The organism is Yoonia sp. KMU-150, assembly GCF_056858355.1.
In genome coordinates this window covers 1-112670 of sequence record NZ_JBXEQF010000001.1, presented here as the reverse complement: position 1 = coordinate 112670, position 112670 = coordinate 1, and the positions used below count along the sequence as shown (strand labels likewise).

The following is a 112670-nucleotide window of genomic DNA, read 5'->3' as shown; positions in this document are numbered from 1 at the left end:
CCGCGCCCCAATCGCTTTGTTGCTGGTGCTTGGAAATATCGACGCCCAGCAACTCCTGTAGCAGGTTCTTCAACCCATGCCGGTCGGTGAAGGTCCGCACCAGTTTCGACGCGATTTTTGTGCAATAGACCGGTGCGGTCACTGCACCAAAGGTGTTCAGCAAGGCGGCGATATCGAACCGGCCGAAATGAAACATTTTCAGCACGTTCGGATCTTCCAGCATCTTCACCAGATTGGGTGCGTCCGTCTGCCCGATCGCCACCTGCACAAGATGGCAATCGCCGTCGCCGCCGCTCATCTGGATCAGGCACAGCCGGTCGCGGTGCGGGTTCAGGCCCATCGTCTCGCAGTCGATTGCGACCACCGGCCCGAGGTCCAGCCCATCGGGCAGATCGTTCTGATAAAGGTGGTTGGCCATGTGTCGTCCCCGTTGCCTGCATGTCAGATAGGGATTTTCCCGCGCCCCGGCAACACTCACGCGGCTTTGACTGCGGTGTGATGCGCTTTCGCGCTATCACAGACCGACTGAACGAAGGATGAGACCATGACAGCGACACGACGCAGGTTTCTGGGAACGGCCGGGGCGGCCTCGCTTGCCGGTATGGCGCTGCCTGCCGCGGCGCAGACCGATCCGATCTTCAAGATGCAGTGGAACGTCGTTTTTGCCACCCCCGACAGCGCCCGCGCGTCGCTTGCCGAAATCGCCGCGCGCGGAAATCCCGATATGGCCGCCGGCCTGATCCTAGGGATGCGTTTCAGCGGCCTTGACCGGAGTGAAATTTCTGACACCCTGCGCATCATCACCGGCGAGACACGCGCCACCGACTGGTTCGACTGGATGCTCTGGCAGGAAGCCAATTCCGACATCAGACCACACCTCACCTACACCCGCCTGATGCGCGAAATCCACCTGCGCATCGACCGAGACTTCGATGTGTTCCTGCGCCCCGAATACTTGGAGCCTGACCGTATGGGCATCCGGGTCGAGGAAATCGTCTGGGGCGGCGTGCGCAAGGATGGCATCCCGTCTCTCGACAATCCCGCGCTGATCCCGGTCTCGCAGGCCACCTACATGCGCCCCGACGATCTGGTGTTCGGCGCGTCGATCAACGGTGATACCCGCGCATATCCGCTGCGCATCATGGGCTGGCATGAAATGTTCAACGAAGTGATCGGCGGCGTGCCGGTGGCGCTCGCCTATTGCACACTCTGCGGCTCCGGTATCCTGTTCGAAACGCAGGTGCCGGGGCGGGCGGACCCGCTCGTCTTCGGCTCTTCCGGCTTCCTCTACCGTTCCAACAAGCTGATGTTCGACCGCGCGACCAACTCGCTCTGGAACCAGTTTACCGGGCAGCCCGTCGTCGGTCCGCTGGTCGGCAGCGGCATTACCCTGGCCCAGCGCCCCGTGGTGATAGACACTTGGGCCAACTGGTCTGCGGCCCACCCAGACAGTCGCGTGCTGTCGCTCGATACCGGGCATAACCGGAACTACGGCTCCGGCGTGGTCTATAGTGACTATTTCTCGTCGCCCGACCTGATGTTTCCCGTGCTGGTCGATGAGTCAGACAACCGGCAAAAGGACTACGTCTTTGGTGTACGCCAATTCGGCGGGGCCAAGGCTTGGCCGCTCGACGCCTTTGTCGGCCGCCCCGTGATCAACGACGGCATGTTGGACACGCCGATGGTGCTGATTGGCGATCCGGCCAGCCGCAGCGTCCGCGCCTACGAGCGTGGCGATCTGACGTTCCAGGCGCGTGACGGTGGCTTGGTCACGATGGACGGCGTTGCATGGCAAGTCACCGAGGACGCGCTTATCGGCCCGGATGGTACACGCCTGCCGCGTGTTGCGGGGCACATCGCTTATTGGTTCGCGTGGGATGGATACGTCGGTGCCGCGTCGGAGCGGTTCGAAGGCTAAAGGTCCAGAGTGATCTCGCCATCCTTTTCCGCCGCGCGAGACTGGCACAGGATCATCGCCGACTGCCGCTGCGCTTTCGACAGCACATAGTCGCGATGTTCCACTTCGCCCGCGATGACACCGCATTTGCAGACACCGCAAATCCCGTCGCTGCATTTCAGATTGACCGGATATCCGGCGCGGATCAGCACATCGGCCGCCGTCTCGTCTGCCGCGACCGGCAGTGTCTTGCCGGACTGCGCCAGTTTCAGCGTAAAGGGATGGTTCTCGTATTCCGGCTGTTCCGGCACCGCGAAATACTCCAGATGCCGCGCCTCTTCCGGGTAGCCCGCCGCCTCCGCCGCGGCCATCACCGCAGACATATAGCGTTCCGCCCCGCAGGTATAGAGGTGCCAGCCGTCCCGATAACCCGACAGGATCGTCGGCAGGTCGGCACGGGTATCCTCATCGGTCACATGCAATGTCACTCTGTCGGCCCATGGCATTGCCGCCAGATCGTCCAGATACCCCATCTCGCCGCGCGACCGCCCGGAGTAATGAAGTTCAAAATCCGCGCCCTTTGTGTGCAGCTCATGCGCCATCGCGATCATCGGTGTGATCCCGATCCCGCCACCCATCAGAATGCTGCGCGTTGCACCTTCGGCCAATGGAAAATGGTTGATCGGTTTGGAGATAAAAATCTTGCGCCCTTTCGTGAAGATGCGGTGCAGCAATTTCGATCCGCCACGACCCTCATCCTCACGTAAGACGCCTATTTGATATTTTGACCTCTCAGATGGGTTTCCTGACATGGAATATTGACGCAGATATTCCGGTGCCACGACAATATCCAGATGCGCCCCAGCCTGCCATTCCGGCAGATCGCCACCGCCGACGCGGGCAAATTCGTATTTCGTCACTCCCGGAGTCATGCGATCCACCTCGGTGATTTCCACATGGATCACCGGGCTGTCCACGTCGTTGCGATAGATATGCTGGATCGCGGAGCGGTCTCCCCTCGCCAGCCGTTCCCGGTACACATCCGCCGTGATCATCGCCTGATACGCTTCGATCCCCGCCTCGCGATCCATCGGGTCGGGATAAGGATAGGGGTGCGGGGCCAACGGCGCGGGATAGACAGCAAGCGTCTGGTCCTCGTACTTGAGATCGAGGTCGCGCTGCAATTCCCGCTCGTTCACCGGCTTGTCGGTGGGTGCGTAGGACCCGTCTTCCTGCAACTCCAGGTCCCACCACCATTTCTTCACCGGGTTCAGCCCGCCGTTGCCCACCGCATCGTCCAGCCGCGCCAGCAACGGCGCGGTTTTGGGCAAGTTCATCGCCGCCCAGCGAAACGGCTTCTCCTTGAACACGCCCTCCAGGTTCCACGGGCAGGTCTTCATGCAGCGCCCGCACATCGCCCCGCCCGGTGTGGTGATCCGGTAGGTCGCGCATTTCTGGCTGTCGGACTTCCAGATCTCGTAGCCGTTGAACATCAGCTTCGGCCCGGCGGTGATCGCCCCCGAAGGACATTCGCGCGCGCATTTGTTGCAGCTTTCGCAGAATGTCTGCAGCCCGAAATCAATCGGCTTGTCATGCGCCATTGGCAGGTCGGTCGTCACGACGCCGGATTTCAGCCGCGGCCCCAGATAGGGGTTCAGGATCACCTCGCCGATCCGGCTCACCTCACCCAATCCCGACAGCAGCAAGAGCGGTGGCTGCAACACCTCGCCGTCGATCACCGTATGCGCCTTGGCCTTGTAACCTAGGTTACGAATTTGCTTGGCGATCACCCCGCCCAGCAGCGAAAACCGCAAATATGCCCGCATCGACTGCGCCACGCTGATCCAGTCATCGCCCGAAGCACCCTCCATCGTCTCATAGCCTTGGTCGATGATCATGCTGATCGCCTGATCGTGTGACGGGTCGATGGGTGTGCCTGTCGCGTCGTGCGAATACCAGGTCCAGTCCGGGCAGCGCGAGATGCCGACGGCATCGACGCCCAGAAAATAGCTCGTCGCCTTCACCAGATCGGCGGCCGCCTGCGGGTCCAGCCGCGCCTTTTCGCCGGAGGACTCCCCATCCTGCAGCAGCGTAAACGCTCCAAGCGCCCGTCGTTGCGCCGTCGACGGGGCGGCCTTGCGCACGTAGTGCCCGCCGGTCGCGCCCTTCTGCACCGCCTTGCCCATGTCGCCGAACTGCGCCCGCGCGAAAAGGTCCGCCCGCTTCGGCACCCGCGCGACGTTGGGTTCGTCGATATAGGTCGTCGGCGTCTCCACCCGCTTCAGCTTCTCGAACGGATGCGCCCCGTCCACGAACCGCCGCCGGGCATAGGGCACGTGGTTGAGCGCGTTCTTGGCGAACCCCGCACCCACCTGCCAGGCCAGCCCCTTGATCCCGCGCGGCTGATCGCCCAGCGGCACCAGCGGACGATCCACCGCCAGCGAGAAATCCGTGGTCACCAAGCCCACGCCGAACCGGTCCCCGATGTAGGGGTTCACCAGCTTGCCATCTTCGACCGTCGCCAGCCCAGCCGCCACCGTCAGCCGGTTCAGGTCGACATCGCTCGCCGATGCGCTGTGGCTTTTCGCGGCAAAGCCGAGCGTGCGTAGATAGTTGGCGATCACAGACGCGGTTTCAGACGCCAGCAGGCAAGCCCGGTGCGCCTGCGCGTCAACGATCCAGTCGCCGCCAACCTCGTCCGCTGCCGGGTCGCGTGGATACTCGTAGGCGAACACAATCGCGTGGCTGTGCCCGTCGATCGTCGTCGGTGGCCTTTCCATCGATTCGCGCAGATCCGCCATGATCGCGTCGATCCCGGAGGCCAGCGTCTTGGTCTGCCGCGTCTTCAGGTCATGCGCCAGCCGCGCTACATCCGGGTTCGTGACCGGCTTCGCCAGAACGGCGTCGCCGGACATCCCGCACATACCCACCATCGCCGCGTCGTTGAAATAGCCGAACGCCTTGATGTGCCGCGCTCGCTCCTGCGGATCGGCGGGGCAATCGGACCGCACCGGGTTCACGATCCCGTCGCGGATCGCATCCAACATCGCCTGATACTCCCCCATCGCGTTGACGATGGACGCGGGCGCATCTGGCCGCCGAAAGGACAGCGGCGCGAACGCCGGAACATCATCCAAATCGACCGCATTCCGCCGCGCAAGTTTTTCCAGCGGGTAGGGGCCCATATGCACCGGGCGATTCTTGTCCGAGAAAAAGCGAATGGTCATGTGCAGGTCCTGCCTTCGGCACGAAGGAACCCCGTTGATAGCAGCTTCGCACCGCGCGGCAACGGCAGCAGTCCTTATAGGCCGGGCATCACCCATCCGAGGGGCTTGCGACAACGGGATTTTTTCGCGCAAAATACCGCAATGAAGGGCAATTCACACCTGATCGACGCGGTATTCCAGCAATGTGACGACACCCCGGATGCAATTGCCCTCGTGACCGAAACGGGGGAGGCGTTGACCGCCAGCGTCGTCGCCACCCGATTGTCCGCGATCATTGATGCAACCGCGCGCCATGGGCTGACCCCGGCACATCGCGTTGCCACGCTGCTCCCCGATGCCGCCGACACGGCACTCCTTTTATTGGGCCTGAGCAACTGTGTATCGGTGCTACCGCTGAACCCGGTCCTGACACGTGCAGAATTGCGCGACACCGTTCAGCGGGCAAAAGTCGATCTGATCATCGGGCGCGCAGACGACGCTGCTGCGCGCACCCTCGCCGCGGATTGCGACCTGCCCCTGGTCGCCGCGGCGGATTTTCTGATCCTCCCGTCTGAACTCTTCTCATCCGAACCACGCGACACTACGCGCAAGCCGGGTCTCGTGCTGCTCACGTCCGGTTCCACCGGCACGCCGAAAACCGTGCCGATCACGACCGACGCCATGCTGCAATCCGCCCGGAACATCATCGCGGGGCTGGCGCTGGGCGCGGATGACAGGGCGCTGCACGCGCTGCCAATATTCCATATCGGCGCACTGGTCGACCTGCTGCTGGTGCCGCTCCTCTCCGGGGGCAGCGCCGTGATCTGCCCCGGTCGCACCCCTGCCGATTTGGCACATGCGGTGGAAACGGGTGGTGCGACCTGGATGCAACTGGTGCCCACGATGCTGATCCGCTGTCTGGAGGATCTGGATGACGCGGCATTGGCGAAAATGGGCGAAAGGCTGGATTTCATCCGCATGGTCTCCGCCGACCTGCCGCAAACTCTGCAGGAACAAGCCGAGGCTGCCATCGGTGTGCCGCTGATCCAGATGTATGGCATGACCGAAACCGCGGGCCAGATCTGCACCAACCCGCGCCCACCCGGAGAGCGACGCGCCGACAGCGTGGGCCGGCCCGCCGGGCCTCAGGTCGCCATCCTGGACGGGACCGGCGCGCTCCTGTCACAGGGTCGCACAGGCGAGGTCTGTGTGCGGGGCGACACGGTATTTCATGGATACGAAGGGCAGTCCGCAAACGATGCATTCTTCGGCGATTGGTTCCGCACCGGCGATCTGGGCAGATTTGACAACGATGGCTACTTTTACCTGACCGGTCGCAGGAAAGAGATGATCAACACCGGCGGTGAAAAAGTCTCTCCTCTGGAGGTAGAGCGTGCAGCTCTCGCCTGCGACGGCGTGACAGAGGCAGCGGCCTATCCGTTGCCGCACCCTACATTGGGCGAGCAGGTGGGGCTAAGCGTTGCGTCCGCCCTGAGCGAAGACGCTCTTCGGGTCCATCTGCAAGCGCACTTATCGCACCACAAACTGCCCCGGCGGGTCGATTTGCGCAACGCGCTGCCACGTCTGGGCGGCGGTAAGGTCGACAAACGCAGGCTGATCCGCGAGGCGGTGAAAACCCCGGATCAGCCAGCACCAGAATGGCAGGGCCTTGACCTGGCGTTGGCGCAGATCTGGGCTGACACGCTCAAGACGGACCACCCCGACACGGAAACCGATTTCTTCGACGCAGGTGGCGACAGCCTTTCGGCAACGACCTTCATCCTCGCGGTCGAGGAACACCTGCAAGCGCCGGTCGATCCCAACCTGCTGTTCAATCACCCGACGTTTGGCGGCGTCCTGAACGCGCTGGCGCAATCGCCCGCGACCTCGCCCACTGACCCGCCGGTCATTGCGTACATTCGCCGGATGATGGCTGGCTGGCCGGGCGAACCGGCCCTGCCGGGCGGGATCATCCGCAGTCTGGGCACCGCCAGCACGGGGCGCGCGATTTTCTGGTGCGGCACCGAGGGCGACCAGGGCACGGCGCTGCAGCAGGCACTCGGTTACGCCCACGCGATCCAAACGATGATCTCCACCGTGCATTATCCGGGCCGGACAGAGGCTGACCGTGCACTGGCGGCAGACGTTCTGGTGGCGGAAATCCAGCAAATCTCTCCTGACGGTGAACTGGTGCTGGGCGGCTTTTGCGAGGGCGGCCGGATCATGGAGCGTGTCGCCGCGCGTCTGGTCGCAGCGGGCCGCACCGTCGCGTTTTTCCTCAGCTGCGACCACTGGTTCGAAAGCCCGACCGCGTTCCCGGTGTTCCATGTCTTCAGCGACAGCTGGCGCTACAGCGCTGCCGTCCGGTTCAAGCGGCCGCAACTTGCCTATCCACTTTTGCACCCTGCCGGTGCACAGGACTTTCGGGTGCAAGGCGACCATATCCTGACGGTGGCACAGCTGGGCGATCTGGGCGCGGTGCTTGCGCCTTTCGTGCGCGGCGACACAGGGTTCGATCCGTTTTCTCCGCCCGCACTGCCGCTTGCGGATCGCGAGGCGATGTATCGCGCCCGCCTCCGGGTATTCTGCCCGCGTTTCGTCGGCCCCGGACAAGCCTTCACGATCACCTCTACGTTGACCAACTGCAGCCAGCAAATCTGGCAGCCCACGGCGCAAAGCGGTCTGGCCATGGCCGCACACGGTTGGAACCTTGATGGTCACCCGCGCGCATTCAACATCGCCTACGGTGAACTGGACGCCCCGATTGCACCGGGCGCATCCGCAACTGTGCGGCTGGATGGCCGATACCCCGACCTGCGCCTGCCTTTACGGCTGGACATCGTGCTCAGCGATCAGGGCATCCGGGACCTCACGAAGGCCGAGGGAGGGCTGGTCAGACGCCTCGTCTGGCCCAATCCCCTCAGCCGTCGGACCATCGCAGGCTAACGCCCGCCGGCCAGCGATGGCCGAACATCGCGATGTAGGACATTTCCGAGGCATCCACCTGCACAGCATTTTCACGCAGGGTCGTGACAAACGACAGGATCATCGCGACTCCCAGCTTTTCCCCGATACAACTGTGCCGTCCCGCACCGAACGTCAGGGCGTCCCCTGTCTCGTGATTGGCGCTTTGCAGCGCCAGGAAAACCGGTGTGCCGACGGCAACGGACTGCCCGTGCAGCGTGAACGCCGCGCGACAGACCCGTGGCACGATCTGCGCCGGTGTATCGTTCCGCAGGATGTGACGCACGGCGTCCTCCGTGACGGGCCCATCCGCGATCATCACCTGCGTGATCCCGGCCGCGATGTTCTCCACCCCGTCGGCCAGAACCAGCAGCGCGTTGTCGACGATATGCTGGTCGGTCAACGCGGGTTCATCCGCCTGATAGCGAAGCATCCCATGGATCAGCGTATCGCCCGCATTTGCCCGCGCCGCGTCAAGCGCCCGCTGCACCAGATCGCGGGCCTCTTCCAGCCCCCGATTGGTCGCCGCGAAAACCTCCGCATCCTGCACCGGCGCGAACAGACGGAAGAAGGCGGAGGTTGCGGATTTGATCTCATCCGTGGTCGCCGTCAGTCCCACGAAGGCGGCGCTGGCCCGACAGGCGAATTCCTGCGCGATGTCGCTGGACAGATCGCTGCGCCGTTCCGCGCGGGCTGTCGCGACATGCCGCTTTGCGATCTCGTCCAATACCGGCCCGAACCGTTTGAATCGGTCATGGAAACACCGGGTCAGCGCCTGTCGCGGGACACGGTGTTCCGGCTGGTCCAGAAACGGCGGGATATGTGCGGCCAGGCTCGCCGCCGGGTATTTGTCGGCGTTGCGGGTATGAAGCGTCGAGAATCGCGACGGCGCGTTGCCCAGAGCCTTTCCAGACAATGCCGCCATGATATCGGCACGCCGCGTCATGACGAACCCGCCTGTGGCAACGGGGGCAAGCGGCGCGTTCTCGCGCAGCCACGTATAGGTCGGGTGCGGATCGGCGACGAAGCCCGGATCGGTCAGATCGACCGGCAGCGTTACCTCGAATGGCCTGCCTGTGCGCCCACCCAAGAGTTTGCGAAAATTCAGCATCGTCTTACTCCCGTCGCGCGCCTCACCGGCAAAAGCATACTCAACCCTCGGCCAACCCAAGCTCCTGCATCATCATCTCGCGCATGATGAATTTCTGCGGCTTGCCTGTCACCGTCATCGGCATGTCCGCCACGATCCGCACATGGGTCGGCACCTTGAAATACGCGATCCGGTCCTTGCAATAGGCGGTAATGTCGCCCGCCGTCAGCCCCCGCCCGTCATGCGGAACAATCCAGGCGCAAACGACCTCTCCCAGTGCCGCGTCGGGCACGCCGAACACCTGTGCCGTGGCGATATCCTTATGTTCGAACAGGAAATCCTCGATCTCCTTGGGAAAGACGTTTTCGCCACCGCGGCAGATCATGTCCTTCACCCGCCCGGTGATCGTGCAGTATCCTTCCGCATCCAGCACGCCCAGATCGCCGGTGTGCATCCAGCCATCGGCGTCGATGCTGGCGGCCGTCATCGCGTCATCACCCCAATAGCCGCGCATCACCGAATAGCCACGGGTCAACAGTTCGCCCTGTGTGCCGACCGGCACGGTGGCTCCCGCCTCGTCCACGATCTTTACCTCGACATGCGGATGGACGCGCCCGACCGAAGACACCCGCTGCGCGATCGGATCGTCGACGTTGGACTGGAACGACACCGGGCTGGTTTCCGTCATGCCGTAGGCGATGGTCACGCCGGTCATGTTCATATCCGCCTGCACCCGGCGCATGACCGCAATCGGGCAGGGCGCGCCCGCCATGATCCCGGTGCGCAGATACGAAAGGTCGAAGTCGGCGAAATTAGGCAGCGCCATTTCCGCCACGAACATGGTCGGCACGCCGAAAAGCGCCGTGCATTTCTCGTCCGACACCGCTTGCAGTGTCGCCGCCGGGTCGAACCCCTCGCCGGGGACGACCATGGTGGCACCTTTCGTGACGCAGCCCAGCGTGCCCATCACCATCCCGAAGCAGTGGTAGAACGGCACCGGGATACACAGCCTGTCGTCCTTGGTGAATTCCATCGTCGCGGTCGTGAAATGCGCATTGTTGACGATGTTGTGTTGCGTCAGGCAGGCCCCCTTGGGGCTGCCGGTGGTGCCGCTGGTGAACTGGATGTTGATCGGGTCGTGCGGGTCCAGCGTCGCTGTCACCGCGTCGAGCGCGGCAGCATCGGTTGCGGTGCATAGCTCGTCAAAACCGATCATACCGTCGGGCACATGATCGCCCATCATGATCACATGCGCGAGGTCGGGCAGGTTGCCGCGCGACATCACGTCCTGCAGCATCGCGGTATAATCCGACGACTTGAAACGCGGTGCCGCCACGACAGCCCTGCACCCCGCCGTGCGCAGGGCGTGGTCCAGCTCGCCAGGTCGATATGCCGGGTTGATGCACACCAGAATCGCCCCGATTCGCGCCGTCGCGAATTGCGTCAGCAGCCACTCGTACCGGTTTGGCGACCAGATGCCGACACGGTCGCCCTTGGCGATGTCCAGCGAAAGCAGACCTGTCGCAAGGCGATCGACCGCCGCCTGAAATTCATCGTAACTCCAGCGGATGCCCTGTGCGGGAAAAACGGCGCAGGGATGGTCGGGACCGGCGGCGGCGGCCTGCGCCAGCAGCTGCGGGATCGTCACGTTCAGCAGCGGTTCGCGTGTCTGCCCGCGCACATGCGACAAGCCGTTGATTGGCGTGCGATCCGGCATTCGGCCCCCCTTGCATCCAGCGCAAACCCTAGCGGGAGCAGGCGGAAATGCAACGCTTGCCGATCCTGCGAACGGTAACCATGAACACGGCGAAAACCATCGCAGAGCGACACCTTCTGCGCCTTTATTCCAGGAAACCTGTGAACCTACCGAAAAATAGCACCGCATGTTTGCAACCGGTTGCAAAATTACAGATTTGATCTAAGGTGAATGGTGAGGAAATGGGGGATCATCGAATCAATGCACCTTTCGGGTCAGCATGACGCATGGGGCACACGGCCCGTTTACCGGCCTGCCCGGTCATGTTTTTCCCCACCTTCACCACGCCAACACGCCCTGTCGCAAACGCGCCGGGGCCTTGCGCCTTCATCGCGCCTCGTGTCCGTCGCCAACATGACGGACCTCCGGTCCGATGGATCAATCGCCTCGACAGAGGTCCCGGTTTTCAGAACACGTGTGCCGGGCACGTTCCTTGGGAGGAAAACATGAAGAAACTACTTTTGGCCGCAGGCCTGATGTCACTGATGGGCACCACCGCAATCTCGCAGCAGATCGGTGTATCCGTCGCCCGTTTCGACGACAACGGCCTGACCGTGATGCGCAACGGCATGACAGCCCACGAAGAAACGCTCGACGGTGTGTCGCTGCAGATCGAGGACGCGACAGACGACGTGGCCAAGCAGCTTGATCAGATCAACAACTTCATCGCGTCCGGCGTCGATGCGATCATCGTGAACGCGGTCGACACCAACGCGACCGAAGCGATGTCGAACGCCGCCGCCGCAGCGGGCGTGCCGCTGGTCTATGTGAACCGCCAGCCGATCAACATGGACACCCTGCCCGATGGCCAGGCGTTCGTGGCGTCCAACGAGATCGAATCCGGCACGCTCGCCGCATTTGAAATGTGCAAGATGCTGCGCGCCGAGGGCAAGGCAGGCGGTGCCACGGCCTATGTCCTGATGGGTCAGCTGTCCAATCAGGCAGCCGTTCAGCGCACTAAGGATTTCCATGACGTGATCGGCATGGATATGTGCAACTTCATCACCATCATCGACGAGCAGACCGCAAACTGGTCGCGTGACGAAGCCAACGACCTGATGACCAACTGGATTTCCTCCGGCGACGAATTCGACGCGGTCTTCGGCAACAACGACGAAATGGCGCTGGGCGCCATTCAGGCGATGAAAGCGGCGGGCATTTCCATGGACGATGTGGTCGTCGGTGGTGTGGACGCGACATCGGACGCACTGCTGTCGATGGCTGCAGGCGAAATGGACGTGACCGTATTCCAGGACCTTGCCGGTCAGGGTGCGGGTTCCATCGACACGGCGCTGGCGCTGATCAACGGCGAAGAAGTCGACAAGACCGTCTTCATCCCGTTCAAGCTCGTCACGACCGACAACCTGGCTGAATTCCAGTAAGTCCCGGCTTTTACGATACATCAGGGCGGCGCAGGCCGCCCTGATGCACCAGCAAACCAAATACAAAATCAGGAGAGCTGACAGATGTCAGATCAAAGCGACGGCACAGGCGGCCTGACGTTCGACAAATCCAAACGCTCTTGGCCCAACGAACTCAACGTCTTTGGCGCGTTGATCCTGATTATCGTCATCTTTGAAATTCTCGGCGCGATCTTCATGCAGCAAAGCCTGCTGTTCGACACCCGCGACCGTTTCGACAGCATCTTCAACGAGGCGCGCCTGCGGATCATCATCATTCAGGTCGCGATCATCGGCATCATTGCCATCGGCGTGACACAGGTGATCATCACGGCGGGGATCGACCTGTCGTCCGGGTCCGTCGTCGGCGCCACCGCCATGATCGCGATGAGCTTCGCACAGGTGGCAGAGGTCAACGGCAACCCCAACCCCAAGGCGATCTTCGGGGAATGGGCGCTCGATCTGCCGGTCGTCGTGCCGGTTCTGGTCGGGCTTGGCTGCGGTATCCTCGCGGGTCTGGTCAACGGTCTGCTGGTGGCCTTCGCGCGCATTCCGCCGTTCATCGCCACACTGGGCATGATGCTTTTCGCGCGGGGCGTGGCGCAGTGGTGGTCCACCGGCAACCCGGTATCCTTCCCGACCGACGCCTACGCCGTCATCGGCTCGGGCATGAACCCGGTGTGGATTTTCCTTGGCCTTGGCCTGCTGTTTCATCTGGTGATGAACTATACCGTCTACGGCAAGCACACATACGCCATCGGCTCGAACGAGGCGGCGGCCCGGATGTCGGGCATCAACGTGCCGCGCCATCTGGTGCTGGTCTATGCCATCGCCGGGATGCTCGCGGGCCTCTCCGCTGTGATCCTCACGTCCAAGAACCTGACCGCCCAGTCCGGCATGGGCCTGACCTACGAACTGGAGGCGATTGCCATGGCCGTCATCGGCGGCGTGTCGCTTTTCGGCGGGCGGGGATCGATCGTCGGCACACTGATCGGCGCGCTGATCATCGGGGTCATCACCTCCGGTTTCACCTTCCTGCGGCTCGGGGCCTACTATCAGGAAATGGTGCTCGGGGCGATCATCGTCAGTGCGGTCGCACTCGACCAATGGCAACAAAAACGCGCCGCGGCGCGGGCGTAAAAGGGGGGCTGACATGACCGACACTATTCTGGAAACCAAGAACCTCACCAAACATTACGGCGGTGTCCACGCCCTCGAAGGCGCGGATTTCGTCCTCAAGCGCGGCGAGCATGTCGCGATCATGGGGGACAACGGTGCCGGCAAATCGACCTTTGTGCGCCAGATCACCGGGGTCGAGCAGCGTACACGCGGCAAGATCGTCTTTGACGGGGAAGAGGTGAACTTCGCCGGCCCCCTCGACGCGCGCGAGGCGGGCATCGAAACCGTGTTCCAGACGCTTGCGCTGGCCGATGATCTGAACGTGCCTGACAACCTCTTCCTCGGCCGCGAAAAGACAAAGTGGAACTGGCTTGGCCCTTTTCGTCTGCTCGACTACAAGGCGATGCGCGCCGACACCATCGCCGGGCTGGAAAAGACCGCGGTGAAAATCCCCAACATCCGCAACACCATCGCCAATATGTCCGGCGGGCAGCGGCAGTGTGTCGCCATCGCCCGTACCGCGACCTTCGCCAGCAAGCTGACGATCATGGACGAACCTACCGCCGCCCTCGGCGTGCAGGAGACCGCGCAGGTTGAAAACATCGTCCGCACGCTCAAGGATCAGGGCGAAAGCCTGATCCTCGTGTCGCACAACATGCGGCAGGTGTTCGATCTGGTGGACCGGATCGTGGTGTTCCGACGCGGCCGGATCGTGGCGAATCTCAACAAGGAAGACACCGACGGACAGGATGTCGTCGCCTATATCACCGGAGCCAAGACCGGGGCGGAATACGAAGGCGCGGCATGAAACTGCTCGACCTCGAACACCCGTTCTTCGTGCCGCTCGGCACGCGCGTCGCGGTGGTCGCCGTCTGTGCGCTCTGGGGGTTGTTCGAACTGTCGCAGGGCGCCGTATTCTGGGCGGTGTTTTTCCTGGGCCTCGCCGCGATCTGTGGCTGGCGGTTCGCGACGATAGACTATAGCGCAATCGCCGTAAAAGACGCGGACGACGACGGGGGATAGGCAACATGGCGGTGACGCTGAAGGACGTGGCCGAACGCGCCGGTGTCTCGCGCTCCGCCGTGTCGCGCACCTATACCGAGGGCGCGTCTGTCTCGGCCAAGACCCGGCGCAAGGTCCAGCAGGCCGCCAATGAACTGGGCTACAGCCCCAACGCGCTCGCCTCCTCGCTCACCACCGGCCGGACCAAGATGATCGGCCTGATCTCCAACAACTTCCACAATCCGATTTTTCTGCAGGTCTTCGATCTGTTCACCAAGAACCTGCAGGATCGCGGGTTGCGCCCGCTGCTGGTCAACCTCACGGACGAGGTCGATCCGCAGGCGTCCTTGCGGATGCTCCGGCAGTATTCCGTCGACGGTGTGATCGTCGCGTCCTCGACCCTGCCGGAAAGTTTCGCGCTCGCCTTCGCCGACGCCGGCATGCCGGTCGTGCACAGCTTCGGGCGGCACCGGGATGCGCCGCGTGTCAACACGCTGGGCATCGACAATATAGAGGCCGGGCGTCTCGCCGCGCAGACGTTGCTGGCGCGTGGTTATCGCCGCATCGGGTTCCTGGGCGGGCCAGAGGCCGCAACCTCGACCCAGGACCGTCTTGCCGGTTTCACCGCCGCGCTCAGCGGCAGTGATGCGACCCTCGCCACCTCCTTCGCCAGCCAATATTCTTTCGACGCGGGACGCGCCGAAATGCTGCGACTGATGGATGCGCCCCTGGCCGAGGCGTATTTTTGCGGTGATGATGTGTTGTCCATCGGCGTTCTGTCAGCGTTGCAAAGCAGGGGCCTTTCCGCACCGCGCGACGTCGGCATCATCGGGTTGAACGACATGGAAATGGCCGGTTGGGACAACATCGCTCTCACCACCATCCACAACCCGATTGGCCGGATCATCGAATCTTCCGTCGGCCTCGTTGCCGATCTGGTCGAAAACAGTGATCTGCCATCAAAGGCCCACCGCTTCGATTGCCATGTCGTCGAGCGCGGGACGCTGCGGCCACCGGCCTAGCATATCATCTAAACATCGGCGGTCGCGCATCCAGCCAGGCACCGTCTTTCTTGCCGCTTTCCGCCACGGCAAAGACCGCCGCCATCGACCGCAGGCCATCCTCGGCCTTGGGATAGAGGTTCGCTGCCGGGTCCATGACGCGCCCTGCCTTGCGCGCGGAGATCGCCTCGGCCAGATCGGTGTAGATATTGGCGAATGCCAGCGGCATCCCCTCTGCATGGCCGATCGTCACGCGGGTCGCGCGGTCGGCTTCCGGCGACAGATTTGCCTCGCCGCGCTCGATGACCTGCAGGCGTTCGCCCAGCGGCATGTAGTAAAGCTGGTTCGGCTGTTCCTGCGACCAGCGCAACCCGCCGGTTTCGCCGAACACCTGAATGCCCAGCCCGTGTTGGCGGCCAATGGCGATAGAACTGGTCCACAGCCGCCCGACGGCACCACCGTCCATGCGGAAATTCACCATCGCATCGTCTTCAAGCGTGCGCACGTCGATGCAGGACACCGTGTCGGCGGACAGCTTCGTCACTTCCTGTCCCGTCACGAACGACGCCATGTGCAGCGCGTGAATACCGCAGTCGGCAAACTGCGCCGACACGCCCGCCTGCGCCGGATCATAGCGCCAGCGCACGCGCGGATTGTCGGCGTCGGTGGCGTCTGCATGGTGGCCGTGGGCAAATTCGGCATTCACAAGGCGCACCTTGCCGATGTCGCCGCGCGCGACCATCGCCTTCATATGCCGGACGAGTGAATACCCGGTATAGCCATAATTCACCGCGCAGATGCGGCCCGTCTTCTTGGCGATCTCGACGATTTCCTCGCCCTCCTCGACGGTCATCGTCATCGGCTTTTCGCAGAGCACGTTGAACCCGCCTTCGAGAAACGCCTTGGTGATCGCGAAATGCGTGGCGTTTGGCGTGGCGACCGTCACCAGATCGACGCGGTCGTCGCGCGTCTTCTCTGCCGTCAGCATTTCTTCCCAGCCGCCATAGGCGCGGTCGCCAAGGCCAAGCCTGCGGCCATAGTCGATTCCCTGCTCGGGGCGGTGGTCCAGCGCCCCGGCGGCGAATTCGAACAGACCGTCCAGCCCTGCGCCCAGGCGATGCGCCGGGCCGATCTGGCTGCCTTCGCCGCCGCCGATCATACCCCATTTAAGTTTCGTCATAGCGTTAACCTTTCGGCCGAATGTTCAGTTTTCGAAGTCACAACCTGTGCACCGGGCGTGCACAGCGCGTGCACCGGCGTGTCGCGCCCAAAAGGTTAAAATCCGATGGATTGCAGATAGGCGCGGTTCAGTTTGGCATCATCGACGGGCGATGTATCGCCTTGCGGATCGCAATCCTGCTCCACCGTGCACCAGCCGTCAAAGCCCGCGTCCAGCAAAATTTGCCGCACGGCGGGGAAATCCACATCGCCATCGCCCAGATTGCAGAAGATACCCTGCGCGCAGGCATCGTAGAAATCGGTGCGCTTTGCCACGACCTTTGCCTTCACCTTGGGGTCGATGTCCTTGAAGTGCATGTAGCTGATCCGGTCGATGTGTCTGCGCATGAAGGCGACCGGATCGTACCCAGCATAGGAATGGTGCCCGGTGTCGAAACAGATTTTCAGGATGCTCTCGTCCACCTCTTCCAGCAGGCGTTCCAGCTCTGGCTCGAAGTCGATGAAGCCCGCAGCGTGGGCGTGCATCCCCACTGTCAGACCGTATTCCTCGGTTCCCATTCTTGCGATCGTCGCGATCCGGTCGCGAAAGGCTGTCCATTCCGCGTTGTCCATCTGCTCTGCCTCGATCGCGCGGCCTGCGGTGGGCGCGCGGCGGGGTGAGATGCTGTCGATCAGCACCAGATGTTCGGCACCATGTGCCTTCAGTGCCTTGCAGGTGCGCACGGCGCCATCCATCACGTCAGACCATGCGGCCGGGTCGTGGAAGGGGCGGAAAACGACACCGCCAACCAGCGTCTGATTGAATTCCTCCAACGCCTCGCCAAGCACGGCGGGGTCCTCCGGCATGAAACCGACGGGGCCAAGCTCGATCCCGGTATAGCCCGCCGCCGCGTTTTCCTGCAGCACCTTGCGCCACGCGGGGTTGCGCGGGTCGTCCGCGAATTCCACACCCCAGGAACAGGGGGCGTTACCGATATTGATCATGGCGTGGCTCCTTCAGTAGTCGGCGACGTCGACCCAGGCGTTTTTCGCGCTGGAGTCGAGGACGGCGGTGACGATGCGATTGACGGCAAGACCTTCGGCGAAGGTCGGCCAGACGGGTTCGTCGGTTGCGATGGCCGTCAGGAAATCCTTGGCCTCGATGATGATCTGGTCGTTGTAGCCGGTACCGTGGCCCGGCCCCTGACAGAACGGAAGGTAATCGGGGTGGTCGGGGCCGGTCAGGATCTTGCGAAAGCCGCGCTCTGCTTCCGGTCCTTCGGCAAGATACAGATGCAGGGCGTTCTGGTCTTCCTGATCGAACCGGATATGCCCTCTGGTGCCGTGGATTTCGTAGGCGTAGCCCATCTTGCGGCCCATCGCGACGCGGCTGAAGAACATATGCCCCTGCGCGCCGGACGCGAAGCGGCACATCATCTGCGCCTGATCGTCGTTGGTCACGGGTTCGCCGTCGCGGGTTTTGTGCACGGTCTCAGTCACGGCGCAAAGGCTGTCGATCGGTCCCAACAGCGCGTGCGCGGCGTTGATCATATGCGGCGCCAGATCACCCATACAGCCGTTGGCGGTGCCCTGCGCCCGCCAGCCGCCGATGGCGGGATCGGCAAAGAAATCCTCTGTCATCTCACCGCGAAACCAGATCACGTCGCCGATACGGCCCTCGGCCAGCAGTTGCCGCGCGTATTGCGAAGCGGGGGTGCGGATGTAATTGAAGCCGACCATATTCGCGACGCCAGCTTTTTCGGCGGCATCGACCATGGCGCGGCTGTCGTCCAGCGACGTGCCGAGCGGCTTTTCACACAGCACCGGCTTCCCCGCAGACAAGGCGGCCAGAGCAATCTCGCGGTGGGTCGCCTGCGGCGAGGCGATGACCACGGCCTCGACCCTTTGGTCATCGACGAGCACGCGCCAGTCATCGGTCGCACGGGCAAAGCCATAGGTCGCCCGGTAGCGTTCGGCAGAGGCGGGCGACGTCGCGCAGACCATCTCCAGCTGCGGTGTCAGGGCGGTGTCGAAAACGGCCTTTACAGCGCCGAACGCGACCGCATGGGCCTTGCCCATATAGCCGCCGCCGATGATCCCGATGCCGATTTCCGCCATGGTATGATCCTCCTGCAAAAACCGATTGCAACCGGTTGCAAAATGCGTATCCTTGTTTTGGGCGACGGGTCAATATGCAATCTGTCGCCCTGTGAATTTCATACCGGGGGGCATCGCGTGGGACAGACCGGCGAGACCATTGAGCTGACCACGGCGCAGGCGATCATCCGCTGGCTGGCGGCGCAATATATCGAGATCGACGGCGTGAAAACCCGCGTTTGCGGTGGTGGCTTCGGCATCTTCGGCCATGGCAACGTCACCTGTCTGGGCGAGGCGCTGTATGACCACCGCGATGTACTGCCGCTCTATCGCGGGCAGAACGAGCAGGGGATGGGCTTTGCCGCGGCAGGCTATGCCAAGGCGCATCTGCGGCGGCGGTTCATGTTCTGCACCGCCAGTGCTGGCCCCGGCACGGCGAACCTGCTGACGGCCGCCGCATTGGCCCACGCCAACCGTCTGCCGATGCTGATGCTGTGCGGCGATGCGTTCCTGACGCGCCTGCCGGACCCGGTGTTGCAGCAACTCGAACACTTCGGCAATCCGACGCTGGGCGTGAACGATGCGTTCAAGGCGGTGTCGCGTTTCTGGGACCGGATCACCCATCCTGCGCAGGTGATCCAGTCGCTGCCGGCGGCCTTGGCCACGATGCTCGACCCTGCCGATTGCGGGCCGGCCTTCATCGGGTTGCCGCAAGATGTGCAGGGCTGGACCTATGACTACCCGGTATCCTTCTTTGAGGAGCGGCTGCATCGCATCCGCAGGCAGGCCCCGGACGCCGCCGAGATCGCGGACGCCATCGCACTTCTGAAAACCGCCAAGCGCCCGATGATCATCGCAGGCGGAGGTGTCCAGTATTCCGGTGCGGTGGCTGAACTGACCGCTTTCTCCGAGGCGACGAGTATTCCGGTCGTCGAGACGATCGCGGGGCGGGCCAACATGCTGGACACGCATCCGCTCAATATCGGGCCGATCGGAGTGACGGGGTCGAATTCGGCCAACACGATTGCGGAAAAGGCGGATGTGATTTTGGCCGTCGGCACACGCTTGCAGGACTTCACCACCGGCTCGTGGACCGCCTTTGCCCATGACGCAAAGATCATTGGTGTGAACGCGGCACGGCACGACGCGGCCAAGCATATGTCGCTGACCGTGGTGGGCGATGCGAAACTGGCGCTGGAGGCGCTGGCGAGCGACTACAAGGCACCCGGCGAGTGGAAAGCCCACGCGCAAGCGGAACGCGCGAAGTGGATGGACTACGTCGCCGAGAATACCCGTGTCGGCAATGGCCCGGCCAGCTACGCGCAGGCCATCGGCGAGGTGAACCGCCTCTGCGACCCCCGCGACCGTATTGTCGCCGCCGCTGGCGGTTTGCCCGCCGAAGTGACGGCCAACTGGCGCACGCTGGATATCGGCACGGTCGATGTGGAATTCGGTTTTTCCTGCATGGGCTACGAGATCGCAGGTGGCTGGGGCGCGAGGATCGCGCAGTCCGAAAGCGAGCCGGATCAGGATACCATCGTGTTCACCGGCGACGGGTCCTATCTGTTGATGAATTCCGACATCTATTCATCCGTGCTGACCGACAAGAAGATGATCGTGCTTGTGCTGGACAACGGTGGCTTTGCCGTCATCAACAAGTTGCAGAACAACACCGGCAACGAGAGCTTCAACAACCTGATCGCGGACACGCCCACCGCCACCACTCAGGCGCGCGTCGATTTCGAGGCGCACGCGCGTGCGATGGGCGCAGAGGCCGAAACCGTCGACAGCCCCGCCGGGCTTGAGGATGTGTTCAAGCGCGCCAAGGCCGCCGACCGGACCTATGTGATCGTCATGCAGGTCGACCCTTACGATGGCTGGACGACCGAAGGCCACGCCTGGTGGGAGGTCGGCACGCCGCATGTGACCGACAATCCGAAGGTGGAAGCCGCCCATAGGGACACCGAGGATGGCCGCAAGCTCCAGCGGAAAGGCGTCTGATGGCCGACCTGCTGGACGGCATCCGTCGCAACAATTTTGTCGTCGTGGGCCGGGCGGGTATCGACTTTTTCACCGACCCGGGTGTCGCGGCAGAGGATGCGGAAACCGTGACCGTGGGGCTGGGTGGGTCGTCGGCCAATATCGCGGCGGGCATCTGCAAGCTGGGCGGGCAGGCATCGCTGGTCACGCGGGTGTCCGATGACAGCGTCGGCAGCTATTGCATCGGGCAGCTGCGGAGGTATGGCGTCGGCACCGATTATGTGACGCCGGTGGGCGGGGAATACCGCAACTCGCTGGCGTTCTACGAAAGCCGGGTCGCAGGCCATCGCAACGTGATCTACCGCAACGGGGCTGCCGATTTCCAGATGGAAGAGGCGGATGTCGCGGCGGTGGACTACGGAAAATTCGGTGCGCTGATCACGGCAGGCACCGTCTTTGCCGCAGAGCCATCGCGCAGTGCCACATTCGCCGCCTTCGATCACGCGAAAAGGGCCGGTTTGCCGATCATCTTTGACGTGGACTACCGCCCCTATTCATGGACCTCGCCGCAGGTGGCCTCCGACGTCCTCAGCAAGGCCGCAGCGCAGTGCGATATGATCGTAGGCAACGACGAGGAGTTCGGCTTCATGGCCGGTGATTACGACAAGGGGCTGGACAAGGCCCGCGACCTGGCCGCCACCACAGCCGCCATCGTGGTGTACAAGATGGGCCATGAAGGAGCCGTGACTTTTGCTGGTGATGACGAAATCCGCACCGGCATTTTCCCGGTCGATGCGCTGAAGCCGACGGGCGCGGGCGACAGTTTCATGGCCGGACTGATGACGGGGCTGGCCGCCGACTTGCCGCTGCGCGACGCGATCCTGCGCGGATCGGCCTGCGCGTCGATCACCGTTTCGCGCCCCGGTTGCGCCCCCGCGATGGCGGACACCGCGACACTGGAAACCTTCATGGCCGATCACCCCGGCCCGACTGCCGCCTGAGAGGACAAGAGCCATGCACATCCCGCCATTCGACAACCACAACAAACCCATCGTGGATATCGACGATCCCACGGTGCCGCTCAATTACTTCAATATCGTGAAGCTGAAGAAGGGGCGGGCGTTCGAATATGCGGTGCCGGGATACGAGACCTGCATCGTCCCCGCCACGGGAACCGTCGATATCGAGGTCGAAGGGTTTAGGGCCGACGGGATCGGCAACCGGGTGGAAGATGTCTGGGACGGTGAGCCGGAGGGCGTCTATGTGCCCACGGCGGCGAAGGCCACGATGGTCTGCACGTCGGACACGGCTGAGGTCTTCGTCTGCGGTGCCCGCTATGACAAAGTGCTGGATGCTTTCGCCGTGCGCAGCGATGAGCTGGATCTTGTGCAATACGGATCCGACGACACCAAGACCCATCGGAAGATCAAGCACATCCTCGGCACGAAATATCACGATAAGGTGGGCCGTCTGCTGGTGTCGGAACTGTTCACTGTGGGCGAGGGCGGCTGGTCCGGTTTTCCGTCGCACAAGCACGATACCGACCGCCTGCCGGACGAAACCCGCCATGACGAGACCTACAATTTCCGCTTCAAGCCGAACCACGGGTCCGGTGTGCAAATGCTGCAACGCGAAGACGGGAAAGCGGGGGATGCGTATCACATCGTCGACGGGTCCACGATCTGTCTCGACAACGGCTATCACCCCTGCGCGGTGCTGCCTGGCTATCAGATGTATTATTTCACCATTCTGGGCGGGCTGTCGCAGCGCAGTCTAGTGCAGTATTTCCAGCCGTCGCACGCCTATCAGGTGGAAACCATCCCCGGCATCAAGGACATGATCGCGAAGTTCAAGTAGCGCGACATCGCATTATCTTGCCGGAAATACTCCCGCCGGAGGCACCGACGGGGCAACATGGAACGGACCCCACATGCCGCTCGTCACCCTCTCCGATGTCCTGCAACCCGCGCTGAAGCAAGGCTATGCCGTCGGCGGTTTGGTCACATTGGGGTGGGAGGACATGCGCGCCTATGTGGCGGCGGCAGAGGCCGAGGATTGCCCGGTGATCCTGCAGGCGGGACCGGGGTGCCGGGCTCATACGCCGCTGCCGGTGCTGGGCGCGATGTTCCGTCATCTGGCCGAAAACGCGCGCGTGCCGGTCGTGGCGCATCTCGATCACGGGTATACCTACGACGATTGTGCAGAAGCGCTGGATGCCGGGTTTACATCGCTGATGTTCGACGGGTCGCGCCTGCTGCTGGCAGACAACATCGCGCAGACGCGCCGTGTGGCGGAACTGGCGCATGGCGCGGGTGTGTCCTGTGAAGGCGAGATCGGCTTTGTCGGCTACGCTGATGGCGAGGCGTCGGCAGGGACCGACCCGGAGGAGGCGGCGCGCTTTGCCGCCGAAACCGGCGTAGATGCCATGGCAATTTCCGTGGGCAACGTGCATTTGCAACAGGATAAGCAGGGCGGGCTGGACGAGGACCGGATCGCCGCCATTCAGGCGCTGACGGACGTGCCGCTGGTGATCCACGGCGGATCGGGCGTACCGGTGGAACAGCGGATGCGGCTGGCGCGTGAAACGAACATCTGCAAGTTCAACATCGGCACGGAATTGCGCATGGCGTTCGGAGCAGCGATGCGCGCGGCGGTGAATGCGGACCCGGACAGATTCGACCGGGTCACCATTCTGAAAGATACACATGATCCCGTCATGACGGCCGCACGCGGCGTCCTGCGGGCGCTGAAAGGATAGATCATGCTGAACATCGGTATTCTGGGCGCGGGGCGTATCGGGCAGGTGCACGGTGCCACGCTGCGCGGCATGACCACGGCGCGGGCGGCGGCGGTGTCCGATTTTCTGCCGGATGCGGCAAAGGGGCTGGCGGATACATTGGGCGCAAAGGTGATGTCCTCGGAGGAGATCATCGCCGCGTCGGATATCGACGCGGTGGTGATCGGCACGCCGACCACGACGCATTACGACTTGATCCACGCGGCGGCGGCGGCGGGCAAGGCGATCTTTTGTGAAAAGCCGGTGGATCTGTCGGTCGACCGCATCCGCGACTGTCTGGCGGCGGTGGACAAGGCGGGTGTGCCGTTCATGGTTGCGTTCAACCGGCGGTTCGATCCGGGTTTTGCGCATCTGCAAAGTCAGATCGTGGATCAGGTAATCGGTGACGTCGAGATCGTGACGATCCTGTCACGCGACCCCGCGCCGCCGCCCATCGGCTACATCAAACAGTCCGGCGGCATCTTTCGCGACATGATGATCCACGATCTGGATATGGCGCGGTTCCTGCTGGGTGAGGACCCAGTGGAACTGACTGCGGTCGGCTCCTGTCTCGTCGATCCTGCCATCGGTGAGGCGGGGGATTTCGACACAGCCGCCGTGACGCTGAAAACCGCGAGCGGCAAAATCTGCCAAATCTCGAATTCGCGCCGCGCGACCTATGGCTATGACCAGAGGGTCGAGGTGCACGGGGCCAAAGGCATGTTGCGCGCGATGAACGTGCCGGAGCATAATGTGGAACTGTCCACCGGCGCCGGGTTCACCGCCGCACCGACGCTGCCGTTCTTTCTGGAACGCTACGCCGCGGCTTATCGGGCAGAGATGGAACACTTCGTCGCCTGCGTTGCCGATGGGAAGCCGGTGAAGCCGACCGGCATCGACGGGCTGAAGGCGCAGATGCTGGCGGATGCCGCCGATGCCAGCGCCCGGGACGGGCAACCGCGCAAGCTGACCTACTGACAGCGACCAGCCCGACAAAAAAGCCCCGCATGATGCGGGGCTTTTGCGTTTCAAAAGGGGTGGCGATCAGCCCTTGCCCTTCCACGGCACCAGCCAGCGTTCGGCCCAGCGCATCAGCATGTCGATGCTGAACCCGATGATCCCGATCAGGATGATGCCCATCAGGACGATGTCGGTCTGCTGGAATTTCGACGCAACCATGATCATCATGCCTGCCCCTTTTTCAGCCGCGACCAGTTCGGCGGCCACGACCGTGCCCCAGCAAACGCCCATCGCGACCCGCGCACCGGTGAAGATTTCCGGCAGGGAGTTGGGGATGATGACGTGCCGCATGATCTGCCATTTGGAGGCACCCAGAGAGTAGGCTGCGTGCACCTTGGAAATCCGCACACCCGACACACCCGACCGCGCGGCAATGGCCATGATCCAGAGTGCGGCCAGGAACAGCAGGATGATCTTGCCGACCTCGCCGATACCGGCCCAGATGATCACCAGCGGGATCAGCGCCAGCGGCGGCACCGGGCGCATGAATTCGACGATGGGGTCGAACCAGCCACGGAACCAGTCTGACAGGCCCATGGCATAGCCCAACGGGATACCAACCAGCGCCCCGAGGATGAAGCCCACGATGACCCGGAACAGCGAATAGCCCAGGTGCTCGGCCAGCGTAGAGTTGCGGAATCCGGCGGATGCGATTTCGACCACGCGGTTCCACACCGCTTCCGGTGCGGGCAGCCAGATCGGCTCCATCTGCCAACCGGAGGACGGCTGAATGTTCAGCGTACCTTTGGCTGTCATGGCGACAGTGCCGAAATCGGTGCTGACCGATCCATCCGGTTCGATCGCCTGCCCGTTCACGGCGGTGATCGTCGCACCGTCGTCGCGGGTGATGTCGTCGTTGTCCTCTACCCGTTTCAGCACGCTGCGATAGGTGATGAGCGAGACCGAATCGTTCTTGGCGAAGCCGTCACCCGGCGCGACTTCGGGCGCCGGAACATCCGCGCCGATTGGACTGACCAGCACCGTGACCTCCGCGTCGTCGGTAGTGCCGTCGGGGGCTGTCGATGTGTAGGTAAACGTGGTTTCGCCCTCGAACGGGCCGGGGGCGTGCATGAAGGACGGCAGCAGCTTGCTGCCGGTGAACGCGCCCCAAAGCACGAAGATCAGCACGACAGACACGATGGACGCGACGGTGTTGGAGGACACGGCGCTTTCGTCGCCGAAGGTCACGGTCTTGAGCGATGTGTAGTCGTGCCGAGGTGTCAGCATCCGCTTGATGAATGTCCAGATCACCGCACACGCGAGGATCAGCAGGACATAGCCGATGATATAGGGGGCGGCGGACAGCAGGGTCTGCAGCACCGCGACAAGTTCGGCCCAGAGGCCAGCGATCACACTCATGCGCCTGCTCCTTCCTGACGTCCCATGATTTCCTCTTCCATGTTCCAGATCATCGACAGGATTTCCTCGCGGACCTGTGCAAAGCGAGGGTCCTTCTTGACCTCCCGCAGGTCCTGCCCGACGCCCATTTCGGCGAACGGCAGATTGTATTCCTTGTGGATGCGGCCGGGACGTGGGGCCATGACGATCAAACGCTCACCCAGCAACAGCGCCTCCTCGACGGAGTGGGTGATCAGGATGATGGTCTTTCCGGTTTCCTTCCAGAGCTTGAGAACGAGGCCCTGCATCTTTTCGCGCGTCAACGCGTCGAGTGCGCCCAGCGGTTCGTCCATCAGGATCACGTCGGGCTCGTTGGCCAGGCACCGGGCCAGCGCCACGCGCTGCTGCATCCCGCCGGACAATTCATAGACCTGCTTTTCCTTGAAGTCCTGCAGGCCCACAACGTCGAGCAGGTGATCGACTTTCTGCGCGTCCTGCTTGCTGGTGCCCTTCATCTTGGGCCCGAAGCCCACGTTTTCGCGCACCGACATCCATTCGAACAGTGCGCCCTGCTGGAACACCATGCCGCGTTCAGGGCCGGGGCCGCGCACCTGCTTGCCGTTGAGGGTGATCTTACCCTCGGTCGGGGCCAGAAAGCCCGCGACGATGTTCAGCAGGGTCGTCTTGCCGCAGCCTGATGGGCCGAGCACCGACATCAGCTCGCCTGCCTTCAGGTCGATCGACACGTCTTTCAGCGCCTGCACGGAAGACCCGTTCGGCAAATCGAAGCGCATCGAGAGTTTATCTATTTCAAGTGCTGCCATGCCCTGCTTCCTTTGGTGCTTGCGAAAGGAATGGGCATCGGCCGCCCCGGTCATTCCTTGCGCAAGGGCCAAAAAATGTGGCGCGGGGGTTGCCCCACGCGCCACACCTGAACCCAATCGGGTCTTACATTTCGGAAACGGCGGTCAGCGGACCGGCGTTCACGTTGCCTTCATAGCTGTCGAGAGCGGATTCGATGGAACCGCTTTCCACGAAGACGTCTGCCACGCCTTTCATGAAGGTCTGCGCGTTGCCGCCCAGCCATGCACCCGAAAGCTGATCGGCGACCGATGGGAACACGAACGTGTCCATCGTTTCAGCCGTTGCCTGAACGTCCATACCGGCATCCTGTGCGATGACTTCCAGCATCTCGTCACGCATGGAGCCTTCGTTCCACATTTCGTTGGCTTCCGCCGTCACCTGCAGGAACTTGGCGACCATGTCGGGGTTTTCGGCCACGAAGGATGCAGGTGCCGTCGTCGCGTCGAACACCAGAATGCCAAGGGCTTCCTTCTCGGCACCGGTCAGCAGGACGTTGCCGTGCTCTTTCATGCGGCGCAGTGCGCCACCCCAGCCGCAGGCCATGTCGACCTGGCCTTGCGCGATGGCGGCAGCGCCGTCGGCGGGTGCCATGTCGACGACCTCGAGAGAGGCCAGATCGACACCAAAGTGATCCATCTGACGCAGGAAGCCGTAGTGTGCAGCTGTGCCCAGCGGCACGGCGACTTTCTTGCCGGCCAGCTCTGCTGCCGACTGCGCGTCGATTTCGAGGCCGGAGGACACGACGCAGTTGTCGTTTTCAGCGTAGGACACGGCCACGTCGACGACCTGGATGTCCTGACCGGCAGAGGCCGCGACCACGAATGGCGGGATACCCTGGCTGACGGAAATCTGCACGTCGCCCGATGCCATGGCGGCGGACATCGCGGTCCCGGTGTCGAAGCTGACCCAGTTAATGTCGGCGCCCAGCGCCTCTTCATACATGCCGTTCACCTTGGCGAACTGGAATGGCATCGGCCATTCGAGGAAGTAGGCAACGGTAATTTCGGAATGGCCATCGGCATTTGCGGTCTGCGCTGTGAATGTCAGCGCGGCCGTCGCCATCAGGGCCTTCATCAGGTTGGATTTCATTTGGTCGTCTCCCTAGTTGGTCGTATGTCATCTGGCGTTTGCCAGCATTATTGCCGATGCGTTTCAGGCGCTTGTGCGGTTGCACAGGCACCATCCGGCACCGATACGATGCCGTTCGTTGCGGCATTTTGGTGTTCTGACGTCGCGTCGGAACGCTCGCACCGGAACATTATGGGTCAGCCTTGCGGAGTCAAACGAATCCGCTTCTGGCCTAATCATGCGGAAAGATTGGCCTTATTTTGCCAGGAAGGCCATAAAATTCTGTTCCGATATTGCTTATTTTTCTGGCGGGAAACACGGTATGCGCGGGATTGCCGGGCAGGGCGCGGCAGCACATCGCGTGGGGAGAAACGATAATGGCAGTCTCGTTAAGTGCCGCACAGGACAGCGGATTGGCTTGGGTGGACGGCCACGCGACAGACCTGTCGCAAGGGTGCGCCACGATCTTCGACTACGGTGAAACGGCTTGGCGAGAGTACCGCTCTGCGGCCTGGTATGTGGACCATCTGCGGGCCGAAGGGTTCACTGTCGAGGAAGGCAGCGCCGGTATGCCGACGGCATTCTGCGCCGAGTGGTCGAACGGCGACGGCCCGGTCATCGGCATGTATGCGGAATACGACGCGGTGCCGGGAAACTGTCAGGCGGCTGTGACACACCGTGCGCCACGCGGAGGCCTGGGGTATCAGGCGGGCGGCCACACTGACCCGCATTCCGGACTGGGGATCGCCGGGCTGGGCGGGCTGCTGGCCACCAAGGCCGCGATGGAACAGCACGGGATCAGGGGCGGGCTTCGGTTCACCGGGGAACCTGCGGAAAAGGTGCGCGGATCGAAGCCGATCCATGCGGCGGCGGGCTACTATGACGGGCTGGCCGCGATCCTTTCGTTTCATCCGTTCTACATGCTGCCGATGTGCAATACAGTGCGGTGGGACACGCACTGCGGTGCGGCCTATTCCATGATCTACCGTTTTATTTGCGACGCGCCGCAGGACTGGGGCGCGACCGACACCCCGATCCCGCAAAGCCATTCCTCCGTGCGCGCGCCGGGAGCGGGGGAAGCACTGAACATGATGTTCATGACGTCCAAGGCGCTGCGCGACAGCATGTTGCCGCATCAAGGCGGCTGGTCGATCTCCGAGGCGGTGCTGACCCATGCGCAGGCAACTGCCGACAACCTGCCCGCAGGTCTGGCCGAAATCCAGTACATGATGCGCACGCCCGACATCGCCATGGCCGAACAGGTGACAGCCGTGCTGGATCGCAACGCGCAGGCGGCGGCGGATATGACCGGCTGCCGGTGGGAACGGCACTGGGTCTGCAAATCGCGCCCCGGTCTGGCGAACCACGCGATTGCAGGCACCGTCTGGGAGGCGATGCAGGCGGTTGGCGCGCCGAAGTGGGACGAGGCTGCCAAAGCCGTCGCGCGCGAGGTGCAGAAAAATGCGGGTGTGGAACCGATGGACGATCCCCTCATCCCCGAGATGACGCGCCTCATGGACCCGCAGGAGGCAGAGGCGATCCTGCGCCATGACCTGCCGCCATCGCAGACCAATTCGACCTCGGACGACTATACCGATATGACATGGCACGCGCCCACGGCACGGTTCTATGTCGCGCGGCCCGCATTGCGTGCGCCAAAAGGCGTGACCTATCCACCCTGGGTGATGAACGCGCTTGGCGGCATACCCGCGACGATCGACCCGATGGTGCAGACGGCGGCGAAGGTGCTGGCGGTGTCGGCGTTGCGGTTGCTGGAAGACAAGGACGCGCGAGGTGCCGCGATGGATGAGTTTAGGGAACGGACGGCGGACAACCCGATCCCGCCGCTCTGCGACTACGACCCGCCGATCCATTTCCGCTGGCCGGAGTATGTGACCACGCCGCGCGGACGCGACTGGTGGATTCCATCGGGGATGCCTGGCGCCTGAACCGTCGCCTAAACTGCCTGCACGACCCAGATCACCGCCGCCGCCAGAACGCCACCGGCCGCCATCCATGCCAGCCGCGCGCCCAGCCGGTCCGGCTTCGGCGGCGGCGCAGGGTTGGTCTGGCGGATCAGCGCGGCCTGCGCCATGTCCGGCAGGCGCGGGCCAAAGCGGGACAGCACAAGCGCGGTCTTCATCAGATCGCGTGCCAGTGCCTTGGGCCCGATACTGTCGGAGATGTATTTTTCCACCACCGGGCGCGCGTCTTCCCAGATGTTCATATGCGGGTTCATCGACCGCGCGACACCCTCGACCACGACCATGGTGCGTTGCAGCAGGATCAGTTCGGTGCGGGTTTCCATGCCGAACCGCTCCGTCACCTCGAACAGGTAGGTCAGCAGGCGGGCCATCGAAATCCGGGTGGCGTCCATGCCGAAAATCGGCTCTCCCACGGCGCGCAGGGCGCGGGCGAATTCATCGACATCGCGGTCGGCGGGGACATAGCCTGCCTCGAAATGCACCTCGGCCACACGCTGGTAATCGCGGCGGATGAAGCCGAACAGGATCTCGGCATAGACCCGGCGTGTATAGCTGTCGATCCGGCCCATGATGCCGAAATCATAGGCGATGATGTCGCCGTTGGCGGCCACCTTCAGGTTACCCTGGTGCATGTCACCGTGGAAATAGCCATCGCGCAGCGCATGGTTGAGGAAGAGTTGCAGTACCCGCGTCGCCAGCGCGCGACGGTCGTGGCCCGCCGCATCCAGCCCCGCATTGTCGCCTGCGTTCACGCCTTCGGCCCAGTCGAGCGTCATCACCCGGCGGCCCGACAGATGCCAGCGCACGCGTGGCACCTGGAACCCTTCGTCCTTCGCGGTGTTGTCGGCGAATTCGGACGCTGCGGAAGATTCCAGCCGCAGGTCAAGCTCTCCCATGACCACGCCCTCGAAATGGGTGATGACATCCATCGGGCGCAGGCGGCGCGACGACGGCGACAGCACCTCGATGGCCTTGGCGGCGAAATAGAAGGCGTCGATATCCTTGCGGAAGGCGCGTTCGATGCCGGGGCGCAGGACCTTGACCGCGACAGCACTGCCGTCGTCGATCAGATGCGCCTTGTGCACCTGCGCAAGAGAGGCGGCGGCGACCGGCTCGGAGAACGACGAGAACACATCCGCCACGTCGACGCCCAACTCGTGCCGGATCGACGCGCGGGCCTCTTTCATGGAAAACGGCGGCAGCTTGTCCTGCAGCACGCGCAGTTGCACTGCCAACTCATTACCCACCACGTCCGGGCGGGTCGACAGGATCTGCCCGAACTTGATGTAGGCGGGGCCAAGCGCCGTCAGTGCGCGGGGCGCGGGCGGCATCGACGTGTCGCCCTTGTAGCCCAGCCATTGAAACGGCCAGACGATCGTGCGGAACACGCCGCGCAGCAGGGGCCCGGCATCCAGCGCATCCATCACGACCTTCATCGCACCCGTGCGTTCGAAGGTGGCACCGGTGCGGATCAGCCGGATGATATTGTGCGGGCCGCGCATCGGCTACAGCTTCCAGCCCGAATGCAGGGCCGCGACACCCATCGTCAGGTTGCGGTATTTCGCGTTGCCGAAGCCCGCGTCGCGGATCATTTGCAGGAACGTGTCCTGCTCGGGGAAGCGGCGGATGGACTCTACCAGGTACTGATAGCTTTCACTATCGTTCGCGATCAGCTTGCCCATCTTCGGAATCACGTTGAAGGAATAGGCGTCATAGGCGGCCTGCATCATCGGGTTCGGCAGCTGGCTGAACTCCAGCACCATCAGGCGGCCACCGGGGCGCAGCACGCGGTAGGCCTCTGCCAGGGCATCGGCGGGGCGCGTCACGTTCCGAATACCGAAGCTGATGGTATAGACGTCGAAGGTGTTATCCTCGAACGGCAGTGCCATCGCATCGCCCACGACCCAGTCGAGGCTGTCGGCCATGCTGGCCGCTTCGGCCCGCTTGCGGCCCTCGATCAGCATCGGTTCGGTGAGGTCAAGCACGGTGGCGTGGCCCGACCCGGCCCGCTTGAGGAACCGGAACGAGATGTCACCGGTGCCGCCCGCCACATCGAGCAGCTTCTGCCCGGCGCGGGGTGCCAACCAATCCATCATCGCGTCTTTCCATATCCGGTGGATGCCGACGGACATCACGTCGTTCATCACGTCGTATTTGCTGGCGACGGATGAAAAGACGCCTTGCACGCGGCCTGCCTTTTCGTCCTCGGGGACGGTTTCGAAACCAAAGTGGGTCGTGCTGCCCGGCTTGTCTGTCATGGGTGTGCGGCCCCTGAATATTACATCGCTTCGGACCTATACCCGGCACGGGCAAGACACAAATGGCATTGTGTCGCGGGATCATCCGCCTACCTATGCAGTCAGGCAGCAGCAAGGGGGGCCGCACCATGCCCGAATTACCTGAAGTCGAGACCGTGCGCCGCGGTATCGCCCCCGTGATGGAGGGCGCGGTGATCACCCGTGCCGCCGTGAACCGGCCCGATCTGCGCTGGCCCTTCCCCGAACGCATGGCCGCGCGGCTGGACGGGCAGCGGGTGCTGCGGCTGCGGCGGCGGTCGAAATACATTTTGGCCGATCTGGACAGCGGCGAAACGCTGCTGATCCATTTGGGCATGTCCGGGCGGATGCAGGTGTCGGGCCATGCCGTTGGCGCCTTCTTTCACGATCACCCGGCGGCGCAAAAGCATGACCACGTGGTGTTCGACATGGACAACGGCGCGCGGATCACCTTCAACGACGCGCGGCGCTTCGGCGCGATGGACCTGATGCAGACGGCGGCGGAGGCCGATCACTGGCTGATCCGTGATCTGGGGCCGGAACCGCTGGGCAACACATTCGACGAGGACTACCTGGTCGCGCGGTTGAGAGGGCGCAACACGCCGATCAAGTCTGCCCTGCTGGATCAGCGGATCGTGGCCGGGCTGGGCAACATCTATGTTTGCGAAGTGCTGTTCCGCGCGGGTATCCACCCAGCCCGCAAGGCGGGCCGGATCGCGGCAAAGCGGATCGCGCCGCTGGTGCCGCTGGTCCGTCAGGTGCTGACAGAGGCGATCGCGGCGGGCGGATCGTCGCTGCGCGACCACCGGCAGGCCGACGGCGCGCTGGGCTATTTCCAGCACGGCTTGCAGGTCTATGACCGTGCGGGCCAGCCCTGTACGACACCTGGCTGCGACCGGACGATCGCCCGAATCGTGCAATCCGGTCGATCGAGCTTCTTCTGTCCGCAATGCCAAAGATAGCTTGATTGCCTTCCCGCGATTGGCCATCACTGGTGCCTGAAACCGGAAAAGGGACCCCTTCATGGCCTATGAAACCATCACGGTCGACATCTCCGACGACGTAGCGACCATCACGCTCAATCGCCCGGATGCGCTGAACGCGCTGAACCAGAAGCTGCTGAGCGAATTGAGCGCCGCGCTGGAAGACGCGGATGCCAGCGACAGCGTGCGCTGCATCGTGCTGACCGGGTCGGAAAAGGCCTTTGCCGCCGGGGCGGACATAACCGAAATGGCCGAACAGTCGTTTGTGGATATGTTCACAAGCCGGTTTTTCGGGGCCGAGATGGACCGGATCAACGGGACCCGCAAACCGATCATCGCCGCCGTTGCGGGCTATGCGCTGGGCGGCGGATGCGAACTTGCGATGATGTGCGACTTCATCATCGCTGCCGATACCGCCAAGTTCGGCCAGCCCGAAATCAACCTGGGCGTCATTGCGGGTATGGGCGGATCGCAGCGTTTGACCCGGTTCGTCGGCAAGTCGAAATCCATGGACATGCATCTGACGGGCCGGTTCATGGACGCCGAAGAGGCGGAGCGGTCCGGTCTCGTGTCCCGCGTGGTGCCCGCCAAGAAGCTGCTGGACGAGGCGCGCGCCGCCGCCGCGAAGATCGCCGAGAAATCGCTGATCGCCACGATGGCCGTGAAGGACGTGATCAACCAGAGCTACGAGACGGGCATGACCGCCGGCATCGACTATGAGCGGCGAATGTTCCAGGCCTTGTTCGCGACCGAGGACCAGAAGGAAGGCATGACCGCCTTCACCGAAAAGCGCGAGGCGCAGTTCCGCGACAAGTGATTTTTGGCTTCCCTTCCGGGATGCGGCGCACTATACGCCGCCCGATACATGCGTGTGAGGCCCGCTTTGGCCAGAATCAGCCGGTCAGGAACCCGGTCGGGGCTTTCGCGCTATTGCATTTGATTTGACCCGACAGCCGGGTCCCGAAAACGGAAAGACACGTCATGGCGAATACACCACAATCCAAGAAGCGCGCGCGCCAGAACGAAGCCCGCTTTGCCATCAACAAGATGCGCCGCTCGCGTATCCGCACCCACCTGCGCAAGGTCGAAGAGGCGATCGCCTCCGGCGACAAGGATGCCGCGGCTGCGGCGCTGAAATCGGCGCAGCCCGAACTGATGCGCGGCGTCACCAAGGGTGTGTATCACAAGAACACCGCCGCGCGGAAAATGTCGCGCCTTGCCGCCCGCGTCAAAGCGATCGGATAACCTTGGGTCACTTTGCGTGGTGCATCTGCATCAAAGCCCCGACAAAGCGCGCCGCAGCCCGGCGCGCTTTTGCTTTTGCGGGACCTGACCGGATTTATTCTTGAACGGATTCAAAGCCGTTTCAGATTCTTTTCCGGCATGGCCCGAGTCAAGCGACTTGTTGAGTTGAAATGGCCGCAGACCCCTTGCTACGTTGATCCTGCGATTCACTTCGTTCCGGGGGGACATGACGGGGATCGGCAAGGATACGTCTCATCTGCCGGTGTGCAGATGATAGTCGATCGGCGCTGTTTCCGCATGAAGAGTGTGGTCAGATCGGGCAGTCTTGATGCCAGTGGTCGCCCGCTTTTATGTCTGCGCATCGCCGACTGTGCGGTCGGCTGCGGCTGCGTCAGTCCCTTTGAAATGTCGGTTCCGTTGCACAGGCCAGCCGCCCGCGCCACAACCGGCCTTGAGACATGGATACAGGTCTGCGGCGCCTTTCGGGCGGGCATTCCCTGTTTGTCGGTCGGGATTGGGCGCGTCGTGGTCGAGCGGAGGGGTTTGGGGCCCTCCGGAGCAGCAACGTGGATGGGACAGGCAGATTATGACAGACGCAACGTGGCAACGGGTCCTCGAGGACCTCAGGGGTGCTGTGGGCAAGAACAGTTTTTCAAGCTGGATCACGCCCCTGACGTTCAGGGGTCTGGATGGCGGTGTTGCAACATTTCACGTACCCACCACGTTTATCGGCAATTATGTCGACCAGAATTTCGGCGATCTGATCAAGCATCACCTTATCCGCCAGGACAAGAGCGTGCAGCGTCTGCGGTTCGTGGTACCAACCGCGCTCGCCGCGAAGCCGGCAAAAAAAGCCCCGGCCAAGCCCCAGGGTGTGACCGCGGCCGCTGGTGACGTGCTGCACGGTTCGCCTATCGACGCCCGCTTTACCTTCGACAGCTTCGTCGTGGGCAAACCGAACGAGCTGGCCCATGCCGCCGCGCGTCGGGTTGCCGAAGGCGGACCGGTGACCTTCAATCCGCTGTTCCTGTATGGCGGTGTCGGGCTGGGCAAGACCCACCTGATGCACGCCATCGCGCATGAGTTGCAGGCCCGTTCGCCAGAGTTGAACGTGCTCTATCTGTCGGCGGAGCAGTTCATGTACCGCTTCATCACCGCGCTGCGCGACCGCAAGATGATGGATTTCAAGTCGCTGTTCCGCTCGGTCGACGTGCTGATGGTCGACGACGTGCAGTTCATCGGCGGCAAGGAAAGTACGCAGGAAGAGTTCTTCCACACGTTCAACGCGCTTGTGGACGCCGGCAAGCAGATCGTCATTTCCGCCGACCGCGCACCCGGAGAGATCAAGGATCTGGAGGAACGGATCAAGTCGCGCCTGCAATGCGGTCTCGTCGTCGACCTGCACCCGACGGATTACGAACTTCGCCTCGGTATCCTGCAGACCAAGATGGACCTGCAGCGCGCGCATTACCCGGATCTGGAGATGGCACCCGGCGTGCTGGAATTCCTCGCCCACCGGATCACCACGAATGTCCGGGTGCTGGAGGGTGCGCTGACGCGGCTCTTTGCCTTCGCATCGCTAGTGGGTCGTCCGATCACGCTGGAACTGACGCAGGACTGCCTGTCGGACGTGCTCAAGGCGTCGGATCGCAAGGTCACGGTCGAAGAAATCCAGCGCAAGGTGTCCGAGCATTACAATATCCGTCTGTCCGACATGATCGGCCCGAAGCGGGTGCGCGTGCTGGCACGCCCGCGCCAGATGGCGATGTATCTGGCCAAGCACATGACCAGCCGGTCGCTGCCCGAAATCGGACGCCGGTTCGGCGGGCGCGACCACACCACAGTCATGCACGGCGTGCGCAAGATCGAGGAACTCAAAGCCACCGACAGCCAGATCGCCGACGATCTGGACCTGCTGCGCCGCGCCCTGCGCGAATAGCGTTGGCGCGGTTCTGACCTTGCGCTAGACAGGCTGATAAATAACTTGTGCGGGACGTGAAAACAGGTAGCTTTCACGTCCCAACTGACTGCGGAGCGTGATCCATGAAATTCAGTATCGAACGTGCAAGCCTGCTGAAGGCCGTGGCGCAGGCGCAATCCGTTGTCGAACGCCGCAACACCATCCCCATCCTTGCCAACGTGCTGATCGAGGCGCAGGGCGACGAGGTGCAGTTCCGTGCGACCGATCTGGATATCGAGGTTGTGGACAAGGCCGCGGCCAAGGTGGACCGCGCCGGGGCCACGACCGTCTCCGCCGTGACGCTGAACGAGATCGTGCGCAAACTGCCCGACGGTGCGCTGGTCACCCTGTCAGAAGACGTGACCTCCGGTCGCCTGACGATCGAGGCGGGCCGCTCGAACTTCTCTCTCGCCACATTGCCGAAAGAGGATTTCCCGGTCATGGCCTCCTCGGAATATGCCGCGAACTTCAGCGCCAAGGCGCCGGACCTGCGCCGCCTGTTCGACAAGTCGAAATTCGCCATATCGACCGAAGAGACGCGCTATTATCTCAACGGCGTCTACATGCACGTTGCCGACAGCGATGGCGGCAAGGTGTTGCGCTGCGTAGCGACCGACGGTCACCGCCTGGCCCGGATCGATGCCGACCTGCCCGAAGGTGCCGCCGACATGGCCGGCGTGATTGTGCCGCGCAAGACCGTGGGCGAATTGCGCAAGCTGCTGGACGACGACGACATGCAGATCGCGGTGTCGGTGTCGGAAACGAAAATCCGCTTTGCCACGCCTGATATCACGCTCACGTCAAAGGTGATCGACGGCACCTTCCCCGACTACACCCGCGTCATTCCGCAGGGTAACACCCGCAAGCTGGAAGTCGACGCCGCCGAATTCGCCAAGGCCGTCGACCGTGTGGCGACCGTGTCGTCCGAACGGTCGCGCGCGGTGAAGCTGGCACTGGACGAAGACCGGCTGATCCTGTCGGTGAACGCCCCCGACAGCGGTGCCGCCGAGGAAGAACTGGCCGTGGCCTACGGCGACGAACGGCTTGAAATCGGGTTCAACGCGAAGTATCTGCTCGAAATCGCCAGCCAGGTGGATCGCGAGAACGCGGTGTTCATGTTCAACTCCTCCGGCGATCCGACCCTGATGCGCGAAGGCAACGACACATCAGCGATCTACGTCGTGATGCCGATGCGTGTGTGACGCGCCTGGTGCAAAAATCTTCGAAGATTTTTGCCAAGACTTTTTGAAAAGTCTTGGTGGCGAGTGCCGCACCCTGAGCGCGCTGTCCCGGCAGTGATAGTCACATGCTGGCCCTAAGCACCCTCACCCTCTCGCACTTTCGCAGCCATAAGCGCGCGGTTCTGGATGTCGATGCGCGGCCCGTCGCGATCTATGGGGCCAATGGTGCTGGCAAGACCAATTTGCTTGAGGCCGTGTCACTCTTTTCGCCGGGCCGGGGTTTGCGGCGGGCGGCGACCGACGATCTGGTCCGCAGGCCCGAGGCGCTGGGCTGGAAGGTCACAGCCGGTCTCACCTACCTGCACCAATCTCACGAACTGGCCACGCAGGCCGATCCCGGCGCATCGCGGCAAGTTCGAATCGATGGCAAGGCGGCGGCGCAGGTCGCACTGGGCCGTGTCGCGCGGATCCTGTGGTTGGTGCCGTCGATGGACAGGCTGTGGATCGAGGGCGCGGACGGGCGTCGGCGGTTTCTGGATCGCGCCACGCTCAGTTTCACGCCATCCCATGCGGAAACGGTGCTAGCCTACGACAAGGCGATGCGCGAACGCAATCGCCTGCTAAAGGATATGGTGCGTGACGGGCACTGGTATGCCGCACTCGAACGCCAGATGGCCGATGCAGGTGCCGCGATACATCGTAACCGCAGCGCGGCAGTGGCGGAACTCAACGCCGCGCAGGCCGATGCCGCGACGGCCTTTCCCACGGCAGACCTGTCGCTGGTGCAATCCGACCCCGCGGCAGAGGACCCGGGCGACGCGGAGGCCCTTCTGGCGGCGCTGTCCGACAATCGCACGCGTGACATGGCAGCGGGGCGCACGCTGATCGGTCCGCATCGCAGCGACCTGCACGCCGTCTATGCCGACAAGGGCGTGGCAGCAAAAGACTGTTCCACCGGTGAACAGAAGGCGCTCCTCATCAGCCTGATCCTCGCCAACGCCCGCGCGCTGGCCCGTGATGTCGGCGCGCCGCCGATCCTGCTGCTCGACGAGGTCGCGGCCCATCTTGACGCCACGCGCCGCGCCGCCCTTTATGACGAAATCTGCGCACTCGGCGCGCAGGCGTGGATGACCGGCACCGGACCGGAACTCTTCGGCGAACTGGGCGACCGGGCGCAATACGTCGATGTCGGCGAAACCGGTGGCCTGTCCACCGTCACACAAAGGACAGCCCCATGAGCGATCTTCCCGTACAGCGTATCAGCGTCGTGACCCTCGGCGTGGCGAATATCGCCGCATCCCGAAAATTCTACGGCGATCTGGGGTGGGAGCCGCGTGATGAGGTGCCGGGGCAAGTGGTGTTCTATCAGATGCACGGGTCCGTGTTGGGGCTGTTCGGGATCGGGCCGCTGGCCAAGGATCAGGGGCGACCCGATGCGCAGCTGGGCACCGGCGCGATCACGCTTGCCCAGAACCATCGCAGCGAGGGCGAGGTCGACGCGGCCTATGCCAGGGCGCTGGCCGTGGGCGCGACACCGCTGAAGGCCCCGGAAAAGACGTTTTGGGGCGGCTACGCCGGCTACTACGCCGACCCGGACGGTCACCCGTGGGAGGTCGCGTTCAACCCGTTCTGGGAGCTCGACGCCGACGGCCGCCAGATCCTGCCGGAGCCGCCGGATGCAGATTGAACGCATCGAGGAAATGCGCCTGTCGCAGCAGGACGAGGCGCAGATCGCAACATTGCTGACGGCGGCCTTCGGTGCGGAATTCGGTGGCCGGTCCTATTTCATGCAGCGCCATCATGTCCGGCTCGTCGTGCGCAAAGCCGATGCGATCATCGGGCATATGGCGCTGTGTCTGCGGGCCATTCGCATGGGCGACAGGCTCGTGCAGGTGGCTGGCCTCGGCGATGTGGCGACCCATCCCGACCACCGCGGCAAGGGCATCGCCAGCAGGTTGATGAAAGAAGCCATCGCCGAGGCGCAGGCCTCGCCCGCCGCGTTTTTCGTACTGTTCGGTCACCAGCCGCTCTACGCCGGGTCCGGCTTCGTCCGCCGACCGAACATCACGCGCTATGTTTCGCTGCAGGACGTGCGCACCGGTGATGTCAGGGAAATCGAAACCAATCACCTGATGGTGCTGCCCATGCGCGACACGGAATGGGACGACACGGCGATTATCGATCTCGCGGGGCACGCCTTCTGATGACCATCACCGCTGCCGATCTCCTTCTTTACGCGGGTGCGCTTTTCGTGCTGTTCCTCACACCCGGCCCGGTCTGGGTCGCGCTGGTGGCGCGTACCCTGTCGGGCGGGTTTCACGCCGCCTGGCCGCTGGCGCTGGGCGTGGTGGTGGGCGATGTGCTCTGGCCATTCCTTGCCATTCTCGGCGTGTCATGGATCGTCAGCGTCTATGGCGGCTTTCTGGTGCTGCTGAAATGGGTGGCCTGCGCCACGTTCCTCCTCATGGGCTGGCTGGTGATCCGCAGTGCCGACAAGACCATCGCCTCCGACAGCCGCCTGACACGCCCGGGCATGTGGGCCGGGTTCCTCGCCGGGCTGGCGGTGATCCTCGGCAACCCCAAGGCGGTACTGTTCTACATGGGGATGCTGCCGGGGTTCTTTGATCTGACAATCCTGACGTGGATCGACATCGCCGCGATCTGTTTTCTGTCGCTGATCGTGCCGCTGATCGGCAACCTCGTTCTGGCCGCCAGTATCGGTCGCGCGCGGGCGCTCTTGACGTCACCCTCCGCCTTGCGACGGACCAATCTGACGGCCGGTTTTCTGCTGATCGCGGTAGGGCTGGTCATCCCCTTCACCTGACACAAAATATGGGGGTTTCGCCGTGACAACGGGCGACAAAAAGCCTATATTTCGCGGGTAGAAGAACAGGAAAACCCGCATGTCCGACGAGCAGTCAGAAAACGCCGCCTACGGTGCCGATTCCATCAAGGTTTTGAAGGGGTTGGATGCCGTCCGCAAACGCCCCGGCATGTATATCGGCGACACCGACGACGGCTCCGGTCTGCACCACATGGTGTACGAGGCCGTGGACAACGGGATCGACGAGGCGCTGGCCGGTCATGCTGACCATGTGAGCGTGAAAATCCACGCCGACAACTCGGTTTCCGTGGGTGACAACGGGCGCGGCATTCCCGTCGACATGCACAAGGAAGAAGGTATCTCCGCGGCCGAGGTCATCATGACCCAGCTGCACGCGGGCGGTAAATTCGACCAGAATTCCTACAAGGTGTCGGGCGGTCTGCACGGCGTCGGCATTTCGGTGGTGAACGCCCTGTCCGACTGGCTGGAACTGCGCATCTGGCGCAACGACAAGGAACATTACTGCCGGTTCGAGGATTCGGTGACTGTGACACCGCTGGAGGTCGTGGGACCTGCCAACGGTCGCAAGGGCACCGAGGTGCGCTTTCTGGCGTCGACGGACACGTTTTCAAATCTCGACTATTCCTTCGACACGCTGGAAAAGCGCCTGCGCGAACTTGCGTTCCTGAATTCCGGCGTGCGTATCATTCTGGAAGATGAGCGCCCCGCCGAACCGCTGCGCACCGAGTTGTATTACGAAGGCGGCGTCAAGGAATTCGTCAAATACCTCGACCGGTCGAAAACATCCGTCATGCCCGAGCCGATCTATGTCGTCGGCGAAAAGGACGATATCGGCGTCGAGGTCGCGATGTGGTGGAACGACAGCTACAACGAAATGGTGCTGCCCTTCACAAACAACATCCCGCAGCGCGACGGCGGCACGCATATGGCCGGTTTCCGTGGCGCGCTGACCCGCACGATCAACGCCTACGCGCAGTCCAGCGGCATTGCGAAAAAGGAAAAGGTCAGCTTCACCGGTGACGATGCCCGCGAGGGGCTGACCTGTGTGCTGTCGGTGAAGGTGCCGGACCCGAAATTCTCCAGTCAGACCAAGGACAAGCTGGTGTCGTCAGAGGTGCGCCCGGCCGTGGAATCGCTGGTGGGCGAGAAACTGGCCGAGTGGTTCGAGGAAAACCCCAACGAGGCGAAGATGATCGTCTCCAAGATCGTGGAGGCCGCCTTGGCCCGCGAAGCGGCGCGCAAGGCCCGCGAGTTGACCCGACGCAAGAACCCGATGGACGTGAACTTTCTGGCAGGCAAGTTGAAGGACTGTTCCGAAAAAGACCCGTCGAAAACTGAAGTCTTCCTTGTCGAGGGTGACTCCGCTGGTGGCTCTGCCCAGACAGGCCGCGACCGCCAGACACAGGCGATCCTGCCGCTCAAGGGCAAGATCCTGAACGTGGAACGCGCCCGATTTGACCGGATGCTGGGCAGTCAGGAAATCGGCAACCTCGTCATGGCGCTGGGCACCGGCATCGGACGCGACGAATTCGACATCAGCAAACTGCGCTACCATAAGGTCGTCATCATGACAGACGCCGACGTGGACGGCGCGCATATCCGCACCCTGCTGCTGACCTTCTTCTTCCGCCAGATGCCGGAATTGATCGAGGGTGGCTACCTCTACATCGCGCAGCCGCCGCTTTACAAAGTGTCGCGCGGCAAATCAGAGGTCTACCTCAAGGACCAGGCCGAAATGGAAAGCTACCTGATCGAACAGGGCATCGAGGGCGCGATCCTGCGGCAGGGCAACGGCGAGGAAATCACCGGCAACGACCTGCGCCGCATCGTGGACGAGGCGCGCCAGCTCAAGCGCGTGCTGGAGGCGTTCCCGACACACTATCCCCGCCACATCCTCGAACAGGCCGCCATCGCGGGTGCCTTCGTGCAGGGTGCCGTGGATGCCGACCTGCAGGGCGTCGCCGACAAGGTCGCCGCCCGGCTCGACCTGATCGCGTTGGAGTGGGAGCGCGGCTGGCAAGGCCGCATCACGCAGGACAAAGGGATGCGACTGGCCCGTATCCTGCGTGGGGTAGAGGAGGTCCGTACGCTCGACGGCACGATGCTGCGGTCGGGCGAGGCGCGGCGCACCGGGTCCTTCACCCGGTCATTGCAGGACGTTTATGGCCTGCCCGCCACCCTGCATCGCAAGGACCGCCACCAGACGATCCACGGCCCGCTCGACCTTCTCGACGCGATTCTGACCGAGGGCGAGAAGGGGCTTTCGCTGCAACGCTACAAGGGGCTGGGCGAAATGAACCCCGATCAGCTGTGGGAAACCACGCTCGACCCGGACGCGCGCACGCTGTTGCAGGTGAAGGTGGAGGACGTGGCAGAGGCCGACGATCTCTTCACTAAGCTGATGGGTGATGTCGTCGAACCACGCCGCGAGTTCATCCAGACAAATGCGTTGAGCGTCGAAAACCTCGATTTCTAGATGCGTTTGGCCCGGCATCGCTGGGCCGCGCCCGACCCTCCCCCCGGGAGGGCGCATTCGCTTCCTCCCAGGCTCGGGCGCGGCCCTCTGTCGTTAAACAGTCCGCGACGCCGCGCGCGTCTGCATGGTCCGTCGCACGAAGGCCATGATAAACAAAGCCGTCAGCACCAGCACGATGGTCGGGGCCGGGGCCGCGTCGATGAAAAAGCTGATGTAGGCCCCCAGCAGCATCGACCCGGTGCAGATGAACACCGACACCACCAGCATCCAACCGAAACTGCGCACCAGCAGGAACGCCACCGCCCCCGGCGTCACCAGCAGCGCCACGGCAAGGATCAGCCCCACCGACGACAGCGTCGCTACGATGGTCAGCGAGAGGATCGTCAGCAACCCGTAGTGCAGCCAGGACGTGCGCAACCCCGATGCTTGTGCCTGTGCGGGGTCGAAGGCGTGTAGCAGCAGGTCCTTCCACTTCAGCACCAGCACCGCCGAGGCCCCCAGCCCGATCACGCCCGCCGTCCACAGATCGCCCGTGCCCACGCCCAGCATGTTGCCGAACAGGATATGATCGAGGTGCATGTCGCTCGGGAAGGCCGTGAACAGGATGATCCCGATGGCGAACATGCCCGAGAACACGACACCCATCACCGTATCCTCTTTCACCCGGCTGTTGGTTGCCAGATACCCTGTCAGCAGTGCACAGGTCATGCCCGCGCAGAACGCCCCGATCAGCAGCGGAATACCCGCGATATAGGCCAGCACGACACCGGGCAGGATCGCGTGGCTCACCGCGTCGCCCATCAGCGCCCAGCCTTTCAGCACCAGAAAGCACGATAGCAGCGCAGTCGGCGGCCCGACCAGCAGCGCGATCAGAAACGCGTTCTGCATGAAGGGAAACTGAAACGGCAGCAGCCAGTCCATCATGCCAGCGCCTCCGCCGCCTTGCGCCGCGTGGCGCGGATCCCGTGCACGGGCGCAAAGACAAAGGCCAGCAGGAAGATCGCCGTCTGCAATGTCACGATCACGCCGCCCGTCGCACCGTTCAGGAAAAAGCTGGCGTAGGCACCCACGAAACTCGTCACCGTGCCGATGGCCACCGACAGCAGGATCAGCCGCGGAAACCGGTCGCACAGTAGATAGGCCGTGGCCCCCGGTGTCACGACCATGGCGATCACCAGAAACGCGCCGACCGTCTGCATCGCCGCGACCACGCTGGCTGACAGCAGAATGAAGAACACCGCCTTCAGCGCGTCGGGCCGCAATCCGATGGCGCGCGCGTGATCCTCGTCAAAGAACACGACCATCAGGTCTTTCCACTTCAAAGTCAGCACCCCCAACGACACGATGCCGATGATCGCCAATTGCAGCGTATCTTCCGGAGTGATCGCAAGGATGTTGCCCATCGTGATCGTTTGCACGCTGACGGCAATCGGGTTCAGCGACACCATGAACAGGCCAAGCCCGAAGAATGACGTGAAGATGATCCCGATGATAACGTCCGTTTTCAACCCCGACCGCCCGGTCAGGAACAGCATCGCGCCCGCAGCCAGCCCACCTGACAGGAAGGCACCCAACGCAAACGGCAAGCCCAGCATATATGCACCCGCGACACCGGGAACGACGGCGTGGGACAGCGCGTCACCGATCAGCGACCATCCCTTCAACATCAAATAAGCGGACAAAAAAGCGCAAACGCCGCCCACAAGCGCAGAAACCCACATCGCGTTCGTCATATAGCCATAGGTGAAGGGCAGCCAGAGCGTCTCAATCATCGCTGCGGTCCCCGTAGATGACAAAGGGCCGCTCGTCGTCGGTGATGATGTTCACCTCGCGGGTATCATCGTCATCGTGCAGATCGTCGCCGCCCAGCGTGAAGTGCCGCAGCACCCCGCCGAAGGCCGCTTCGAGGTTCTCGCGGGTGAACACATCCTCGGTCTTGCCGAAGGCAGTCACGGTGCCTTTTACCAATACCGTGTGATCGCAGAATTCGGTGACTGAGCCGAGGTTGTGGGTGGACACCAGCATTACCCGCCCCTCATCGCGCAACGCGCGCAGCAGGTCTACGATCTGATCTTCGGTCTTCACGTCCACCCCGGTGAACGGCTCGTCCAGCAGAATGACCTGCCCGTCCTGCGCCAGCGCGCGGGCCAAAAACACACGCTTGCGCTGCCCACCGGACAATTCCCCGATCTGGCGATGCCGATAGGCTTGCATGTTCACTCGGCCCAACGCCTCTGATACCGCCGCGCGGTCGGCGGCGGACGGGCGGCGCAGGAAACCCATGTGGCCGTAACGCCCCATCATCACCACATCCTCGACCAGCACCGGAAACGCCCAATCGACCTCTTCGGACTGCGGGACGTAGGCGACAAGGTTCTCTTTCAACGCCTGCCGGACTGACCGGCCCAGCAGCGTGATCTCTCCCTTCGCAGCGGGCACGAAGCCCATGATGGCCTTGAACAGCGTGGACTTCCCCGCCCCGTTCACACCCACCAGCGCCGTCACCGTGCCGCGCGGCACGTCGAACGTCGCGTTACGCAGCGCCGTGTGGCCGTTGCGATAGGTTACGGTCACATCGCGGGCCGTAATTCCGGTATCGGTCATTCAGCGGCCCCGGTCAGCCCGGCGGCCACCGTTTCCGTCGTCACGCGCAGCAGGTCCAGATAGGTCGGCACCGGGCCGTCCGCCGTGCTGAGGCTGTCGACATACAGAACACCGCCATAAGCAGCGCCCGTCTCGCGCGCGACCTGTTCGGCAGGGGCGGTGTTCACCGTGCTCTCACAGAACACGACTGGAATGTCGTTCTCGCGCACGCCGTCGATCACGGCGCGCACCTGCTGCGGCGTGCCGGTCTGGTCGGCGTTCATCGGCCAGAGGTAAAGCTCCTTCATGCCCAGATCCCGCGCAAGGTAACTGAACGCGCCCTCGCAGGTCACAAGCCAGCGGTCGTCTTCGGGGATGGACATGATCTGCTCGCGCAGTGGGTCAAGCACGGCGCTGATCTCTGCCTTATAGGCCTCTGCATTCGCGGCATAGATCGCGGCATTGTCCGGGTCGTGTTCGGACAGCGCGTCGCGGATGTTGTCGACATAGATCATCGCGGCATCGGCCCCCATCCAGGCGTGCGGGTTCGCCTTGCCCTCATAGGCACCTTCGGCAATCGAGATCGGGTCGATTCCGTCGCTCAGCGTGGCCGAGGGCACGTCGCCCAGATTGGCAAGAAACTGTTCGAACCACAGCTCCAGGTTCAACCCGTTCCACAGGATCAGATCGGCGCGGCTGGCGCGCACGATGTCCTGCGGCGTCGGCGCGTAGCCGTGGATTTCGGCCCCGGGTTTCGTGACGGACACCACATCGGCGGCATCGCCCGCGACGTTCTGGGCCATATCGGCCAGAACGGTAAAGGTGGTCACCACGGTCAGCCGCTCCTGCGCCAGCGCGGGTGCTGCGGCAAGGATGAGGACGAGGGCAATCAGGCGGCGCATGTTGGGTCTCCATTCAAGTCGCCAGATGTAAATGCGAACCAGTCGCAACTGTCAACTCCCCGCATACCTAACGCTCTGCGATCAATGGTCCAGACGGCGGGCCGTTTCGGCTGCGGCGACAAGCGCGCCTTCCAGAAACCCGCCGCTGTGCGATGCGGTTTCCGTGCCCGAGAAATAAAGCGCGCCATCCCAGATATCCGCCAGGTCTTGCGGCATACCATAAGCCGGGTGCCCGGCGGGTGGATGTTGGTCGCGCAGCGTCGCGGTTTCCGGCATCGTCGCCCAATCAGCCAGCCGGGTGGTGCGGGGCTTTGCGGCGACCGCGCCGAACAGGCGCGCCAGTTGCGCAAGGCAGGCGGCAACCATTGCCGTATTCTGGGCAGCCCTCTGAGCGGCGGGAACACCGACAAAACCGAACAGCGCAGCGGGACCATCGGGCGACGATGCGTCGTGTATTTCGACCAGCGGGCCGTGGCGGCTCATCGCGTCGCCCGACAACCCGGCATCGCGCCAGAACGGCCGGTCATAGGTCGCGATGAACTTGGCCTGCCCCGCCATCCACGTCGGCACCGCCTTAAGCGCCTGTCGCTGCGCAGTCGTCAACGCGGGCGCAAAGTCCAGACCTGCTGCAATGCGCGGGGGCAGGGCAAGCACGATATGCCGTGCCGCGATCCGCCTGCCGTCGCGCAATGTCACGTGGCCGGGCGCGACAGCGGTGACCGCTGCACTGACCGTCACGCGATCCGTGGCCAATCCGCCTGCCAACGCGTCGACCATGGCCATCATGCCGCCGTCGATCCTGAGCGCCCCCGCCATCGACGCAAACCCTGTGTCCCGCTGCACCCGGCCCTGTGCATCCTCGAAGCTGACAGCGCCGGTGGCATATTGCTCAAAGACCCGCAGACCAAGACGGGCCACCATGGCCGCCATCATGGGCTGCCCCGGCCAGAACCACGACGGACCCAGATCAAAACCCGCACCGCCGTCGCGCAATACGTCGATCCGCCCGCCAAGCCGGTGGCGCGCCTCGACCAGATGCCAGTCACGACCGGCCCGTGTCAGCCGGTCGGCCAGCGCCAGCCCGGTCAGCCCGCCGCCGACGATCAGGACGTCCGTTCGCTGTATCATCGCTGCGCTCAGACCGCAGGCGGTCGGGCAAAGGGCAAGTGCCCGCTCTTGACCCAGACCTTTGCGCCACCGTCACCCGCTGTGGCCGCAATCGTATCGCCATCCGGAACCCGCAACCACGCGTCACGGGTCAGCGTTTCGCCGTTCTCGGTCAGGGTGCCCGCCAGCACCAGCATTTCGGCCCCGCCGACCCCGTCGATCCTGAGCACGGCACCAGGGTCCACCACGTGATAGGTCACGGTCTCGCGCGCGTCGCTGTGCAGCGTTGCGGTGGCGATACCGTCCGACACGGGGCCAAGCGCGCCGTCCATGTCCATGCTGAACTGTGTCCGGTCTTCGGGGTCGAACTGCCACAGCTTGACGAAGATCACGCACCCCACTGCGGATCGCGGGGTGTGCTGTGTCGTGGGTGGATTTCTGGCATAGGTGCCTGCGGGATAGTCGCCGTGTTCATCCTGAAAAACACCGCTGAGCACGATGAACTCCTCACCCCCGCTGTGGGTATGTGCGGAAAACGCGGAACCGGGCGCATAGCGCACGATACTGGTCGCGCGGGCGACCTCTGCGCCGATCCGATCAAGCATGCGACGGTCGACGCCCGGCATCGGCGAGGGTTGCCAGGGTGCAGTCCCGGCGTGCACCAGAACCCGCTGCGCGAAATCTGCGTTAATCTCCATCGTCGTCTCCCGTCATGGTATCCGCTGCACCCTGCGCGCGGGCATGTGACGGCGCAACCGGTGCATCATCACGGTTGCGGGACCGGCTCAGCGCCGGGTTATGCGAAAGACCCATGGCGCGATGGCGATGACCATCGTGATGCGGATCAGATGGATCACCGACACATAGGCCACGTCCTGATCCAGCGCGAGCGCCAGCAGCGACATTTCCGTCAGCCCGCCCGGTGCGAACGCGAGATAGGACTGGCTCAGGTCGAACCCGCTGGCCCAGGCGATCAACAGCGCAAAGATCAGCGCCACGATCAGCATCAGCAGCGTGGCACAGGCGGCAAGCATCAGGTCACGCAGGATGTCCCGTGGCTGCGTGCCGACAAACCGCGCGCCGATCACGGTGCCGATCACGATCTGTGCCAAGATGATGAACAGTGTCGGCGGCGGCACGGTGACCCAGCCCAGCAGGTGGGTGATCCCGCTCAGGATCATCGGACCGAAGACCGGGCCAGCGGGCAGGCGCAGGAAGCGGCCCAGATAGACACCGGCGACGGCACAAGCGGAAAGGATCGCGTAGTCCTGCCAGCCGATATCGCCCAGCGCCGTCCAATTGTTCGTGCCGCCGCTGCTGACGCCAAGAAAATAGCCGAAAAAGATCGCGACGAAGGTGATCACCATCAGCACCCGCGCGGCGTGCGCCAGCGCGATGTGCCTTTCGTCGCCGCCCGCTTCGGCCCCGAGCATCAGCATCTCGTTCAGACCGCCGGGCATCGCGGAAAAGAAAGCCGTCACCGGGTCATAGCCGCCCAGCCGCCGATAGACCGTATAGGACAAACCTGCTGCGCAAAGCAGAAACAGCGGCAGCGCGATCAGTGTTACGACCCAGCTTTGCCAATGGGCGAACATCGCGACCGTCACGGTCGAACCCAGCATCACACCAATCACCGGCATCACCAGCGGGCGTAACCGGTCTGGCCCGCGGATCGGCAGGCCCAGCATCGCGGCGGCCGTATTGCCGATCATCGGCCCCAGCATCCAAGGCAGCGGCAGCCCCGCGACATACCCCGCCGTGCCGCAGATCAGGCTGATGGACAGGGCCAGCGTCAGCGCGAAAAGGCCCCGGTCGCCGGTCACCTACAGGCTGCCCATGTGGGTTTCGCCACGCGCGCGGGCGAGAGCCAGCTGCTTCTGCCGCTCGCGGAACCGGGCCTTGTCGGCCTCCGTCGTCTCGTCCACGCAGTGATGGCACGAAACGCCCTCGACGTATGCGGGATGGCCGCGATCCTCCGGCCGGATCGGGCGGCGGCAGGCGTAGCAAAGAAGATGTGGCCCTTCCGCCAGCCCGTGGCCGACACTTACCCGCGCGTCAAAGACGAAGCACTCGCCGTCCCATGTGCTTTGCTCTTCCGGCACCTCTTCGAGGTATTTCAGGATACCGCCCTTGAGGTGATAGACGTCCTTTACCCCCTGACCGATCAGGTAATTGGTGGATTTCTCGCAGCGGATGCCGCCGGTGCAGAACATGGCGATCTTCTTGCCCGCGAACTGATCCTTGTTAGCCTCCCACCAAGCGGGAAATTCGCCGAAACTTTTGGTCTGCGGGTCGATGGCGCCGTCGAAAGTGCCGATGGCGACCTCGTAGTCGTTGCGGGTGTCGATCACGGCGACGTCGGGGCTTTGGATCAGCGCGTTCCAGTCGGCGGGCGCGACGTAGTGGCCGGTGCCTGCCAGCGGGTCCACATCCGGTTGGCCCATCGTCACGATCTCTTTCTTCAGCCGGACCTTCATCCGGTTGAAGGGCTGCGTGCTGGCGGTGCTTTCCTTGTGTTCGAGACCGGCACAACCGGGCAGGGCGCGCAGATGCGCCAGCACCGCGTCGATGCCTGCGCGGTCACCGGCGATAGTGCCGTTCACCCCCTCTCTCGCGAGTAGGAGTGTGCCGCTGATGCCATGGAACTGGCAGAGGGTCAGCAGCGGGCCACGCAGGGCTGCGGGGTCTTCAAAGCGGGTGAAGTGGTAAAGTGCAGCGACGGTATACATGCCGCATCAATTACGCTTGCCCGTCCGTGACGGCAAGAGGGGGGTGGGGGAACGTCCGACGACCTTCCCCATGGGGAAGATTTTCAAATTTTTAACAAAAGGTTACCGGTTCAAATCGGCCCGCTCCGCCGCAATCGCCAGACCGTCGGCGACGGCAGTAAACGCTTCGGCCTGTTGCAGGACCGCCTGCGGAAAAAGCGTGACCATCGCGTCGCGCACGACATGGATCAGGCTGGACCCACCGACAAAAACCACCGTGCCGATCCTGTCGGCTGGCACGTCCGCCATGCGCAGGGTCTCCTCCGCGCAGGCGCTGATTTTTGCAGCATGGTCTGACAGCGCATCGCGCAGGGCCGCTGCGGTCAACTGCGCCCACAACCCGTTTTCCAGCACACGCAGGTCGATCCCGGCCTCCGTGGCATCGGGCCGGTTGATCGCGATCTTGCCCTGCTCCACGGCAAAGGCGAGATCGTGCCCCAGTTCGAGATCGAGCACATCGTGCAGCCGTTTGAACGGCACCGGGTTCACACCCATTTTCGCAAAGACCGCCGCCGTGCGTTTCGTGTCGCCGCTGTAAAGAAACGGAATCTTCTCCCAGCTTGCCAGATCGTTGAAGATCGCATTGGGCGCGGTATAGGTGCCCGGCCCGATGTCGTTGCGGATCTCGGCCCCGCGCCCCAGCAGCGGCATGACATGGGCGAGCGAGATGGATTTATCGAAATCGGTGCCGCCCACGCGTACGCCGTGGCTTGCGACGATCCGGGTGGCATCGCCGTCACGCGCGAAGACAGAGAAGTCAGACGTTCCGCCGCCGATGTCCACGATCAGGCCCAGTGTGCCGGGGTCCAGCGGCCCCGCCGCCAGCGCCGCTGCCTCCGGCTCGTACAAGAAATCGACGTTGTCGAAACCGGCGATGCCATAGGCCTCTGTCAGGTCAATCAGCGCCTGGCCGTCGCGGGCGTGATCGGTGGAATGAAAATGTACCGGACGGCCCGACATCGCGTGGCGGAAGGTCAGCCCGGTTTCCGCCTCGGCCCGTTCGCGCACGGTGCGCAGGAATTTCGCGACGACCTCGATCAGCGTCAGCGTTTCATAGGCGATCTGCCGCTTTTCGCGCATCAGCGGTGTGCCCAGCACCGATTTCAGCGCCCGCATGAACCGCCCCTCGCGCCCCTCGATCAGGGCGGCGTTGGCGGTGGTGCCGTAGCTGGTGATCTTGCGCTGGGTGTCGAAGAAAACGGATGTGGGCAACGTCGTCTGCCCCGGCTCCACCGCGATCAGATGCGGTCTGCCACCCGCCACCAGCCCGGCGGCGGTGTTGGAGGTGCCGAAATCAATGCCGAGCGTCTGCGGTGTCATGGGCCGGTTCCTGCAAGAAAGAGGCGGCGGGATAGGGCAAGCAGGGCCGTTTGCCAAGCCGAAACCGGCTTTCAGATCGGACCGGGCGCTGCTATCCGCCGCAGATGCAACGTGTGATGATCACAGGCGGCCCCGGTTCGGGCAAAAGCACGCTAGCCCGCTGGCTGGGCGACCGGACCGGGCTACCGGTGCATCACATGGATCATATTCACCATTTGCCGGGTTGGGTGATGCGGCCCCGCGCTGAACGGACGGCCATGGCGAACGCCGTCGAGGCGGGCGAGGCGTGGATTTTCGAGGGCGGGTTCAGCACCACCTACGACAATCGCGCGCGCCGCGCCGATACGCTGATCTGGCTCGACCTGCCGGTGGGTCTGCGCCTGTTCCGCGTGATCCGGCGGTTTATCCGCAATTACGGGGTGCGACGTCCGGATAATGCGCCGGGATGTGTGGAAACCTTTGACCGCGAAACGCTGAAATTCTGGAAATGGATATGGGACACGCGGCAGACGTCGCGGCAGCGCCTGCTGCAACTGATAGCCGACCACCCGCATCTTGACGTGCGGCACTTGCGCAACCGGGCGGAGATGCGCAAGTTTCAGGCAACGCAAGCCGCAAAGGACAGCCCATGAAAGCCCTCATCGTGATCGACGTGCAAAACGATTTCTGCCCCGGCGGGGCGCTGGCGGTGGAGGGCGGCGACAGGATCGTGCCGGGGATCAACGCCCTCATGGGGAGCTTCGAGGCCGTAATCCTGACGCAGGACTGGCACCCGGCGGGGCATTCATCCTTCGCGTCCACACATGATGCCGCGCCGATGTCGATGACGGAGATGCCCTACGGCCCGCAGGTGCTTTGGCCCGATCACTGCGTGCAGGGCAGCGACGGCGCGCGGTTTCACGGCGATCTGAACACCGACGCCGCCGATCTGATCATCCGCAAAGGGTACAACCCCGCCATCGACAGCTATTCCGCGTTTTTCGAGAACGACCACGAGACGCCCACGGGTCTGCATGGCTACCTGCAGGAGCGTGGGATCAAGACGCTGACGATGGTGGGTCTGGCGACGGATTTCTGCGTGAACTACTCCGCACTGGACGCCGCCCAGCTTGGCTATGACGTGACCGTGCAGCAGGAATTGTGCCGCGGGATCGACATGGACGGGTCGCTCGATGCGGCGCTGACGGCGATGCAAAAGGCGGGCGTCACCCTATCGTGACTTGCGCGGTGACCCGCGTGGCGGCCTATAGTGGAGCAGACTTACGCAGGGGAACCACGATGAAACACAGCGCAGCAATCGCAATGGCCGTGACGGCACTGGCCGCACCGGCCCACGCCACGGAAGGCGAGCGGATACAGGTCACCGGCGAGATCATCGACACCTGGTGTTATTTCTCGGGCGTCATGGGCGGGCCGGATGCGGTCGTCGGCTCCGCGCATCACACCTGCGCGCTGTGGTGTTCGGCGGGCGGTATTCCGGTCGGGCTGCTGGCAGAGGACGGCACCGTCTACATGGTGCTCAAGATCGAGGGCGATGCAAACAGCGCAGGCGGTGACACGCAGCTGAAGCTGGCCTCGCACACGATCGAGGCGGACGGGATGCTGTATCAGCGTGACGGGCTGAATTACCTGATCGTGGAAAGCGTCGTCAGCGACATGGACATCACCAATAACAATGCGGCGGACTACGGCCCGATCCCGCCGTTCGCCGTGCCTGAGGGGGACCGCTGATGAAAAGTCTGACACTGATCGCCGCCCTGCTGGCCACCCCCGCCGTGGCACAGGAGCATGATTTCGAAACCGGGTCGGAGGCCCGCAGCTGGAATCTCTACGCCGAATACCCCGCAACCTTCGAGGCGACGGTGGTGGATATCCTGTGCGAGTTGACCGGCGATTGCCCCGACAACTGCGGCGACGGCGCGCGCCAGCTGGGTCTGCTGCGCACGGTGGACGAGGTGCTGGTCTTCCCCAACAAGAATAGCCAGCCCGCGTTCACCGGGGCCGCGGACGAGTTGCTGCCCTATTGCGGGCAACTGGTCGATGTGGACGGGCTGGAACTTTATGACGAGGACCTTGGCGCGTTCAACATCTACCTGGTGCAGAAGATCCGCGCCGCCGGGACGGAGGAGTGGACCACGGCCAATAGCTGGACGAAGAACTGGGCCGAGGAGCATCCGGAGGCCGAAGGGCCCGGCCCCTGGTTCCGCCGCGATCCGCGAGTTCTGGCCGAGATTGCCGAGGAAGGGTATTTCGGCCTGGGGCTGGAGGTGGACGAAGAGATCAAGGCAGAGGTCTGGCCTTGATCCGCGCCGCGGCTCTTGCCTGTCTGCTGGCCGCTCCTGCACTGGCCGACACGGTGCCCGCTTTCCTGCAAGCGGTCGGCGGGGATTTCGCCCTGACCGATCAAAGTGGGGCGACGCGGACGCAAATCAGCCCCGACGGCGGCGCGCAATTGTTGTTCTTCGGCTATGCGAACTGCCTGCAAATCTGTTCGTCGGTCCTGCCGCAGATGGCGGATGTGGCTGACGATCTGGCCGCCACGGGCCGCCATGTCACGCCACTGATGATCACGGTGGACGGGCAGACGGATACGGTCGCCAGCATCGGCCCGGCGCTGGAACAGTATCACCCGGATTTCATCGGCCTGACGGGAACGGACGCGGAATTGCAGGTGGCCTATGATGCCTTCCAGATCGAGAAGGAGCATCTTTTCGATGACCCGGAATATGGCCCGGTCTATGCGCACGGCAGTTTCCTCTATCTGCTGGACGGTGCAGGCGAGGTGCTCACGATCATCCCGCCGGTGCTGTCGGACGAAGAGATCGTGACGATCATCGCCAATTACCTGCCCGTCGGCTGATGGTGACGCGGCGGCGCATGGTGATGGGCGTGGGGGTGGTCGTGCTGGGAGCTGCGGGCTTTGTCGCCGCCGACGGGCAAAACCTGTTCTACGCCGCGATCACCGAGGATTTTCCGGGCGGCACGCTGAGCGTGCAGGAGGCGCACGACAAGGCGCTGGCCGGTGAGATCACGCTTATTGACATCCGCCGCCCTGACGAATGGGCGCGCACCGGATCGGGCGAGGGGGCGCACCGTGTCGACCTGCGCCGCGACGACTTTCCCGATGCGATTGCAGCACTTGTCGACGGCGACCGCTCTGCGCCTATCGCGCTGATCTGCGCGCGCGGCGTCCGGTCGGCGCGTGAATCCAACCGCCTGCAACAGGCCGGTTTCACCAATATCATCGACGTGCCGGAGGGGATGCTGGGATCATCCGCCGGGCCGGGCTGGATCGACGCCGGGTTGCCGGTGGTGCGCGATGAATAAGCTGGCGCTGGCGGCGGCCCTTGCCTGCATGGCCTCGACGGCGCAAGCCGGATGCGGGCCTGATCCTGACCCCTGCGAGATCACGCTAGGCAGCTATCACATCGCCCTGCCGGACGCAGGGAACACCGCCACACCAGCGATCATGTTCCTGCACGGCGCGGGCGGGTCCGGGGCCGGATCGACGCGGGCGGGCGGCATGGCGGACACGATCAACGCCCGCGGCTATGCGGTGATCGGTCCCAACGGGTTGCAGCGCGAGAACAGCAATTTCGGCCCCGGCTGGTCGTTCCACCCCGACCGCCCGCAACAGCGCGACGAGATGGCGTTCTTGACCGCCGTGGCCGACGATGCCGCCGCGCGCTTCGGCATCGACCGGGAAAGTATCATCCTCGCCGGATTTTCCATCGGCGGATCGATGGCGAGCTACATCGCCTGCGACGATCCTGCGGCCTTTGCCGCCTATGCGCCTGTCGGCGGCAGTTTCTGGCGGCCGCATCCCGAAGGCTGCACGGGGCCGGTGCGTCTGCTGCACACCCACGGCTGGAAGGACAGGACCGTGCCGCTGGAGGGGCGTCCCTTAGGCGGTGGGACGATCTATCAGGGCGACGTCTGGCACGCGATGGGCATCTGGCGCGCGGCGAACGGCTGCGACGGCTTGCGCGCGGATACGTTCGACACGGAGGGCGAATTCTGGGTGCGTACGTGGGAAGAATGCGACGACGGCACGGCGCTGGAATTCGTTTTGCATCCCGGCGGGCACGGCATCCCGCGCGGCTGGTCAGCCTATACGCTGGATTGGTTCGAAGGACTGGAGTAGGCACCGGCCGGTGGCCGTGGTGCCCTACCCTTGGTCATTCAGCGGCAATCGTCTCCGCAGCCGTCTCCGGCGTGGCAAGGAGACTGGCGAACCGCGCCCGCTCTGCCATCGCCGCGCGGATGATCGGCGGGGTGTTGAGGTGTTCCGGCGTGCCCATCTGTCGCGCCCAACGACCTCGCGTGCCAAGGTTCACGCCGCTGAGCGCCGATAGTGGCACCGCCAGTGTCAGGCTCGCCGCGATGGGCAAGAGCCAGAGCGTCACCAGCCCCTGCACCATACCGGCACACAGAAGTATGCCGATCAGCGTTTCGACGGCGTGGAATTTCAGCATGGTGAACAGGCCATAACGCCCGCCGCGCCGCTGTTGCGGTGTCCAGCTTTCGTTGAAGCCGACCAGCGCGCGGATCACGGCGATGGATTGCTGCACCATCAGGATCGGCGCATAGGCGATGGACAGCAAAATCTCGATCAGCAGCGAGGCAAGAAACTGCCCGACGCCACCGACATCGGCCATGCGGATACCCGCGCGGCGGGCGGCGATGGCCCCGACGATTTTGGGGGCGAGCAGCATCGCGTACATGAACGCCAGAATGGCAAGCGCATTGCCGGTCGTCATTTCCGGCCAGCTGACCTGCGGATCGAAGCCCGAGAAGTAGCGCAGGGCGTTGGTGTCCTGCCCGTTGCCGATCAACGCCCAGACTAGCAGAAGCGCAAACCAGGCGGGCGACATGAGGTAGCCCATCGCGCCCGAAATCAGGTGAAAGCGCGACACCGCGTGAAACCCGCGCGATCCCAGCAGGCCAAGGTGTTGCAAGTTGCCCTGACACCAGCGCCTGTCGCGCAGCACGTAGTCGATCAGGGTTTGCGGCACTTCCTCATAGGATCCGCCGACGCGCGGCAAAAACCGCACCGACCAGCCAGCACGCCGCAGCAAACCGGCCTCGACAAAATCATGGGACAGGATCAGCCGCCCCGGCCCGCGCCGCGATTTCATTCGTGGCAGGCCTGCGCAGGCGGCGAAGGCATTGGCGCGGATGATGGCGTTGTGGCCCCAGTAGTTGCCCTCGCGGTCGGTCCATTTCGCCAGCCCCTCGGCCAGCGCGGCACCATAGATACGGTTGGAAAACTGTTGCACCCGGCCAAAGATGGATTGCGCACCGAAAAGCGTGGGAAAGGACTGGATCAGCCCGGCAGCCGGATCCTGCGCCAGCGCATCGGTCAGGGCAATGATCGCTTGTCCGCTCATCAGGCTGTCGGCGTCGAGGACCAGCATCGCGTCGTACGCGCCGCCCCAGTGTTCGACCCAATCGGCCAGATTGCCGACCTTGCGGTCCACATTGTCGTCGCGGCGGCGGTAATAGACATCGGCACCGCCGGGCAGATCGGCGCGCAGGGCCTGAAACGCGCGGCGTTCGCGCGCGGCGATGGCATCGTCGCGCGTGTCGGACAGGATAAAGAGTGCGTAGTGATGCTGGTGCGGTGCCGTGCGCAGTGCATCCAGCATGGCGGCCGCATTGCCGAAGACATCGACCGGGTCCTCGTTATAGACCGGGACCAGCAGCGCCACGTCCAGCGGCGTGACCGGGGCGAAGGGCTGCACTTTGGGCCGTGCGAGGTAAAGCGTGGCGACGCCCAGAAACGCGGTGCTGACCGACAGGGCGATCCAGAAGAATGTAAAGGCGATCAACCCGATCACTACCCCTTCGAAGGCGGAAAACCCGTCCATCGCGAACCAGTCGGTAAAGGCCGCGATCAGGGCTAGCGTGGCGGCGACGGCCGGCACAAAGGCGATCAGCCGCCAGAGTGACGTGCGGGATGCGGCAGCGGTCGCCGGGGCAGCGGCACCGGCGTAGGCCCGGTCCAGCGCCTGGATCGGCCGCGCCAGCGGCGCCTTCGGGGGCATCGCGGCCCGTGGGGTGGATCGGTTCAGGCCGTCCATCTGTAAAGCCAGACCTCGCTCAGCGGCGTATCCGCCGCAAAGAGTTGCGCCCGCAGTTCGACCGCCTGCGCGTCACCGGGCAAGAGAGAAAACGCCAGGCGCAGGCCGCCAGTGCCGGGGTTGCGCTGTAAAATACCGTTCGACACCTCGCCTGCATTCGAAACGATCACGGTTTGAATCTCGGCCAGATCGTCGGGAAAGGCGGGATGATCGGCAAAGTCGATGGCGCAGACCGTCTTTATCTGGTCGAAACCCTTGCCGATGCGGGTGTTCAGCACATGCGCCACATCGGGCAGGCCGGCGGGCGTATCACCCCAGGCCATGTGATAGCTGAACCGGTGTTCGCTGCCTGCCATGAGCGGCGCGCGCGGTCGCCAGTAGGCGACGATATTGTCATAGATTTCCTTGTCAGCGGGGATTTCCACCAGTTCCACGGCCCCTTCGCCCCAGCCTTCGTGCGGGGTGATCCAGAGCGATGGCCGCGCCTCGTAATGCGCCTCAAGATCGGCATAGCGTTCGGGGTCGCGGGTGCGCTGCATCAGGCCGAAGCCTTTGGGATCGGTATCGCCGAAGGCGCTGACCTCGACACCCGTGGGGTTGGCCAGTGGCCGCCAGATGCGTTCGCCGTTGCCGTTCCAGATCAGCAGCCCTTCGCTGTCGTGCACGGCGGGGCGGAAATCGTCAAAGCGGTGGCGGTTCGTCTCGTCGAAAAAGAACATCGACGTGAGCGGCGCGATGCCCACATGCAGCAGGTCCACGCGGGGGAAGAGATGGGCGGTCACCTCTACCTCTGTCGTGGTACCCGGCGTGATGTCGAACCGGTAGGCCCCGGTCGTCGACGGCCCGTCGAGCAACGCGTGCACCACGAATGTCGTGTCGTCCGGCCCCGGCGCCTCTACCCAGAATTTTGTGAAGTCGGGAAACTCCTCGCCGCCGGGATCGCCGGTGCGCAGGGCCAGCCCGCGCGCGGACAGGCCATAGGTTTGCCGGTTGGCAATGGCGCGGAAATAGGACGCGCCCTGGAACACCATGAATTCCTCGAAAATTTCGGGCATGTTCAACTCCGCCCGCAGGCGGAACCCGGAATATCCCATGGTGTCGTCGACGGGCAGATCGGGGAACTGGTCAGTCCGGTCGAACAGCGAAATATCGTAGGACAGCGTCTTGGCGGTTCCGTCCTCGACGATGTTGATTTGCGCAGGTCGCGGCACGTAAAGGCCGGCAGTGAAAAGGTCGAGTTTGACGGCCCGATCCTCGTCCACCCAGATGCCGTTACGGGCGTCGAACCAGATGTGGCTGAATTCGTCATAGGTCAGGCTGCGCCATTCCTCGGGGATCAGCGGCACCGGCACATAGTCGGACTGCGCCAGCGCGCGCGCCTCTTCCACCACCATATCGGGCGAAAACGGCTCTTGCGCCGCGATCAGCGGGGTGCGGGCGAATGCGGGCAGGGCGATGCCGGCACCAAAGCCAGCCAGAAGGGCGCGTCGTGAAATCATCCGGTTGCCGACTTTCTCCAGGGTTGGCCCTTGAACCATGCGGCCGTGTAGGCACACACGATCAGCAAGGCGAAGCCAACGAGGTTTGCAAGTATGACGGTCGCGGTCGCGCGGCCGACCTGATCCATGATAAACCCAAGCACCCGCGCGAGTGCCATGGAAAAGACGAACACCGCAAGCGACTGCTGCCCGACCTTGGTGATCAGGGCGACAATCCGCTGCCAGACGCGGCCCAGAACGTTGCGGCCCTTGGGCAGCAAGCGCCGCCCGCCGTCACCCGCCACCACATAGGCAAGATAGGCGAGGCCGAGGAAATGCACGTAGCGCAGGATGCCGAAATCGCTTTTCGTGATCCACATGGTGTTGGCGCTGCGCCATTGGTTCGTACCGCCGAACCCCAGTTCCCGTGCACCGACATTGGACAGCGGAATGAAACCCACGACGATCACCAGCGCCAGTATGGTCAGCAGCCAGTTGACGGGCGGGCGCGGCAGCCAGCCGCGCATGAAGGCGAAACCGGTAAAGAAGATCAGCTGCCAGCCGAACGGGTTGAAGAACCACTCGCGCTCCGACCACGGCTCTGCCGGGAGCGAAATCGCGATGCGCTCGATCCCCAGCGCCTCCAGCAGGCCGCCCTGCGCCAGAAACCACAGCCCGATGCAGAAGGCGAAGGCCAGCACACGGTCGACCCGCGCCAGTGCCATGACCAGCGGCATCATCAGCAGGATCGCGATATACATCGGCAGGATGTCAAAATAGTTGGGCACATAGGTCAGTGTCAGAAGGCCCACCAGTTGCGGCCCGGTATCGTCGCGGAACCGGCCAAGGTTGAGCGAGCCGATGTAGCTGTCCTCGAAATTGCCCCAGAGGTCCCAGGAAAACAGCATCGCCGCGATGAACACGAACAGGCAGATATGCGCCCAATAGACCTGCCAGCAGCGGAACAGCACCCGCGCTGTGCCCAAAAGCCAGCCGCGCCGGTCGTAACTGCCACCGAATGCGATGGCCGAGGCCATGCCGGAACAGAAGACAAAGATCTCCGTCGCGTCCGAAAAGCCCCAGCGTGCCGGGATCCAGCTGGTGAAGAAGTTGCCGGGCGTGTGGGCGCACAGGATGATGAACATCGCGATGCCGCGATAGAAATCCAGTCGTGGATCGCGAACGCGCGGGGCGGGGGCGGCAGTCGTCATGGGGGTGATTCCAATGCTGAAACTGCCTGGCTTATTGCGCGGGGATGCCCGCCGCACAAGCGGCCGCGCGACCCTTGGAAATCAATGCGCGCCGCGCCGCCGCATAGCCATCCTCGCGCCCGTCGCGGCGCAGGGTGCGCTGGGCCAGAATATCCTCTGCCTCGTCCAGGTAACCGGCGCGAATACCGCTGTCGATGGTCAGTCGCTCGAACACGTCGCGCTGGGCATGCGACCCGCCCGCGTCCTGCATCTTGGTGCGGGCGTTGGCCAGATTGATGAACGCGCGGTCGAACTCCGCCTCGCCAAAGGCCTCCAACCCTGCGGCGGCGGACAGCCCCGGATGCGCCATCGCCTGCTGCATGTCGGTGGCGCGGGTCTGCGCATCGCGGTGCAGGCGGCCCATCAGTGTGGCGATGTCCGCGTCGCGGTTGTCGCCCACCAGCGCCAGCATGTAGTGCAGATCGGCGAAGATCAGACAGCCGTCCTCTGTCCGATTGGCCGACAGGTCGGCCAGTTCCTCCCACCGGTCGCCGACGTTCACACCGTCGAGTTCCAGCCGCGACAGCAGCGATGTCGCGTTCGAAATGTCGCGGTAGTCGTCCGTCTTGTCCTTGCGGATTTCGCGGTCATAGAGGTCCAGCACAACGTCGGTCTGCCCCAGGTCGAGGTGCATCAGCGCCTTGTGCCACCAGACGTGATAGCGGAAGTTGTTGCAATGCGCCCACGCATCCTCGCGGCCGGTCAGCCACTTGATGCCGCCCGCGGCATCGGCGGTCATGTCGTGCACGTGGGCCACGGCGTGCAGGCCCCAGGCATCGTCCGGCGCGATCAGCATCCCCTCGCGGCCCACGGATTGCGCGCGGGCATAGTCGCCGGTTTCCTCCAGCGCGAAGGCGTAGCAGCCCAGCAGATAGCCTTTGCCCGCGTGATCCGTGCTATAAGCAGGCATCACCTGTTCCAGCGTCGCGCGCATCCCGGCGCCATCACCCAGCACGAAGCGGGTGGCGTGGTCGAGCTTCATCGCCAGCGCGTCGTCGGGGTGGGCGGCCAGAACGGCCTGGAAATGCGGCAGCGCCTGCGTCGGGTTGCCCGCGACCCAATGGGCCAGCGCGTCGATGAAATGCGCCTCGCGGGCGCTGACGGGCTGTGCTGCGGCAGCCTTGCGCGCCGCGGCCAGTGCCTCCTGCGCCGTGGCGATCAACTCGCGCCGTCCCAGCAGTGTATAGAACATGCCCTTGACCGCGTGCCCCAGCGCGAAATCGGGCGCGGCTTTCAGTGCTGCACCCAGATGATCCGGCGTGGCGGCACTGTGAGCCAGGAACGCCAATTGGCATTTGTTCCAGGCGTCGAGCGCCCCCTGATCGGTCAAGGTCGTTGTCTGGCCAAAGATATCCTGCATCGTCATTCCGTTCATAGGTTTGGCGCGGCATCGGTTACATTTGCCACCCGGTCGTGACCCACATAGCGATTTTTGCGGCGCGGGCCACTTAACAGGTCCGTGAATGACGGCCCTGTCAGTAATGTTTCAGTGGCGGATTTGCCTGTGCTGTCAAGGTTTTGGGCGCAACCGCCCCAGCACGTCAGCGGTGTCCTGCCCAAACCGGGGTGGGGCATGACGGTATGTCACAGGGGTTTTCGACATCTTCAGCGGATTGCCGATCACCCGCACCGCCCCATTTTCGGTCGCCGCGCACGGAATTTCGGCGATCATGTCACGTGCGGCCACCTGATCGGTGGCGAACACTTGATCGAGGGTCTGCACGGGGCCGACAGGCACCTTTACCGCCTCAAGCCCGGCGATGATGTGGTCCATCGTGCGCGCGGCCAGCAGCGGTTCCAGCGCCGCGATCAGCACATCGCGGTTGTCGAGCCGGGCGGGGTTGGTGGCGAAGCGGTCGTCCTGCGCCAGATGCGGGGCCTCCAGATAGTCGCAAAACCGCCGGAACTGTCCGTCGTTGCCCACGGCGACGATCACGTGGCCATCGCTCGCGGCGAAGACCTGATAGGGCACGATATTGGGGTGGCCGTTGCCGCGCCGTTTCGGCACCTCTCCTGTGGTCAGGTGGCTGACGCCTTCGTTGATCAGCCAGGCGATCTGGCTGTCGACGAGTGCGACATCGATGTGCTGCCCTTCGCCCGTCTTGTCGCGGTGGCGCAGGGCAGACAGGATGCCGACGCAGGCGTACATCCCGCACATCACGTCCGCCACGCCCACGCCGACCTTCATCGGCTCGCCGTCGGGTTCACCGGTCAGTGACATCATCCCGCCGTAGCCCTGCGCCATCAGGTCATAGCCCGGCTTGGACCTGTTCGGCCCGGTCTGTCCATAGCCCGAGATCGACGCATAAATCAGCGCCGGGTTCGCCGCGATCAGCGTGTCGGCGTCCAGCCCGTACTTCGCCAGCCCGCCCGGCTTGAAATTCTCGACCACAATGTCACAGGTCGCCGCGAGCGCGCGGATCGTGTCCTGCCCCTCTGCCGTCGTGATATCCACCGCGACCGACAGCTTGTTGCGGTTGGCGGCCATGAAATAGGCCGACAGATCGGTGCGGTTGCCATCCGTGTCATGCACGAAGGGCGGCCCCCAAGTGCGCGTGTCGTCGCCGTTGGTCGCCGGATTCTCGATCTTGATGACCTCGGCCCCCAGATCGCCCAGAAGCTGCGTCGCCGTCGGCCCCGCCAGAATGCGCGTCAGGTCAAGAATGCGAAGCCCGTCGAGTGCACCCGTCATATCGAACCCGTCATGTCATATCCGCCCGTCATAGGATTTGCGGTCGATCACCGCGGCGATCAGCGTAAAGGTATCCGCCCCCTGTGCTGCCTTCAATGCGTCTTGCAACTCCGCCCGCGACGTGACCGTCGCCCCGTTGCCGCCAAAGGCGCGCGCGATGGCGGCATAATCGTGGCCCATGAAATCGACGCCGGTATTGTTCATCTGCCGTTGCCGCTGTTTCAACTCGATCAGCGCAAGCGACTGATCGACGAACACGACGAAGATCGTGTTGTGGCCCTGCTCGGCGGCGGTCGACAACTCGCCTGCCACCATCAGGAACCCCGCATCGCCGGAAAAGCTGACGACGGTGCGGGCAGGGTCCGCGATCTTCGCCCCGATGGCGAGCGGGACGGCGCAGCCCATCGTGCACAGGCCAGAAGATTGCAGCAGGGTGCGCGGTGCCTCACAACCCCACATCTGCGACAGCAGTATGCGGTGCGCGCCGCTGTCCACCGTGGCGATGGTATCGGCGGGCAGCGCGGCTCGGCATTCCGCAATCACCCCAGCAGGGCCCCAGGTATCGTTCTGCGGAAAGGCCTTTGCCAGCGCGTCTTTCACCTTTGCCGGTGTGCCATCGGCCCAGCTTTCGCCGGGTGTGGCGGACGACAGCGCCTCCAAGGTGGCACCGGTATCGGCGATGAAACTCAGCGTCGCCTGATGCATGAAATGGTGGTTCGGTGCGGCTGTGATGTCGATCACGTTCACCTCTGCCACGTCCCAGACGTTCTGCCAGCCTGGCCGCATCTCGATCGGGTCGTAGCCCACGCAAAGCACCAGATCAGCCTGCCGGACCAGCGGGAGCAGATGGCTGTCCGCCAAGGGCGACAGCCCCGCCCCGCCCAGCGCAAGCAGGTGGCTTTCCGGGATCACGCCCTTTGCCTTGTAGGTGGTGATGACAGGCATCCCGTAGCGTTCGGCGAACTGCACGACCGCATCCGCCGACCCGTCCTTCAGCACGTCCAGCCCCACGATCATCACAGGTCGCGTTGCCTCCGACAGCCAGATGCGGGCCTGTTCCAGATCGGCCCCGGCGGGGGCGACCTTGCTGGCGACGGCGCGGCGTGCGGGTGTCGCGACGCTGGGCGCATCGGCCACGGAAATCGGCACGTCGATATGCACCGGGCCGGATCGCCCCTCTGTCGCGATGCCCAGCGCCTTTTCCGTGATCACTCCGGCAGCACCGGCATCCAGCGTGAACGTCGCCTTGGTGATCGGCGCAAAGACCGCGCGGTGATCCAGCACCTGATGGGTATAGCTCTGCGCCTCGCCCGCATCGACGCAGCCGGTCAGCACGATCAGCGGCACGCGGTCCTGTTCGGCATTGGCCACGACGTTGACGCCGTTCATGGCACCGGGGCCGACCGTGGCCACCATGATCGCGGGCGCGCCGTCCATGTGGTGCACGCCTTCGGCCATGAAACCTGCGGCGTTCTCGTGTCGCGTCAGGATGAACCGGATGCCCGCCTTTTCCAGCGCGTCGATCAGGGTCAATACCTCGCCGCCGGGCATGCCGAAAGCGTGGCGGCACCCGGCCTCGTACAGGCGTCGGGCCAGAACGTCGGCGGCGCGCAGGGTGTCAGTCATGGCGTCATTCCTTTTCAATCGGGGCAGGGTTATCGCGCGGCCGTGGCAATCGCCAGAAAAATGGCGTCAAGCTCTGCCGCCGCATTGGCGAGATCGTCCCCGCCCTCGTCGGCATAGGGCGCAAACACGAACGACGGTGTCTTGTAGGACAGGGTCGCGCGGCCTGCTGCATCTTCTGTCAGATACATCCGCACCGGTGCCTCGATCATCGCCGTGGTCGACAGGCCCAGAATGCGCACCGCAAAGCGGTTGTTGAACACGCCCACCACACGGTTGTTGGGGATCGTGATCCCACGGTTGGCGGCGGCCCCGGTCGGCCCGGCCTGCGTGACAACGGCCATGCCATTGGCGCGCACGGCGGTTTTCACGTCCTCCAGCAGCAGATCGAAGGGCTTGTCGCTGTCCATGACGACCCAGCCGTCGCGCGGGGTGACGGATTGGGCGGCGGCGGCGATGCCCCAGACAAGCAGAACACAGGTGATGATCAGACGCATGCGGTATCCCCTCAATTCAATCGCGCCGACAATCGCCGCGCCCGGGTGCGGCGTAAACTCACATTCGCGCCAGATGTGTTACCGCCCGCGCCCGGCGAACCAGACAGAGGCGACCCCCGCCGTCGCGATGATCGCCAGCCCGGCCAGGTTCAGCGCATCGGGGAAGTCGCCGAACACCGCTAGCCCCAGCACCATTGCCACCAATAGCTGGCTGTAGATCAGCGGCGCGATCACGCCCGCCGGTGTCGTTCGGCTGACGGAGACGAGGATCAGGTTGCCCCCGGCAGACCCCAGCGCGGAAATCGCCAGCAGGAAACCTGCATAGGGCGTGACCTGCGGCAGCGGCCCGACCGCCAGCGGTAACAGCACGACCGCACCGATCGCCAGTTGTGACAGCAGCAGAAACCGGGGCCGGTAGCTGCCCGCCAGCCAGCGCGTCGCCACCAGATAGGACCCGTGCAGGCACCCCGCCAGCACGGCGAAACCCAACCCCGCTGTCATCCCGAAGCCCGGGCGTACCACGACCATCACGCCGGCAAAGCTGAGGCACAACAGCAACGTGCGCGCGCGCGTGATCCGCTCGCCCAGCAGCGCCGCGGACAGAAAATAGGAAATCACCGGCCCGATGAAGAACGCGCCGAAGACGTTGGCCATCGGTTCGGTGCGCAGCGCGGTCAGGATGCAGGCGATGGCCAGTGCGATCAGCACCGCGCGCAGGATCACCGGCCACCGCAGAAAAAATCTCAACTCGCCGCGCTGCAACCCGGCGAACGGCAGGATCACGACCACCGCCACAGCGAACCGCGCCCAGGCCACGAAGAACGCGCTGAACCCCTGCGCGGTCAGGATCTTGCCCGCCGCATCGCCCGACACTATCAGCGTCATCGCCGCGACCACCAGGCCGATCACCGAAAGGGGATATTTTTGCTGCATGACCGATCCGTTACGCCGCGCATCGCGCCAAGGCAAGGCAAAGGGCTGGCATGACCGCGCGGGGCTGCGTAAGCTGCGGCAAACAACGGGAAGACAGGCCATGTTCGAAGGTATCCTCTCACTTTTCCGCGGCACGGAGCCGTCCGAAACCAAGCTGCCTCTGGCAGACGTACAGCACGCGCTGGGCGCGCTGCTGGTGCGTGCCGCCAAGGCCGATCACGCCTACCTGTTCGAGGAGGTGGAGCAGATCGACGACGTGCTTGCCGCGCGCTATGACCTCAACCCGGTCGAGGCGGCCAAGCTGCGTGCCTCCTGCGAAAAGCTGGAAGAGGCGATGCCCGATACCGCCGAACTGGCGGGCATCCTGCACGACGCCATCGACCTTGCCGAACGCGAGGCGACGGTCGCCGCGATGTGGCAGGTCGTCTTCGCCGACGGGATCGAGGAAGAGGAAGAGGACAAGCTGCTGCACGAGGTCGAGGCGATCCTCGGCGTCTCCCCCGAGGTCAGCAAGCGCCTGCACGACGCGGCGATGAACGCGCGCCCGGCCGCCCCCCGCGCCTGAGGAACATCCCATGGTCGACATCGCCACCCGCGTCTGGAACCACAAGTGGAAGATCGACCCCATCGTCCGCTCGTTGATCGACACCGATTTCTACAAATTGCTGATGTGCCAGTCCGTGTTCCGCAACAAGCCCGACACGCAGGTCACGTTCAGCCTCATCAACCGCTCCAAGCACATCCGCCTCGCCGATCTGGTGGACGAGGGCGAGTTGCGCGAGCAGCTGGACAACATCCGCTCGCTCTCCCTGTCGCGTGGCGAAAGCACGTGGATGCGCGGCAACACCTTCTACGGCAAGCGGCAGATGTTCTCTCCCGAATTCATGGACTGGTTCGAGAAACTGCGCCTGCCGCCCTACCATCTGGAAAAACGCGACGGCCAGTATGAACTCACGTTCGAGGGCACATGGCCCGAGGTCATGCTCTGGGAAATCCCCGCGCTGTCGACTCTGATGGAACTGCGCGGCCGCGCCGTGCTGCGCGACATGGGCCGGTTCGAACTGCAGGTCCTCTACGCCCGCGCCATGACGAAACTCTGGGAAAAGGTCGAGAAACTGCGCGAGGTCGAGGACCTGCGGCTGGCCGATTTCGGCACCCGGCGGCGGCACTCCTATCTCTGGCAGGACTGGTGCGTGCAGGCATTGAAGGAAGGGCTGGGCGACAATTTCACCGGCACGTCGAACTGCCGCATCGCCATGATGCGCGAGATCGAGGCGATCGGCACCAACGCCCACGAACTGCCCATGGTCTATGCCGCATTGGCAAAGGATGACGCCGCCCTGCGCCAATCCCCCTACGACGTGCTGGCCGACTGGCACGAGGAACACGAGGGCAACCTGCGCATCATCCTGCCCGACACCTTCGGCACGCCGCAATTCCTCGACGGCGCGCCCGACTGGCTTGCGGGCTGGACGGGGATGCGCATCGATTCAGGCGACCCCGCGACGGGGGCCGAGAACGCGATCGCCTGGTGGAAATCCCGCGGCGAGGACCCGCGCGAAAAGCTGGTGATCTTCTCCGACGGGCTGGACGTCGACAAGATCGTGAGCTTGCAGGCGCAATTCGCAGGCCGCGTCCGGGTGAGTTTCGGCTGGGGCACGATGCTGACCAATGATTTCAAAGGACTGGCGGAAGACGACGCGCTCGCCCCCTTCTCACTGGTCTGCAAAGCGGTCGAGGCGAACGGGCGCCCCACGGTGAAGCTGTCCGACAACCCCAACAAGGCGATGGGACCGGAAGCGGAGATCGCGCGGTACAAGCGGGTGTTCGGGGTCGGGGCGCAGCAGCGGGTGGAGGTTGTGGTTTAGTCCGAAACGCTCATCCATATTAATAAGAAAGATAGATACGAACAAACGATTGTAACTGCGACATTGAATAGCATATGCCATCGCATTTGAAATCCCTGCAGCCAACGATAGGAAGATCTAACTATTGCAAATGAGGCGGGGTCATTTCTGTGGGTTAAGAAGGATCCTGCAACTGCGAGCATATACACCAGCCCAAAAACAACAATAGGTTCACCAGCAACAAATCGTGTAGTTTGCTCTAAGATAGGATGCGGGTCAATTTTAATTTCGCTTCCAAGTCTTAGCAAAAATGTTGTAGATATTATAAATCCAAAGAATGCGAAAAAGTAGTTTCTGGTAGCTTCTATTCTTGATATTGCTTTTTGATCATAGTGCTGAAGTTCTGCCCTTGAAATTTCTAGTGACCTATCAATTTCATCTGTATTGAATTTTTTGATGTGTTGGGCACTGGAGGCATGGGATTTTTCGAAAGACTTTGCATATGCAAGTATGCCTGATGCACGAAAAAGAGCGCGCTCGTTGCGAAACCTTTTATAGCGTATCACGGCTCGATATAACGAGTGCTGTGTATCACTGATCCAAGAAACATCGTCGTCATTCTCAAGTATTGATAAAGATATAATATTATCATGACTAGGCTCATGATGTTGATGAATGTGAGAAACATCTTTAAGGAAGTAATATGATTGGTTCGCTACAACCTCTTCAATTTCAGGTCCTAGATTCTCTCGTTTGTCATCGGGAATATGTGTTAATGTGACTTTACCATTTCGCCACAACGAAAATTCAAAAATTGCAAGCGCACTATTTTGGATTAATTCTATCGCTTGGGTTGAAACTTCTTCAAAGCTAAATTCAGTAGAGTTCTTATTAATTGCTTTTCTAAATCTCGAAATATCAGTGCGGCAATCACTATTTGCAAAGACAGCGATTTGGCCTTTGAGTATATCATTCGTCAAGTAGTCGCCTAGGCAAATAAATGTAAACTTTCCGCTAATGCCAATTAAATGGTTGGCAAGTTTTTCTTGGAAAAACTTCCCAACTTCCCCCTTGTCCAAGTAGGGTATAACAACATCTAGCAGATCGCGTGTCTGCAGAAAAACTACACGCCTATTTTCGCGGCGAACACTGCTACGTGATGGAAAGTTTGTGAAGCCCATTGTATCGAACGACAAATGGCCGATTACTGTCGGTACCCAACCACAATATCTCATGAAAACTAAAAGCGCCGTCCAATCACATCTTCAATTGCTTCAGCACTTAACTTTTGCTGTCGCTGGAGCCTTTTTGTCTTCAAAGAAATTGCTAAACCATGGTCGGTACGGCGATCATTTGCAGGATTTTCAGTTTTCATTTCACCAGCGGCGGACCGAAAAGGGCTTCGATAAGCAAGTGCTCTGTTCGCTTCGTAAGCGCTACGACCGCTAGAAAAACCTCTCAAAGTAACTATAAGATAGGCTAAACCTATCAATCCTAGACCCACGCCAAGAGCAACTTGCGAAATTTCGACAATAATACCGCTCATGGAAACCTCAAAGACTCAAAATGCCGGGACAGCTACATCCCGGCGTGTGTACGAAAATACACACTAAAGTAGAAATGTAAAGAGCCCGTTGCCAGTACGCTTCATCATGAACCAACTTTGAACACACAGGTCCTTCACCCTTCCTCCTCAACAACATCCCCCTGTGCTCCGTCCGTCGTCTCTTGCACCACCTCCCCGCTGAAAACCAGCGCCAGCATGATCGGCACGAACCCAATCGGGATCAGAGCGTACAGAACGCTACGCAGGTTGAAGCCTTTGGGCGGGGTGGGTTTGCTTGGGTCGGACGTGGGGGTCACCTTGGTCAGTTCACTTGACCAACCGACACCCTGTCGCGGCGGTTCCATACCCGCGACACCCCCTCACTCCTCGACCTTCCCCCGCAACGCTTTCACCTCCCCCCGCACCTTCTTTGCCTTCAGCCGCCGTTTCACCGATCCATAGGTGGGTCGCGTCGGCCGACGCCGTTTGGGCACCTCCACCGCCTTGCGCATCAGGTCCACCAGCCGGTCGCGCGCGATTTCGCGGTTGCGCGCTTGGGATCGTGTCTCCTGCACAAAGATCACGACCGCCCCGTCCTTCGTCCAGCGTTGCCCGGCCAGCCGCCGCAACCGGGTCTTCACCGGCCCGGGCAGGTTGGGCGACCGCTCCGCCTCGAACCGCAACTCGACGGCGGTGGACACCTTGTTCACGTTCTGCCCGCCGGGGCCGGAGGCGCGGGTAAACTGTTCGGTGACTTCCCAGTCCTCGATCGTGATCTGATCGTTCACCTTCATCGCGTCGCTCATCGCATTATCTTGCCCAAAATACTCGCCCGCCGCAGGCGTCCCGAAGTCTGCAAGGCGGTGCACGCCCGGTGCACGCGCTGTGCACGCAAATCATACCGGCAAAATGCCCAAGAAAAAGGGCCACCCCGACGAATGGGATGGCCCTTTCCTGAATTACGGAGGTGGGTCGGTTAGGATCACCACCTTGGGTTTCTCCTAGCCAGAGGTTGCTCTAGCCAAGGCTCCCCCAAGTTGTCCCGACACACTTCTCCAATACCTCATGATGCACTGGATCACCTCCTTTCAATGTTTCGCCTGACACCGAAGTTGGCATAGATCGGGTATATTTCAAGTGAAAATATACCACAGGTCGCGATTAAGTGCTGGGCTGTGCAAAACGCCCGACAATGAGGCGGAACGGCACCAAAGCGAGCAGCGCGATCCCCAGCTTCACCCCCCAGTCCGCGACGGCCAGCGTGACCCACAGCGGCACCTGCGGCCCGGTGTTCATGAAGGGGGCCATGTCCTGCGCCCAGATGACCTCTTCCGCGGCCATGGCGCTCAACCCGTTGAAAATACTGGCGAAGGCGATGGAGAAAAAGATCACCGTATCGACGGTAGAGCTGATCAGCGTGGAGCCGAGCGGCGCCGTCCACCACGATCCGTGCCGCAGCCGGTTGAACACCGCCACGTCAAGCAGCTGCGCCACGCCGAACGCACAGGCCGAGGCGATGGCGATCCGCACCGCGACCGCCGGATAGGTGAAACCGTCGCCCTCCAGCATGATCTGGCTGCCGATCAGCGAACAGACGATCCCGGTCACCAGCCCGGCCAGCACGACCCGGCGCGCGGTGGCGGGTCCGTAGAGGCGGTTCATAATGTCGGTCACCAGAAACGCCAGCGGATAGGTGAACGCCCCCCAGGTCAACAGACCGTCGAGGATCAGGAATTGCACGAGGATGTTGGAGGCGACCACGATGATGGCCATGGCGAGAACGCCGGGAAGAAGTCTGGTCATGGGATGTGTTCCGTTTTGACAAGGGTGCGGCACTTGGCCCCCGGCGATCCGGGGACGCCGCCGTTTAGGACCGCGCCGCGCAGCCGTCAACCGTCGATGCGGTATTCGACCAGACGGGTCTTCTGCATGCGTCCGAAGTTGTCGTCGCTGACCAGGGTGATGACGAACCCGTCGCCATTCGGCCAGACGCTGATCCCTTCCAGATTGCCTGCGCTAAAATATTCGGTGACCAGCGTTTCGACGATACCGCGTGCAGGGTCGGCGCGGCGGATGCGTGTGTGAAACCCCGGCCCCGCAAAATCACGTTCCAGCAGGTAAAGCAGGCCATCCGGGCCGAAATCGGCCCCGACGATGAGGAAACTGCCGCTGCGGGGGACCGTGGCCACGACCTGCCACCCAGACGCGGGGCTTGCAGGATCGAACCGGAAAAGGGGAAACGGGCTGTCGAACCGACCGGATCTTTCCGGCAACGCATAAAGCCGTCCCAGCCCGTCGATGGCGAGGCTTTCAAGCGCCGCGTTCGACTGGAACCTATCGAATGCGGGCGTATGCGGCAGGGGTGTTTCGGTGTTGTCGGGCGGGTTGATCCGGCTGACGCGGTCCTGACCTTCGAACGAGACGTAGACGGTGCCGTTCCGGGCGATGGCCAGCCCTTCGCTGTCCAGTCCGCGCCGCTCCGGGTTTTGCGCGACAGTCGTGCCGATGGGGCTGATGTCGGTGACCGTGACCTGCGCGATCTGCCCGTCCGCATCACGCGCGATGTCAGCGGCGATCAGGAAACCCCGATCGGACAGCGCGACAAGGCTGGTCCCGTCGTCGGCGACCTCCAGCCCCGAAAGACCGCCGAACCGGGCGTCGTCGTGCGTCCAGAGATATGTCGCCGTGTCGGCATGCGCCGCAACGCCCCAGAGGAGCGTTACGACCAGACAGATGCGGTGCATGCTAGTTCGAATTCAGCACGTTCAGGCACTGGCCCGGCAGTTGCGCCATGGTTACCGGCCCGCGTGGGGTGGGCGGCGGCGCATTGGGGTCGCGCGGCTGCGGCGGTGGCGGGTTCAGAATGTTGTTCACCCACTGTTGCGCGTCGGCACAGCCGTCACCGGCAGGCGGTGGGGCCTGATCCTCGCAGCCCACAGCCCCACGCGGACAGTTCAGCCGCACGTGGAAATGGTAGTGGTGCCCGTACCAGGGCCGGATCTTGTTGAGCCAGCTGCGGTCGCCGGTGGCGTTGTTACACATCGCGACCTTTGCACCGGGAAAGACGAAGATGCGGGCGACCCGGGGATCGGAAGCGGCGGCGCGCAGGATCGCCTCGTGCTGCGGGGTCCAGCTGCTGTTGGTGAAAGCCCCGCTGGCCCGGCGCATGGAGATCGAGGAGATATTCTCGCGCTCCGTCGCCGTCAGGTTCAGCCGGTCGGGCGGCAGCATCCAGATATCGGCGTCGAGGCCGACCTGATGGCTGGCGTGGCCGGTCAGCATCGGTCCGCCGCGCGGCTGGCTGAGATCACCGACATAAAGCCCGGCCCAGCCCGGCTGTGTGGCGGCGAAGCGGCTGAGGTCCTGCACGAAGTCGATCAGCGCCGGCTGGCCCCAGTTGCGGTTGCGCGACAGCCGCATGGCCTGCCATGTCGGTCCAGTTTCCGGCAGTTGCACGGCCCCGGCCTGACAACCGCGCGAATAGAAGCCGAGCGGCGCGGGCGACTGTGCGGACGGTGTCGGGGTATGGCCGAACAGGTCCTTCGCCACGCGCGTGTCGTTGGGATTGCCCTGCGTCGACACGGATGCTTGCGTCACGGGGGCGTCCTCGCCACCACAGGCGGCAAGGGTGGCACAGAGGGTCAGGGCCAGAATACTGCGGATCATACTGCGCGATCTCCGTCTTTGTTGACCCACGATAGCAAGATCAGGCCAAGAATAAAGAGGAAGATCACCGGCAGGAAGCCAAGTTGCACGTTGCCGGTCCAAGCCGTGAAGACCCCGATGAAGAACGGCGCGAGGAATGCGGTCGCCTTGCCCGACAGCGCAAAGAGGCCGAATGCCTCGGTCGGGCGGTCGGGGTCGGTGTGGCGCACCATGAGCGAGCGGGACGCGGCATAAAGCGCGCCGCCCGCCCCGCCGATGATCGTGCCGCAGGTAAAGAAGATGATGTCGGGCAGCGGCGATCCTTCCGGCAGCGGCACGCCGAAGACCTGCTCGCGCGACATGCCGACGATGATGACGCAGACCAGCAGCAACAGCATGATACAGAAGATGATGACCGGCTTCGGCCCCCAGCGCGCGTCGCAGCGCCCGCCGACATAGGTAAACACCGCCGCCGCGATCACGCTGATGATCCCGAAGGGACCCAGCCTGTCCAGCCCCCAGTCCAGCACCAGCGCCGCATAGACACCGCCGAAGGCATAGAGCGCGTTCAGCCCGTCGCGGTAGAACATGGAGGCCAGCAGGAACGGCCCGATGCTTTTGCGGCGGAACAAGGATACGATGGTGTCCCGCAGGTCACCCAGAACGCGCGACATGCGCGGGGCGGGCGCGCCGGTCGACGGGTCGTCCTTGACCCACAAAAAGAACGGAATGATGAAGATCGCGTACCAGACCGCGATGAATGGACCGACCGCACGGGTGCCCTCGGCCTGCTCGGGATCGAGGCCGAACACCGGCGTCAGCCCGACGATGGTTTTGCCGCCCTCGCCGAATTCGGCAAAGAACACCAGCATGATGACCAGCGACAGCAATCCGCCCCAATAGCCGAAGGACGCGCCGGAGCCTGAGATCCGCCCGACCTCCTCCTCGCCGCCCAGCGACGGCAGGTAGGCGTTGATGAAGTTCAGCGCGGATTCCGCGGCGACGAAGCCGACGTAGAAGATCACCAGATAGAACATCAGCGACGCCGAATCCGGTGTCAGCCACCACAGCGACCAGGCCGCGACGACATAGATGACGGAAAAGAAAGCGATCCACGGCCGCTTGCGCCCGGTGGTATCGGCGAAAGCGCCCAGAAAGGGTGCCGTCAGCGCGATGAACAGCCCGGCGACGGTCTGCCCGAAGGCCCAGGTGCTTTGCGCTTGCGCACGCGCGGCGGGATCGTCCAGACCCTGCGCCAGAAAGAAGGTGGTCGCCACGACGGCGAAATAGGGGCCGAAGATAAAAGTCAGGCCCAGCGTGTAATATGGCTGGCTCGCCCAGTCGAAGGCCATCCAGCCCCAGATACGTTGCTTTGCGGTGATCGCCATGCCTGTCCCCTTTGTCCCCGCGAGGATAAGACACCGAGGCGCGCAAAAATGGCAAGCAAAGGATTTGTGACGCTAGGTGCTTTCGTCGGGCAGTTCAGGGGGCCAGGGGCGCGTCGCATCGGCGTCGATCCAGTTCTGCGCCCAGTCGGGCAAGACCGGACGGTCACCCTCGTAGCCGATATGGTCGAACAGGCGACGCGGCCGCACGATCCCATTCTTGTCGGTGATGGCGGACCGGTAGAGCGCCTGAGCGGCGCATTCTTCGCCGATCCAGATCGATTGGTCGAGATAGAAAAACTTGTCGTCCCAGCCCACCGCTCGGCTGACCATCCTGAATTTCACGAAGGGCCGGATCCGCTTGCGATAGCGCACTGAGACTCCCGCCATCGTCAGGCCCCAGCGGTTTTCCTTCAGCGCCTTCAGCAACCCGACCCGACGCGCCAGAATCGTGCGGCCCAGATCCAGGATCGTCAGGATGCGCCCGTTGTTCATCTCGACGAAGACATCCAGATCCTGCGGCCAGCAGCGATGATAGGATACATGCACCCCCAGCACCGGCAGATCACCGGCCTTGCGGTGCAGGACAAATTCCTTGGCCATGCGGATGAACGGAAACATGAGCGGCTCCTTGTCGGTCACCTTCGCATCTAGCAAGGTTGACGTGAACGTCAACTTTAACCTCGCGGCAAGCGGCGCACTTGCCCTGCAGGGTGCAACCGCCTAGATGAACCCCGGTTCAACCGGAAAGGCCGTGCCCATGCAATCGCTGTTCCAAATCCTGATGTTGCTTCTGGACATCGCGCGGGTCTTCATCTTCGCCCATTTCATCATGAGCTGGTTGATCAGCTTTCAGGTCCTCAACGTGCGCCAGCCACTTGTCGCGCAGATCTGGTACGGGTTGCAGAGATTGCTCGATCCGATCTATCGGCCGATCCGCAACGTTCTGCCGCAAATGGGAGGGATCGACCTGTCGCCCATCGTTGCGCTGATCGGGATCGAGATCATCCGCATCGTGCTGTGGAACAATCAGGCGCTGTTCTACTGACCACCGCGCGCCCCGGTTAACAATTCGTAAATCGGTTTCGCATGCGAAACATCGCTTGGCGTAAATGCGGCCTTGCCGGTCGCAGGTGGCCTTCCTTTCGCGGTGCGGGCATCGTTATGATGTGCCAACAGCACTGCGAGGATTCCCATGGCCGACGTCACATTCACGCTTGATGGCAAGACCGTTACCGCCGCTCCCGGTCAGACGATCTGGGAAGTGGCGCATGGGCGGGGCCTCGTCATTCCGCATCTCTGCCACAAGCCGCAGCCCGGTTACCGGTCCGACGGCAACTGCCGCGCCTGTATGGTCGCGGTGGAGGGAGAGCGGAACCTGATCGCATCCTGTATCCGCGAACCCTCCGAAGGCATGGTCGTCACCACCGATCAACCACGCGAGGTGCAGGCCCGCAAGATGGTGGTCGAACTGCTGATGGCCGACCAGCCGGACCTTGAGGTCGCGCACGACAGATCATCGCATCTGCGGGATATGGCCAATAAGCAGGGCGTCACCGAAAGCCGCTTTCCGACGTTGCGCAAGGAAACGATCCCGCTGCTCGACGACAGCCATATCGCGATGTCGGTCAACATGGATGCCTGCATTCAGTGCGGCTTGTGCGTGCGCGCCTGCCGCGAGGTGCAGGTCAACGATGTGATCGGCATGGCGGGGCGTGGCCACAACACCTATCCGGTTTTTGATTTTGACGACCCCATGGGCGACAGCACCTGCGTGGCCTGCGGCGAATGCGTGCAGGCCTGCCCGACAGGCGCGCTGATGCCCGCGACCGTGACCGACAAAAATCAGGTCGGCGACAGCGCGGACTTTGATCGCGAGGTGAAATCCGTCTGCCCGTTCTGCGGCGTGGGGTGTCAGGTGTCGCTGAAGGTCAAGGACAACAAGGTCAAATACGTGGACGGCATCAACGGCCCCGCGAACGAGGGGCGGCTGTGCGTCAAGGGGCGGTTCGGATTCGACTATATCCACCACAACCACCGCTTGACGAAACCGCTGATCCGAAAGGAAGGCGCGCCCAAGGGCCTGAACGTCGACCCCGGCAACTGGCAGGACACCTTCCGCGAGGCGACGTGGGACGAGGCGCTGGATTTCGCGGCGAAGGGCATGAAAGACGCGGGTGGTTCCAAGGTCGCCGGTTTCGGGTCCGCCAAGTGCACCAACGAAGAGGCGTATCTGTTCCAGAAACTGATCCGTCAGGGCTTCGGCCACAACAACGTCGACCACTGCACGCGGCTGTGCCACGCGTCTTCGGTCGCGGCCTTGCTGGAAAACGTCGGCTCCGGAGCCGTCACCGCGACGTTCAACGAGATCGAGAACGCCGACGTCGCCATCGTGATCGGTGCGAACCCGGTGGAAAACCATCCTGTCGCCGCGACATATTTCAAGCAGTTCACCAAGCGTGGCGGCAAGCTGATCGTGATGGACCCGCGCGGCGTGGGCCTGCGGCGGTTCGCGTCGCACATGCTGCAATTCCGCCCCGGTGCGGATGTGTCGATGCTGAACGCGATCATGCATGTGATCGTGGAAGAAGAGCTGTACGACCGCCAGTATATCGAGGCCTACACCGAGAACTGGGAGGCGGAGAAAGAGCACCTCAAGGAATTCTCGCCCGAGAAAATGTCCGGTATTTGCGGGATCGAACCGGACGTCCTGCGTGACGTTGCCCGCACCTTTGCCGGCGCGAAATCAGCGATGATTTTCTGGGGTATGGGCATCAGCCAGCATATTCACGGCACCGACAATTCCCGCTGCCTGATCTCGCTTGCGCTGATGACCGGGCAGGTGGGCCGCCCCGGCACCGGGCTGCATCCGCTGCGCGGGCAGAACAACGTGCAGGGCGCGTCTGATGCCGGTCTGATCCCGATGTTCCTGCCCGATTATCAGGCCGTGGGCGACGACGGTGTGCGGTCGAAGTTTCAGGACGTCTGGGACGACGCGGGCGTGAACCCGAAAAAGGGTCTGACCGTAACGGAAATTCTGGATGCGGTGCACGACGGTGACATCACTTCGATGTATATTCTGGGTGAAAACCCCGCGATGTCCGACCCCGATGTGGAACACGCCCGCGACGCGCTGGCGAAGCTGGACCATCTTGTGGTGCAGGACATCTTTATCACGGAAACGGCGAACTTTGCCGATGTGATCCTGCCCGCCTCGGCGTTCGCGGAGAAAACGGGGACCGTCACCAACACCAACCGGCAAGTGCAGATGGGCCGTCCCGCGGTGCCGCCGCCGGGCGACGCGAAAGAGGACTGGTGGATCGAGGTGGAACTGGCAAAACGGCTGGGCCTTGGCTGGACCTACACCCATCCGTCGGAAGTGTTCACCGAGATGACGCAGGTGATGAAGTCTCTCAACAACATCACGTGGGACCGGCTGGAGGCGCAGAACGTCGTGACCTACCCGTCGCTGTCGCCCGAGGACCCCGGCCAGCCGATCGTCTTCCAGGACGGTTTCCCGCGCGAAGGGGGCCGTGCGAAATTCACGCCTGCCAGCGTGATCGCGCCGGACGAAACGCCGGATGCGGACTATCCGATGATCCTGACCACGGGGCGGCAGCTGGAACACTGGCACACCGGGTCGATGACCCGCCGATCCAAGGTGCTGGACGCGGTGGAGCCGGAAGCGAACTGTTCGCTGCATCCGTCGACGCTGCGCAAGCTGGGTGTGGCGCCGGGCGGCATGTTGCGCTTGACCACGCGACGCGGTTCGATCACGATCATGGCACGGGCGGATCGTGCGATCGCACCTGATATGGTATTTTTACCTTTTGCCTATGTCGAGGCGGCTGCGAACATCCTGACGAATCCCGCAGTCGATCCCTACGGCAAGATACCGGAGTTCAAATTTTCAGCAGTTCGCGTTGAAAACGCGGAAAGCACCATCGCGGCGCAGTGATCTAAGCAGCGTTGCGGCGTATTCAAGATAGGTTCCATCAATATTCTCGCTTTTTGTTGGAACCATTTTCAATTTATATTAAGATCTTGTTTTTGTTATATTTTTTACAAGCGTAAGTTAGCCGATGTGCGCAATTTGATACGGTCAATTCGGTCTGCGTTTTCCCCCTAAACCTATCCGTGAGTCAGGCGTAATACCACAGACAACGCAGCGATGGTGCTGCGCCATTGAGAAACGGACAAAACGATGAAAAACACAACTTTGATCATGTCTGCTGCTCTGGCATCGCTTATCGCAGGCGCTGCTGCCGCACAGACCACAACCTTCACCAACCAGGACGCATCCGTCGACGCCGTCGAGGATCTGGAAGAGCAGATCGCCGAGGATCGCACCCGCGACATCCCCCGTTTCGGCAACGAGGGACGCACAGTCGGCACCTATGGTTCGGTTGCGATGCGCGCATCGTCCACCAGCAACGACGGTGACACGAACGCCGACGTCGGCGTCGGCCTGCGTTACGGCAGCTACGACGGCGTCAATGGTTTCGACGTGACCGCCAGCTTCAAGTATGGCCAGACCAACGGCACAGAGACCGAGAACCAGCTTCTTGCCGGTGTCGACTATCGTCGTGACTTCACGCCTTCGCTGTTCGGCTTTGCCAAGGCAGAACTGTCGTTCGACCGCCTGACCACCACAGTGGGTGAGTTCGAGCAGGACATCTTCGTCGGTGCCGGTGTCGGTTACCGTATCTACAACACAAACGACCTGCAGTGGTCGATCCAAGCTGGCCCAGGTTACCGGGTTGCCGACGTGTTCGGTGGCGAGCAGATCAACGAAGCTGCTGCTTCGGTATCCAACAACATCTTCTACAGCCTGTCGGACACGGCCTATATCACCAACGACACCGACGTGATCTACTCTGACTTCGCGACGACCGTGACGAACGAACTGGCAGTCAACGTTGCGCTGACCGACACCCTGTCGCTGCGCACCAGCTATGCCACGAAGTACAACAACGAAACCGACAACGATTTCTCGGATGCCGAGAACACATTCGGTGCGTCGGTCGTCTACAACTTCTAAGACGATATCCTGATCCGCGGATTGCATTCCCAAGGGTCTAGACGGACGGGCAGCTTTGGCGACAAAGCTGCCCGTTTTGCGTTTAACGCGTTGATTTCAAGTGTGAACTATTAAATGAACGAGCGTTCAAAAAAATCCGTTGACGCATCGGTCGTTCCGGCCACACAATAGGTCTGCAAGCTGGACCGCGGGGAGGCGATTCAGGGCGGTCGGCCACAGTGCCGATATGGGAGGGTCAGACCATGGTGATGTCGCGGGACAGCGCGAAATCCGTGCCGGAACTGCTGGCGGTGAACGTCGCGCAGTTCGGGGCGAAACCCGCCTATCGTGAAAAGGAATTCGGGATCTGGCAGAGCTGGACCTGGGCGGAGGCCGCGGACGAAATCGACGCACTGGCGCTGGGTTTTTTGAAGCTGGGCGCGGCACCGGGCGATCACATCGCCATCGTCGGGCGGAACCGTCCGGCGCTGTACTGGGCAATGGTCGCGGCGCAGAAATGCGGCTGTGTGCCGGTGCCGCTCTATCAGGATGCGGCGGCGGAAGAGGTCGCCTATGCGATGGATCACTGTGGCGCGCGGTTCGCCGTTGTCGGTGATCAGGAGCAGGTCGACAAGATCGAGGACGTGCGCGACACGCTGACAGCGCTGGAGCATGTGATCTATCTGGATGGGCGGGGCCTGCGCAAATACGACCACGCCGCGATGTCGTCCTACGCCGATGTGCAAAAGGCCGGTCGCGATGCCGGATTGCAGGATGAATTGAAGGCGCGCACCGATGCGCTGACCTACGACAGCACCTGCGTGATGCTTTATACCTCGGGCACGACCGGGCGGCCCAAGGGGGTCGTGCTGTCGAACCGCAACGTGATCGAGACCTCGAAGAATTCCTCCGCCTTCGACAAGCTGAAACCCGGGGACGAGGTGCTGGCCTATCTGCCGATGGCCTGGGTGGGCGATTTCATCTTTTCCATCGGGCAGGCGATGTGGACAGGGTTCTGCGTGAATTGCCCGGAGAGCGAGCACACGATGCACACCGATCTGCGCGAGATCGGGCCGACATATTATTTCGCGCCGCCCCGCGTGTTCGAAACCCAGCTGACGCAGGTGATGATCCGCATGGAGGATGCGGGCCAGATCAAGAAATGGATGTTCGACCGGGCGATGGCGCTGGCCAAGCGTGTGGGGCCTGCACGGCTGGACGGGAAGCCCGTAAGCGGCATGGACAAACTGAAATACAAATTGGCCGACTGGTTCGTGATCGGACCGCTGAAGAATACCCTTGGTTTGAGCCGGGTGCGCGTGGGCTACACTGCGGGAGAGGCGATCGGGCCGGAGATTTTCGATTTCTATCGGGCGCTGGGGATCAACCTCAAGCAACTCTATGGCCAGACGGAAGCGACGGTGTTCATCACCCAGCAGCCGGATGGCGAGGTGCGTTCGGATACCGTCGGTGTGCCGTCACCGGGGGTTGAGTTGAAGATCGCGGAGAACGGCGAAGTGTTCTATCGCAGCCCCGGCGTGTTCGAGAAATACTACAAGAACGATGAAAGCACCGCGTCGACCAAGGATGCGGAGGGCTGGGTCGCCACGGGTGACGCCGGGTTCATCGAAGAGGGCAGCGGTCACCTGCGGATCATCGACCGCGCCAAGGACGTGGGCAAGATGGCGGACGGATCGCTGTTCGCGCCGAAATACGTCGAGAACAAGCTAAAGTTCTATCCCAACATCCTTGAGGCGGTGGTGTTTGGTGCCGACCGCGACCGCTGTGTCGCGTTCATCAACATCGACCTGACGGCGGTGGGCAACTGGGCGGAGCGCAACAACATCGCTTACTCCTCCTATCAGGAACTGTCGCAGCACCCGCGTGTGCTGGAGATGATTCAGGATCACGTGTCGGAGGTGAACACATCCGTCGCGGCCGACGAGATGCTGGCGGGGTGTCAGGTGCACCGGTTCCTTGTGCTTCACAAGGAGCTGGACGCGGATGATGGCGAGATGACGCGGACGCGCAAGGTGCGCCGCAAGATCGTGGGCGAGAAATTCGACGATCTGGTGCAGGCGCTCTACAGCGATGCGTCGGAAATCTACACCGAAACCGAAGTGACATATGAGGACGGCCGCAAGGGCAAGATCAAGGCGACGCTGGATATCCGTGATGCGGATGTCGTGCCTGTCGAGACGAAGACGCTCGATGAAGTTGTGGAGGCCGCGGAATGACGGGGCAGGCGCGCGTGCGCGGCACGACGCCTTGCCCGGGGCTCCGCCCGTTTCGTCTTGAGTGCGTCCACTGGACGCCCTTCGGGACAGACGAAACCCCGCCGTCCCATAGTGCCTCCGGCGGGAGTATTTTGGGCAAGGTAATGAGGGCCGCATGAAAGATACCGTGGAGCCTTATGTGACCGAGGACGGGCGCAAGATCGGCGGTGTGCTGATGGATATGCGCGGGATCACGCTGCGGTTCGGCGGGGTGGAGGCGATCAAGGATATTTCCTTCGATATCCGAGAGGGCGAGATCCGTGCCATCATCGGGCCGAACGGCGCGGGCAAATCGTCGATGCTGAACGTCATTTCCGGGTTCTACAACCCGCAGGAGGGCGAGGTCTGGTTTCGCGGCGAGAAGCGCCCGCCGATGAAGCCCTATCAGGTGGCGCGGTTGGGCATCGCGCGGACGTTTCAGAACATCGCCCTGTTTGAAGGGATGTCGGTGCTCGACAACGTGATGACCGGGCGGTTGGGCCACATGAAGGCTGGGATGCTGAGCCAGATGATCTGGAAGGGCAAGGCCGAGCGCGAGGAGACCGAAAATCGCGCGGCGGTGGAGCGGGTGATCGACTTTCTGGAAATCCAGGCGATCCGCAAGACGCCGGTGTCGCGGCTGCCCTATGGTCTGAAGAAGCGGGTGGAACTGGCGCGCGCGCTGGCGGCGGAGCCGAAACTGTTGCTGCTGGACGAGCCGATGGCGGGGATGAACGTCGAGGAGAAAGAGGACATGAGCCGCTTTATCCTGGATGTGAACGACGAGTTCGGCACCACCATCGCGCTGATCGAACACGATATGGGCGTGGTCATGGATATCTCCGACCGCGTGGTCGTGATGGACTACGGACGCAAGATCGGTGATGGCACGCCGTCGGAGGTGCGCGGCAATCAGGAAGTGATCGACGCATACTTGGGGGTGGCACATGACTGATCGCGCCTGGGAAACGTTTATGGCGCGGGTCTTGGCGCCGATGGAAGACGGTGGCACGCCTGATGTCGCTGATCTGCCGCTGGCGAAAGGCGCTGCGTATCCGTTGCTCGATATCGAAACGGCCTATCAGGCGGGCGATGGTCTGCTTGTGCTGCGTCAGCGCGAGGCGCGTGACGGCATGATCTATTTTAGTGGCACGGTTGTGGTGCCGGGTGAGGGCGCAGTCGCGCTTGAACCGGGGCGTGTCTGGGCGAGAGAGGCTGTGCGGCAGGGACGATATCGCCGCAGCGGGCGCGCGCGCGGTGGTCGTGTCGCCGTGCAATCGACCGGCTGGCGGGTGCCGACGCTCGAAATCTACATCAACCCCCAGAGCGGGAACGACTCAGCGACGCTGGTCGGATGGGAAACCGACGTGGTTCATGACGATCCTGCACTGGCGACGGTGCGCCGCGAAATGACGGAGAGCGCGCATGTCCGCTGATTTTCTTTACGGTATAGAAGTCATCATCAACGGCCTGATGGCGGGCGTGCTTTATGCGCTGGTGGCGCTGGGGTTCGTGCTGATCTTCAAGGCATCGGGCATCTTCAATTACGCCCAGGGTGTGATGGCGCTGTTCGCCGCGCTGACGCTGGTGGGCATCATGGAGGGGCAGGTGCCCTTCGCGCATCTGATCAACGCGATTTTCGGCACCGAGGTTCACCACTTCGGGTGGGAGGTCCCCGCGTTGCTCGCGATTGCATTCACGCTGCTTGTAATGGTCGCGTTCGCGTGGATGGTGCAGCAATTCGTGTTCCGGCATCTGGTCGGGCAGGAGCCGATCATCCTGTTCATGGCGACCATCGGGCTGGCCTACTTCCTGGAAGGGGTGGGCGATCTGATGTGGGGGTCCGACATCAAAACGCTGGCGCTGGGACTGCCGCAGGGCGGATCGCTTTGGGTGGAGGAGATGACCAACGGGTTGGGTGGCGACGACTTCTACGGCTTCTTCCTCGACAAGCTGGACATGGTGGCGACGGTCGTGGCCATCGTGCTGGTCGCCGCACTGATCGCGTTCGCGCAATACACCAAGCAGGGCCGCGCCATGCGGGCGGTGGCGGACGACCATCAGGCGGCCTTGTCCGTGGGGATTTCGCTGAACTTCATCTGGGTGCTGGTGTGGTCGCTGGCGGGCCTCGTTGCACTGGTGGCCGGTGTGATGTGGGGGGCCAAATCGGGCGTGCAGTTTTCGCTGTCGCTGATCGCGCTGAAGGCGTTGCCGGTGCTGATGCTGGGTGGCTTTACGTCGATCCCCGGTGCCATCGTCGGCGGGTTGATCATCGGCGTGGGCGAAAAGCTGTTCGAGTATCTGATCGGCCCGATGGTCGGCGGGGCGACGGAAAACTGGTTCGCCTATGTGCTGGCGCTGCTGTTCCTGGTGTTCCGTCCGCAGGGCCTGTTCGGGGAGAAGATCATTGAGAGGGTCTGATGCGCTATCTTCCCGTTATTCTTGTTGGTTCGGGAGCCATGATGTTGCTCTTGCCGCTGTGCGTCGTGCTTTGGCGGGTCATCGAGCGGCTGACCGCACCGGAGTATCACGATACCTACTACGTCGTGGCACATTTCGCGCCGCTGCTCGTTTATCTCTGCGCAGCTTTGACCCTGATCGCTGCAGGTCTGTGGCTGCGACACCGCAGGAAGGTGCAGTAGGATGACGTGGCTTTCTGCGGATAACCTGATTGCCCTCGTGCAATGGAGCCTCATCGCGATTGGCGTGATGCTCATGATTGTGACATTGATGCTGATGAACAGCGCACCGATCAGCCAGCAATTTGTTTATACATACCCCGATGGTCAGGTTGTGACTGCTATACCGACGGATGCGCCGGCTGCACCTGACACCGCCGACACCATGATTGGCCTATTGTTTGGTTTCGGTATGGGTTTCTTTTTTATCGGCATGGGTGCGGCATTGTTTTGCCTGCGCCGGATCGGCGGGTTCCTGGGAGATCTTGCAAGTGAATTGCGCGATGCGAAACGGAGTGACGCCTGATGTTTTACCGCGAAGCAGGTGATTTCAAGACGTCATACGCCGAGGACAGCCAGACCTTTCCGATCAGGTTCGACCGGTGGCGATTCTGGGCGGTGCTGGCGGTGGCCTATCTGGTGATTCCGTTCGTCATCAACGATTACTGGGCGTCGTCGTTGCTGGTGCCATTCTTGATCTATGCGATTGCGGCGATCGGGCTGAATATCCTGACGGGGTATTGCGGGCAGGTGAGCCTGGGTACCGGCGGGTTCATGGCCGTGGGGGCCTATGCCTGCTACAAGCTGATGACGTCGTTTCCGGATGTGAGCATCGTGATCCATGTGATCCTGGCCGGTGGTATCACGGCGGCGGTGGGGGCGGCGTTCGGCCTGCCGTCCTTGCGGATCAAGGGGTTCTATCTGGCGGTGGCGACGCTGGCGGCGCAGTTCTTCCTCGTCTGGCTGTTCAACAAGGTGGCGTGGTTCTACAACTACTCGGCCTCGGGCCAGATCAACGCGCCGGAGCGGTTCGTTTTCGGGCAGGCGGTGACGGGGCCGAATACCGAAGCCTGGGCACAGTATATGATCTGTCTGGTCTTCGTGACCGTTTGTGCGCTGATCGCGCGGAACCTGACACGCGGGTCGGTGGGGCGCAAATGGATGGCGATCCGCGACATGGACATCGCGGCGGAGATCATCGGCGTGAACCCGCTGCGCGCGAAGCTGAGCGCCTTTGCGGTGTCGTCGTTCTTTATCGGCATCTCCGGCGCGCTGTTCTTCGCGGTATATCTGGGTGCGGTGGAAGTGGGCGAGGCGTTCGGCATCCAGAAATCGTTTCTGGTGCTGTTCATGATCATCATCGGGGGGCTCGGGTCGATCTTCGGTAGCTTTGCCGGGGCCGCGTTCCTTGTGCTCTTGCCCGTGGCGCTTAAGGTGCTGGGTGTGGACGTGCTGGGCTGGCCCACCGATCTGGTGGCGCATCTGCAGCTTGTCATCGTCGGCGCGCTGATCATGTTTTTCCTGATCAAGGAGCCGCACGGGCTGGCGCAGCTGTGGCGACTGGCGAAAGAGAAATTGCGGCTTTGGCCGTTTCCGTATTGAGGCGGGACAACCCGCCCTGACGCCGGGCACATCCGGCACGCGATTATCGGTAACACCAATGGGAGGAAAATTCCGATGAAGATGAAGACACTTGCAGCCATGGCCCTTGCGGGCACGGTGGCGGCGGGACCGGCACTGGCCGATCTTGTCATCCCCGACCTGAGCTATCGCACCGGCCCCTATGCGGCGGGCGGCACACCGTTTTCTGACGGGTATCAGGACTATTTCGCCCTGCTGAACGCCCGTGACGGCGGGATCGGCGGCGAGGAGGTCCGGATCATCGAATGCGAGACCGGCTACAACACCGAGAAGGGTGTGGAATGCTACGAGTCCACCAAGGGTGAAGGCGCGCTGATCTATCAACCGCTGTCCACCGGTATCACCTATCAGCTGATCCCCAAGGCAACGGCCGACCAGATCCCTATTCACACGATGGGCTATGGCCGGACGTCTGCCGCGAACGGCGAGGTGTTCAACTGGGTGTTCAACTACCCCGCCAACTACTGGGATGCGGCCTCTGTCGCCGTGAACTACCTGCTGGACGAGAACGGCGGGTCGCTGGACGGCAAGACCATCGCGCTGGTCTATCACAACTCTGCCTACGGCAAGGAACCGATCCGCACGCTGGAAGAACTGTCGGCGATGCACGGGTTCGACCTGACGCAGATTGCCGTCGACCACCCCGGTCAGGAACAGAAATCGCAGTGGCTGCAAATTCGCCGCGAACGTCCTGACTACGTCCTGATGTGGGGCTGGGGCGTGATGAACCAGGTTGCCGTGCAGGAAGCCGCCAATATCGGGTTCCCGATGGAGAACTTCATCGGCAACTGGTGGGCCGGTGCCGAACATGACGTGGGCCCCGCGGGTGACGCGGCCAACGGCTACAAGTCCCTGAACATGAACCCGATCAAGGACTATCCTGTTCTAAGCGAGATTCAGGAAATGGTCGTCGATGCCGGCAATGCCGCAGGTGACGGGTCCAACGTGGGATCGGTGCTTTATGTGCGGGGCATGTATGCCGCGATGCTGGCCGCCGAGGCCATCGCCAAGGCGCAAGAAATCCACGGCGTGTCCGATGTGACCGCCGCGATGGTGCGTGACGGCATGGAGGCACTGGAAATCACCGAGGCGCGCATGGCCGAACTGGGCATGGAAGGCATCGGGCCGGAATTCGCGGTGTCCTGTCAGGACCACGGCGGTTCTGGCTTGGGCATCGTGCAGCAGTGGAATGCGTCGACCGGCACATTCGATCCGCTGACCGATTTCATCGCACCCGATGATTCTGTGATCGCACCGCTGGTGGAAGAGGATTCCATGGCGTTTGCCGCGGAAAACAACATCGAACCGGGCTGCCTGTAAGCCCTGTGTCGGGCGGCCCCTGCGGGCCGCCCGATTCTTTGAGTATTTTTTGGCAAGATAATACGAAGGTTGCCCCATGCTAGATGATGCTGCGCAGACCGAGACCCTGCTCGAGGTCAACAATATCGAGGTGATCTACAATCACGTGATCCTCGTGTTGAAAGGCGTGTCGCTGACCGTGCCGAAGGGCGGGATCACGGCACTTCTTGGCGGCAACGGTGCGGGCAAGACCACGACGCTGAAAGCGATTTCCAACCTGCTGCATTCGGAACGGGGCGAGGTGACCAAAGGGTCGATCTTTTATCGCGGGGAGCGGGTGCAGGATTCGTCTCCATCCGATCTGGTGAAACGCGGTGTCATTCAGGTCATGGAAGGCCGGCACTGCTTCGAACACCTGACCATCGAGGAAAACCTGATGACGGGGGCATATACCCGGACGCAGGGGGCCAAGGCCGTCGCGGCGGACCTTGAACTGGTTTACGACTATTTCCCGCGCCTGCGCGAGCGGCGCAAGAGCCAGGCGGGCTATACCTCCGGCGGTGAGCAGCAGATGTGTGCCATCGGGCGCGCACTGATGTCGCGGCCTGAGACGATTTTGCTGGACGAGCCTTCGATGGGGCTGGCCCCGCAGTTGGTCGAAGAGATTTTTACCATCGTGAAGAATCTGAACGAAAAGGAGGGTGTGTCCTTCCTGCTGGCTGAGCAGAATACAAACGTCGCGCTGCGGTTCGCGCATCACGGCTATATCCTGGAGAGCGGGCGCGTGGTGATGGAAGGTCCGGCCAAGGAGTTGCGCGAGAACCCGGACGTTAAGGAATTTTATCTGGGTATGTCCGACGAGGGCCGCAAATCGTTCCGCGATGTGCGCAGCTACCGGCGGCGCAAGCGCTGGCTGGCCTGATGGCCTATGACTACGACGGACTTTATGCGCAGGAACGGCACGCGCTGGGTGCGCCGACGCAGGTATTCGTCGATTACTTCGCCGATCTGACGCCGCCTTTGCGGGTGCTGGACGTGGGCTGCGGGCAGGGGCGCGACGCCCTGTTTATCGCGCGGGCCGGACATGAGGTCGTCGCCGTCGATTTGTCGGCGGCGGGGATCGCCGATCTTGAGAAGGACGCGCGGGCGGAGGGATTGCCGATCACCGCGATCGTTGCGGATGTATGCGACTATCGGCCTGAGGGCCTCTTTGACGTGATCCTGATCGACCGCACGTTGCATATGCTGGCGCCCGACGATCAGGCGATGGTCTTGCCGCGGTTGCTGGCCCACGCCGCAGCACGGGCGCATCTGCTGATCGCGGACGAGACATCCAACATGCAGCGGTTTCGGGACGTGCTCACGGGCGACGCCGCGGACTGGCGTATCACGCGGGACGCGAAAGGATGCCTCTTCGCCCGGCGCGGCTGATACGCCTGTGATATTGAATAGCAACGCATACATCCCCCAGCGTCGGCCTGTCAGGTTCGCCAGTGTGGGGGTGGAACTGACGGGAGACTGCGCATGACCACTTTCTACAGCGATCTGGAGACCCGGAGCCAGGCGGATCGGGAGACTGCCCAGCTATCGGAACTGTTAGAGCAGATCAGGAGGGTGGAAGCACAGCCGCAGTCTTGCCTGACAGGTGGCGACCGGGTCAAAACATTGGATGACCTGCGCCACCTGCCAGTGCTGCGTAAATCGGACCTTGTGAAATGGCAGACCGAGAACCCGCCGTTCGGTGGTATGGCCGTGGGTGACATCAGCCATGTGTTCCAGTCGCCCGGTCCGATTTACGAACCCGGTGGCAGCAGCACCGACTGGTGGCGGTTCGCGCGGTTCCTGACCGCTTGCGGGATCGGCAAGGGCGATATCGTCCAGAACTGTTTCGGCTATCACCTCACGCCCGCCGGCACGATGTTCGAGAACGGCGCGCGGGCGGTGGGGGCCGTGGTGCTGCCCGCCGGCACCGGGCAGACCGAGTTGCAGGTACAGGCGGCGGCAGCCATCGGCTGCACGGCCTACGCCGGGACGCCGGATTATCTGAAGGTCATTCTGGAAAAGGCCGACGCGATGGGTGTCGCGCTGAAGTTCAGCAAGGCGGCGGTGTCTGGTGGAGCTTTGTTCCCGCAGTTGCGGCAGCTTTATACGGATCGTGGGATCACCTGCCTACAGGCGTATGCCACCGCCGATCTGGGCAACGTCGCCTATGAGACGATGCCCGGCGAAGGGCTGGTGGTCGACGAGGGTGTGATCGTCGAGATCGTCACACCCGGCACCGGCGATCCCGTGCCGGAGGGCGAGGTGGGCGAAGTCGTCGTCACTTCGCTGAATCCGGACTATCCGCTGATCCGCTTTGCTACCGGTGATCTGAGTGCTGTGCTGCCGGGGCAAAGTCCCTGCGGGCGAACCAACATGCGTATCAAGGGCTGGATGGGCCGCGCCGATCAGACAACCAAGATCAAGGGGATGTTCGTGCGGCCGGAGCAGGTCGCCACTTTGGTCGCGCATATCGACGGGGCAACCCGCGCGCGCGTGATCGCGGATCGTGACGGCGACAGCGACACGATGGCGGTGCAGGTCGAGGGCACCGGGCTGGATGCAGACGCGATTGCTGCCGCCGTCAAGGACGTGCTGAAACTGAAAGGGACGGTGACGTGTTGTGACCCCGATACATTGCCGCGCGATGGAATCGTGATCGAGGACCGTCGCACCTACGAAACCTGAAAGCCGGAGACCGCCATGCGCCTGATGACCCTGACCCTGACCCTGATGCTGACGGCGGCCACGCCGTTGCTTGCCGATGACGCCGCGCTGATGATCGGCAACACGCGATATGAGGCGCTGGATCAGGTGGTAGGTGCGGACGGGTTGCGTTCAGGGGCGGAGGCGTTCGGGGCTGTTGGATTCACCGTTCAGTCCGCCAGCAATGCCGACGGTGCGCAGATGCGCGACGCCATTCAGGCGTTCGTTCCCACGATCGGCGCGAATGACCGGATTATCGTGGCGCTGGCGGGGCATTTCGCGACGGACGGTGGGCGCAGTTGGTTCCTGCCCGTCGATACGGAGCTGCCGTCGTTCTTTGCGATGGACGGAGCGGTGTCGGTGGAAAGCATCCTAAGGCTGATGGGCGGATCGCCCGGCCGCGCGGTGCTGGCGCTGGGCGTCGATACGGCCGAGGACGATGCCTATGACCGGTTTCTGCGCGAGGGCGTCGGCACGCTGGACATTCCGCAGGGGGTGACTGTCGTGCTGGGGGACCCCGGCGACATTCGCGATTTCGTGACCGATGCGGTACAGCCGGGCGCGGATATTGCGCGGCTGATCGCGGACAGCAGGGGATTGTCGGGCGCGGGCTTCCTGCCGCTGCAACTTGCGTTCGTGCCCGCCGGGGCGGAAATCGCCACGCCTGACGCGAACCCGGTTGCGATCGATCCCGCCGCGGAACAGGCGTTGTGGGATGGCGCGCGGGCGCTGGACACGGTCGAGGCCTATCGCAACTATCTGGCCCGCTATCCCGGGGGGCGGTTCGTGGCAGACGCGGAGGCGCTGATCGCGGAAATCGAGAACGAGCCGAACCGCGCGGCGCGGCTGGCCGAAGAGGCGCTGGACCTGAGCCGTGACGACCGGCGGGACGTGCAGCGTGATCTGACGCTACTGAATTTCGACCCGCGCGGGATCGACGGCATTTTCGGCCCCGGCACGCGGAGTGCGGTCCAGAACTGGCAGCAGCAGAACGGTTATCCGCAGACGACCTATCTGACGCGCGAGCAGATCAACCGGCTGGATGCGCAGGCCGCACGCCGGTCGGCAGAGCTTGAGGCCGAGGCCGAACGCGCACGACAGGAGCGTCTGCGGCTGGATCAGGCCTATTGGGATGAAACCGGGGCGCAGGGCGACGAACCGGGGTTGCGCGCCTATCTTGAGCGCTACCCCGACGGAACCTATGCGTCACAGGCGCAGGAGTTGCTGCGCGCGATCGAAGACGAAAAGCGGGCGGCAGCGGAAGGGGAGGATCGCGCCGGATGGGAAATCGCGGCGGCACGCGACACGGTAGCCGCCTATCAGACCTATCTGCGAGCATTTCCGCAAGGTGCGCTGGCCGCCGAGGCGCGCGCGCGGATAGCGGCCCTTCAAGCCCCCGCCCAGGCCGCTGCCGCGGGAGAGGACCGGCTGGAAGCGGCGTTGGGCCTGAACGCGATTACGCTGCGGTTGATCGAGGCACGGCTGTCGCAGATCGGGCTGGAGCCGGGCCGGGTGGACGGAACGTTCGACGACCGGACGCGGGCCGCGATCCGGGCGTTCCAGCAGGACAGATCGCTTGATCCGACGGGGTATCTGAACGAGCAGACGGTCGCCCGTCTTCTGGCCGACGGGCTGCAATCGCTGGGCGACTGATGCGGATCATGGCGTTGGGCGATAACGCTGCGCATCGCGCGCAGGCGGCGGCGCTGATGCGTGACTGCTGGCCATCACACTACGGTGACGGCGGTCTTGGGGACGCGGATGATGACGTCGTCCGCCGCGCGAATGGGAACCATCTGCCGCTTGGTGTCGTGGCGATAGGACTGGACGCATCGGTAATCGGAACGGCCGCGCTTGACCGATCGTCGCACGGTGCAGCGCCGGATGAGTATTATTGGCTGAACGGATTATGTGTGGCCGCAGCGTATCGGAAGCAGGGTGTCGCGACCGCACTGGCAGCGGCGGTTTGCGATCTTGCAGCGCGGCGGGGAGCTACCAAGATATATGCGACGACGCGCGATGCCGCGGCGCTGTTGCAACGCGCGGGCTGGCATCCGTTGCGGTGCGTGGATGATGACGAGGGGCCATGGGCCGTCATGTGCAAGATGCTGTCCTGACCATGAATAACCCCGCCCGCAGGTGCGGACGGGGTGATTTTTAGAGATTAAGCTGACGTCAGCGTGCGGGCACATAACGCTCGAACAGGAGTCGTCCGAAGTTCGACGTGTTTTCGTTGATGTCACCGACACCGACGATATAGCTGCCGGTGGACACGCGGGCGGCGACGAGGCTGTTCAGGCTATTGCCATAGTCGTCGTTCTGCGCGACCTCGCGCCCCAGATCGTCATAGACGATGATCCAGGGATCACCGGCGTCGCCTGCAGAAAGCGCCTCGATGATCATCAGACCGGGTTCGTCGATATCGACGCTGAACCAGGTGACCTTGGTCGCGATCTGCGCGTCCTGACGCATACGATTGTCGAGCGTGCCGAGATTTGTGACAGGCACCGAGCCATCGAGCGGCGGTGCCGCCTCGCCCCGGTCATAGAGCGCCGTCAATGCGGCGGCCGGATCGAACTCCGACACGCTGACGGTGATCGGCAGCGAGGTGTCGTTCAGCGCGGTCAGGGCGATACAATAGTCGCCCGCGGCCAGCGGTGTCTGCATGTCGAGCCGTGAGTTCAGCCCGTCGAAATCATCGTTTTCGGAGATATAGTTTTCCGCCCCGTCATAAAGGGTGAGAACCGGATCGGCATTTTCGTTTTCAGCCGTGATGCTCACAGCCATCGGGGCGCTGAGCGTGAACCGGTAGAAACCGTTTTCATCGACGGAGCGGGTATCGCTGTAGCCACCGGCGATGTCTGTATTGCCGCCGATCTGGATACCGTTGGCGCATTCACCGCTTTCGTTGAGCGGCACATCGACAACCGTGTCGGTGGGCGGGTCTGTCGGTGTCACGACAGGATCCGTGCCGCCGACACCCTCGGTCAGCGCCTCGTGGCTGGTCAGACCGATGCGCACGAAGGCGGTCATCGGTGCGCCGTCGTAGCTTTGCATGGCCATGCAGTAGGTGCCGGGGTCCAGCATGGTTTCGCCGCGTGCGGCCCCGTTGCCGCCGCTGTCGTCGTCGGACAGGATGATGTTGCCATTGGCGTCGAGCAGGTCGATGAGCGGATCACCGGCGCCGCGGCCCTCGGCCTCGACCCGGACCTGGGACGGTGCGGAGAGGGTAAAGAGGGACACGTATTCGTTGCCGCCCAGAACCAGCGCCATCTGTTCCTGATAGGTGCCAGCCGTCGCGATGTCGGACGAGGCTTCGTCGCCGCCGATCCACTGGCCGCCGGCCCCGGCCCCGCCGCACAGGTCCTGCGCCATCGCCGGTGCGGCCAGCCCTATCATTGCAGTGGCCAGTGCTGTCGATTTCAGTCCATTAGAAGTCATGAGAAATATCCCCTCACTATTGGTGTCTTGCTTCAAGATTGCATCAGCCTAGTCCGAACGCCGCGCGACTGGCTAGGGCAAAGGTGGCGGAGGTCAGGAATACCCGCCCCGTTGCGTGAAGTCCCTGACCTAAAGGTTGCGCGGTCCTATCGTGCGAAAAACGCGCCCATTTCGGTCGTCAGGGGTGTCGTCGCCATCGAAAACAGGCCAGCGGTGCTTTGCTCGCCTATCGCACCTGCATAGGTTCCGGCGCGGTTCGGGCTGGTATAGGTATTGCTTTGCAACCCGCCGCCTGCCGTCGTGCCGGAAAAGAGACCGGTGCCGTCGATCTGCGCCTGCTGCAGGATCACATCGTTCGATTCATAGAATGTCGCGTTGGGGTCGGTATAAAGCAGGCCGGTTTCGATATCACCGATCCGGCGCTCCGAGATCAGCCCGCTGATCAGATCGTCGGTAAAGTTGATATTCAAGGAGACGTCGCCCGAGACAAAGTTGTTCACCTGGTCGCGGTTGTTGTCCTGCGGCCGGTCGACGACAAGCAGCCCGCGATATTCGCCGGTCATCGTCGCGGCACCGGTTATGGGCAGTTCGGCTGTGGCGGCGCGCCCATATAGGGTCCCCGAAACGCCGTTCGACGTATCGTTCGTCGCGAAGGCAAAGGCAAATACCCCGCCGCCGTTGGCGCGCACGGTGTAGCTGCTTCCCGCGGGGTCGGGTGTCAGGATATTTGGTGTGCCTGTGACGCGCTGGGGGTGGGTTGCGGCGGACGCCAGCGTCAATCCGCGGGACAGGTTGCCGGTTTCGGGGTCATAGGCCAGATTTGCGGCACCGCTGGTCCGGATTTCTGGGCGCACCGTCATGGTTTCGGGTCCGTCGCCTGCGCCGCCACCGCCGCACGCGGCCAGAGTGATGCAGGAGCAGAGCGTGAAGATTGTTCGAATTGAATTGCGCATGGCGACCCCGTGTTTTAATTCACGACATCTTTAGCACAAGACATACCATTCAAATAACGAATTTCGAGAATTGCACTTCTGGCGGTATCACCCGCCGCCATGCTGCGCGGACTCTCCCTTTCCGAGCCACCGCGACAGCGGCGCGGCCGACATGCCGTGCAGCACAATCGACAGCGATACCGTCATCGAGACGCAGGCCAGCAATTCCTCTTCGCCGGGGAAGTCGAATTCATCCATCATGATCAGGGTGAAAAGAATAGACGCCAGACCGCGCGGCCCGAACCAGCCCAGAAACAGCTTGTGGCGCCACGCCATACCGGTGCCGGTCAGAGAAAGGCCGATCGGAACGATGCGCACGACAGTCAGGAACAGAACCGCCAACAAGACCGCGTCCCATGACATATGTGCCAGCCCGGCGGGCAATAGAAGCGCGCCGAACACAAGGAAGGCGAACATGGTGAGGAGTTGGCCGACGCCCTCCATGAACTCGCCGATAAAACGGATGTCGTGACGGTAGGTGTTGCCGAAGACCATGCCGCCGACAAAGGCCGCGATAAAGCCGTTTCCGCCGATGATTTCGGCACTGAGGAACGCCAGAAACGCGACGGCTAGGAACGCAACGCCGCCTGCGGGTTCGGCGATCAGACGCTTGTTCTGTGCCGCACCCATCGCCCGTGCGCCAAGCCAGCCGATGGCGATGCCCGCGACGGGGCCAAGAATGATCTGGACGAGCGCCTGCGTGGCGAGTCCTTCGGTGCTGGCGTCGGTCATGCCCGCTGATGCGAGAATTGCGCCGAACAGTACGAAGGGCAGCACCAGACCGTCGTTCAGCCCGCTTTCGACGTTGATCGTCTGGCGCAGATATTCGGGGACATCGCTGCTGGAAACGACGGTTTGACCCAAAGCCGCATCCGTCGGTGTCAGCACCGCCGCGGTCAGCAGTGCCATCGCCCAGCCGCCCGATGGGCTGATCAGGATGGCGACCAGCGTGCCCAGCGCGATGGTCAATGGCAGGCCGATCAGCAACATGCGGCACGGGATTGCGTAGGCACGCCGCAGCGATTTGACACGAACATGGCTCGCGTCGGAAAAGAGTACGAGGACAAGTGTGATTTCGGCCAGCAGGCGTTTGCCGTTCTCGATCGGGGCCGGCACATCGGGCGATCCGAGCGCGGTCGAGATCAGGAACCCCGCGGCCATGAAAAGCATCGGCAGCGTCAAAAGCGACCTTGCGATGACGTTGGTCAGCACCGAGTAGGCGAAGATGCAGATCAGGATCGCGATCAGGGCCAGATCGTAGGAAAGATGTGACATCGGGGCGTCTGTTCCTGTTGTTGTGCTTTGGCCGCGCTTGCACGATAGCGCCGATCAGGGCGGCTGTCAGCGATGGTGCCGCTGTCGCCGCTCCGGTTCAGGTGATCGCGCAGCAAAAAAGGGCCGCACCGGCGGTGCGACCCTTTCTGAAGTATGCTGCGATGCAGGTCTTAGCCCTGACGGGCCTTGAACCGGCGCTGCGTCTTGTTGATCACATAGACGCGGCCCTTACGGCGCACGACGCGGCAATCGCGATGACGCTGCTTGAGCGAGCGGAGGGAGTTGCGAACTTTCATGTGTTCGGTCCTTCTTGTCGCGGCGCGGCGATGCGCCTTGGGTTGCAGTGACGGGACGTCAGGCGACCCGGTGAAATCATGGTGGACGATACTGGGATCGAACCAGTGACCCCTTCGATGTCAACGAAGTGCTCTACCGCTGAGCTAATCATCCATATTCTTCAACGATTTAACCTGCGCCCCATAACGAAACAGGACGCGGGCGAACCGCGTCAGGTGTGCGGTCTATAAAAGGAGTCGGAGAGGGGATCAAGGGCTTTTGGCAAATGCCTGTTATAGGCTAGTATCAGGAGCAGGAAGGTGCCCCATGACCCCGACAGCCTATCATCTCGACCAGCCGCGACGGCGGACGACGAGCGTGGTTTTCGCCTCGCCGCACTCCGGGCGTGACTATCCCGGGCCGTTTCTGCGCAAGGCAGTTCTGGACGAGAAGCAGATACGGTCTTCGGAAGATGCGCATGTCGACAAGCTGTTCGCAGCCGCATCGCGCCACGGGGCACCGTTTCTGCACGCCAGCGCCCCGCGCGCCTTTCTGGATCTCAACCGCGGACCGGAGGAACTGGACCCGGCCCTGATCGAGGGCGTGCGGCGGATGTCGCACAACCCGCGTGTGGCCAGCGGGCTGGGTGTGATCCCGCGCGTGGTTGCAAACGGGCAGGCGATCTATCGCGGCAAGCTGACACTGGCCGAAGCGCACGGGCGTCTGTCGCAATATTGGCGCCCCTATCACGATCAGTTGCAGACGTTGCTGGACCAGAGCCAGAACAGCTTTGGCGAGGCGATCCTGATCGACTGCCATTCGATGCCGCACGAGGCGCTTTCCAATGTCGGCCCACCCGGTGCGACGCGGCCCGATGTGGTGCTGGGCGACAGATTCGGTGCCGCCGCCGCCGCGTCAATCGTGGAACGGGTAGAGGCGGCCTTTGCCGCCGCTGGGTTCCGCGTGGCGCGCAACATGCCGTTTGCGGGTGCCTATATCACGCAGCAATACGGCCGTCCGACACGCCGGCAACACGCGGTGCAGGTGGAACTGGACCGGGCGCTTTACATGGACGAGCGAACGCTGGAACCGCACAGCGACTTCGACGCGTTCAGGGCGCGGTTATCCGGTGTGATTGCCGAGATTGCCGAGATCGGACGTGACCAGAGTCAGCGGGTCGCGGCGGAGTAATCCAGCGGATCGCAGAACGTATGGCTAAAGAGCACATAGTCCAGCATGTCGAAAATATCCCCATAGACCCGCCCGAACTGCAGCTCCGCGCCAGCATAGGCGGTCATTTCATAATTCACGAGCTGGAATCGGTAGAAGCCGACCGGTGATTCCGAACAGACGGTCGCGTCAAGGATCGGCACAACCTGCCATGACGACAACGCGAAAAAGGTAATGGCGGCGAGGATCGTGCCTGTCGCAATCGCCTTGAGTGTGCGTTTGATCCTCATGCGATCCCCGCCAGTTCGCTTGCGAAGAACGGTTCGGGGTCGTCGATCTCGATCAGGCGCTTGCGGTCGACCAGCCAGAAACGGTTGGCTGTGGCGCGCACGAAACTGCGGTCGTGGCTGACCAGCAGACAGGACGCGCCGTGGGCGACGAGTTCGTCTTCCAGCGCCTCCTGCCCATCGATGTCCAGGTGGTTGGTCGGCTCGTCCAGAAGATAGAAGTTCGGGTGCGTCAGGCGCAGCACCAGCATCGCAAGCCGCGCCTTTTGCCCGCCGGAGAGTTTCGCCAGCGGCGTGTCCTGCATCTGGATCGACATACCTGCGCCTGCCAGCAAACCGCGGGCGCGCTGGTCACCGACGTCGAACCGGTGGGTGATCGTCTGCATCGGGCTTTGCGCCGGGTCGAGCTGTGACAGCCCCTGATCGGAGTAGCCGAGCACCACAGATGGTGCATGCTTGATCGGGCTGTCCCCGCCGGTCAGCGCGTGGTGGATCATCCGCACAAGCTGCGTCTTGCCCGCGCCGTTGCGCCCCAGCAGCAAGACACGATCACCCCGGCTGATCCATTTCTGCCCGGTCCGGTAAAGTTCACGACCGTCTGGGGCTCGCACCACAATATCTTCAAAAGTGACCAGCGCCTTGGCGTGGGTGCCGGAGTTGCCGAGCCGAATGTCACCGGCGTTATGTTCTCGGTAGGCGGGCTTTGCCGCCGCTTCCATCGCTTCCGCGCGGTCGGACAGTTGTTTGGTCTTTTTTACCAGCAAATCGGAGCCAGAATTGATGCCGATGTTTTTCAGCTTGGCGGCCTGCTTGCGCAATTGTTGCGCCTGCCGCATCTCGTTGGTGAAACGGCGTTCGTCGGCGGCGTCTGCATCGTCGAGCGCATCGCGGGCGCGGGTATAGGGCAGGGCGAAATCACGCGACGTCTCGGCGCGCAGGAACAGCGTGCGGGTCGTCACCTCGTCCAGAAATGCGCGGTCGTGGCTGGTCAGAATGACGGCGGTGTCGCGGGGCAGGCCTTCGAGCCATTTCTGCAGCAGGCCGATGCGGGTCAGATCGAGATGGTTGGTCGGCTCGTCCAGCATCAGCACCTCGGGTTCGGTGACCCAGGTGGCGGCGAGCATCGCGGTGCGCTGCCATCCGCCGGAGAGTTCCGACAGGGGACGCTGATGTAGGTCGAAAGGAATTGCGAGATCGTCGAGCACGACATCGACGCGCCAGCTTTCATAGTCCGCCTGATCGGGTGGCAGGGCGGAAAGGACGAGATCGTAGAGCTTTTTCGAAAGATCAGAGTCAGGGACATGCTGGCGGACGTGGCCGATGCGCAGGCCGCGCGCGGTCGTGATGTCGCCTATGGTGGGGTCTGTCGTGCCGTCGATGCAGGCCAGCAGAGTCGATTTACCGACGCCGTTGGCCGCGACGAGGCCGAGCCTGTCGCCCTTGTTGAGGGTCAGGTCGAGGCCTGTGAAGAGCGGCGTTCCAAGGGTCACACCAAGGTTGCGGATATTGAGAAGGGTCATGTCTGGTCGGTCCGGAAAGAGTGATGCGGCGCGCAAGGGCGCCGTTCAAGGGCAGACCATGGGTGACTTGCGTGACCCGTTATCCGCCCTGCAAACGCATTTGCAGGGCATCACGGGGACCATGCTGAAGGCGACGGTTGATTGTCATATCAGCGCGGGTCCTCCTGTTGTCGGTGTCAATATCATGGCAAGAATAGAATTGGCTCTCGCGATTGGCAATACGAAGGAAATTCGATGACAGATACACCATTGGTCCGAATGGCCGAGATCGAGATTGATCCGGAACAGATCGACAGTTATCGCGCGTTGCTCGTTGCTGAAATCAATGCCGCGGTCGCAATTGAACCTGGTGTCCTGATGCTGTGTGCGCAGTCAGTCAAAGGGTCGTCGACGACTTTTCGGTTGCTAGAGGTTTATGCTGATCAAGCCGCTTATGAGGCGCACTTGGCCAGTCCGCACTTCTTGACCTACAAGTCGGGAACGCAAGATATGGTAAAATCGCTGCGCTTGATGGAAATGGACTCCATATTGCTGGCAGGGAAACCGAACGTCTTTGCGGACTAGCGCAACGCGCGGCCCTTGATGATCGCGTCCTTGCCGAACTTCGCACGGATGTGATCCGCCGCCTTTTCGGCCGCGGCCCGTTTTCCGGCGTCGGGATCGAGCAGATCGCCTTCGCGGTCGGCGTCGCTTGCCCCGGCGAGTTGCGAGATTCCGACGCCCAGCAAACGGAACGGACCGCGATCACTGACCTGATCAAAAAGTCCGCGGGCGGTGCGGTAGATCGTGTCGGCCATCTGGGTGGGGTGTCGCAGGCTTTGCCGCTTGGAGATCAGCTTAAAATCGGATGTCTTGAGCTTCAGCGTCACGATCAGCCCTGCCTTGTCCTTTGCCTTGGCGCGGGCGGAGACCTTCTCCGCCATCCGCCAGAGGTGACCATCGAGGATGTCGATATCGCCTGTGTCTTCGTTGAACGTGGTTTCGTTCGACAGGCCCTTGACCGGCGTGTTGTTGGAAATGCGGCGGCCATCCTCGCCGCGGGCCAGGGAGTAGAGCCGTTCGCCCATGCCGCCGAAGCGATCGTGCAAATCACGCCTGTCCCAGCGCAGCAGATCGTCGAAGGTGCGGATGCCGGCCTTGTTCAGGCTGTCCTGCGCGGCAGGGCCGATACCCCAGATCAGCCGCACGGATTTTGGTCGCAGAAAGGCGGTAGTTTCCTCTTTCCCAATGATCGAGAACCCGCGCGGTTTTTGCAGGTCGGACGCGACCTTGGCCAGGAATTTGTTGTGGGACAGGCCTATGGAGCCGGTCAACCCGACCTCCTCCTTCATGCGCTTGATCAGGCGGGCGAGCATCACGGCAGGTGGCGCGCCATGCAGGCGCGCGGTGCCGGTCATGTCCATGAATGCCTCATCCAGAGACAGCGGTTCGACGACCGGGGTCAGGTCGTCCATCATCGTGCGGATCGCGCGGGAAGCCTCGACATAGGCGTCGAACCGGGGCTTCACGACGATCGCGTCGGGACAGAGTTTCAGCGCCTGGAACATCGGCATCGCGGATTTGACGCCCTTGATCCGGGCGACGTAGCACGCGGTGGAAACCACACCGCGTCTGCCACCACCGATAATGACGGGTTTGTCGGCCAGGTCGGGATTGTCGCGCTTCTCGACGGATGCATAGAACGCATCGCAGTCCATATGCGCGATGCTCAAATCGAAGAGTTCGGGGTGTGCAGTAATGCGCGGGCTGCGGCAGGCGGGGCAGCGGCGACCATCGTCGAATATGGTCAGACAGTCACGGCAAAGGGCGGGCATGGCGCAAAGATAGGGCCTGTGCGGCGACGCCACAATCACTATGGTGACGGCTATGGAGAAGCCCTTTCTTGGCAGTCATGTCGCGCTGTTTCTGGGGGACCGGATGCTGGTGATCCTGCGTGACGACGACCCATCCATTCCCTGTCCGGACTGCTGGGACTGTCCCGGTGGCACGGCGGAGGCGGGCGAGACACCGTTTGAGACCGTGCAGCGCGAGGTCCGTGAAGAGGTCAATCTGCATCTGCCGCGTAACGCGGTCGTTTGGCAGCAGTACTACCCTTCGGTCAATCAGCCCGGTCACCAGAACTGGTTTTTCGTGGCACACCTGCCTGCGGCGGTCGCGACGGATGTCGTGTTGGGTGACGAGGGGCAACGGTGGGATTTGATCGCGCCGGAGGTCTTTTTGGCGCTGGACCGGGTCGTGCCGTCGTTTCCGCCACGCCTGCAGGAGTACCTGCGCGGGGCGCAGGGGACCGCTATGGATTGATGCGGGCGCGATTGCAAAGGTGTGAGCGGGTGCGTATGTCTGACACAGCTTTCTGAAAGGCGTTGAAGATGGATTTCGAGCAAATTCTCGCAGACTACGTCGGCCCGAACCTTGTCTATCTGCTGCTGGCGCTGTTCATCGTCATCTGCATTCTGGCGGGTGTCCGGATCGTTCCGCAGTCGGAAAAATATGTGGTGGAACGGCTGGGTCGGCTGCGTGCCGTTCTGGGGCCAGGCATCAACTTTATCGTGCCTTTTTTGGACCGGGTGCGACACAAGGTATCCGTGCTGGAACGCCAGTTGCCCAGCATGGCGCAGGATGCGATCACGTCCGACAACGTGCTGGTGCAGGTCGAGACATCGGTGTTCTACCGTATCATCGAGCCGGAGAAGACTGTGTATCGTATTCGCGATGTCGATGCCGCGATTTCCACGACGGTCGCAGGTATCGTGCGGTCAGAGATCGGGCGTATGGAACTGGATCAGGTACAGGCCAACCGGTCGCGGCTGATCGAGGCGGTGCGCGAGCAGGTGGCCCAGCAGGTCGACGATTGGGGGATCGAGGTGACGCGGGCCGAAATCCTTGATGTGAACCTTGATGCGGCGACGCGGGCGGCAATGCTGCAGCAGTTGAATGCCGAACGGGCCCGCCGGGCGCAGGTCACCGAAGCGGAGGGCACGAAGCGGTCAGTCGAACTGAAGGCCGACGGCGATCTATATGCGGCAGAGCAGCAGGCGAAGGCGCGCCGGATCGCCGCTGATGCAGAGGCCTATGCCACTCAGGTCGTTGCGGTCGCGATTGCCGAAAACGGGCTTGAGGCCGCGCAGTATCAGGTTGCGCTGAAACAGGTCGAGGCGCTGAACGCGCTGGGCGGCAGTCAGGGCAGCCAGACCATCGTGGTGCCGGCGGATGCGCTGGATGCGTTCAAGAATGCGTTTTCAATGCTGAAAGGTCGCGCGTGATGGGACTTTGGTCTGAATGGTGGGTCTGGATGTCGGCGGCGCTGGTCCTGGGTACGGCAGAAGTGATCATCCCTGGTTACATCTTTCTGGGATTCGCGATCGGCGCGCTCGTCGTCGGGGTGCTGATGCTGATCGGTTTAACCGGCTTGTCGCTGCCGCTGACTTTGGTGGTCTTTGCGCTTTTGTCGCTCGGCGCATATTTGGCGCTTCGGTTCACATTCGGACTGAAAAACGGCCAGGTCACTATCTGGGACCGTGATATCAACGACAACTGATCATGCGTTCCACGTACAAAAAGACCCGGTAGCGAGGCTACCGGGTCAGTAGGGCTGATCGGATAATTGGGGGTGCAAACCGTCAGAGGGACAGAGGCGATAGTTTGCTATCCGATCGGCAGGTATCTCTAGATTGACGACACGAGGTCGCTGCCACTGTCGGACATTCGCAAGGCGCTGCGCGTCAGACCTGCGCGCACGCTGGCCATGTCCATCGTCACAGGGCCGACGACCTGACAGGGGTAGCGGAATGTGGATTGGCCGCGCTGGATGTCGACCCGTGCCTCGAAGGCACCGTTTTGAGCGTTGTAGCGCACGTCGCCGAGGTGAACATTTGTCATCGTAATCTTCCTTTGATCGCCACCCGCCGAGGTGGTCTTGCCTGAATAGTCGCGGCCATTTTGTGCCGCTTTATGATTTTGAAACGCAAAACTGCGATTATCGTTGCATCGGATTGTGCATTCGTTCTGCCCGGGCGCGCAGACCGGCCCTGACCAGGCCGGCGGAAAGCGTCGCGGGGCCATAGACCCAGCTGGGATAGCGGAGCGTTTTACCCCCCGTTTTCATCAATACGGATGCTTCGAATGCGCGGGCGCGGGCATTGTAGCGCAGGTTCAGGATTTCCATTTGCCGACTCCATCAGACCTCGTCTTTAGAAGTAACGACGATTTCCTAATAAAGTTTCACCAGCGCAGGTCAGACTTGAATAATCTAACGCCGGTTGCTGCGACGTGCCTGTGGCGAGCGCAGTTCCGACTGGATATCGCGCGCCGCGCGCGCCGGGTCGTCCGCCTGCCAGACAGGTCGTCCGACAACCACATGGTCGGCTCCGTTGGCGATGGCCTCCGCCGGGGTCGTCACTCGTTTCTGATCGCCAAGGGCCGTCCCCGCAGGACGGACGCCCGGTGTCACGATCAGACGACCGTCGGCGATCGGCAAGGCGCGGATCAGGGCGGCCTCCTGCGGCGAGGCGATGACACCGTCGGCCCCGGCCAGCAGCGCGCGGTCGGCCCGTTCGGTGACAAGCTGCGCCATGTCACCATCCTTCATGCAGCCATCGTCAAGGTCGGCGCGGTCAAGCGACGTCAGGATTGTGACGGCGAGAATCTTGGTTTTTGATCCCGCTGCCCCTTCGACGGCGGCCCGCACGACATGGGGATCGCCATGCACGGTGAGGAAATCCAGATCGTACTGCGCGACGCCACGCACCGCAGCCTCGACCGTCGCACCAATATCGAACAGCTTGAGATCGAGGAATACCCGCTTGCCGTGTTCCTGTTTGAGTTCGTTGGCCAGTGCCAGGCCGCCTCCGGTCAGCATACCCAAACCGATCTTGTAAAATGAAACCGCGTCGCCGATGCGCGTGGCCATGTCCAGCCCGGCGACCACGTTCGGTACATCAAGCGCAACGATCAGGCGGTCATCGGTCATCTGGCGGCTCCTGCAACGGTTCACAGCCGTCTAGCGGCTGCCGGGCAGTCATGCAATCCGGCAGGGGCCTACTGCAGCGCGGACCCGTTCAGCCAGCCGGTGTAGCCGCTGACGCGGACACGACACCAGCGGCCACCAATAACGGCCCGCAAGTTGGAGCCTGTCAGCGCGCGTTCTGCCTCTGTCAGGGGTGTCGGATCGCAATCGATCAGTTCCACACCGGTGGTGCCTGCGGGGATCTGCGCGAGGACGTCGGACGCCGTGTCCGCTTGCCGGTAGAGGTTGACGACGATGCCGAAGCCGTAGTTGGCGATCCGGTTGGTCTCGCGGGCGCTGCTGTCGGGGATCGTGCCGGGGTTGAGCCGGAGCAACAGTTCATAGTTGCTTGACGGCAGAACGAGGCCACCGAACCGCAAACGGTAAAAATCACCTTCGCCCTCCGTGACGACCACGAAAGCCTTGCGCGAGGACCCGTCACCATGGCTGAACGTCACGATCTGCTCGTCGCCGTTTTCGTTGTAGAGAATTTCGATCCCGACCAGTGCACCGCCGTCGAGCGTGGGAATGCGGACCTGACCGGTCGCGGTGAAGCCCCTGAGCGTCCGATCCATCCGAAGCACGCCTGCCTCGATAAACGTGCCTGCGCCGGTGTTGTTCTCGATCAGTGTCCAAAGGCCCAGATCGCCGGGGTCGGGTGCAGGCGGCAGATCGTTGGATGGCGCGATACTATTGGGGTCGCGGCCGGTGCCGAAGCTGATCCAGTCGAGCGCCTCGGGCGTTGTATTGTCCCACTCGGGCGCCCAGAACCGCCCCGGCCCGGTGGCTGTCGCCAATGCGTCCGGCGTTTCGCTTTGCAGGCGCCCGCCCCAATGGTCGCCATTCCCAGAGACGGGTATTTCCGATCCGACGGTAAACCGTCCGTTAAATGTCTGCCCGTCACTGGCCATGCGGAAATACATCAGGCCCCAGCGACCACCGGCTTCCTGCCAGCTTCCGCGGAACTCCGTGCCATCCGGCGAAAGATTGCCTTCGATATAATCCTGATGGCCGTAGTCGCCCCAGACACGATCACCGGACTGATAAAGATTGAATGACCAATTGTCTTCATCGAGCCAGAAACCCTGCCACGGGCCGTCGGCGGATGCGACCGTCGCAAAGAACAAAGCAAGGGCAGTCAAAATGGCGCGTATCATCGGAAACGACTCCGGTTTCGTTGAGGATGAAAGATTTTCACAGCCTGCACCCTGCCACGCAATCCCCTTTGGCAGGGGGTGTGTAAATTGTCACTGTGCCTGTCTTGCAACAGTGTCGTGGCGCCCCCATTTGGGAGGCAAGGCCCGAAAGCAGGGTGTGCCGCAATGCCGGGCATCCGAATACCAGACGGGCGCTTATCAAAGGAGAGACCCATGAACCTTGAAAAGTTCACCGAGCGGTCGCGCGGTTTCGTTCAGGCCGCACAGACCATTGCGATGCGCGAAGGCCATCAGCGCCTTGCACCCGAGCATGTATTGAAAGCCCTGATGGACGATCCCGAAGGCTTGGCCGCGAACCTGATTACGAAATCGGGCGGCGATGCTGCGCGTGTGGTGCAGGCGGCAGATGAAGCCGTCGCGAAAATCCCGCAAGTGAGCGGCGATACCGGGCAGCTTTATATGGACAGCGGCACCGGCAAGGTCTTGGCCGAGGCCGAGAAGATCGCCATGAAGGCGGGCGACAGCTTTGTCCCTGTCGAGCGGCTGTTGATGGCGCTGGTCATGGTGAAATCCAAGGCCAAGGACGCGTTGGATGCGGGGCTTGTCACGGCCAAGGGGCTGAATGCCGCGATCAACGATCTGCGCAAGGGCCGGACAGCGGACAGCGCATCGGCCGAGGACGGCTATGACGCGCTGAACAAATACGCCCGCGACCTGACGGAGGCCGCGCGGGAAGGCAAGATCGACCCGATCATCGGCCGCGACGAGGAAATCCGCCGCGCGATGCAGGTGCTGTCGCGCCGCACCAAGAACAACCCCGTTCTGATCGGTGAACCCGGCGTGGGTAAGACCGCGATTGCCGAGGGTCTGGCCCTGCGGATCGTGGATGGCGACGTGCCGGAAAGCCTGCGCAACAAGCGGCTGATGTCGCTGGACATGGGCGCATTGATCGCCGGTGCCAAGTATCGCGGTGAATTCGAAGAGCGGTTGAAAGCCGTATTGAAGGATATCGAGACGGCAGCGGGTGAAGTCGTGCTGTTCATCGACGAGATGCACACGCTGGTCGGTGCCGGCAAGTCGGATGGCGCGATGGACGCGGCCAACCTGATCAAGCCTGCGCTGGCGCGGGGCGAATTGCACTGCGTCGGTGCTACCACGCTGGATGAATACCGCAAGTATGTGGAAAAGGACGCAGCACTGGCCCGTCGTTTCCAGCCGTTGATCGTGGAAGAACCCACGGTCGAGGATACGGTCAGCATATTGCGCGGTATCAAGGAGAAGTACGAACTGCACCATGGTGTGCGGATCAGTGACTCGGCTCTGGTGGCGGCATCGACACTGTCGCATCGCTATATCACCGACCGTTTCCTGCCGGACAAGGCCATCGACCTTGTGGACGAGGCCGCGTCGCGTTTGCGGATGGAAGTGGACAGCAAGCCCGAAGAACTCGATGCGCTGGATCGTCAGATCCTGCAATTGCAGATCGAGGCGATGGCGCTGCGCAAGGAAGACGATGCGGCATCTGCTGACCGTCTTGAGAAGCTGGAAAAGGAACTGGCCGACCTGCAGGAACGTGCGTCCGAGATGACCGCGAAATGGCAGGCCGAGCGTGACAAGCTGGAAGGCACTCGCGAGGTCAAGGAAAAGCTGGATCGCGCGCGGGCCGACCTGGATATCGCCAAGCGCGAAGGTGATCTGGCGAAGGCCGGCGAGCTGTCCTATGGCGTGATCCCCGAATTGCAGCGCAAGCTGGCCGAGGCCGAGGAAAACGAAGACCTGATGGTCGAGGAAGCCGTGCGCCCCGAACAGATCGCCGCCGTGCTGGAACGCTGGACGGGGATCCCGACCTCCAAGATGCTGGAAGGCGAGCGGGACAAGCTGTTGCGGATGGAGGACGAGTTGGGCCGCCGGGTGATCGGTCAGAAGCCCGCAGTGAAGGCTGTCGCCAATGCGGTGCGCCGTGCGCGGGCCGGGCTGAACGACGAGAACCGCCCGTTGGGATCATTCCTGTTTCTTGGGCCGACCGGCGTGGGCAAGACCGAGCTGACGAAGGCTGTCGCGGAATACCTGTTCGACGACGACTCTGCCATGGTGCGGATTGATATGTCGGAGTTTATGGAAAAGCACTCCGTTGCGCGTCTGATCGGTGCGCCTCCCGGCTATGTCGGCTACGACGAAGGCGGCGTGTTGACCGAAGCGGTGCGGCGCAGGCCGTATCAGGTCGTTCTGTTCGACGAGGTCGAAAAGGCGCACCCGGACGTGTTCAACGTGCTGTTGCAGGTGCTGGACGACGGGATGCTGACCGATGGGCACGGGCGGACCGTCGACTTCAAGCAGACGCTGATCATCCTGACTTCCAACCTGGGCGCACAGGCGCTGAGCCAGTTGCCGGACGGTGCCGATGCAAGCGATGCCAAGCGTGGCGTGATGGAAGCGGTGCGGGCGCATTTCCGCCCCGAGTTCCTGAACCGTCTGGACGAGACGATCATCTTCGACCGTCTTGCGCGTGACGACATGGCGGGGATTGTGGAAATCCAGTTGCGTCGTCTGTCGCGGCGACTGGCCGCGCGGAACATCACGCTCGATCTGGACGATGGTGCATTGAAGTGGCTGGCAGATGAAGGCTATGACCCGGTGTTCGGTGCGCGTCCGCTCAAGCGGGTGATCCAGCGCGCGTTGCAGGATCAGTTGGCCGAGATGATCCTGGCTGGTGAGGTGCTGGACGGTGCGACGGTGCCGGTCAGTGCAGGGGCCGACGGTTTGATCGTCGGAGACCGGGTATCAGGCTCTCAGCGTCCCAAACCGGACGACGCGGTCGTACACTAAAGCTGGATGCAGCGGGCTGTTGACGATTGGCCGCCTAGTTCCCGCATGATCTTAAGCAGACAGACCAAAGGCCCGGTGATCTGCCGGGCCTTTTTCGCGATGAAAGGAATTAGCCAGTCGGCAAGATTGGGCGCCCCTGGGACTACGGGTTCTTGCGTGTTTGGTCAGGGACGGAGGCCGTGATATATTTGTCGGCACAGCCGGAAGGATCGACCTTTGCCGCCCTTTTCCCCGTCCGCGTTCGACTACAGCTATCCCGCCGCGCGCGAGATCGCGGCGCTGCGGCGTTGGCGTGACACCGAACCTGGCCGGGCGATCCCACCGAAACAGGCGGGTCGCCTGCTGATCGGCAGCTGGAACATCGCCAACCTTGGGGACAGCGCCCAGATCCGCAGCGATGCGGATATCGCCTTGATTGCGGAAATCCTGTCCTGGTTCGACCTTGTCGCCGTGCAGGAAGTCAAGGAGGACCTGTCCGAGTTGTCGCGTGTTCTGGCGGAATTGCCGGGCTACGACACGGTGCTTTCGGATCAGACGGGCAACGGCGAACGGATGGTGTTCCTTTATGACAGATCGCGCGTGACACGGCTTGCGCTTGCCGGCGAGATCGACATTCCGGTCGCGTCGCACCGGCACATACGCATTCCACAGTCGTCGCAGAAATTCCGCGGCTTCGACAGATCGCCTTACGTCGTGGCCTTTGACTGTGACGGGTTCGTCCTCACGCTGGTCAACGTGCATATCTATTTCGGCTCTGACAGCAAGCGGTCGATCAATCGCCGGGCGCTGGAAACCTTTGCTGTCGGGCGCTGGGCCGACCTGCGGCGCAATCGCAGGCAGGCGTTCTCGGAGAATGTGGTGGTCATTGGTGACATGAACATGCCGCAGGCCGAAATCGGAGACGAGGTGTTCGATGCGCTGGCGAAACGCGGTCTGCATATACCCGAACACCAGTCCCGGATCGGCACGACGATTACCGAGGGCAAATTCTACGACCAACTCGCGTTTTTTCCCGGTGATGCGGGACGCGCCTATGTCACCGACGGCGTTTTCGACTTTGACGGAGCGGTGTTCAGCGATCTGTGGCAGGCGCGACCCGGCGATTCGTTCGCCGCATATGTGCGTTACCATCTGTCCGACCATCGTCCGATCTGGGTTCAGTTTCGCACGGATTAACCCCAAGGAACGGCATTCGAGGGGCGTCAAAGGGGTATGTATGTTACAGTCGCTGGCGGCATCGTGAGGAACCTGTGCTGTCCTTCCGGCGTTGAAACATTCAAGTATATATAGAACGTTGACGAGGAGATAGAATGGCACACCGCTGGAAAAACGATCTGACACTGGCCGACGCCACGCCCAAGGCCGCTTTTCTGAACCGGCGGCATATTCTGGCGGGCACCGCCGGTCTGGGTGCGATTGGACTGGTCGGCGCAGGCGGTACCGCGCAGGCGCAGGATGCGGCGGAGCTGGAACCCAATACGCTGGAAGAAATCACGAGCTACAACAACTATTACGAATTCGGGACCGGTAAGGGCGACCCGGCCGAAAACGCGCATCAGCTTGAGATCGAACCTTGGTCGGTGAAGGTCGACGGAATGGTCGACAACCCCGGTGATTATGCGCTGGACGACCTGATCGGCGACCTGACGGTCGAGGACCGCATTTATCGTTTCCGTTGCGTCGAAGCCTGGTCGATGGTGATCCCGTGGAACGGGATCGAACTGGTGGATATTCTGAACAAGGTCGGTGTGCAGGACGGCGCGAAATACGTAGCCTTCGAAACCGCCGTGCAACCTGACAACATGATCGGCGTGCAGCGGCGTGTGCTGGATTTTCCTTATGTCGAAGGTTTGCGGCTGGACGAGGCGATGCACCCTCTGACGATCATGGCGACCGGAATTTATGGTGAGCCTATCGCCAAGCAGAACGGTGCACCTATGCGTCTGGTGGTGCCTTGGAAGTATGGCTTCAAATCCATCAAATCCATCGTACGGATCACGCTGACGGACGAAGAACCACCGACAAGCTGGAATATCGCGAATCCGCGTGAGTACGGATTCTATTCAAACGTAAATCCGAACGTCAGCCATCCGCGCTGGAGTCAGGCATCCGAGCGCGTCGTCGGAGGCGGCCTGTTCGCCAGCCGTCAGGACACGTTGATGTTCAACGGCTACGAAGAAGATGTCGCCAGTCTTTACGATGGCATGGATCTGGCTGAGAATTTCTAAGCTAGATTGCTGGTCATGCCCACGCTCACCAAGTTGACATTTACCGCGGCAACTTTGGCGCTTGCGCTATCAATGCAGCCAGCTTTTGCGCAGGATTTTCTGCCCGCTACGTCACCTGTCAGTCCCAACGTAATCCTAGACGGGAGAGATGGGTCGCGCTTGGTCGTTGTCTATCAGGATGTGACCCAGACGCTTCTGAACGAGTTGCAGGACCGTGATGTGGCGAATGTTTTCCGGTACGGCCTGCCGCCGCCGAGTGTGGGGTTGGGCGACGCCGACGTTGCCATATTGGCATTTCCGGACTGGTCTGTAGCGACGTCCTTCTGGCAGCGTCTTGGCGTCGAGGCCGGAACACAGAATACGTTCGATCTGATCGGTACGAATGCGGTGCATTCCACGCTTTTGCTGACCCGACCGGACGGTCAACCGTTGCGCGTCTATACGTTTATGGATGTCGTCGATGGCAATCGGATGCGCCCGCGCTGCGTGGCACGTTATGTTGTCGATGATGTTTACCGTGCGGGGCGCAGTAATTTCGACATTTTCGCCTGCTCCGGTGCGATCGAATGATCGTCGATCCCGTAAACCAGACATTGCGGAAGGTGCCACCGTGGCTGATCTACGTGATAGGTGCGGTATGGGCGGCTTGGCTGTTCTACCTTGGCCTGACAGGCGGACTGGGTGTGGAGCCGATCAACGCGCTGGAACGGGAATATGGCGAGGTCGCGCTTAAGCTGCTGGTCTTTGGCCTGATGGTGACGCCACTGCGCAGATGGCTTGGGCTGAACCTCTTGAAATTTCGCCGCGCAATCGGCGTGACGGCTTTCTTTTTCGTACTCGCGCATTTCCTGGTTTGGGCCGTGCTCGATGTGCAGTCGCTTGGCCGCGTCTGGGAAGAAATCGTCAAACGGCCTTATGTCACGGTCGGCATGGTATCCTTTCTCATGCTGATCCCGCTGGCTGTTACCTCCAACAACGCGATGGTCAGGCGGCTTGGCGCGGCAAGCTGGCAGAAGCTGCACAAGCTGACCTATCCCGCTGTCGTGCTTGGCGGCATCCACTACCTTTGGCTGGTGAAGGGGTTCCAGTTGGAGCCGATCGTATATCTGATCATCATTGCGGGGTTGTTGCTGACCCGCTTCGTCTGGGCCCGGAAGCGCCGGGCCGCTTGATCTTTCCAATCCTGTCGGCGTCGCTACTGTCGCCGCATGATGGACGCCCGGCGCACTCTTTTTCTGACGATGCTCGTTTTCGCGCTGGAACCGATACCCTTTGGTGCGTGGCTGGCACTGATCCCCCACGTCAAAGAAACACTCGGCCTGAACAAGGCTGAACTGGCGCTTGCGCTGCTGGGGATGCCTGTGGCGCTCGTCCCGGCCCTCATGATCGCAAGCCGGGCGCTGGTGCGGTTCGGCCCACGGCGCATGCTGATTGCGGGATTTATCGCTCAGCTGTGCGTGGTCGCCTTGCCGTTGGCGGCTGTGGGGCAAGTCACCTTGTTCCTGTCTCTGGCCTGTCTTGGCGTCTGCGTGGCCTTCCTGCAGGTCGGCCTGAATGTCTATGCGGGCCGGTTCGAGAAAGAGACCGGCCTTGTAGTGATGAGCCGATGTCATGGTTTCTGGGCGCTGGGGCTGATGGTTGGATCGTTCCTGATCGTGCTGCTCGCGGCGGTTCCTCCGCTGTCCGCATTGTTGCTGGTCTCTGTGCCCGCGACGGCATTAGGCGTGTGGACCGCCGCGCGCCTGCCGCGGCTTGCCTCTGAAACCACAGTGGTCCCGCCGCCGCGTCGCGCGCTTCGGGCGATGCCTGCCGCGTTGTTCCTGATCGCGATCTATGCGCTGGCCTCCTCGATGACCGAAGGGGCGATGTCGGACTGGGCGGCGGTGTATCTGGCGGAACGTCTGCCGGACGGCACCGGCAGGGCGGGTTTGGCAGTGACGATCTTTGCGGGATTTCTGGCAGCCGGGCGCTTTGCCGGCGACGCGGCGAACGTTCGGTTCGGCGTCGTGACACTCGCGCGTGTCACGATCAGTTGCGCGATCGGAGGCGTGCTGCTGCTGGTGTTGCCTCTGCCGTTGTGGTGCGCCTATGCAGGCTTTGCGCTTGTGGGTCTAGGTGCCTCGGTCGGGTATCCGCTGGCGGTGTCGGCGGTGGCCCGAATCGACGATACCTACGAAAGCGCTAATATCGCGACGCTTTCGATGGTGACGGTGATCGGTTTTCTGGTCGGCCCGCCGCTGATCGGGTTCATTGCGGAAACCTATTCGCTGCGTGCGGGTCTGGGCGCGTTGCTGCCCGGGTTGGTGGTTGCGTTTGTCCTGGCACCGGTTTTGCGACGGTAATGCAGTGACCGTGGATTCGGTCGCTTCTGATTCCAGGGACCGATCCGCAATCGGAAAGCTGTTGCCTTTGCCTGGGATGGGAATCCGCTTCGGCGCGCGCCGCGTCGATATTTTCTTGCGAACTTACGTCGGGACCACGTAGTGAAGTTGCGCTAACCCCGCCCAAAGACGGAAAAAACAGGGTTTGGTGTGAAAAATTCGAAAACGGGTAAAAAGGGGGTTGCGGGTCCCGCGACCTCACCCTAAATACCCCTTCACCGGTGGCGCAGTGATGCATCGACGGGGCGCCAGACGGGCCATAGTGCAACGAGACGCGAACAAATTTAGAGATATCTTGGGCGGGGCGCGCCGGTAAGTTAGGGCGCATCTGGTTTGTTTTGTCTCTG

At 62.7% G+C, this 112670-nt stretch carries 108 protein-coding genes and 1 tRNA gene (1 of these 109 running past the window's edge); 60 read left to right on the top strand and 49 right to left on the bottom strand.

The genetic code is table 11. The annotated features are described in order from the left end of the window. Positions 1-418: the 5' portion of a ribonuclease D gene (locus tag AC04PH_RS00545; RefSeq protein ID WP_483063794.1), read on the bottom strand. Its footprint begins 194 nt before the window's first position; 418 of the gene's 612 nt are visible here — the first part of the coding sequence; it begins with the start codon at positions 416-418; its stop codon lies beyond the left edge, outside the window. Positions 419-544: 126 nt separating this feature from the next. Here AC04PH_RS00545 and AC04PH_RS00540 point away from each other — a divergent pair, with 126 nt between their 5' ends. Further along, complete coding sequence (locus AC04PH_RS00540) at positions 545-1918, top strand: DUF3179 domain-containing protein (protein ID WP_483063793.1); 1374 nt, start codon at positions 545-547, stop codon at positions 1916-1918. Here the strand turns inward: AC04PH_RS00540 and AC04PH_RS00535 are convergent. Beyond that, positions 1915-5124, bottom strand: coding sequence for a 2Fe-2S iron-sulfur cluster-binding protein (locus AC04PH_RS00535; protein ID WP_483063792.1), 3210 nt, complete (start codon positions 5122-5124; stop codon positions 1915-1917). The genes AC04PH_RS00540 and AC04PH_RS00535 overlap by 4 nt on opposite strands. A gap of 141 nt (positions 5125-5265) precedes the next feature. Here AC04PH_RS00535 and AC04PH_RS00530 point away from each other — a divergent pair, with 141 nt between their 5' ends. Continuing rightward, positions 5266-8049: an AMP-binding protein gene (locus AC04PH_RS00530; RefSeq protein WP_483063791.1), complete on the top strand. Its 2784-nt coding sequence runs from the start codon at positions 5266-5268 to the stop codon at positions 8047-8049. Here the strand turns inward: AC04PH_RS00530 and AC04PH_RS00525 are convergent. Together AC04PH_RS00525 and AC04PH_RS00520 are read right to left on the bottom strand one after the other, a co-directional pair. Then, positions 8024-9178 carry a cytochrome P450 gene (locus AC04PH_RS00525; protein WP_483063790.1) on the bottom strand — a complete coding sequence of 385 codons (1155 nt, stop codon included), beginning with the start codon at positions 9176-9178 and terminating at the stop codon, positions 8024-8026. The genes AC04PH_RS00530 and AC04PH_RS00525 overlap by 26 nt on opposite strands. Positions 9179-9218: 40 nt before the next feature. After that, positions 9219-10874: an AMP-binding protein gene (locus tag AC04PH_RS00520; protein ID WP_483063789.1), complete on the bottom strand. Its 1656-nt coding sequence runs from the start codon at positions 10872-10874 to the stop codon at positions 9219-9221. A gap of 485 nt (positions 10875-11359) precedes the next feature. On the opposite strand from AC04PH_RS00520, the gene AC04PH_RS00515 reads away from it, so the two are divergent. The 5 genes from AC04PH_RS00515 to AC04PH_RS00495 all read left to right on the top strand — a co-directional run bounded on the left by AC04PH_RS00515 (position 11360) and on the right by AC04PH_RS00495 (position 15456). After that, positions 11360-12295: a sugar ABC transporter substrate-binding protein gene (locus AC04PH_RS00515; protein WP_483063788.1), complete on the top strand. Its 936-nt coding sequence runs from the start codon at positions 11360-11362 to the stop codon at positions 12293-12295. Between the two features lie 84 nt (positions 12296-12379). Next, positions 12380-13453, top strand: coding sequence for an ABC transporter permease (locus AC04PH_RS00510; RefSeq protein WP_483063787.1), 1074 nt, complete (start codon positions 12380-12382; stop codon positions 13451-13453). A gap of 13 nt (positions 13454-13466) precedes the next feature. Then, positions 13467-14240: an ATP-binding cassette domain-containing protein gene (locus AC04PH_RS00505; RefSeq protein WP_483063786.1), complete on the top strand. Its 774-nt coding sequence runs from the start codon at positions 13467-13469 to the stop codon at positions 14238-14240. Further along, positions 14237-14455: a hypothetical protein gene (locus AC04PH_RS00500; RefSeq protein WP_483063785.1), complete on the top strand. Its 219-nt coding sequence runs from the start codon at positions 14237-14239 to the stop codon at positions 14453-14455. The genes AC04PH_RS00505 and AC04PH_RS00500 overlap by 4 nt, the downstream gene beginning before the upstream one ends. Positions 14456-14460: 5 nt before the next feature. Beyond that, complete coding sequence (locus AC04PH_RS00495) at positions 14461-15456, top strand: LacI family DNA-binding transcriptional regulator (protein WP_483063784.1); 996 nt, start codon at positions 14461-14463, stop codon at positions 15454-15456. Between the two features lie 4 nt (positions 15457-15460). Here the strand turns inward: AC04PH_RS00495 and AC04PH_RS00490 are convergent, their stop codons facing one another. The 3 genes from AC04PH_RS00490 to AC04PH_RS00480 all read right to left on the bottom strand — a co-directional run bounded on the left by AC04PH_RS00490 (position 15461) and on the right by AC04PH_RS00480 (position 18711). Further along, positions 15461-16615: a Gfo/Idh/MocA family protein gene (locus AC04PH_RS00490; RefSeq protein WP_483063783.1), complete on the bottom strand. Its 1155-nt coding sequence runs from the start codon at positions 16613-16615 to the stop codon at positions 15461-15463. A gap of 95 nt (positions 16616-16710) precedes the next feature. Further along, positions 16711-17598, bottom strand: a complete 888-nt coding sequence (locus tag AC04PH_RS00485; protein WP_483063782.1) for a TIM barrel protein — start codon at positions 17596-17598, stop codon at positions 16711-16713. Between the two features lie 12 nt (positions 17599-17610). Then, complete coding sequence (locus AC04PH_RS00480) at positions 17611-18711, bottom strand: Gfo/Idh/MocA family protein (protein WP_483063781.1); 1101 nt, start codon at positions 18709-18711, stop codon at positions 17611-17613. A gap of 117 nt (positions 18712-18828) precedes the next feature. On the opposite strand from AC04PH_RS00480, the gene iolD reads away from it, so the two are divergent. From iolD to iolG, 5 genes are all read left to right on the top strand, one after another. Continuing rightward, positions 18829-20691, top strand: a complete 1863-nt coding sequence (iolD, locus tag AC04PH_RS00475; RefSeq protein ID WP_483063780.1) for a 3D-(3,5/4)-trihydroxycyclohexane-1,2-dione acylhydrolase (decyclizing) — start codon at positions 18829-18831, stop codon at positions 20689-20691. Beyond that, the gene (locus AC04PH_RS00470) at positions 20691-21671 is read left to right on the top strand and encodes a PfkB family carbohydrate kinase (protein ID WP_483063779.1); all 981 of its coding nucleotides are present in this window, start codon (positions 20691-20693) and stop codon (positions 21669-21671) included. Before iolD ends, AC04PH_RS00470 begins: the two co-directional genes overlap by 1 nt. 13 nt (positions 21672-21684) lie before the next feature. Further along, on the top strand, positions 21685-22527 hold the full coding sequence (locus AC04PH_RS00465; protein ID WP_483063778.1) for a 5-deoxy-glucuronate isomerase: 843 nt from the start codon (positions 21685-21687) through the stop codon (positions 22525-22527). Between the two features lie 73 nt (positions 22528-22600). Continuing rightward, positions 22601-23428, top strand: coding sequence for a class II fructose-bisphosphate aldolase (locus AC04PH_RS00460; protein WP_483063777.1), 828 nt, complete (start codon positions 22601-22603; stop codon positions 23426-23428). Positions 23429-23431: 3 nt separating this feature from the next. After that, positions 23432-24424 carry an inositol 2-dehydrogenase gene (iolG, locus tag AC04PH_RS00455; RefSeq protein WP_483063776.1) on the top strand — a complete coding sequence of 331 codons (993 nt, stop codon included), beginning with the start codon at positions 23432-23434 and terminating at the stop codon, positions 24422-24424. Between the two features lie 66 nt (positions 24425-24490). Here the strand turns inward: iolG and AC04PH_RS00450 are convergent, their stop codons facing one another. The 3 genes from AC04PH_RS00450 to AC04PH_RS00440 form a co-directional block, all read right to left on the bottom strand. After that, a complete protein-coding gene (locus AC04PH_RS00450) occupies positions 24491-25693 on the bottom strand; it encodes an ABC transporter permease (protein WP_483066116.1) in 1203 nt (400 codons plus the stop codon). A 128-nt stretch (positions 25694-25821) separates the two neighbouring features. Continuing rightward, entirely contained in the window at positions 25822-26628 is an 807-nt protein-coding gene (locus AC04PH_RS00445; RefSeq protein WP_483063775.1) for a taurine ABC transporter ATP-binding protein, read from the bottom strand. 124 nt (positions 26629-26752) lie between these two features. After that, complete coding sequence (locus AC04PH_RS00440) at positions 26753-27757, bottom strand: taurine ABC transporter substrate-binding protein (RefSeq protein WP_483063774.1); 1005 nt, start codon at positions 27755-27757, stop codon at positions 26753-26755. Positions 27758-28113: 356 nt separating this feature from the next. Between AC04PH_RS00440 and AC04PH_RS00435 the strand changes: the two genes are divergently transcribed. Next, a complete protein-coding gene (locus AC04PH_RS00435; protein ID WP_483063773.1) occupies positions 28114-29685 on the top strand; it encodes a zinc-binding metallopeptidase family protein in 1572 nt (523 codons plus the stop codon). A gap of 8 nt (positions 29686-29693) precedes the next feature. Here the strand turns inward: AC04PH_RS00435 and ubiB are convergent, their stop codons facing one another. Further along, positions 29694-31223, bottom strand: a complete 1530-nt coding sequence (gene ubiB, locus AC04PH_RS00430; protein ID WP_483063772.1) for a 2-polyprenylphenol 6-hydroxylase — start codon at positions 31221-31223, stop codon at positions 29694-29696. Positions 31224-31226: 3 nt separating this feature from the next. Then, positions 31227-31979 carry a bifunctional demethylmenaquinone methyltransferase/2-methoxy-6-polyprenyl-1,4-benzoquinol methylase UbiE gene (gene ubiE / locus AC04PH_RS00425; protein WP_483063771.1) on the bottom strand — a complete coding sequence of 251 codons (753 nt, stop codon included), beginning with the start codon at positions 31977-31979 and terminating at the stop codon, positions 31227-31229. Positions 31980-32107: 128 nt separating this feature from the next. Here ubiE and mutM point away from each other — a divergent pair, with 128 nt between their 5' ends. The 10 genes from mutM to gyrB all read left to right on the top strand — a co-directional run bounded on the left by mutM (position 32108) and on the right by gyrB (position 42687). Then, complete coding sequence (gene mutM, locus AC04PH_RS00420; RefSeq protein WP_483063770.1) at positions 32108-32959, top strand: bifunctional DNA-formamidopyrimidine glycosylase/DNA-(apurinic or apyrimidinic site) lyase; 852 nt, start codon at positions 32108-32110, stop codon at positions 32957-32959. Positions 32960-33020: 61 nt separating this feature from the next. Further along, positions 33021-33797, top strand: coding sequence for an enoyl-CoA hydratase (locus tag AC04PH_RS00415; RefSeq protein ID WP_483063769.1), 777 nt, complete (start codon positions 33021-33023; stop codon positions 33795-33797). A gap of 164 nt (positions 33798-33961) precedes the next feature. Then, on the top strand, positions 33962-34225 hold the full coding sequence (rpsT, locus tag AC04PH_RS00410) for a 30S ribosomal protein S20 (protein ID WP_483063768.1): 264 nt from the start codon (positions 33962-33964) through the stop codon (positions 34223-34225). A gap of 586 nt (positions 34226-34811) precedes the next feature. Further along, positions 34812-36164, top strand: a complete 1353-nt coding sequence (gene dnaA, locus AC04PH_RS00405; protein ID WP_483063767.1) for a chromosomal replication initiator protein DnaA — start codon at positions 34812-34814, stop codon at positions 36162-36164. Positions 36165-36268: 104 nt separating this feature from the next. After that, entirely contained in the window at positions 36269-37387 is a 1119-nt protein-coding gene (dnaN, locus tag AC04PH_RS00400; protein WP_483063766.1) for a DNA polymerase III subunit beta, read from the top strand. Positions 37388-37491: 104 nt separating this feature from the next. Next, positions 37492-38604: a DNA replication/repair protein RecF gene (recF, locus tag AC04PH_RS00395; protein WP_483063765.1), complete on the top strand. Its 1113-nt coding sequence runs from the start codon at positions 37492-37494 to the stop codon at positions 38602-38604. Beyond that, entirely contained in the window at positions 38601-39053 is a 453-nt protein-coding gene (locus tag AC04PH_RS00390) for a VOC family protein (protein WP_483063764.1), read from the top strand. The genes recF and AC04PH_RS00390 overlap by 4 nt, the downstream gene beginning before the upstream one ends. After that, positions 39043-39570 carry a GNAT family N-acetyltransferase gene (locus AC04PH_RS00385; protein ID WP_483063763.1) on the top strand — a complete coding sequence of 176 codons (528 nt, stop codon included), beginning with the start codon at positions 39043-39045 and terminating at the stop codon, positions 39568-39570. Before AC04PH_RS00390 ends, AC04PH_RS00385 begins: the two co-directional genes overlap by 11 nt. Then, on the top strand, positions 39570-40190 hold the full coding sequence (locus AC04PH_RS00380; RefSeq protein WP_483063762.1) for a LysE family translocator: 621 nt from the start codon (positions 39570-39572) through the stop codon (positions 40188-40190). The genes AC04PH_RS00385 and AC04PH_RS00380 overlap by 1 nt, the downstream gene beginning before the upstream one ends. Before the next feature lie 79 nt (positions 40191-40269). Next, positions 40270-42687, top strand: a complete 2418-nt coding sequence (gene gyrB / locus AC04PH_RS00375; protein WP_483063761.1) for a DNA topoisomerase (ATP-hydrolyzing) subunit B — start codon at positions 40270-40272, stop codon at positions 42685-42687. A 93-nt stretch (positions 42688-42780) separates the two neighbouring features. On the opposite strand, the gene AC04PH_RS00370 is transcribed toward gyrB, so the two are convergent. The 9 genes from AC04PH_RS00370 to AC04PH_RS00330 form a co-directional block, all read right to left on the bottom strand. Continuing rightward, positions 42781-43611 carry a metal ABC transporter permease gene (locus AC04PH_RS00370; RefSeq protein WP_483063760.1) on the bottom strand — a complete coding sequence of 277 codons (831 nt, stop codon included), beginning with the start codon at positions 43609-43611 and terminating at the stop codon, positions 42781-42783. Then, positions 43608-44459: a metal ABC transporter permease gene (locus AC04PH_RS00365; protein WP_483063759.1), complete on the bottom strand. Its 852-nt coding sequence runs from the start codon at positions 44457-44459 to the stop codon at positions 43608-43610. The genes AC04PH_RS00370 and AC04PH_RS00365 overlap by 4 nt, the downstream gene beginning before the upstream one ends. Further along, complete coding sequence (locus AC04PH_RS00360; RefSeq protein ID WP_483063758.1) at positions 44452-45291, bottom strand: manganese/iron ABC transporter ATP-binding protein; 840 nt, start codon at positions 45289-45291, stop codon at positions 44452-44454. Before AC04PH_RS00360 ends, AC04PH_RS00365 begins: the two co-directional genes overlap by 8 nt. Continuing rightward, positions 45288-46172, bottom strand: a complete 885-nt coding sequence (locus AC04PH_RS00355; RefSeq protein WP_483063757.1) for a metal ABC transporter substrate-binding protein — start codon at positions 46170-46172, stop codon at positions 45288-45290. The genes AC04PH_RS00360 and AC04PH_RS00355 overlap by 4 nt, the downstream gene beginning before the upstream one ends. 81 nt (positions 46173-46253) lie before the next feature. Further along, positions 46254-47300: a flavin monoamine oxidase family protein gene (locus AC04PH_RS00350; protein WP_483063756.1), complete on the bottom strand. Its 1047-nt coding sequence runs from the start codon at positions 47298-47300 to the stop codon at positions 46254-46256. A gap of 8 nt (positions 47301-47308) precedes the next feature. Continuing rightward, complete coding sequence (locus AC04PH_RS00345) at positions 47309-47977, bottom strand: cupin domain-containing protein (protein ID WP_483063755.1); 669 nt, start codon at positions 47975-47977, stop codon at positions 47309-47311. A gap of 87 nt (positions 47978-48064) precedes the next feature. Next, positions 48065-49102, bottom strand: coding sequence for an AbrB family transcriptional regulator (locus tag AC04PH_RS00340; protein WP_483063754.1), 1038 nt, complete (start codon positions 49100-49102; stop codon positions 48065-48067). Continuing rightward, positions 49103-50008, bottom strand: a complete 906-nt coding sequence (gene trhO / locus AC04PH_RS00335; protein ID WP_483063753.1) for an oxygen-dependent tRNA uridine(34) hydroxylase TrhO — start codon at positions 50006-50008, stop codon at positions 49103-49105. A 102-nt stretch (positions 50009-50110) separates the two neighbouring features. Further along, positions 50111-51367 (bottom strand): Hsp70 family protein, encoded by a 1257-nt coding sequence (locus AC04PH_RS00330; protein ID WP_483063752.1) that lies wholly within the window; start codon positions 51365-51367, stop codon positions 50111-50113. A 257-nt stretch (positions 51368-51624) separates the two neighbouring features. Between AC04PH_RS00330 and AC04PH_RS00325 the strand changes: the two genes are divergently transcribed. The 7 genes from AC04PH_RS00325 to AC04PH_RS00295 are packed head-to-tail and all read left to right on the top strand — an operon-like array spanning position 51625 to position 55511. Then, entirely contained in the window at positions 51625-51999 is a 375-nt protein-coding gene (locus tag AC04PH_RS00325) for a P-loop NTPase family protein (RefSeq protein ID WP_483063751.1), read from the top strand. Beyond that, entirely contained in the window at positions 51996-52586 is a 591-nt protein-coding gene (gene pncA, locus AC04PH_RS00320) for a bifunctional nicotinamidase/pyrazinamidase (RefSeq protein ID WP_483063750.1), read from the top strand. Before AC04PH_RS00325 ends, pncA begins: the two co-directional genes overlap by 4 nt. A gap of 59 nt (positions 52587-52645) precedes the next feature. Further along, the gene (locus AC04PH_RS00315) at positions 52646-53098 is read left to right on the top strand and encodes a hypothetical protein (protein ID WP_483063749.1); all 453 of its coding nucleotides are present in this window, start codon (positions 52646-52648) and stop codon (positions 53096-53098) included. Continuing rightward, a complete protein-coding gene (locus AC04PH_RS00310) occupies positions 53098-53670 on the top strand; it encodes a hypothetical protein (RefSeq protein ID WP_483063748.1) in 573 nt (190 codons plus the stop codon). The genes AC04PH_RS00315 and AC04PH_RS00310 overlap by 1 nt, the downstream gene beginning before the upstream one ends. Next, a complete protein-coding gene (locus AC04PH_RS00305) occupies positions 53667-54227 on the top strand; it encodes an SCO family protein (protein ID WP_483063747.1) in 561 nt (186 codons plus the stop codon). Before AC04PH_RS00310 ends, AC04PH_RS00305 begins: the two co-directional genes overlap by 4 nt. Further along, a complete protein-coding gene (locus tag AC04PH_RS00300) occupies positions 54227-54694 on the top strand; it encodes a rhodanese-like domain-containing protein (RefSeq protein WP_483063746.1) in 468 nt (155 codons plus the stop codon). Before AC04PH_RS00305 ends, AC04PH_RS00300 begins: the two co-directional genes overlap by 1 nt. Beyond that, entirely contained in the window at positions 54687-55511 is an 825-nt protein-coding gene (locus tag AC04PH_RS00295; RefSeq protein WP_483063745.1) for a CE1 family esterase, read from the top strand. The genes AC04PH_RS00300 and AC04PH_RS00295 overlap by 8 nt, the downstream gene beginning before the upstream one ends. A gap of 34 nt (positions 55512-55545) precedes the next feature. Here the strand turns inward: AC04PH_RS00295 and mdoH are convergent, their stop codons facing one another. From mdoH to AC04PH_RS00255, 8 genes are all read right to left on the bottom strand, one after another. After that, positions 55546-57450 carry a glucans biosynthesis glucosyltransferase MdoH gene (mdoH, locus tag AC04PH_RS00290; RefSeq protein ID WP_483063744.1) on the bottom strand — a complete coding sequence of 635 codons (1905 nt, stop codon included), beginning with the start codon at positions 57448-57450 and terminating at the stop codon, positions 55546-55548. Then, entirely contained in the window at positions 57438-58949 is a 1512-nt protein-coding gene (locus tag AC04PH_RS00285; protein ID WP_483063743.1) for an OpgD/OpgG family glucan biosynthesis protein, read from the bottom strand. Before AC04PH_RS00285 ends, mdoH begins: the two co-directional genes overlap by 13 nt. Continuing rightward, on the bottom strand, positions 58946-60139 hold the full coding sequence (locus AC04PH_RS00280; protein WP_483063742.1) for an OpgC family protein: 1194 nt from the start codon (positions 60137-60139) through the stop codon (positions 58946-58948). The genes AC04PH_RS00285 and AC04PH_RS00280 overlap by 4 nt, the downstream gene beginning before the upstream one ends. 31 nt (positions 60140-60170) lie before the next feature. Then, a complete protein-coding gene (locus AC04PH_RS00275) occupies positions 60171-61538 on the bottom strand; it encodes a tetratricopeptide repeat protein (RefSeq protein WP_483063741.1) in 1368 nt (455 codons plus the stop codon). Positions 61539-61688: 150 nt separating this feature from the next. Further along, positions 61689-62870 (bottom strand): CaiB/BaiF CoA transferase family protein, encoded by a 1182-nt coding sequence (locus AC04PH_RS00270; protein WP_483063740.1) that lies wholly within the window; start codon positions 62868-62870, stop codon positions 61689-61691. A gap of 15 nt (positions 62871-62885) precedes the next feature. Continuing rightward, positions 62886-64496, bottom strand: coding sequence for a thiamine pyrophosphate-binding protein (locus tag AC04PH_RS00265; protein WP_483063739.1), 1611 nt, complete (start codon positions 64494-64496; stop codon positions 62886-62888). A gap of 29 nt (positions 64497-64525) precedes the next feature. Beyond that, entirely contained in the window at positions 64526-64990 is a 465-nt protein-coding gene (locus tag AC04PH_RS00260) for a DUF302 domain-containing protein (protein WP_483063738.1), read from the bottom strand. 78 nt (positions 64991-65068) lie between these two features. Further along, a complete protein-coding gene (locus tag AC04PH_RS00255; RefSeq protein ID WP_483063737.1) occupies positions 65069-65923 on the bottom strand; it encodes a DMT family transporter in 855 nt (284 codons plus the stop codon). Positions 65924-66023: 100 nt separating this feature from the next. Here AC04PH_RS00255 and AC04PH_RS00250 point away from each other — a divergent pair, with 100 nt between their 5' ends. Next, positions 66024-66488 (top strand): tellurite resistance TerB family protein, encoded by a 465-nt coding sequence (locus AC04PH_RS00250; RefSeq protein WP_483063736.1) that lies wholly within the window; start codon positions 66024-66026, stop codon positions 66486-66488. A gap of 10 nt (positions 66489-66498) precedes the next feature. Continuing rightward, on the top strand, positions 66499-67791 hold the full coding sequence (gene pncB, locus AC04PH_RS00245) for a nicotinate phosphoribosyltransferase (RefSeq protein WP_483063735.1): 1293 nt from the start codon (positions 66499-66501) through the stop codon (positions 67789-67791). Here the strand turns inward: pncB and AC04PH_RS00240 are convergent. From AC04PH_RS00240 to AC04PH_RS00205, 8 genes are all read right to left on the bottom strand, one after another. Further along, on the bottom strand, positions 67788-68951 hold the full coding sequence (locus AC04PH_RS00240) for a hypothetical protein (RefSeq protein ID WP_483063734.1): 1164 nt from the start codon (positions 68949-68951) through the stop codon (positions 67788-67790). The genes pncB and AC04PH_RS00240 overlap by 4 nt on opposite strands. A 59-nt stretch (positions 68952-69010) precedes the next feature. Next, a complete protein-coding gene (locus AC04PH_RS00235) occupies positions 69011-69316 on the bottom strand; it encodes a hypothetical protein (protein WP_483063733.1) in 306 nt (101 codons plus the stop codon). Between the two features lie 380 nt (positions 69317-69696). Further along, the gene (gene arfB, locus AC04PH_RS00230; protein ID WP_483066115.1) at positions 69697-70110 is read right to left on the bottom strand and encodes an alternative ribosome rescue aminoacyl-tRNA hydrolase ArfB; all 414 of its coding nucleotides are present in this window, start codon (positions 70108-70110) and stop codon (positions 69697-69699) included. Between the two features lie 367 nt (positions 70111-70477). Continuing rightward, positions 70478-71119 carry a queuosine precursor transporter gene (locus tag AC04PH_RS00225; protein ID WP_483063732.1) on the bottom strand — a complete coding sequence of 214 codons (642 nt, stop codon included), beginning with the start codon at positions 71117-71119 and terminating at the stop codon, positions 70478-70480. An 86-nt stretch (positions 71120-71205) separates the two neighbouring features. Beyond that, positions 71206-72060: an esterase-like activity of phytase family protein gene (locus tag AC04PH_RS00220; protein WP_483063731.1), complete on the bottom strand. Its 855-nt coding sequence runs from the start codon at positions 72058-72060 to the stop codon at positions 71206-71208. 1 nt (position 72061) lies between these two features. Continuing rightward, the gene (gene mepA, locus AC04PH_RS00215; protein WP_483063730.1) at positions 72062-72982 is read right to left on the bottom strand and encodes a penicillin-insensitive murein endopeptidase; all 921 of its coding nucleotides are present in this window, start codon (positions 72980-72982) and stop codon (positions 72062-72064) included. After that, positions 72979-74349 (bottom strand): MFS transporter, encoded by a 1371-nt coding sequence (locus tag AC04PH_RS00210; RefSeq protein ID WP_483063729.1) that lies wholly within the window; start codon positions 74347-74349, stop codon positions 72979-72981. The genes mepA and AC04PH_RS00210 overlap by 4 nt, the downstream gene beginning before the upstream one ends. 72 nt (positions 74350-74421) lie before the next feature. Beyond that, a complete protein-coding gene (locus tag AC04PH_RS00205) occupies positions 74422-74967 on the bottom strand; it encodes an acyl-CoA thioesterase (RefSeq protein WP_483063728.1) in 546 nt (181 codons plus the stop codon). 139 nt (positions 74968-75106) lie between these two features. Between AC04PH_RS00205 and AC04PH_RS00200 the strand changes: the two genes are divergently transcribed. From AC04PH_RS00200 to AC04PH_RS00125, 16 genes are all read left to right on the top strand, one after another. Beyond that, positions 75107-75394, top strand: coding sequence for a YggT family protein (locus AC04PH_RS00200; protein WP_483063727.1), 288 nt, complete (start codon positions 75107-75109; stop codon positions 75392-75394). Between the two features lie 147 nt (positions 75395-75541). Continuing rightward, on the top strand, positions 75542-78304 hold the full coding sequence (gene fdhF, locus AC04PH_RS00195; RefSeq protein ID WP_483063726.1) for a formate dehydrogenase subunit alpha: 2763 nt from the start codon (positions 75542-75544) through the stop codon (positions 78302-78304). Between the two features lie 246 nt (positions 78305-78550). Continuing rightward, positions 78551-79387: a DUF481 domain-containing protein gene (locus AC04PH_RS00190; RefSeq protein ID WP_483063725.1), complete on the top strand. Its 837-nt coding sequence runs from the start codon at positions 78551-78553 to the stop codon at positions 79385-79387. Between the two features lie 242 nt (positions 79388-79629). Then, positions 79630-81603: an AMP-binding protein gene (locus AC04PH_RS00185; protein WP_483063724.1), complete on the top strand. Its 1974-nt coding sequence runs from the start codon at positions 79630-79632 to the stop codon at positions 81601-81603. A gap of 154 nt (positions 81604-81757) precedes the next feature. Next, complete coding sequence (locus AC04PH_RS00180; protein WP_483063723.1) at positions 81758-82576, top strand: ABC transporter ATP-binding protein; 819 nt, start codon at positions 81758-81760, stop codon at positions 82574-82576. Beyond that, positions 82569-83057, top strand: a complete 489-nt coding sequence (locus tag AC04PH_RS00175) for a hypothetical protein (protein ID WP_483063722.1) — start codon at positions 82569-82571, stop codon at positions 83055-83057. The genes AC04PH_RS00180 and AC04PH_RS00175 overlap by 8 nt, the downstream gene beginning before the upstream one ends. Continuing rightward, entirely contained in the window at positions 83047-84042 is a 996-nt protein-coding gene (locus AC04PH_RS00170) for a branched-chain amino acid ABC transporter permease (protein ID WP_483063721.1), read from the top strand. The genes AC04PH_RS00175 and AC04PH_RS00170 overlap by 11 nt, the downstream gene beginning before the upstream one ends. Continuing rightward, on the top strand, positions 84042-84263 hold the full coding sequence (locus AC04PH_RS00165; RefSeq protein ID WP_483063720.1) for a hypothetical protein: 222 nt from the start codon (positions 84042-84044) through the stop codon (positions 84261-84263). The genes AC04PH_RS00170 and AC04PH_RS00165 overlap by 1 nt, the downstream gene beginning before the upstream one ends. A gap of 1 nt (position 84264) precedes the next feature. Continuing rightward, positions 84265-84606, top strand: coding sequence for a hypothetical protein (locus AC04PH_RS00160; RefSeq protein WP_483063719.1), 342 nt, complete (start codon positions 84265-84267; stop codon positions 84604-84606). After that, positions 84606-85682 carry a branched-chain amino acid ABC transporter permease gene (locus AC04PH_RS00155; protein ID WP_483063718.1) on the top strand — a complete coding sequence of 359 codons (1077 nt, stop codon included), beginning with the start codon at positions 84606-84608 and terminating at the stop codon, positions 85680-85682. Before AC04PH_RS00160 ends, AC04PH_RS00155 begins: the two co-directional genes overlap by 1 nt. A gap of 75 nt (positions 85683-85757) precedes the next feature. After that, a complete protein-coding gene (locus tag AC04PH_RS00150; protein WP_483063717.1) occupies positions 85758-87041 on the top strand; it encodes an ABC transporter substrate-binding protein in 1284 nt (427 codons plus the stop codon). Positions 87042-87117: 76 nt separating this feature from the next. Continuing rightward, complete coding sequence (locus AC04PH_RS00145) at positions 87118-87942, top strand: ABC transporter ATP-binding protein (protein WP_483063716.1); 825 nt, start codon at positions 87118-87120, stop codon at positions 87940-87942. Continuing rightward, positions 87942-88451: a class I SAM-dependent methyltransferase gene (locus AC04PH_RS00140; protein WP_483063715.1), complete on the top strand. Its 510-nt coding sequence runs from the start codon at positions 87942-87944 to the stop codon at positions 88449-88451. The genes AC04PH_RS00145 and AC04PH_RS00140 overlap by 1 nt, the downstream gene beginning before the upstream one ends. Before the next feature lie 93 nt (positions 88452-88544). Further along, positions 88545-89747: a phenylacetate--CoA ligase family protein gene (locus tag AC04PH_RS00135; protein ID WP_483063714.1), complete on the top strand. Its 1203-nt coding sequence runs from the start codon at positions 88545-88547 to the stop codon at positions 89745-89747. A gap of 15 nt (positions 89748-89762) precedes the next feature. Beyond that, a complete protein-coding gene (locus AC04PH_RS00130; RefSeq protein WP_483063713.1) occupies positions 89763-91418 on the top strand; it encodes a peptidoglycan-binding domain-containing protein in 1656 nt (551 codons plus the stop codon). 8 nt (positions 91419-91426) lie between these two features. Beyond that, positions 91427-91882 carry a GNAT family N-acetyltransferase gene (locus AC04PH_RS00125; RefSeq protein ID WP_483063712.1) on the top strand — a complete coding sequence of 152 codons (456 nt, stop codon included), beginning with the start codon at positions 91427-91429 and terminating at the stop codon, positions 91880-91882. A 58-nt stretch (positions 91883-91940) separates the two neighbouring features. Here AC04PH_RS00125 and AC04PH_RS00120 read toward each other — a convergent pair whose 3' ends face one another. The 5 genes from AC04PH_RS00120 to AC04PH_RS00100 form a co-directional block, all read right to left on the bottom strand. Further along, the gene (locus tag AC04PH_RS00120; RefSeq protein WP_483063711.1) at positions 91941-93206 is read right to left on the bottom strand and encodes a DVUA0089 family protein; all 1266 of its coding nucleotides are present in this window, start codon (positions 93204-93206) and stop codon (positions 91941-91943) included. Positions 93207-93352: 146 nt separating this feature from the next. Then, the gene (locus AC04PH_RS00115) at positions 93353-94066 is read right to left on the bottom strand and encodes a hypothetical protein (RefSeq protein ID WP_483063710.1); all 714 of its coding nucleotides are present in this window, start codon (positions 94064-94066) and stop codon (positions 93353-93355) included. A 180-nt stretch (positions 94067-94246) separates the two neighbouring features. Further along, complete coding sequence (locus tag AC04PH_RS00110; protein ID WP_483063709.1) at positions 94247-95473, bottom strand: cation:proton antiporter; 1227 nt, start codon at positions 95471-95473, stop codon at positions 94247-94249. A gap of 170 nt (positions 95474-95643) precedes the next feature. After that, the gene (ykgO, locus tag AC04PH_RS00105) at positions 95644-95769 is read right to left on the bottom strand and encodes a type B 50S ribosomal protein L36 (protein WP_010141322.1); all 126 of its coding nucleotides are present in this window, start codon (positions 95767-95769) and stop codon (positions 95644-95646) included. 79 nt (positions 95770-95848) lie between these two features. Beyond that, positions 95849-95923, bottom strand: a tRNA-Val gene (locus AC04PH_RS00100). A 153-nt stretch (positions 95924-96076) separates the two neighbouring features. On the opposite strand from AC04PH_RS00100, the gene AC04PH_RS00095 reads away from it, so the two are divergent. Continuing rightward, positions 96077-96940, top strand: a complete 864-nt coding sequence (locus AC04PH_RS00095) for an N-formylglutamate amidohydrolase (RefSeq protein ID WP_483063708.1) — start codon at positions 96077-96079, stop codon at positions 96938-96940. Here AC04PH_RS00095 and AC04PH_RS00090 read toward each other — a convergent pair. Continuing rightward, positions 96919-97209 carry a hypothetical protein gene (locus AC04PH_RS00090; protein ID WP_483063707.1) on the bottom strand — a complete coding sequence of 97 codons (291 nt, stop codon included), beginning with the start codon at positions 97207-97209 and terminating at the stop codon, positions 96919-96921. The genes AC04PH_RS00095 and AC04PH_RS00090 overlap by 22 nt on opposite strands. Then, on the bottom strand, positions 97206-98726 hold the full coding sequence (locus AC04PH_RS00085) for an ABC-F family ATP-binding cassette domain-containing protein (protein WP_483063706.1): 1521 nt from the start codon (positions 98724-98726) through the stop codon (positions 97206-97208). Before AC04PH_RS00085 ends, AC04PH_RS00090 begins: the two co-directional genes overlap by 4 nt. Between AC04PH_RS00085 and AC04PH_RS00080 the strand changes: the two genes are divergently transcribed. Beyond that, positions 98725-98964 carry a hypothetical protein gene (locus AC04PH_RS00080; protein WP_483063705.1) on the top strand — a complete coding sequence of 80 codons (240 nt, stop codon included), beginning with the start codon at positions 98725-98727 and terminating at the stop codon, positions 98962-98964. The genes AC04PH_RS00085 and AC04PH_RS00080 overlap by 2 nt on opposite strands. Then, entirely contained in the window at positions 98961-99290 is a 330-nt protein-coding gene (locus tag AC04PH_RS00075) for a putative quinol monooxygenase (RefSeq protein ID WP_483063704.1), read from the top strand. The genes AC04PH_RS00080 and AC04PH_RS00075 overlap by 4 nt, the downstream gene beginning before the upstream one ends. On the opposite strand, the gene AC04PH_RS00070 is transcribed toward AC04PH_RS00075, so the two are convergent. After that, positions 99287-100540: a DNA polymerase IV gene (locus AC04PH_RS00070; RefSeq protein ID WP_483063703.1), complete on the bottom strand. Its 1254-nt coding sequence runs from the start codon at positions 100538-100540 to the stop codon at positions 99287-99289. The two genes, AC04PH_RS00075 and AC04PH_RS00070, sit on opposite strands and share 4 nt — an antisense overlap. A gap of 52 nt (positions 100541-100592) precedes the next feature. On the opposite strand from AC04PH_RS00070, the gene AC04PH_RS00065 reads away from it, so the two are divergent. From AC04PH_RS00065 to AC04PH_RS00055, 3 genes are all read left to right on the top strand, one after another. Then, a complete protein-coding gene (locus tag AC04PH_RS00065; RefSeq protein WP_483063702.1) occupies positions 100593-101027 on the top strand; it encodes an NUDIX hydrolase in 435 nt (144 codons plus the stop codon). 68 nt (positions 101028-101095) lie between these two features. After that, on the top strand, positions 101096-101989 hold the full coding sequence (locus tag AC04PH_RS00060; protein WP_483063701.1) for an SPFH domain-containing protein: 894 nt from the start codon (positions 101096-101098) through the stop codon (positions 101987-101989). Then, on the top strand, positions 101989-102264 hold the full coding sequence (locus tag AC04PH_RS00055; RefSeq protein WP_483063700.1) for an NfeD family protein: 276 nt from the start codon (positions 101989-101991) through the stop codon (positions 102262-102264). The genes AC04PH_RS00060 and AC04PH_RS00055 overlap by 1 nt, the downstream gene beginning before the upstream one ends. 128 nt (positions 102265-102392) lie before the next feature. Here the strand turns inward: AC04PH_RS00055 and AC04PH_RS00050 are convergent, their stop codons facing one another. From AC04PH_RS00050 to AC04PH_RS00035, 4 genes are all read right to left on the bottom strand, one after another. Further along, positions 102393-102605 carry an orotidine 5'-phosphate decarboxylase gene (locus AC04PH_RS00050; protein ID WP_483063699.1) on the bottom strand — a complete coding sequence of 71 codons (213 nt, stop codon included), beginning with the start codon at positions 102603-102605 and terminating at the stop codon, positions 102393-102395. A gap of 97 nt (positions 102606-102702) precedes the next feature. After that, entirely contained in the window at positions 102703-102891 is a 189-nt protein-coding gene (locus AC04PH_RS00045) for an orotidine 5'-phosphate decarboxylase (RefSeq protein WP_483063698.1), read from the bottom strand. An 84-nt stretch (positions 102892-102975) separates the two neighbouring features. Next, the gene (gene pyrF, locus AC04PH_RS00040) at positions 102976-103695 is read right to left on the bottom strand and encodes an orotidine-5'-phosphate decarboxylase (protein WP_483063697.1); all 720 of its coding nucleotides are present in this window, start codon (positions 103693-103695) and stop codon (positions 102976-102978) included. 68 nt (positions 103696-103763) lie between these two features. Continuing rightward, positions 103764-104888 (bottom strand): SH3 domain-containing protein, encoded by a 1125-nt coding sequence (locus tag AC04PH_RS00035; RefSeq protein ID WP_483063696.1) that lies wholly within the window; start codon positions 104886-104888, stop codon positions 103764-103766. A 213-nt stretch (positions 104889-105101) separates the two neighbouring features. On the opposite strand from AC04PH_RS00035, the gene clpB reads away from it, so the two are divergent. The 6 genes from clpB to AC04PH_RS00005 all read left to right on the top strand — a co-directional run bounded on the left by clpB (position 105102) and on the right by AC04PH_RS00005 (position 112284). Next, positions 105102-107714 carry an ATP-dependent chaperone ClpB gene (clpB, locus tag AC04PH_RS00030; protein ID WP_483063695.1) on the top strand — a complete coding sequence of 871 codons (2613 nt, stop codon included), beginning with the start codon at positions 105102-105104 and terminating at the stop codon, positions 107712-107714. A gap of 216 nt (positions 107715-107930) precedes the next feature. Further along, entirely contained in the window at positions 107931-108890 is a 960-nt protein-coding gene (locus AC04PH_RS00025; protein ID WP_483063694.1) for an endonuclease/exonuclease/phosphatase family protein, read from the top strand. Between the two features lie 134 nt (positions 108891-109024). Further along, positions 109025-109942 carry a protein-methionine-sulfoxide reductase catalytic subunit MsrP gene (gene msrP, locus AC04PH_RS00020; RefSeq protein ID WP_483063693.1) on the top strand — a complete coding sequence of 306 codons (918 nt, stop codon included), beginning with the start codon at positions 109025-109027 and terminating at the stop codon, positions 109940-109942. 15 nt (positions 109943-109957) lie between these two features. Beyond that, positions 109958-110512 (top strand): hypothetical protein, encoded by a 555-nt coding sequence (locus tag AC04PH_RS00015; protein WP_483063692.1) that lies wholly within the window; start codon positions 109958-109960, stop codon positions 110510-110512. After that, positions 110509-111114, top strand: coding sequence for a protein-methionine-sulfoxide reductase heme-binding subunit MsrQ (msrQ, locus tag AC04PH_RS00010; RefSeq protein ID WP_483063691.1), 606 nt, complete (start codon positions 110509-110511; stop codon positions 111112-111114). The genes AC04PH_RS00015 and msrQ overlap by 4 nt, the downstream gene beginning before the upstream one ends. Positions 111115-111150: 36 nt before the next feature. Next, positions 111151-112284, top strand: a complete 1134-nt coding sequence (locus AC04PH_RS00005) for an MFS transporter (RefSeq protein WP_483063690.1) — start codon at positions 111151-111153, stop codon at positions 112282-112284. Positions 112285-112670 lie beyond the last annotated feature (386 nt).

What these genes read in the sequence shown, in the direction of transcription:
- AC04PH_RS00540 (WP_483063793.1), top strand. Translation starts at nt 545, where the DNA reads ATGACAGCGACACGACGCAGGTTTCTGGGAACGGCCGGGGCGGCCTCG.
- AC04PH_RS00535 (WP_483063792.1), bottom strand. Translation starts at nt 5,124, where the DNA reads ATGACCATTCGCTTTTTCTCGGACAAGAATCGCCCGGTGCATATGGGC.
- AC04PH_RS00530 (WP_483063791.1), top strand. Translation starts at nt 5,266, where the DNA reads ATGAAGGGCAATTCACACCTGATCGACGCGGTATTCCAGCAATGTGAC.
- AC04PH_RS00525 (WP_483063790.1), bottom strand. Translation starts at nt 9,178, where the DNA reads ATGCTGAATTTTCGCAAACTCTTGGGTGGGCGCACAGGCAGGCCATTC.
- AC04PH_RS00520 (WP_483063789.1), bottom strand. Translation starts at nt 10,874, where the DNA reads ATGCCGGATCGCACGCCAATCAACGGCTTGTCGCATGTGCGCGGGCAG.
- AC04PH_RS00515 (WP_483063788.1), top strand. Translation starts at nt 11,360, where the DNA reads ATGAAGAAACTACTTTTGGCCGCAGGCCTGATGTCACTGATGGGCACC.
- AC04PH_RS00510 (WP_483063787.1), top strand. Translation starts at nt 12,380, where the DNA reads ATGTCAGATCAAAGCGACGGCACAGGCGGCCTGACGTTCGACAAATCC.
- AC04PH_RS00505 (WP_483063786.1), top strand. Translation starts at nt 13,467, where the DNA reads ATGACCGACACTATTCTGGAAACCAAGAACCTCACCAAACATTACGGC.
- AC04PH_RS00500 (WP_483063785.1), top strand. Translation starts at nt 14,237, where the DNA reads ATGAAACTGCTCGACCTCGAACACCCGTTCTTCGTGCCGCTCGGCACG.
- AC04PH_RS00495 (WP_483063784.1), top strand. Translation starts at nt 14,461, where the DNA reads ATGGCGGTGACGCTGAAGGACGTGGCCGAACGCGCCGGTGTCTCGCGC.
- AC04PH_RS00490 (WP_483063783.1), bottom strand. Translation starts at nt 16,615, where the DNA reads ATGACGAAACTTAAATGGGGTATGATCGGCGGCGGCGAAGGCAGCCAG.
- AC04PH_RS00485 (WP_483063782.1), bottom strand. Translation starts at nt 17,598, where the DNA reads ATGATCAATATCGGTAACGCCCCCTGTTCCTGGGGTGTGGAATTCGCG.
- AC04PH_RS00480 (WP_483063781.1), bottom strand. Translation starts at nt 18,711, where the DNA reads ATGGCGGAAATCGGCATCGGGATCATCGGCGGCGGCTATATGGGCAAG.
- AC04PH_RS00470 (WP_483063779.1), top strand. Translation starts at nt 20,691, where the DNA reads ATGGCCGACCTGCTGGACGGCATCCGTCGCAACAATTTTGTCGTCGTG.
- AC04PH_RS00465 (WP_483063778.1), top strand. Translation starts at nt 21,685, where the DNA reads ATGCACATCCCGCCATTCGACAACCACAACAAACCCATCGTGGATATC.
- AC04PH_RS00460 (WP_483063777.1), top strand. Translation starts at nt 22,601, where the DNA reads ATGCCGCTCGTCACCCTCTCCGATGTCCTGCAACCCGCGCTGAAGCAA.
- iolG (WP_483063776.1), top strand. Translation starts at nt 23,432, where the DNA reads ATGCTGAACATCGGTATTCTGGGCGCGGGGCGTATCGGGCAGGTGCAC.
- AC04PH_RS00450 (WP_483066116.1), bottom strand. Translation starts at nt 25,693, where the DNA reads ATGCTGACACCTCGGCACGACTACACATCGCTCAAGACCGTGACCTTC.
- AC04PH_RS00445 (WP_483063775.1), bottom strand. Translation starts at nt 26,628, where the DNA reads ATGGCAGCACTTGAAATAGATAAACTCTCGATGCGCTTCGATTTGCCG.
- AC04PH_RS00440 (WP_483063774.1), bottom strand. Translation starts at nt 27,757, where the DNA reads ATGAAATCCAACCTGATGAAGGCCCTGATGGCGACGGCCGCGCTGACA.
- AC04PH_RS00435 (WP_483063773.1), top strand. Translation starts at nt 28,114, where the DNA reads ATGGCAGTCTCGTTAAGTGCCGCACAGGACAGCGGATTGGCTTGGGTG.
- ubiB (WP_483063772.1), bottom strand. Translation starts at nt 31,223, where the DNA reads ATGCGCGGCCCGCACAATATCATCCGGCTGATCCGCACCGGTGCCACC.
- ubiE (WP_483063771.1), bottom strand. Translation starts at nt 31,979, where the DNA reads ATGACAGACAAGCCGGGCAGCACGACCCACTTTGGTTTCGAAACCGTC.
- mutM (WP_483063770.1), top strand. Translation starts at nt 32,108, where the DNA reads ATGCCCGAATTACCTGAAGTCGAGACCGTGCGCCGCGGTATCGCCCCC.
- AC04PH_RS00415 (WP_483063769.1), top strand. Translation starts at nt 33,021, where the DNA reads ATGGCCTATGAAACCATCACGGTCGACATCTCCGACGACGTAGCGACC.
- rpsT (WP_483063768.1), top strand. Translation starts at nt 33,962, where the DNA reads ATGGCGAATACACCACAATCCAAGAAGCGCGCGCGCCAGAACGAAGCC.
- dnaA (WP_483063767.1), top strand. Translation starts at nt 34,812, where the DNA reads ATGACAGACGCAACGTGGCAACGGGTCCTCGAGGACCTCAGGGGTGCT.
- dnaN (WP_483063766.1), top strand. Translation starts at nt 36,269, where the DNA reads ATGAAATTCAGTATCGAACGTGCAAGCCTGCTGAAGGCCGTGGCGCAG.
- recF (WP_483063765.1), top strand. Translation starts at nt 37,492, where the DNA reads ATGCTGGCCCTAAGCACCCTCACCCTCTCGCACTTTCGCAGCCATAAG.
- AC04PH_RS00390 (WP_483063764.1), top strand. Translation starts at nt 38,601, where the DNA reads ATGAGCGATCTTCCCGTACAGCGTATCAGCGTCGTGACCCTCGGCGTG.
- AC04PH_RS00385 (WP_483063763.1), top strand. Translation starts at nt 39,043, where the DNA reads ATGCAGATTGAACGCATCGAGGAAATGCGCCTGTCGCAGCAGGACGAG.
- AC04PH_RS00380 (WP_483063762.1), top strand. Translation starts at nt 39,570, where the DNA reads ATGACCATCACCGCTGCCGATCTCCTTCTTTACGCGGGTGCGCTTTTC.
- gyrB (WP_483063761.1), top strand. Translation starts at nt 40,270, where the DNA reads ATGTCCGACGAGCAGTCAGAAAACGCCGCCTACGGTGCCGATTCCATC.
- AC04PH_RS00370 (WP_483063760.1), bottom strand. Translation starts at nt 43,611, where the DNA reads ATGATGGACTGGCTGCTGCCGTTTCAGTTTCCCTTCATGCAGAACGCG.
- AC04PH_RS00365 (WP_483063759.1), bottom strand. Translation starts at nt 44,459, where the DNA reads ATGATTGAGACGCTCTGGCTGCCCTTCACCTATGGCTATATGACGAAC.
- AC04PH_RS00360 (WP_483063758.1), bottom strand. Translation starts at nt 45,291, where the DNA reads ATGACCGATACCGGAATTACGGCCCGCGATGTGACCGTAACCTATCGC.
- AC04PH_RS00355 (WP_483063757.1), bottom strand. Translation starts at nt 46,172, where the DNA reads ATGCGCCGCCTGATTGCCCTCGTCCTCATCCTTGCCGCAGCACCCGCG.
- AC04PH_RS00350 (WP_483063756.1), bottom strand. Translation starts at nt 47,300, where the DNA reads ATGATACAGCGAACGGACGTCCTGATCGTCGGCGGCGGGCTGACCGGG.
- AC04PH_RS00345 (WP_483063755.1), bottom strand. Translation starts at nt 47,977, where the DNA reads ATGGAGATTAACGCAGATTTCGCGCAGCGGGTTCTGGTGCACGCCGGG.
- trhO (WP_483063753.1), bottom strand. Translation starts at nt 50,008, where the DNA reads ATGTATACCGTCGCTGCACTTTACCACTTCACCCGCTTTGAAGACCCC.
- AC04PH_RS00330 (WP_483063752.1), bottom strand. Translation starts at nt 51,367, where the DNA reads ATGACACCGCAGACGCTCGGCATTGATTTCGGCACCTCCAACACCGCC.
- AC04PH_RS00325 (WP_483063751.1), top strand. Translation starts at nt 51,625, where the DNA reads ATGGCGAACGCCGTCGAGGCGGGCGAGGCGTGGATTTTCGAGGGCGGG.
- pncA (WP_483063750.1), top strand. Translation starts at nt 51,996, where the DNA reads ATGAAAGCCCTCATCGTGATCGACGTGCAAAACGATTTCTGCCCCGGC.
- AC04PH_RS00315 (WP_483063749.1), top strand. Translation starts at nt 52,646, where the DNA reads ATGAAACACAGCGCAGCAATCGCAATGGCCGTGACGGCACTGGCCGCA.
- AC04PH_RS00310 (WP_483063748.1), top strand. Translation starts at nt 53,098, where the DNA reads ATGAAAAGTCTGACACTGATCGCCGCCCTGCTGGCCACCCCCGCCGTG.
- AC04PH_RS00300 (WP_483063746.1), top strand. Translation starts at nt 54,227, where the DNA reads ATGGTGACGCGGCGGCGCATGGTGATGGGCGTGGGGGTGGTCGTGCTG.
- AC04PH_RS00295 (WP_483063745.1), top strand. Translation starts at nt 54,687, where the DNA reads ATGAATAAGCTGGCGCTGGCGGCGGCCCTTGCCTGCATGGCCTCGACG.
- mdoH (WP_483063744.1), bottom strand. Translation starts at nt 57,450, where the DNA reads ATGGACGGCCTGAACCGATCCACCCCACGGGCCGCGATGCCCCCGAAG.
- AC04PH_RS00285 (WP_483063743.1), bottom strand. Translation starts at nt 58,949, where the DNA reads ATGATTTCACGACGCGCCCTTCTGGCTGGCTTTGGTGCCGGCATCGCC.
- AC04PH_RS00280 (WP_483063742.1), bottom strand. Translation starts at nt 60,139, where the DNA reads ATGACGACTGCCGCCCCCGCCCCGCGCGTTCGCGATCCACGACTGGAT.
- AC04PH_RS00275 (WP_483063741.1), bottom strand. Translation starts at nt 61,538, where the DNA reads ATGCAGGATATCTTTGGCCAGACAACGACCTTGACCGATCAGGGGGCG.
- AC04PH_RS00270 (WP_483063740.1), bottom strand. Translation starts at nt 62,870, where the DNA reads ATGACGGGTGCACTCGACGGGCTTCGCATTCTTGACCTGACGCGCATT.
- AC04PH_RS00265 (WP_483063739.1), bottom strand. Translation starts at nt 64,496, where the DNA reads ATGACTGACACCCTGCGCGCCGCCGACGTTCTGGCCCGACGCCTGTAC.
- AC04PH_RS00260 (WP_483063738.1), bottom strand. Translation starts at nt 64,990, where the DNA reads ATGCGTCTGATCATCACCTGTGTTCTGCTTGTCTGGGGCATCGCCGCC.
- AC04PH_RS00255 (WP_483063737.1), bottom strand. Translation starts at nt 65,923, where the DNA reads ATGCAGCAAAAATATCCCCTTTCGGTGATCGGCCTGGTGGTCGCGGCG.
- AC04PH_RS00250 (WP_483063736.1), top strand. Translation starts at nt 66,024, where the DNA reads ATGTTCGAAGGTATCCTCTCACTTTTCCGCGGCACGGAGCCGTCCGAA.
- pncB (WP_483063735.1), top strand. Translation starts at nt 66,499, where the DNA reads ATGGTCGACATCGCCACCCGCGTCTGGAACCACAAGTGGAAGATCGAC.
- AC04PH_RS00240 (WP_483063734.1), bottom strand. Translation starts at nt 68,951, where the DNA reads ATGGGCTTCACAAACTTTCCATCACGTAGCAGTGTTCGCCGCGAAAAT.
- AC04PH_RS00235 (WP_483063733.1), bottom strand. Translation starts at nt 69,316, where the DNA reads ATGAGCGGTATTATTGTCGAAATTTCGCAAGTTGCTCTTGGCGTGGGT.
- arfB (WP_483066115.1), bottom strand. Translation starts at nt 70,110, where the DNA reads ATGAAGGTGAACGATCAGATCACGATCGAGGACTGGGAAGTCACCGAA.
- AC04PH_RS00225 (WP_483063732.1), bottom strand. Translation starts at nt 71,119, where the DNA reads ATGACCAGACTTCTTCCCGGCGTTCTCGCCATGGCCATCATCGTGGTC.
- AC04PH_RS00220 (WP_483063731.1), bottom strand. Translation starts at nt 72,060, where the DNA reads ATGCACCGCATCTGTCTGGTCGTAACGCTCCTCTGGGGCGTTGCGGCG.
- mepA (WP_483063730.1), bottom strand. Translation starts at nt 72,982, where the DNA reads ATGATCCGCAGTATTCTGGCCCTGACCCTCTGTGCCACCCTTGCCGCC.
- AC04PH_RS00210 (WP_483063729.1), bottom strand. Translation starts at nt 74,349, where the DNA reads ATGGCGATCACCGCAAAGCAACGTATCTGGGGCTGGATGGCCTTCGAC.
- AC04PH_RS00205 (WP_483063728.1), bottom strand. Translation starts at nt 74,967, where the DNA reads ATGTTTCCGTTCATCCGCATGGCCAAGGAATTTGTCCTGCACCGCAAG.
- AC04PH_RS00200 (WP_483063727.1), top strand. Translation starts at nt 75,107, where the DNA reads ATGCAATCGCTGTTCCAAATCCTGATGTTGCTTCTGGACATCGCGCGG.
- fdhF (WP_483063726.1), top strand. Translation starts at nt 75,542, where the DNA reads ATGGCCGACGTCACATTCACGCTTGATGGCAAGACCGTTACCGCCGCT.
- AC04PH_RS00190 (WP_483063725.1), top strand. Translation starts at nt 78,551, where the DNA reads ATGAAAAACACAACTTTGATCATGTCTGCTGCTCTGGCATCGCTTATC.
- AC04PH_RS00185 (WP_483063724.1), top strand. Translation starts at nt 79,630, where the DNA reads ATGGTGATGTCGCGGGACAGCGCGAAATCCGTGCCGGAACTGCTGGCG.
- AC04PH_RS00180 (WP_483063723.1), top strand. Translation starts at nt 81,758, where the DNA reads ATGAAAGATACCGTGGAGCCTTATGTGACCGAGGACGGGCGCAAGATC.
- AC04PH_RS00175 (WP_483063722.1), top strand. Translation starts at nt 82,569, where the DNA reads ATGACTGATCGCGCCTGGGAAACGTTTATGGCGCGGGTCTTGGCGCCG.
- AC04PH_RS00170 (WP_483063721.1), top strand. Translation starts at nt 83,047, where the DNA reads ATGTCCGCTGATTTTCTTTACGGTATAGAAGTCATCATCAACGGCCTG.
- AC04PH_RS00165 (WP_483063720.1), top strand. Translation starts at nt 84,042, where the DNA reads ATGCGCTATCTTCCCGTTATTCTTGTTGGTTCGGGAGCCATGATGTTG.
- AC04PH_RS00160 (WP_483063719.1), top strand. Translation starts at nt 84,265, where the DNA reads ATGACGTGGCTTTCTGCGGATAACCTGATTGCCCTCGTGCAATGGAGC.
- AC04PH_RS00155 (WP_483063718.1), top strand. Translation starts at nt 84,606, where the DNA reads ATGTTTTACCGCGAAGCAGGTGATTTCAAGACGTCATACGCCGAGGAC.
- AC04PH_RS00150 (WP_483063717.1), top strand. Translation starts at nt 85,758, where the DNA reads ATGAAGATGAAGACACTTGCAGCCATGGCCCTTGCGGGCACGGTGGCG.
- AC04PH_RS00145 (WP_483063716.1), top strand. Translation starts at nt 87,118, where the DNA reads ATGCTAGATGATGCTGCGCAGACCGAGACCCTGCTCGAGGTCAACAAT.
- AC04PH_RS00140 (WP_483063715.1), top strand. Translation starts at nt 87,942, where the DNA reads ATGGCCTATGACTACGACGGACTTTATGCGCAGGAACGGCACGCGCTG.
- AC04PH_RS00135 (WP_483063714.1), top strand. Translation starts at nt 88,545, where the DNA reads ATGACCACTTTCTACAGCGATCTGGAGACCCGGAGCCAGGCGGATCGG.
- AC04PH_RS00130 (WP_483063713.1), top strand. Translation starts at nt 89,763, where the DNA reads ATGCGCCTGATGACCCTGACCCTGACCCTGATGCTGACGGCGGCCACG.
- AC04PH_RS00125 (WP_483063712.1), top strand. Translation starts at nt 91,427, where the DNA reads ATGGCGTTGGGCGATAACGCTGCGCATCGCGCGCAGGCGGCGGCGCTG.
- AC04PH_RS00120 (WP_483063711.1), bottom strand. Translation starts at nt 93,206, where the DNA reads ATGACTTCTAATGGACTGAAATCGACAGCACTGGCCACTGCAATGATA.
- AC04PH_RS00115 (WP_483063710.1), bottom strand. Translation starts at nt 94,066, where the DNA reads ATGACGGTGCGCCCAGAAATCCGGACCAGCGGTGCCGCAAATCTGGCC.
- AC04PH_RS00110 (WP_483063709.1), bottom strand. Translation starts at nt 95,473, where the DNA reads ATGTCACATCTTTCCTACGATCTGGCCCTGATCGCGATCCTGATCTGC.
- ykgO (WP_010141322.1), bottom strand. Translation starts at nt 95,769, where the DNA reads ATGAAAGTTCGCAACTCCCTCCGCTCGCTCAAGCAGCGTCATCGCGAT.
- AC04PH_RS00095 (WP_483063708.1), top strand. Translation starts at nt 96,077, where the DNA reads ATGACCCCGACAGCCTATCATCTCGACCAGCCGCGACGGCGGACGACG.
- AC04PH_RS00090 (WP_483063707.1), bottom strand. Translation starts at nt 97,209, where the DNA reads ATGAGGATCAAACGCACACTCAAGGCGATTGCGACAGGCACGATCCTC.
- AC04PH_RS00080 (WP_483063705.1), top strand. Translation starts at nt 98,725, where the DNA reads ATGTCTGGTCGGTCCGGAAAGAGTGATGCGGCGCGCAAGGGCGCCGTT.
- AC04PH_RS00085 (WP_483063706.1), bottom strand. Translation starts at nt 98,726, where the DNA reads ATGACCCTTCTCAATATCCGCAACCTTGGTGTGACCCTTGGAACGCCG.
- AC04PH_RS00075 (WP_483063704.1), top strand. Translation starts at nt 98,961, where the DNA reads ATGACAGATACACCATTGGTCCGAATGGCCGAGATCGAGATTGATCCG.
- AC04PH_RS00070 (WP_483063703.1), bottom strand. Translation starts at nt 100,540, where the DNA reads ATGCCCGCCCTTTGCCGTGACTGTCTGACCATATTCGACGATGGTCGC.
- AC04PH_RS00065 (WP_483063702.1), top strand. Translation starts at nt 100,593, where the DNA reads ATGGAGAAGCCCTTTCTTGGCAGTCATGTCGCGCTGTTTCTGGGGGAC.
- AC04PH_RS00060 (WP_483063701.1), top strand. Translation starts at nt 101,096, where the DNA reads ATGGATTTCGAGCAAATTCTCGCAGACTACGTCGGCCCGAACCTTGTC.
- AC04PH_RS00055 (WP_483063700.1), top strand. Translation starts at nt 101,989, where the DNA reads ATGGGACTTTGGTCTGAATGGTGGGTCTGGATGTCGGCGGCGCTGGTC.
- AC04PH_RS00050 (WP_483063699.1), bottom strand. Translation starts at nt 102,605, where the DNA reads ATGACAAATGTTCACCTCGGCGACGTGCGCTACAACGCTCAAAACGGT.
- AC04PH_RS00045 (WP_483063698.1), bottom strand. Translation starts at nt 102,891, where the DNA reads ATGGAAATCCTGAACCTGCGCTACAATGCCCGCGCCCGCGCATTCGAA.
- pyrF (WP_483063697.1), bottom strand. Translation starts at nt 103,695, where the DNA reads ATGACCGATGACCGCCTGATCGTTGCGCTTGATGTACCGAACGTGGTC.
- AC04PH_RS00035 (WP_483063696.1), bottom strand. Translation starts at nt 104,888, where the DNA reads ATGATACGCGCCATTTTGACTGCCCTTGCTTTGTTCTTTGCGACGGTC.
- clpB (WP_483063695.1), top strand. Translation starts at nt 105,102, where the DNA reads ATGAACCTTGAAAAGTTCACCGAGCGGTCGCGCGGTTTCGTTCAGGCC.
- msrP (WP_483063693.1), top strand. Translation starts at nt 109,025, where the DNA reads ATGGCACACCGCTGGAAAAACGATCTGACACTGGCCGACGCCACGCCC.
- AC04PH_RS00015 (WP_483063692.1), top strand. Translation starts at nt 109,958, where the DNA reads ATGCCCACGCTCACCAAGTTGACATTTACCGCGGCAACTTTGGCGCTT.
- msrQ (WP_483063691.1), top strand. Translation starts at nt 110,509, where the DNA reads ATGATCGTCGATCCCGTAAACCAGACATTGCGGAAGGTGCCACCGTGG.
- AC04PH_RS00005 (WP_483063690.1), top strand. Translation starts at nt 111,151, where the DNA reads ATGATGGACGCCCGGCGCACTCTTTTTCTGACGATGCTCGTTTTCGCG.